This window comes from Bradyrhizobium sp. 14AA, from assembly GCF_054185205.1.
The window spans coordinates 1-115,343 of record NZ_JAVAYM010000027.1 but is presented as its reverse complement, the minus strand read 5'-3'; the positions used below and the strand labels follow the sequence as shown (position 1 = coordinate 115,343).

Annotated in this window: 96 protein-coding genes and 1 pseudogene (1 of these 97 running past the window's edge); 42 read left to right on the top strand and 55 right to left on the bottom strand. The window is 64.9% G+C overall.

What is annotated here, in order from left to right; all coding sequences use genetic code 11:
- From RAD15_RS35960 to RAD15_RS35945, 4 genes are all read right to left on the bottom strand, one after another.
- Window positions 1-323, bottom strand: partial view of an MlaD family protein gene (locus tag RAD15_RS35960; RefSeq protein WP_458183455.1) — the 5' end (the start) only. Its footprint begins 511 nt before the window's first position; 323 of the gene's 834 nt are visible here — the first part of the coding sequence; its start codon is at window positions 321-323; its stop codon lies beyond the left edge, outside the window.
- A gap of 144 nt (window positions 324-467) precedes the next feature.
- Window positions 468-2,687, bottom strand: coding sequence for an acetate--CoA ligase family protein (locus RAD15_RS35955; protein WP_458183454.1), 2,220 nt, complete (start codon window positions 2,685-2,687; stop codon window positions 468-470).
- Between the two features lie 114 nt (window positions 2,688-2,801).
- Window positions 2,802-3,371 (bottom strand): class GN sortase, encoded by a 570-nt coding sequence (locus RAD15_RS35950; protein ID WP_458183453.1) that lies wholly within the window; start codon window positions 3,369-3,371, stop codon window positions 2,802-2,804.
- Window positions 3,372-3,550: 179 nt separating this feature from the next.
- Complete coding sequence (locus tag RAD15_RS35945) at window positions 3,551-5,812, bottom strand: marine proteobacterial sortase target protein (protein ID WP_458183451.1); 2,262 nt, start codon at window positions 5,810-5,812, stop codon at window positions 3,551-3,553.
- A gap of 185 nt (window positions 5,813-5,997) precedes the next feature.
- On the opposite strand from RAD15_RS35945, the gene RAD15_RS35940 reads away from it, so the two are divergent.
- On the top strand, window positions 5,998-6,762 hold the full coding sequence (locus RAD15_RS35940; protein WP_458183450.1) for a helix-turn-helix transcriptional regulator: 765 nt from the start codon (window positions 5,998-6,000) through the stop codon (window positions 6,760-6,762).
- A 76-nt stretch (window positions 6,763-6,838) separates the two neighbouring features.
- On the opposite strand, the gene RAD15_RS35935 is transcribed toward RAD15_RS35940, so the two are convergent.
- Together RAD15_RS35935 and RAD15_RS35930 are read right to left on the bottom strand one after the other, a co-directional pair.
- Window positions 6,839-8,062, bottom strand: coding sequence for an ABC transporter substrate-binding protein (locus RAD15_RS35935; protein WP_458183449.1), 1,224 nt, complete (start codon window positions 8,060-8,062; stop codon window positions 6,839-6,841).
- A 77-nt stretch (window positions 8,063-8,139) separates the two neighbouring features.
- Window positions 8,140-9,690, bottom strand: a complete 1,551-nt coding sequence (locus tag RAD15_RS35930; protein ID WP_458183448.1) for an acyl-CoA synthetase — start codon at window positions 9,688-9,690, stop codon at window positions 8,140-8,142.
- Between the two features lie 265 nt (window positions 9,691-9,955).
- Here RAD15_RS35930 and RAD15_RS35925 point away from each other — a divergent pair, with 265 nt between their 5' ends.
- From RAD15_RS35925 to RAD15_RS35895, 7 genes are all read left to right on the top strand, one after another.
- Window positions 9,956-11,092, top strand: a complete 1,137-nt coding sequence (locus RAD15_RS35925) for an acyl-CoA dehydrogenase family protein (RefSeq protein WP_458183447.1) — start codon at window positions 9,956-9,958, stop codon at window positions 11,090-11,092.
- 132 nt (window positions 11,093-11,224) lie between these two features.
- Window positions 11,225-12,388 carry an acyl-CoA dehydrogenase family protein gene (locus RAD15_RS35920; protein ID WP_458183446.1) on the top strand — a complete coding sequence of 388 codons (1,164 nt, stop codon included), beginning with the start codon at window positions 11,225-11,227 and terminating at the stop codon, window positions 12,386-12,388.
- Window positions 12,388-13,044 (top strand): glutathione S-transferase family protein, encoded by a 657-nt coding sequence (locus tag RAD15_RS35915; RefSeq protein ID WP_458183445.1) that lies wholly within the window; start codon window positions 12,388-12,390, stop codon window positions 13,042-13,044. Before RAD15_RS35920 ends, RAD15_RS35915 begins: the two co-directional genes overlap by 1 nt.
- Window positions 13,045-13,261: 217 nt before the next feature.
- Window positions 13,262-14,062: a helix-turn-helix domain-containing protein gene (locus tag RAD15_RS35910; RefSeq protein WP_458183444.1), complete on the top strand. Its 801-nt coding sequence runs from the start codon at window positions 13,262-13,264 to the stop codon at window positions 14,060-14,062.
- Window positions 14,063-14,263: 201 nt separating this feature from the next.
- Complete coding sequence (locus tag RAD15_RS35905) at window positions 14,264-15,130, top strand: 3-keto-5-aminohexanoate cleavage protein (RefSeq protein ID WP_458183443.1); 867 nt, start codon at window positions 14,264-14,266, stop codon at window positions 15,128-15,130.
- Window positions 15,131-15,243: 113 nt separating this feature from the next.
- Window positions 15,244-16,860, top strand: coding sequence for an acyl-CoA carboxylase subunit beta (locus RAD15_RS35900; RefSeq protein WP_458183442.1), 1,617 nt, complete (start codon window positions 15,244-15,246; stop codon window positions 16,858-16,860).
- On the top strand, window positions 16,857-18,833 hold the full coding sequence (locus tag RAD15_RS35895) for an acetyl/propionyl/methylcrotonyl-CoA carboxylase subunit alpha (RefSeq protein WP_458183441.1): 1,977 nt from the start codon (window positions 16,857-16,859) through the stop codon (window positions 18,831-18,833). The genes RAD15_RS35900 and RAD15_RS35895 overlap by 4 nt, the downstream gene beginning before the upstream one ends.
- A gap of 43 nt (window positions 18,834-18,876) precedes the next feature.
- On the opposite strand, the gene RAD15_RS35890 is transcribed toward RAD15_RS35895, so the two are convergent.
- The 7 genes from RAD15_RS35890 to RAD15_RS35860 form a co-directional block, all read right to left on the bottom strand.
- The gene (locus tag RAD15_RS35890) at window positions 18,877-19,872 is read right to left on the bottom strand and encodes an ABC transporter ATP-binding protein (RefSeq protein ID WP_458183440.1); all 996 of its coding nucleotides are present in this window, start codon (window positions 19,870-19,872) and stop codon (window positions 18,877-18,879) included.
- Complete coding sequence (locus tag RAD15_RS35885) at window positions 19,869-20,876, bottom strand: ABC transporter ATP-binding protein (protein ID WP_458183439.1); 1,008 nt, start codon at window positions 20,874-20,876, stop codon at window positions 19,869-19,871. Before RAD15_RS35885 ends, RAD15_RS35890 begins: the two co-directional genes overlap by 4 nt.
- The gene (locus tag RAD15_RS35880; RefSeq protein WP_458183438.1) at window positions 20,876-21,769 is read right to left on the bottom strand and encodes an ABC transporter permease; all 894 of its coding nucleotides are present in this window, start codon (window positions 21,767-21,769) and stop codon (window positions 20,876-20,878) included. Before RAD15_RS35880 ends, RAD15_RS35885 begins: the two co-directional genes overlap by 1 nt.
- Window positions 21,770-21,778: 9 nt before the next feature.
- Window positions 21,779-22,726 (bottom strand): ABC transporter permease, encoded by a 948-nt coding sequence (locus RAD15_RS35875; RefSeq protein WP_458183437.1) that lies wholly within the window; start codon window positions 22,724-22,726, stop codon window positions 21,779-21,781.
- 38 nt (window positions 22,727-22,764) lie between these two features.
- Entirely contained in the window at window positions 22,765-24,375 is a 1,611-nt protein-coding gene (locus RAD15_RS35870; protein WP_458183436.1) for an ABC transporter substrate-binding protein, read from the bottom strand.
- Between the two features lie 384 nt (window positions 24,376-24,759).
- Window positions 24,760-26,310, bottom strand: coding sequence for an AMP-binding protein (locus RAD15_RS35865; RefSeq protein WP_458183435.1), 1,551 nt, complete (start codon window positions 26,308-26,310; stop codon window positions 24,760-24,762).
- An 18-nt stretch (window positions 26,311-26,328) separates the two neighbouring features.
- On the bottom strand, window positions 26,329-27,483 hold the full coding sequence (locus RAD15_RS35860) for an iron-containing alcohol dehydrogenase (RefSeq protein ID WP_458183434.1): 1,155 nt from the start codon (window positions 27,481-27,483) through the stop codon (window positions 26,329-26,331).
- 363 nt (window positions 27,484-27,846) lie between these two features.
- On the opposite strand from RAD15_RS35860, the gene RAD15_RS35855 reads away from it, so the two are divergent.
- From RAD15_RS35855 to RAD15_RS35845, 3 genes are all read left to right on the top strand, one after another.
- The gene (locus RAD15_RS35855; protein ID WP_458183433.1) at window positions 27,847-29,052 is read left to right on the top strand and encodes an efflux RND transporter periplasmic adaptor subunit; all 1,206 of its coding nucleotides are present in this window, start codon (window positions 27,847-27,849) and stop codon (window positions 29,050-29,052) included.
- Window positions 29,049-32,210, top strand: coding sequence for an efflux RND transporter permease subunit (locus RAD15_RS35850; RefSeq protein ID WP_458183432.1), 3,162 nt, complete (start codon window positions 29,049-29,051; stop codon window positions 32,208-32,210). Before RAD15_RS35855 ends, RAD15_RS35850 begins: the two co-directional genes overlap by 4 nt.
- Before the next feature lie 297 nt (window positions 32,211-32,507).
- On the top strand, window positions 32,508-33,701 hold the full coding sequence (locus tag RAD15_RS35845) for an ABC transporter substrate-binding protein (protein WP_458183431.1): 1,194 nt from the start codon (window positions 32,508-32,510) through the stop codon (window positions 33,699-33,701).
- Between the two features lie 161 nt (window positions 33,702-33,862).
- On the opposite strand, the gene RAD15_RS35840 is transcribed toward RAD15_RS35845, so the two are convergent.
- The 4 genes from RAD15_RS35840 to RAD15_RS35825 are packed head-to-tail and all read right to left on the bottom strand — an operon-like array spanning window position 33,863 to window position 38,461.
- Window positions 33,863-34,249 (bottom strand): MAPEG family protein, encoded by a 387-nt coding sequence (locus RAD15_RS35840; RefSeq protein WP_458183430.1) that lies wholly within the window; start codon window positions 34,247-34,249, stop codon window positions 33,863-33,865.
- A gap of 27 nt (window positions 34,250-34,276) precedes the next feature.
- Window positions 34,277-35,359, bottom strand: coding sequence for a lipocalin-like domain-containing protein (locus RAD15_RS35835; RefSeq protein WP_458183429.1), 1,083 nt, complete (start codon window positions 35,357-35,359; stop codon window positions 34,277-34,279).
- Window positions 35,349-37,811 (bottom strand): FtsX-like permease family protein, encoded by a 2,463-nt coding sequence (locus tag RAD15_RS35830; RefSeq protein ID WP_458183428.1) that lies wholly within the window; start codon window positions 37,809-37,811, stop codon window positions 35,349-35,351. Before RAD15_RS35830 ends, RAD15_RS35835 begins: the two co-directional genes overlap by 11 nt.
- Window positions 37,808-38,461 (bottom strand): ABC transporter ATP-binding protein, encoded by a 654-nt coding sequence (locus RAD15_RS35825; protein ID WP_458183427.1) that lies wholly within the window; start codon window positions 38,459-38,461, stop codon window positions 37,808-37,810. Before RAD15_RS35825 ends, RAD15_RS35830 begins: the two co-directional genes overlap by 4 nt.
- 144 nt (window positions 38,462-38,605) lie before the next feature.
- Between RAD15_RS35825 and RAD15_RS35820 the strand changes: the two genes are divergently transcribed.
- Entirely contained in the window at window positions 38,606-39,940 is a 1,335-nt protein-coding gene (locus RAD15_RS35820) for an MFS transporter (RefSeq protein WP_458183426.1), read from the top strand.
- A 215-nt stretch (window positions 39,941-40,155) separates the two neighbouring features.
- On the opposite strand, the gene RAD15_RS35815 is transcribed toward RAD15_RS35820, so the two are convergent.
- The 5 genes and pseudogenes from RAD15_RS35815 to RAD15_RS35795 all read right to left on the bottom strand — a co-directional run.
- Window positions 40,156-41,874: an N-acyl-D-amino-acid deacylase family protein gene (locus RAD15_RS35815; protein ID WP_458183425.1), complete on the bottom strand. Its 1,719-nt coding sequence runs from the start codon at window positions 41,872-41,874 to the stop codon at window positions 40,156-40,158.
- A 156-nt stretch (window positions 41,875-42,030) separates the two neighbouring features.
- Window positions 42,031-43,239: an MFS transporter gene (locus RAD15_RS35810; RefSeq protein WP_458183424.1), complete on the bottom strand. Its 1,209-nt coding sequence runs from the start codon at window positions 43,237-43,239 to the stop codon at window positions 42,031-42,033.
- 137 nt (window positions 43,240-43,376) lie between these two features.
- Window positions 43,377-43,535: a hypothetical protein gene (locus RAD15_RS35805; protein ID WP_458183423.1), complete on the bottom strand. Its 159-nt coding sequence runs from the start codon at window positions 43,533-43,535 to the stop codon at window positions 43,377-43,379.
- Between the two features lie 87 nt (window positions 43,536-43,622).
- Window positions 43,623-44,660: an MBL fold metallo-hydrolase gene (locus RAD15_RS35800; RefSeq protein WP_458183422.1), complete on the bottom strand. Its 1,038-nt coding sequence runs from the start codon at window positions 44,658-44,660 to the stop codon at window positions 43,623-43,625.
- Between the two features lie 264 nt (window positions 44,661-44,924).
- A pseudogene (locus RAD15_RS35795) lies at window positions 44,925-45,111 on the bottom strand (hypothetical protein); the annotation flags it as partial.
- Between the two features lie 386 nt (window positions 45,112-45,497).
- Here RAD15_RS35795 and RAD15_RS35790 point away from each other — a divergent pair.
- Window positions 45,498-47,747 (top strand): ABC transporter substrate-binding protein, encoded by a 2,250-nt coding sequence (locus RAD15_RS35790; RefSeq protein ID WP_458183421.1) that lies wholly within the window; start codon window positions 45,498-45,500, stop codon window positions 47,745-47,747.
- Window positions 47,748-47,908: 161 nt separating this feature from the next.
- Here RAD15_RS35790 and RAD15_RS35785 read toward each other — a convergent pair whose 3' ends face one another.
- From RAD15_RS35785 to soxX, 7 genes are read right to left on the bottom strand one after another with little or no spacing between them, the layout of a single operon-like run.
- Window positions 47,909-48,367 (bottom strand): DsrE family protein, encoded by a 459-nt coding sequence (locus RAD15_RS35785; RefSeq protein ID WP_458183420.1) that lies wholly within the window; start codon window positions 48,365-48,367, stop codon window positions 47,909-47,911.
- On the bottom strand, window positions 48,364-50,115 hold the full coding sequence (gene soxB / locus RAD15_RS35780; protein ID WP_458183419.1) for a thiosulfohydrolase SoxB: 1,752 nt from the start codon (window positions 50,113-50,115) through the stop codon (window positions 48,364-48,366). The genes RAD15_RS35785 and soxB overlap by 4 nt, the downstream gene beginning before the upstream one ends.
- Window positions 50,116-50,158: 43 nt before the next feature.
- On the bottom strand, window positions 50,159-50,464 hold the full coding sequence (locus RAD15_RS35775; RefSeq protein ID WP_458183418.1) for a hypothetical protein: 306 nt from the start codon (window positions 50,462-50,464) through the stop codon (window positions 50,159-50,161).
- Window positions 50,461-51,324: a sulfur oxidation c-type cytochrome SoxA gene (gene soxA, locus RAD15_RS35770; protein ID WP_458183417.1), complete on the bottom strand. Its 864-nt coding sequence runs from the start codon at window positions 51,322-51,324 to the stop codon at window positions 50,461-50,463. The genes RAD15_RS35775 and soxA overlap by 4 nt, the downstream gene beginning before the upstream one ends.
- Entirely contained in the window at window positions 51,324-51,635 is a 312-nt protein-coding gene (gene soxZ, locus RAD15_RS35765; RefSeq protein WP_458183416.1) for a thiosulfate oxidation carrier complex protein SoxZ, read from the bottom strand. Before soxZ ends, soxA begins: the two co-directional genes overlap by 1 nt.
- Before the next feature lie 17 nt (window positions 51,636-51,652).
- Window positions 51,653-52,144, bottom strand: coding sequence for a thiosulfate oxidation carrier protein SoxY (gene soxY / locus RAD15_RS35760; RefSeq protein ID WP_458183415.1), 492 nt, complete (start codon window positions 52,142-52,144; stop codon window positions 51,653-51,655).
- Between the two features lie 39 nt (window positions 52,145-52,183).
- Entirely contained in the window at window positions 52,184-52,540 is a 357-nt protein-coding gene (soxX, locus tag RAD15_RS35755; protein WP_458183414.1) for a sulfur oxidation c-type cytochrome SoxX, read from the bottom strand.
- Between the two features lie 262 nt (window positions 52,541-52,802).
- Between soxX and RAD15_RS35750 the strand changes: the two genes are divergently transcribed.
- Window positions 52,803-53,474 carry a DUF938 domain-containing protein gene (locus RAD15_RS35750; protein ID WP_458183413.1) on the top strand — a complete coding sequence of 224 codons (672 nt, stop codon included), beginning with the start codon at window positions 52,803-52,805 and terminating at the stop codon, window positions 53,472-53,474.
- 128 nt (window positions 53,475-53,602) lie between these two features.
- Here RAD15_RS35750 and RAD15_RS35745 read toward each other — a convergent pair whose 3' ends face one another.
- On the bottom strand, window positions 53,603-55,669 hold the full coding sequence (locus RAD15_RS35745) for a prolyl oligopeptidase family serine peptidase (protein WP_458183412.1): 2,067 nt from the start codon (window positions 55,667-55,669) through the stop codon (window positions 53,603-53,605).
- Between the two features lie 187 nt (window positions 55,670-55,856).
- On the opposite strand from RAD15_RS35745, the gene RAD15_RS35740 reads away from it, so the two are divergent.
- Both RAD15_RS35740 and RAD15_RS35735 read left to right on the top strand, forming a co-directional pair.
- A complete protein-coding gene (locus tag RAD15_RS35740; protein WP_458183411.1) occupies window positions 55,857-57,104 on the top strand; it encodes an MFS transporter in 1,248 nt (415 codons plus the stop codon).
- Between the two features lie 194 nt (window positions 57,105-57,298).
- On the top strand, window positions 57,299-58,537 hold the full coding sequence (locus tag RAD15_RS35735; RefSeq protein WP_458183409.1) for an MFS transporter: 1,239 nt from the start codon (window positions 57,299-57,301) through the stop codon (window positions 58,535-58,537).
- Window positions 58,538-58,659: 122 nt separating this feature from the next.
- On the opposite strand, the gene RAD15_RS35730 is transcribed toward RAD15_RS35735, so the two are convergent.
- Both RAD15_RS35730 and RAD15_RS35725 read right to left on the bottom strand, forming a co-directional pair.
- Window positions 58,660-59,154 carry a VOC family protein gene (locus tag RAD15_RS35730; protein ID WP_458183408.1) on the bottom strand — a complete coding sequence of 165 codons (495 nt, stop codon included), beginning with the start codon at window positions 59,152-59,154 and terminating at the stop codon, window positions 58,660-58,662.
- Between the two features lie 89 nt (window positions 59,155-59,243).
- Window positions 59,244-59,789, bottom strand: a complete 546-nt coding sequence (locus tag RAD15_RS35725) for a carboxymuconolactone decarboxylase family protein (protein ID WP_458183407.1) — start codon at window positions 59,787-59,789, stop codon at window positions 59,244-59,246.
- Window positions 59,790-59,926: 137 nt separating this feature from the next.
- Here RAD15_RS35725 and RAD15_RS35720 point away from each other — a divergent pair, with 137 nt between their 5' ends.
- Both RAD15_RS35720 and RAD15_RS35715 read left to right on the top strand, forming a co-directional pair.
- Window positions 59,927-61,126: an acyl-CoA dehydrogenase family protein gene (locus RAD15_RS35720; RefSeq protein WP_458183406.1), complete on the top strand. Its 1,200-nt coding sequence runs from the start codon at window positions 59,927-59,929 to the stop codon at window positions 61,124-61,126.
- Window positions 61,127-61,274: 148 nt separating this feature from the next.
- On the top strand, window positions 61,275-62,414 hold the full coding sequence (locus RAD15_RS35715; RefSeq protein WP_458183405.1) for an acyl-CoA dehydrogenase family protein: 1,140 nt from the start codon (window positions 61,275-61,277) through the stop codon (window positions 62,412-62,414).
- A gap of 198 nt (window positions 62,415-62,612) precedes the next feature.
- Here RAD15_RS35715 and RAD15_RS35710 read toward each other — a convergent pair whose 3' ends face one another.
- From RAD15_RS35710 to RAD15_RS35665, 10 genes are all read right to left on the bottom strand, one after another.
- Window positions 62,613-63,650 (bottom strand): amino acid ABC transporter substrate-binding protein, encoded by a 1,038-nt coding sequence (locus RAD15_RS35710; RefSeq protein WP_458183491.1) that lies wholly within the window; start codon window positions 63,648-63,650, stop codon window positions 62,613-62,615.
- 84 nt (window positions 63,651-63,734) lie between these two features.
- A complete protein-coding gene (locus tag RAD15_RS35705) occupies window positions 63,735-64,328 on the bottom strand; it encodes a L,D-transpeptidase (protein WP_011083844.1) in 594 nt (197 codons plus the stop codon).
- 423 nt (window positions 64,329-64,751) lie between these two features.
- Window positions 64,752-65,726, bottom strand: a complete 975-nt coding sequence (locus RAD15_RS35700; RefSeq protein ID WP_458183404.1) for a hypothetical protein — start codon at window positions 65,724-65,726, stop codon at window positions 64,752-64,754.
- Between the two features lie 85 nt (window positions 65,727-65,811).
- On the bottom strand, window positions 65,812-66,375 hold the full coding sequence (locus RAD15_RS35695; protein ID WP_458183403.1) for a redoxin domain-containing protein: 564 nt from the start codon (window positions 66,373-66,375) through the stop codon (window positions 65,812-65,814).
- 31 nt (window positions 66,376-66,406) lie between these two features.
- The gene (locus tag RAD15_RS35690) at window positions 66,407-67,105 is read right to left on the bottom strand and encodes a cytochrome c biogenesis CcdA family protein (RefSeq protein ID WP_458183402.1); all 699 of its coding nucleotides are present in this window, start codon (window positions 67,103-67,105) and stop codon (window positions 66,407-66,409) included.
- 314 nt (window positions 67,106-67,419) lie between these two features.
- The gene (locus RAD15_RS35685) at window positions 67,420-68,031 is read right to left on the bottom strand and encodes a sigma-70 family RNA polymerase sigma factor (protein WP_458183401.1); all 612 of its coding nucleotides are present in this window, start codon (window positions 68,029-68,031) and stop codon (window positions 67,420-67,422) included.
- Window positions 68,032-68,457: 426 nt separating this feature from the next.
- Window positions 68,458-69,195 carry a response regulator gene (locus tag RAD15_RS35680; RefSeq protein ID WP_458183400.1) on the bottom strand — a complete coding sequence of 246 codons (738 nt, stop codon included), beginning with the start codon at window positions 69,193-69,195 and terminating at the stop codon, window positions 68,458-68,460.
- A 24-nt stretch (window positions 69,196-69,219) separates the two neighbouring features.
- Window positions 69,220-70,965, bottom strand: coding sequence for an ATP-binding response regulator (locus RAD15_RS35675; RefSeq protein WP_458183399.1), 1,746 nt, complete (start codon window positions 70,963-70,965; stop codon window positions 69,220-69,222).
- Window positions 70,935-72,965 carry an ATP-binding protein gene (locus RAD15_RS35670; protein ID WP_458183490.1) on the bottom strand — a complete coding sequence of 677 codons (2,031 nt, stop codon included), beginning with the start codon at window positions 72,963-72,965 and terminating at the stop codon, window positions 70,935-70,937. Before RAD15_RS35670 ends, RAD15_RS35675 begins: the two co-directional genes overlap by 31 nt.
- Window positions 72,966-73,019: 54 nt before the next feature.
- Complete coding sequence (locus tag RAD15_RS35665; protein ID WP_458183398.1) at window positions 73,020-74,015, bottom strand: TRAP transporter substrate-binding protein; 996 nt, start codon at window positions 74,013-74,015, stop codon at window positions 73,020-73,022.
- 290 nt (window positions 74,016-74,305) lie between these two features.
- On the opposite strand from RAD15_RS35665, the gene ugpB reads away from it, so the two are divergent.
- From ugpB to RAD15_RS35615, 10 genes are all read left to right on the top strand, one after another.
- The gene (gene ugpB, locus RAD15_RS35660) at window positions 74,306-75,631 is read left to right on the top strand and encodes a sn-glycerol-3-phosphate ABC transporter substrate-binding protein UgpB (protein ID WP_458183397.1); all 1,326 of its coding nucleotides are present in this window, start codon (window positions 74,306-74,308) and stop codon (window positions 75,629-75,631) included.
- A gap of 228 nt (window positions 75,632-75,859) precedes the next feature.
- A complete protein-coding gene (locus RAD15_RS35655) occupies window positions 75,860-76,807 on the top strand; it encodes an aminoglycoside phosphotransferase family protein (RefSeq protein ID WP_458183489.1) in 948 nt (315 codons plus the stop codon).
- A 391-nt stretch (window positions 76,808-77,198) separates the two neighbouring features.
- Complete coding sequence (locus tag RAD15_RS35650) at window positions 77,199-78,821, top strand: ABC transporter substrate-binding protein (RefSeq protein WP_458183396.1); 1,623 nt, start codon at window positions 77,199-77,201, stop codon at window positions 78,819-78,821.
- Between the two features lie 209 nt (window positions 78,822-79,030).
- Window positions 79,031-80,044 (top strand): ABC transporter permease, encoded by a 1,014-nt coding sequence (locus RAD15_RS35645; protein ID WP_458183395.1) that lies wholly within the window; start codon window positions 79,031-79,033, stop codon window positions 80,042-80,044.
- A gap of 3 nt (window positions 80,045-80,047) precedes the next feature.
- Entirely contained in the window at window positions 80,048-80,947 is a 900-nt protein-coding gene (locus RAD15_RS35640; RefSeq protein WP_458183394.1) for an ABC transporter permease, read from the top strand.
- A 91-nt stretch (window positions 80,948-81,038) separates the two neighbouring features.
- A complete protein-coding gene (locus RAD15_RS35635; RefSeq protein WP_458183393.1) occupies window positions 81,039-82,757 on the top strand; it encodes a dipeptide ABC transporter ATP-binding protein in 1,719 nt (572 codons plus the stop codon).
- Window positions 82,758-82,772: 15 nt separating this feature from the next.
- Complete coding sequence (locus RAD15_RS35630; protein WP_128930863.1) at window positions 82,773-82,952, top strand: DUF4089 domain-containing protein; 180 nt, start codon at window positions 82,773-82,775, stop codon at window positions 82,950-82,952.
- 7 nt (window positions 82,953-82,959) lie between these two features.
- On the top strand, window positions 82,960-84,354 hold the full coding sequence (locus tag RAD15_RS35625; RefSeq protein WP_458183392.1) for an AtzE family amidohydrolase: 1,395 nt from the start codon (window positions 82,960-82,962) through the stop codon (window positions 84,352-84,354).
- Window position 84,355: 1 nt separating this feature from the next.
- On the top strand, window positions 84,356-84,748 hold the full coding sequence (gene hpxZ, locus RAD15_RS35620) for an oxalurate catabolism protein HpxZ (protein WP_458183391.1): 393 nt from the start codon (window positions 84,356-84,358) through the stop codon (window positions 84,746-84,748).
- Between the two features lie 4 nt (window positions 84,749-84,752).
- Window positions 84,753-85,475 (top strand): GntR family transcriptional regulator, encoded by a 723-nt coding sequence (locus tag RAD15_RS35615; RefSeq protein WP_458183390.1) that lies wholly within the window; start codon window positions 84,753-84,755, stop codon window positions 85,473-85,475.
- A 137-nt stretch (window positions 85,476-85,612) separates the two neighbouring features.
- Here the strand turns inward: RAD15_RS35615 and atzF are convergent, their stop codons facing one another.
- Together atzF and RAD15_RS35605 are read right to left on the bottom strand one after the other, a co-directional pair.
- Entirely contained in the window at window positions 85,613-87,421 is a 1,809-nt protein-coding gene (gene atzF, locus RAD15_RS35610; protein ID WP_458183389.1) for an allophanate hydrolase, read from the bottom strand.
- A gap of 192 nt (window positions 87,422-87,613) precedes the next feature.
- On the bottom strand, window positions 87,614-88,108 hold the full coding sequence (locus RAD15_RS35605) for a MarR family winged helix-turn-helix transcriptional regulator (RefSeq protein WP_458183388.1): 495 nt from the start codon (window positions 88,106-88,108) through the stop codon (window positions 87,614-87,616).
- 154 nt (window positions 88,109-88,262) lie between these two features.
- On the opposite strand from RAD15_RS35605, the gene RAD15_RS35600 reads away from it, so the two are divergent.
- Window positions 88,263-90,113 carry a feruloyl-CoA synthase gene (locus RAD15_RS35600; protein ID WP_458183387.1) on the top strand — a complete coding sequence of 617 codons (1,851 nt, stop codon included), beginning with the start codon at window positions 88,263-88,265 and terminating at the stop codon, window positions 90,111-90,113.
- A gap of 394 nt (window positions 90,114-90,507) precedes the next feature.
- Here RAD15_RS35600 and RAD15_RS35595 read toward each other — a convergent pair whose 3' ends face one another.
- Entirely contained in the window at window positions 90,508-91,014 is a 507-nt protein-coding gene (locus RAD15_RS35595; RefSeq protein ID WP_458183386.1) for a MarR family winged helix-turn-helix transcriptional regulator, read from the bottom strand.
- An 83-nt stretch (window positions 91,015-91,097) separates the two neighbouring features.
- Between RAD15_RS35595 and RAD15_RS35590 the strand changes: the two genes are divergently transcribed.
- The 3 genes from RAD15_RS35590 (at window position 91,098) to RAD15_RS35580 (ending at window position 93,942) form a co-directional block, all read left to right on the top strand.
- Window positions 91,098-92,318, top strand: coding sequence for a cytochrome P450 (locus RAD15_RS35590; RefSeq protein WP_458183385.1), 1,221 nt, complete (start codon window positions 91,098-91,100; stop codon window positions 92,316-92,318).
- 12 nt (window positions 92,319-92,330) lie between these two features.
- Window positions 92,331-92,654 carry a 2Fe-2S iron-sulfur cluster-binding protein gene (locus RAD15_RS35585; protein ID WP_458183384.1) on the top strand — a complete coding sequence of 108 codons (324 nt, stop codon included), beginning with the start codon at window positions 92,331-92,333 and terminating at the stop codon, window positions 92,652-92,654.
- A gap of 76 nt (window positions 92,655-92,730) precedes the next feature.
- Complete coding sequence (locus tag RAD15_RS35580) at window positions 92,731-93,942, top strand: ABC transporter substrate-binding protein (protein WP_458183383.1); 1,212 nt, start codon at window positions 92,731-92,733, stop codon at window positions 93,940-93,942.
- A 213-nt stretch (window positions 93,943-94,155) separates the two neighbouring features.
- Here RAD15_RS35580 and RAD15_RS35575 read toward each other — a convergent pair whose 3' ends face one another.
- Window positions 94,156-95,418 carry an NAD(P)/FAD-dependent oxidoreductase gene (locus tag RAD15_RS35575; protein WP_458183382.1) on the bottom strand — a complete coding sequence of 421 codons (1,263 nt, stop codon included), beginning with the start codon at window positions 95,416-95,418 and terminating at the stop codon, window positions 94,156-94,158.
- Window positions 95,419-95,743: 325 nt separating this feature from the next.
- Here RAD15_RS35575 and RAD15_RS35570 point away from each other — a divergent pair, with 325 nt between their 5' ends.
- Window positions 95,744-96,916, top strand: coding sequence for an ABC transporter substrate-binding protein (locus RAD15_RS35570; protein ID WP_458183381.1), 1,173 nt, complete (start codon window positions 95,744-95,746; stop codon window positions 96,914-96,916).
- A 181-nt stretch (window positions 96,917-97,097) separates the two neighbouring features.
- On the opposite strand, the gene RAD15_RS35565 is transcribed toward RAD15_RS35570, so the two are convergent.
- From RAD15_RS35565 to RAD15_RS35525, 9 genes are all read right to left on the bottom strand, one after another.
- Complete coding sequence (locus RAD15_RS35565; RefSeq protein ID WP_458183380.1) at window positions 97,098-98,969, bottom strand: bifunctional sugar phosphate isomerase/epimerase/4-hydroxyphenylpyruvate dioxygenase family protein; 1,872 nt, start codon at window positions 98,967-98,969, stop codon at window positions 97,098-97,100.
- Window positions 98,966-99,703: an ABC transporter ATP-binding protein gene (locus tag RAD15_RS35560; protein ID WP_458183379.1), complete on the bottom strand. Its 738-nt coding sequence runs from the start codon at window positions 99,701-99,703 to the stop codon at window positions 98,966-98,968. The genes RAD15_RS35565 and RAD15_RS35560 overlap by 4 nt, the downstream gene beginning before the upstream one ends.
- 10 nt (window positions 99,704-99,713) lie before the next feature.
- Window positions 99,714-100,457, bottom strand: a complete 744-nt coding sequence (locus tag RAD15_RS35555) for an ABC transporter ATP-binding protein (RefSeq protein ID WP_458183378.1) — start codon at window positions 100,455-100,457, stop codon at window positions 99,714-99,716.
- Window positions 100,454-101,452 (bottom strand): branched-chain amino acid ABC transporter permease, encoded by a 999-nt coding sequence (locus tag RAD15_RS35550; RefSeq protein ID WP_458183377.1) that lies wholly within the window; start codon window positions 101,450-101,452, stop codon window positions 100,454-100,456. Before RAD15_RS35550 ends, RAD15_RS35555 begins: the two co-directional genes overlap by 4 nt.
- Window positions 101,449-102,324: a branched-chain amino acid ABC transporter permease gene (locus tag RAD15_RS35545; RefSeq protein WP_458183376.1), complete on the bottom strand. Its 876-nt coding sequence runs from the start codon at window positions 102,322-102,324 to the stop codon at window positions 101,449-101,451. Before RAD15_RS35545 ends, RAD15_RS35550 begins: the two co-directional genes overlap by 4 nt.
- A gap of 183 nt (window positions 102,325-102,507) precedes the next feature.
- Window positions 102,508-103,638: an ABC transporter substrate-binding protein gene (locus tag RAD15_RS35540; protein ID WP_458183375.1), complete on the bottom strand. Its 1,131-nt coding sequence runs from the start codon at window positions 103,636-103,638 to the stop codon at window positions 102,508-102,510.
- Between the two features lie 58 nt (window positions 103,639-103,696).
- Window positions 103,697-104,575: a shikimate dehydrogenase gene (locus tag RAD15_RS35535; protein WP_458183374.1), complete on the bottom strand. Its 879-nt coding sequence runs from the start codon at window positions 104,573-104,575 to the stop codon at window positions 103,697-103,699.
- Window positions 104,576-104,717: 142 nt separating this feature from the next.
- A complete protein-coding gene (locus tag RAD15_RS35530) occupies window positions 104,718-105,656 on the bottom strand; it encodes a LysR family transcriptional regulator (protein WP_458183373.1) in 939 nt (312 codons plus the stop codon).
- Window positions 105,657-106,049: 393 nt separating this feature from the next.
- Window positions 106,050-106,226 carry a hypothetical protein gene (locus RAD15_RS35525; protein WP_458183372.1) on the bottom strand — a complete coding sequence of 59 codons (177 nt, stop codon included), beginning with the start codon at window positions 106,224-106,226 and terminating at the stop codon, window positions 106,050-106,052.
- 166 nt (window positions 106,227-106,392) lie between these two features.
- On the opposite strand from RAD15_RS35525, the gene RAD15_RS35520 reads away from it, so the two are divergent.
- The 9 genes from RAD15_RS35520 (at window position 106,393) to RAD15_RS35480 (ending at window position 115,153) form a co-directional block, all read left to right on the top strand.
- Window positions 106,393-107,121 carry a LuxR family transcriptional regulator gene (locus tag RAD15_RS35520; RefSeq protein ID WP_458183371.1) on the top strand — a complete coding sequence of 243 codons (729 nt, stop codon included), beginning with the start codon at window positions 106,393-106,395 and terminating at the stop codon, window positions 107,119-107,121.
- Window positions 107,122-107,209: 88 nt separating this feature from the next.
- On the top strand, window positions 107,210-107,866 hold the full coding sequence (locus tag RAD15_RS35515; protein WP_458183370.1) for an acyl-homoserine-lactone synthase: 657 nt from the start codon (window positions 107,210-107,212) through the stop codon (window positions 107,864-107,866).
- A gap of 1 nt (window position 107,867) precedes the next feature.
- Window positions 107,868-108,086: a hypothetical protein gene (locus RAD15_RS35510; protein ID WP_458183369.1), complete on the top strand. Its 219-nt coding sequence runs from the start codon at window positions 107,868-107,870 to the stop codon at window positions 108,084-108,086.
- Window positions 108,087-108,397: 311 nt separating this feature from the next.
- Window positions 108,398-109,315: a branched-chain amino acid ABC transporter permease gene (locus tag RAD15_RS35505; RefSeq protein ID WP_247324607.1), complete on the top strand. Its 918-nt coding sequence runs from the start codon at window positions 108,398-108,400 to the stop codon at window positions 109,313-109,315.
- The gene (locus RAD15_RS35500) at window positions 109,312-110,256 is read left to right on the top strand and encodes a branched-chain amino acid ABC transporter permease (protein WP_458183368.1); all 945 of its coding nucleotides are present in this window, start codon (window positions 109,312-109,314) and stop codon (window positions 110,254-110,256) included. Before RAD15_RS35505 ends, RAD15_RS35500 begins: the two co-directional genes overlap by 4 nt.
- Entirely contained in the window at window positions 110,249-111,016 is a 768-nt protein-coding gene (locus RAD15_RS35495; RefSeq protein ID WP_458183367.1) for an ABC transporter ATP-binding protein, read from the top strand. Before RAD15_RS35500 ends, RAD15_RS35495 begins: the two co-directional genes overlap by 8 nt.
- Window positions 111,009-111,722, top strand: coding sequence for an ABC transporter ATP-binding protein (locus tag RAD15_RS35490; protein ID WP_458183366.1), 714 nt, complete (start codon window positions 111,009-111,011; stop codon window positions 111,720-111,722). Before RAD15_RS35495 ends, RAD15_RS35490 begins: the two co-directional genes overlap by 8 nt.
- A 249-nt stretch (window positions 111,723-111,971) precedes the next feature.
- A complete protein-coding gene (locus tag RAD15_RS35485; RefSeq protein WP_458183365.1) occupies window positions 111,972-112,751 on the top strand; it encodes a helix-turn-helix transcriptional regulator in 780 nt (259 codons plus the stop codon).
- A 110-nt stretch (window positions 112,752-112,861) separates the two neighbouring features.
- Window positions 112,862-115,153, top strand: a complete 2,292-nt coding sequence (locus RAD15_RS35480; RefSeq protein ID WP_458183364.1) for a TonB-dependent siderophore receptor — start codon at window positions 112,862-112,864, stop codon at window positions 115,151-115,153.
- Window positions 115,154-115,343 lie beyond the last annotated feature (190 nt).

The window sequence follows — 115,343 nt, the reverse complement described above, 5'->3', positions numbered from 1 at the left end:
GCGGCAACGCCGGTGAGGCCCTGGAACTCGATGCCCGCCACGGTGTCCTTGCGGATCGGCGCGGTGTTGTCGAGCATGACCAGCGCCACGATCCTGCGCGGATTGTCCAGCTTGATCGACAGGATCTGGCCCGCGGGGACACCGTCGAAATTGACCGGCCCACCGCGTCGCAGGCCGCTGGCGGAGCCGCCCTCGAACACCACGCGCAGCTGGCTGCGGCTCTGGATGCTGCGCCATTTCTGCACGCCGAGCACGCCGCCGAACGCCACGGCGATCACCGCCAGCGTTACCGTTCCGATCACAAGATTGCTCGCGCGTGCCATGAGGTGCGATTCTACGGCCAAAGCGGGGAAGTTGGAAGGAGCCCGCGATGGTACGTAGGGCGGGTTAGCGAAGCGTAACCCGCCGTTTTCTATCGCCCGCCGCGCAAAATGGCGGATTACGCTGCGCTAATCCGCCCTACGCTTTCAATGCCCTGCTGCGCGCTTTGCCGCAGCGTTATTCAGCACGATCAGGGCATCGACGGCGACGCCCGTTTTGGCGTTGATCAGGAACGGGTTGATGTCGATCGAGGCGATCCGGTCGCCGGCATCCGCGATCAAATTGGACAGGCCGACCAGCGCTTTCACCGCGGAGGTCTCGTGCAGGGCCGGCCTGCCGCGATAGCCGCGCATCTTGATCCCGGCCTTGGTACGCCCGATCAGGAGCCGCGCTTCGGCCTCGTCCAGCGGCGCGCCGGCGAGCGCGACGTCCTTCATCAGCTCGATGTCGATGCCGCCGGTGCCGAACAGCACGACCGGCCCCATCTCGGCGTCGAGCGAGGCGCCAACCACAAGCTCGAGGTCGGCCTTGACCTGCTGTGCGATCAAAATGCCGTCGAGCTTCGGCTTGCCCTTCAGCTTCGCCACGCGCGCGGTGATGTCGGAGAATGCCTTCTTCACCTCCGCCGCGCCGTTGAGGTTCAGCACCACGCCGCCGATGTCGGACTTGTGCAGGATTTCGGCGCTGACGACCTTGGCCACGACCGGGAAGCCGATCTGCTTGGCGATCTTCGCCGCCTCGGCCGCCGTCCGTGCGATCGCCTCCTTCGAGATCGGGATGCCATAGGCCTTCAAGAGCTTCTTGGAGGCGACCTCGTCGAGCGCGGCACCGCTTGCCGATGTCAACGCCTTCTCCAGTATGGCGCGCGCGGCAGGCTTCGAGCTCGAAACGATGTCAGGCACTTCCTTGCGCAGCCTGGCATAGTCCAGCAGCGACTTGATCGCGGTTACCGCGCGGTCCATGCCCTGCATCACCGCCAGATGCGGCAGCGATTTGCGCAAATCCTTGGTGAACTCGGTGAACCCGATCGACATCGCGCTGATGTAAATCACGGGCTTTGCGGCCTGGCTCGCCATCTCGTTGACGATGCGCAAATTGCGTTCGCGAAGCTCGTGCGGCGCCTTCGGCAGTTCGGCATCGATGATGACGATGTCGATCTCGGGGTCGTCGATCATCAGCTTGATCGATTTCATGTAGACGGACGGATCGACCACCGCGGCAAAGCCGGCGTCGAGCGGATTGCCGACGATCGAGCCCGGTCCGAGCATTTTTGCCAGCTCCGAGCCCACATGCGGGCTCAGCGGCGCAAAATTCAGGCCCTCGGCATAGAAGGCATCGAGCAGCATGCCGCGCTTGCCGCCGGACAGCGTCACCGCGGCGAGCCTGTCGCCTTTGGGCACAGCGGAATGAACGAAGCATTCGGTGGTCTCGATCAGCTCGTCGAGCCCGCCGACCCGGATGACGCCTTCGCGTGTCGCAATGGCGTCGAAGGTTTCGATCGAGCCCGCGAGCGCGCCGGTATGCGCCATCGCCGCGGCACGGCCGCCTTCGGACGAGCCGAGCTTGAGCGCGATCACGGGCTTGCTCGCGGCGCGCGCCGCCTTGCAGGCGTCGCGAAAGGCCTTGGTGTTGCGCACGCCCTCGAGATAGACCACGATCACCTTGATGCTCGGATCCTCGGCGAAATAGCGCATCAGGTCCGGTGTCTCGAGCCCGGTCTCGTTGCCGGTCGTCACCATGTAGCCGACACCGACGCCGCGATCCTCCAGCGCCTGGCGGATCGCCATGACAATGGCGCCGGATTGCCCGGCAATCGCCACTGCGCCCTGTTCCATGGTGACGACACGGTCGTCGATGTTGGTGAAGAGCTTTTCGCCCGCGCTCAAATTGCCGAGACAGTTCGGCCCCGTGACCGCAAGTCCCGTTTCGCGCACGGCTGCCTGCAATTCGGCGGCGAGCTTCTGGCTCTCGTCATCCTGAAGCTCGCTGAAGCCGGAGGTGACGATGGTGGCCGAACGCGCGCCGGCGGCGGCGGCGTCGCGGATCACCTGCACGGCAAAGCGTGCGGGCACCAGCACCAGCACGTGATCGGGCTTTTCCGGGAGGCTCGCAAAGTCCTTATAGCAGGGGACACCCCAGATGGTGTCCCGCTTGGCGTTGACCGGATAGAGCCCGCCCTCGTAGCCGTATTTAACCAGATTGTTCCAGATGCGCTCGGCATAGTTGCCGGGCTTGTCGGTCGCGCCGACCAGCACGATGTTGTGCGGGTGCAGCATGGCGTGGATGCCCTTGACGATATCGGCGGCGTCGGGAGGTGGAGACCATGGGCGCGGAGAGAGGGATGCGGCAGATACGCGAGCTTCCATGGCGTGACCTTACCTGTTGTTCTTCTTGGTGGCGCGTCACACTGTTCTATGGCGAGTTCTCCGCAGTAGCAACCACATGGTATGCCGCGTGATGGAATGAGCGATGCATCGCCGCTATTCATTAGCGCCGATCAGGACGCCATGCAGGACATAACGTTCGGGACCGGACGTAATGGCGTCGAACGGCCAGCAGGTCGCGAGCACGAGCTCGAAATCCTGTGTCGCGGAATCAATGCCCGATGCGTCGAAACGGACGACGGCCGAAGAAACCGCGCGATAGCGGAAATGCCTGCCGTCGCGGCGAGTGATCTCGACGACATCTCCGATGACAACATTCCGCAAGAAGCGGAAATGCGTATCGCGATGGGCGGCATAGACGGCAACGCCGCGTTCGCCGGCATCGACCGTCCGCTCGATATGGCCGGGTCCGAAAGCGAGCGCCTGGCCGCTGGTGCCGTCCAGCACGATCGCGCTGGCGCCGATCCGCTTCACCTCGATCCGTGCGACCGGCCAGGTGTCGGCCCATGACCACGGCTTGACCACCTCTCCCGTCGCGACGCTCCTGTCGAACGCGCGCTCCAGCAGCACCTGCGCGAGCCACGCCTTGGCATGGATGTAGGCGCCGTCGCCGAACAGGATGAGGCCGATCAGGGCCAGGGACAAGGGAGAGATGATGCGAAGCATTGTGGTTCGTCTCCCGTCATTGCGAGCGAAGCGAAGCAATCCAGACTGTCTCAACGGCGGCAGTCTGGATTGCTTCGTCGCTTCGCTCCTCGCAATGACGATCAAAAAAGGCGCGCGCGGCCGTTGGTGTGGGACGGGCAGCCGCGCGCGCTAACAGAGGAGTTCGGGGGGCTCCTCTCTCAAGCGGCGTCAGTGAGCAAGGTCTGACGTCGGTTGAACACGAACAGGATCAGGGCGAGCACGATCAGGACGAGACCTGCGATCATCTTCAGCCCGGCCGAGGTTGCAGTCTTGGGCAGGCGGATCGCATCGGGCGCGGCGGGTGTCGGCCGCCTTGTAGCCGGCTGGTTGCGCGCGTCGGCATGGCGTTCGCGCAGTTTTCCCGGTACCTGCGGCCGTTCGCCGAACACCTTTGCGAAATCCCAGCCAGCCGGCAGGTTGATCGGCAACTCGCTGAGCTTGAGCGGCTCGCCTTCGGGACGGCTCGGGGTCTTGTCGACCGCGACGAGGCTGGTCAGCCGCGTGACGATCTGATGGTCGAGCGCTAGCGCCAGGATCGCCTTGTCGGAGTCTTCGGGCGTCATCTCGCGCATGCTGCGCGCCACTTCGGCATCGCCGATCTTACGCTTGGCCCACAGCTTCGACAGGCCCTTGCCTTCGGCTGCGTTTTGCAGCGGCAGCGTCACCGACCACGGACGGTCGCCGACGCGTCCCTTGATCTCGAGCGAGCCGGCGAGCTTGTCGAGTTTTGCCGCCAGCACCAGCGGCTCGTCGCGATAGACGTCGGGAATGATCGCCGGGGTGACGTCGGCCTTGGCCTCGGAGAATTTCGCGGTGAGGCCGGTCACCGCCGGATTTTCCAGCTTGGCGAACAGGTCGCGCATGCGCTCCTCGACCTGCTCGACGGAGCCGATATGGGTGAAGGCACCGCGGCCGAGTTCGGCGGCGCGCGTCATCAGATAGGTGTTCGGCGCGGAGCCGATGCCGACCATGAAGATGCGCGAGCGGCCGCGCATCGCCGTGATGCTCTCGAACAATTGCTGTTCGTTGCCGATCGCTCCGTCGGTCAGGAACACGACCTGGCGAACAATGTTGCTGTCACTGATCCTGTCGTTCAGCGCCGCGCGCATCGCCGGCACCATCTCGGTGCCGCCGCGCGCCTGGAGGGCACCGACGAAAGAAGTGGCTTCGCCGACATGCGTGGCGTCCGCCGGCACGGAAGCCGGAAACAGCACGTCCATGGTGTCGTCGAAGCGGATCACGTTGAAACGGTCGCTCGGCTGGAGGCGGCCAAGGGCGTAAAGCAGGCTGGCCTTGGCCTGGATGATCGAGGTGCCGCCCATCGAGCCGGAATTGTCGATTACGAACACGACCTCGCGCGGCAAGGGCTTCTGCGTCGCCTGCTCGGCGCTCGGCGGGATGACGAAGGCGAGCAGGTAATCGGCATCGCCGACACGCTCGCGAAACAGGCCGACCGACGGTGCCTTCGCGGCAGCCGGCTTCCAGGTCAGCTCGAAATCGCGGTCGGCAGGCACAGCGCCATCGGCCAGCGTGACGACGCGCGCCGCATTGTCCGGGCTTTCCATCTTGACGTTATGGTGATGGCTCTTGACTTCGCCGAGCGCAAAGCCGGCCTTCAGGCGCACCGTAATGCTGGTCGGATTCACGGGCGCATGCCAGGCGGGATCGAGCACGGGCGGCGAGATGCGGTCGCGGTCCGGCACCGGGTCTGACGTGGTTGCGCCCCAACCCGAGCCGTCGTTGCGGAAGTCGACGCTCTGCACGATCGGGGCCGGATTGTAGCGCGGCCCGACCACCAGCGGCAGGCGCAGCGAATATTCGTTGCCGGATTGATGCACCGGCTCCTGATATTCGATCTGTACCAGCACGGTTTCGCCGGGGCCGATATTGGCGACCGAGTTGGTGAAGATGTTCGGCCGCTCCTGCTCGGTGAGCGCGGCCTTCTGCCCGTCGCGGCGCGCCCGCTCGTAGATCACGCGCGCCTGCTGCCGCTCCTTGATGTCGCCGACGATGACGCGATCGCCGACCACCATCTTCAGCGTATCGACGGCGCCGCCGGTGGGAAGCGGATAGACATAGGTTGCCTCGACCCAGTCCTTGGTCGGGTTACGGAACAGTTGCGTGACACGGGCGCGCAGCGTCGGCCCGGACACCGTGATATCGACGTCGGTGCCGAGGCGGATCGCCTCGGTGGTGGCGCCGTCTTCCTTGAGGAGGAGAGTGCCGGATTTGGCGTCGCCGGGCTGCAGCAGGCTGGCCTGCTCCGTCGTCGCCGACCAGCCCGGCTCAAAGCTCACCAGCAGAGCCACGAAGGCGACCAGCATCACGGCGATGCCCTGCGCCAGAAGGAACACGCCGACCACGATCAGTCTGCCCAGCCAGGGGTGTTCGTTGCGGTCGACCGCGTCGTAATTGTCCATTTGGCCTGCTCCCGAAGGGTGTTTGACGATGGTGAGCATCCGTCGGAATGGCCGGATTCCGCGAGCAGAATGATCGGCAATGTTCCGCCGCGCCTGGCCGGGCGCGCCACCTCCCAGGCGGCCAAGTGCGGTTTTGTGCTGGTTTGTCCGCCCTGCTAGACTGGCGCTTCCAAGGCAGGGTCACGATGCAGACGCAGGATACCGACAAGCAGCTTTCGGACGAACAGAGCCGCGAGATCGCGGAGACCATTCGCGAGGAGCTCGCCCGCCGCCGGATCTCCCGGCAGGCGCTGGCCGAACAGGCCAAGCTCAGCCTGTCGACGCTGGAGAAGGTGCTCGGCGGCCGGCGGCCGTTCACGCTGGCGACGACGGTCCGGCTGGAGCAGGCTCTGGGCGTCTCCTTGCGCAAAAGCGCCGTCGTGATGGCGCCTCCAGCCACAAACGATGTCGCGCCCGACAGCCTCGGCTCCTATGCGCATCGCGCGGTGACCTGGCTCGAGGACGTCTACATCACGCTGCGGCCGTCATTCGGCGACAAGGACGCGATCTTCGCCTACCGCACCGAGATCGCCTGGGAGCCAAAAGTCTCTGCGCTGGTCTTTCGCGAGGGCGACCGGACCGATGCCGCCTATGAGCACACCGGCGAGGTCGCCGTCCCCCACCAGTCCGGCTTCATCTACCTCGTCATCATCAAGCATGGTCAGCACCGCGTGATCACGGTGTCGCGGCCGACGGTTGCCGGCGAGATGTACGGCATCATCTCGACGCTCCGCGCCGGCCCTGGCTCGCAGCTCACGCCGATCGCGGCGCCGATCGCCTATGTGCCGCTCAGAAACGTCCCGAAGCCGTCTTTGGGCCGCGTCGCGCCCGACGACGCCAATCATGCTTTGTATCGAAAGCATCTGCGCCGCACGGTCGAGGAGCCGTTCGCGCTGTTCCTGCCGGGATAGGCTCACCTCGGTGACCCAGATAAAGAGATAGCGGCCTCTCGGCCGCTATCTCCTGGGTAAGGCCGATCGCCCCGAGCTAGCCGCCGGTCTCGGCGCTGATGATATCGCCGAACAGCTCCCACTGACCGGCCTTGAAGCGGATCATCTTGAGCTGCTCGATCGGAGCGAAATCGTTGGCGCCGGTGTTGATCTTGATGCCGGGAATCAGCGTGTCCGGCGCAAAATCCTTCAGGCTCGCGGCCTGCTTCATCACGTTCTCCCGCGTCAGGTCGTCGCCGCACTGCTTCAACGTCTGGACCAGGGTCTGTGCGGCGGCGTAGCCGTAGACGATATTGGTGTCGGAGACATTGGCGCCCGGCATGTACTTGTCGATGAAGGCCAGGAACTTCTTCATGCCGTCGTCGTCCTTCCATTGCGGGTCGGAGGCGTCCTTCAGATAGGTCGCCGACAGCACGCCTTCTGAGGCCTGGAGGCCGGCGGGCTGCATGACCGCGCCGATCGAGATCGACACGTCGGTCATCACATGCATCGGCTTCCATTCGAGTTCGGCGATCTTCTTGATCGCCTGTGCCGCGAATTTCGGCGTCGAGATGTTGACGAAGACGTTGGCGCCGGTGCCCTTCAGCTTGACGATGTGGGAGTCGACCGACGGCTCGGTGGTTTCGTAGCTTTCCTCCGCGACGATCAGCGAGGACGCCTTGTCGCCGAAGATCTCCTTGATGCCGGCGACGTAGTCCTTGCCGAAATCGTCATTGGCATAGAAGATCGCAACCTTGGCATCGGGCTTGGCCTGCAAAATATACTTCGCGAAGATCCGTGCCTCGACCCGGTAGCTCGGCTGAAAGCCCATGGTCCAGGGGAAGCCTTTCGGGTCATTCCACTTGCTGGCGCCGGTGGCGAGGAACAGCTGCGGCACCTTCTTGGAATTGTGATATTTCTGCACGGCGGTCTGGGTCGGCGTGCCCAGCGCGTTGAACACCAGGAACACCTCGTCACTCTCGATCAACTTGCGGACCTGCTCCACGGTCTTGGGCGGCGAATAGCCGTCGTCATAGGAGATCCAGTTGATCTTGCGACCGTTGATGCCGCCCTGATCGTTGATCATCTTGAAATAGGCTTCCTCGATCTTGCCGATGACGCCGTAGGCGGAAGCCGGGCCGGAATAGGCCTCGACATTGCCGATCTTGATCTCGGTGTCGCTGGCGCCGGTGTCGTATTTCTTCTGCGCGTAAGCGCCTTGGACCGAAAGCAATGTCAGGGCCGTTGCTGCGGCGAGCAGGGCGAGTTTCTTGTTCTTCATGGAAATTCCTTTGATGTCTTGTGGGTTGGAGCAGGCACTTCAAAAAGGAAAAAGCGCCCGCGAGAGGGGCGCTTTGATCAGGCGTTGGCGACTTTCATGTCGACCTCGGAGGTGACCGAATATTCCTTGCGCAAGGTCGGCTTGTGGATCTTGCCCGTGGCATTGCGTGGCAGCGCATCGACGAAGCGGATTTGGCGCGGGCATTTGAAGCGCGCCAGATTGGCCGCGCAGTGCGCAAAGACATCGGCTTCCGTCAGCCTTTGTCCCGGCTTGACCGCGACGATGGCAAGGCCGACCTCGCCCCATTGCGGATCGGGCATGCCGATCACGGCGGCTTCCGCGATCGCGGTGAGCTGATGCAGTACGTTCTCGACCTCGGCCGGATAGACGTTCTCCCCGCCCGAGATGTACATGTCCTTCCAGCGGTCGACGATGTAGTAGAAGCCTTCTTCATCGACGCGCGTGGCATCGCCGGTGTGCAGCCAGCCGTCGGTGAAGGAGGCCTTGTTCGCCTCCGGCCTGTTCCAGTAGCCGGGCGTGATGTTCGGCCCCCGAACCCAGAGCTCACCGAGTTCGCCGACATCGGCGTCGCTGCCGTCGGGCCGGACAATGCGCACCTCGGTGTGCAGCACCGGCTTGCCGGCGGAGCCAGCCTTCCGGGCTGCGTCTTCGCGGTCGAGCACCAGCACGGCCGGCGAGGTCTCGGTCATGCCGTAGCCCTGCTGAAGCGCGACGCCGCGCGCCTCCCACACTTTCAGCAGCGGCACCGGCATCGGTGCGCCGCCGACCCCGCCGACGATCAGGCGACCGAGATCGGTCGTCGCGAAAGCAGGGTGCTGCGCCATGAACTGGTAGATCGCGGGCACGCCGAAGAACACGTTGATGCCCTGCGCGGGATCATTGATCAGGCCGAGCGCGGTGCCGGGATCGAAGGCGCGCATGATCATCACGGTGCCGCCGGCATGCAGCACGGGATTGGTGTAGCAATTCAGCCCGCCGGTGTGGAACAGCGGCAGCACGGTGAGCAGCACCGAGGACGGTCCGATGCAGGCGGGGCCGCCGAGATTGACGCAATTCCAGAAGGTCATGCCATGGGTGATGGTCGCGCCCTTCGGATGGCCCGTCGTGCCGGATGTGTACATGATGGTCGAGACGTCATCGAGCGTGACCTCCTCGATTCGCTCGAGCGGCTTTGCAGCGGCGATGCCGGCCTCATAGAACCCGCCGGGGCCGAGCAGCAGGCTGGTCGTGATACCGCAGAGCTTTGCGACGCTCAGAGCCGTCTCGGCGAGCTCGGTGTCGTGGATCATCACTTTCGGCGCGCAATCGGCGGTGATGAACTGGAGCTCGGGAACGGTGAGGCGGGCGTTCAGCGGCACGAAGATCGCACCGAGGCGGCCGCAGGCGAACTGCACCTCCAGCGTATCGGTCGTGTTCAGCGCCAGCACTGCCACGCGGTCGCCGCGTGAGACGTTCAGCGCGTGGCGCAGGAACGAGGCGAGGCGCGAGACGCGGGCGTCCAGCTGCGCATAGGTGAAGCGGCGCTCGCTCGCGAGGTCGATCACCGCGACCTTATCAGGCGTGCGGCGGCCATGATGAACGATCCAGTCGTAATAGCGAACGGCCAAAATTCCTCCCTCGGCGGTCTCGTGCCGCCCGCAATCCTGTTGCCGTGCACCAAGCCCGGCGTGGCCATGGAGGCCAGCCGGAGTTTGTGCATCATGTCTTTTTTTATGCGGAGTTGGCCTGCGAGGAGCGAAAATCGTCTTGCGTTGAGTTGCTAGGTGATCGCCTGCGCCCGAGAGGTTCCGTGGTCAGCCACTCTGCGCAAGTGAGCCGCCGATGTTCCGGCCATGGTGGGCGAGACGAATCCGTCTGTGAGGCGAGCATGCGATGAAGAGCCCGTTCTATACCGCCGAGCATGACGCCTTCCGCGACGTCATGCGCCGCTTCGTCGAGAAGGAGATCGCGCCGTTCGCCCATGAATGGGACGAAGCCGGCGAATTCCCGCGTGCGCTCTATCGCCAGGCGGCCGAGATCGGCCTGTTGGGGCTTGGATTTCCCGAGGAATATGGCGGGATCGCCGCCGACCAGTTCATGAAGATCGTCGCCAGCCAGGAATTGGCGCGGGCAGGGGCCGGCGGCGTCAGCGCGAGCTTGATGAGCCACACCATCGGCTCGCCGCCGATCGCGCGCGCGGCGCGCCCCGAGGTTAGGGCACGCGTGCTGCCGCAAGTGCTCTCGGGCGAAAAGATCTCCGCGCTCGCGATCACCGAGCCGGGCGGCGGCTCCGATGTCGCGGGCCTTCGCACCCGCGCGCGGCGCGACGGCGATCACTACGTCGTGAGCGGCGAGAAGACGTTCATCACCTCGGGCGTGCGCGCCGATTATCTGACCGTTGCCGTGCGTAAAGGCGGCGATGGCGCCGGTGGCGTCAGTCTGCTCCTGATCGAGGGCGAGACGCCCGGCCTGTCGCGAACGAAGCTGAAGAAGATGGGCTGGTGGGCCTCCGACACCGCGACGCTGCATTTCGACGACTGCCGTGTGCCGGCCGAGAACCTGATCGGCGAGGAGGGGCAGGGCTTCAAGATCATCATGCAGAATTTCAACAGCGAGCGCATGGGCATGGCGGCGAGCTGCACCGCCTTCGCCCGCGTCTGCCTCGATGAAGCGATCGCCTATGCCAAGGAGCGCAAGACCTTCGGCAAGCCGCTCGCGCAGCATCAGGTCATCCGCCACAAGATCGTGGACATGGCGCAGAAGGTCGCGGCAAGTCAGGCGATGCTGGAGATGCTGGCCTGGCGGCTCGAGCAGGGCGAGAGCCCGGTCGCCGAGATATGCATGATGAAGAACCAGGCAACGCAGACCATGGCGTTCTGCGCCTCGGAGTCGGTGCAGATCTTCGGCGGCGCCGGCTTCATGCGCGGCATCAAGGCCGAGCGCATCTATCGCGAGGTCAAGGTCAATGCCATCGGCGGCGGCACCGAGGAGATCATGAAGGATCTGGCGTCGAGACAGATGGGGTTGTGAAGGCCTCCGTCGTCATGCCCGGGCTTGTCCCGGGCATCCACGTTCTTGCTGCCGGGAGACGAAGGCGTGGATGGCCCGGACAAGCCCGGCCATGACGAACACATCAGAGATACCGAGAGCTGAGCTGACACAATGCTATTCACCGCCGACCACGACGACATCCGCCGCTCCCTGCAAAAATTCATCGCGAACGAGATCAATCCTCATGTCGATGAATGGGAGAAGGCCGACATCTTCCCGGCGCATGAGCTGTTCAAGAAGATGGGCAGCCTCGGTTTCCTCGGGCTGAACAAGCCGGTCGAGTTCGGCGGCTCCGGCCTCGATTACTCCTACGCGCTGATGATGGCGGAGGAACTCGGCGCCATCACCTGCGGCGGCGTGCCGATGGCGATCGGCGTGCAGACCGACATGGCGACGCCCGCGCTGGCGCGGTTCGGCTCCGACGAGGTGCGGCGCGAATTCCTCAGCCCCTCGATCTCCGGCGACTATGTCGCCTGCATCGGCGTCTCCGAGCCGGGCGCAGGCTCTGACGTCGCATCGATCAAGACCAATGCGCGCTCGGACGGTGACGATTACGTCATCAACGGCGGCAAGATGTGGATCACCAACGGCACCCAGGCCGACTGGATCTGCCTGCTCGCCAACACCGGCGATGGTCCCGTTCACCGCAACAAATCGCTGATCTGCGTGCCCATGAAGAGCAAGGGCGTGACCGTCGCCCGCAAGCTCGACAAGATGGGCATGCGCTCATCGGACACTGCGCAGATTTTCTTCGACAATGTCCGCGTCCCCAAGCGCAACCGGATCGGCGAGGAGGGCAAGGGCTTCACCTACCAGATGATCCAGTTCCAGGAGGAGCGGCTGTGGGGCGCGGCCGCCTGCCTGAAGGCGCACGAATACATCATCAACGAGACCATCGAATACACCCGCAACCGCAAGGCGTTCGGCCAGAGCATCCTCGACAACCAGGTCGTCCACTTCAAGCTCGCGGAGATGCAGACCGAGGTCGAGTTGCTGCGCGCGCTGATCTATCGCGCCGGCGAGCAACTGGTCGCCGGCGAGGATGTGACGAAGCTCGCGACCATGGCCAAGCTGAAGGCCGGCCGGCTCGGCCGCGAACTCACCGACGCCTGCTTGCAATATTGGGGCGGAATGGGCTTTACCAACGAGACGCCGGTCAGCCGCGCCTATCGCGACAGCCGTCTGACCTCGATAGGCGGCGGTGCCGACGAGGTCATGCTGATGGTCCTGTGCAAGATGATGGGTACGCTGCCCGGCAGCAAAGGAAGTTCTTGATGATCACGCTCTACCACTGCGACGCCGCGCGCTCGTTCCGCCCGCTCTGGATGCTGGAGGAGATGGGGCTTCCTTACGAATTGAAGATGCTGCCGTTCCCGCCGCGGGTCTTTGCCAAGGAATACCTCGCGCTCAATCCGCTGGGCACGATTCCCTTCATGGTCGACGGCGAGACCAAGATGACGGAGTCCTCCGGCATCTGCCACTATCTCGGCGTCAAGCACGGCCCGACGCCGCTGATGGTCGGGCCGGAGGATCCCGCCTATGGCGCGTTCCTGAACTGGATGTATTTCAGCGATGCCACGTTAACCTTCCCGCAAACGCTGGTGCTCAGATACACCCAGCTCGAGCCGGAGGAGCGCCGCAATCCGCAGGTCGCGACCGACTACGCCAAATGGTTTCTGGGCCGGCTGCGCGCCGTCGAGGCAGCGACGGCGAATGCCGAAACCTTGTGCGCCGGCCGCTTCACCGCTGCTGACATTGTCATCGGTTACGCTCTCCGCCTCGCCGACAGCATCGGGCTCGCCAAGGACTTTGGGCCAAATGTCGCAGCCTATTGGGCACGCCTGCAACGGCGCGACGGCTTCAAGCGCGCCGTTGCTGCGGAGCAAAAGGCTGGGAAAGAGCAGAATGTAGCGCCCAGGGTGCGGGCGTAGGGAAGTGTGCCGTCATTCCCGGGGCACGCGAAGCGTGAACTCTGGTGCGCAATTGCGCGCCTGAGAATCTCGAGGTTCCGGGTTCGGTCCTTCGGACCTCCCCGGAACGACTGCACGTGTTTTCATGACAGCGCTATCCCGTCGTGACAGCGCCCAAATTTCCGCTAAGGTGACCCCCGTCCGCAGCGGCCAGAGAGCCGCGCGAGGAGGACCGCCAATGGAAGATAAGGGTCGCGAATCCGACCATCTGATGCTGATCACGCCGGAGCGGGTCTTTTACGCCGGCCTGCTCGGCCGCCCCCGCAAGCGGACCCCCGGCTGCTGCCATGTCTATGTCGCGGTGAAGGGTAATTTGCATCTGACCATCGACGACACCCTCGCCACCGGCGAACTGTTCGTCACCCTGCCGAACCAGCGGCACTCCATTGCCAGCGACTACCGCACCGCAATCAGCGTCACGCTTGAGCCCGAGAGCATGCCGGACGGCGTGATCGAAGCCCTGGCGGAGCGGCTCACCGGGCCGGACAGGGCGGTTTACGCCCGCAAGATTCTGGCCGCTTATGCACTGCTGCGGCACCGCCGCTACGGCGACATCACCACCGCCGAATTCGACGAGATGTGTTTTGGCGAGGCACTGCGGCGCCGCGTGCTTGACCCGCGCGTGACCCGCGCGGTCGCCCGCATCGGGCGCTTCTCCGGTGAGCCGGTGACGGCCGATACATGTGCAGCCGAAGCGGGGCTCTCGGCCTCGCGCTTCCTGCACCTGTTCAAGGAGGAGACCGGCATCTCGTTCCGTTCCTTCCGCGCCTGGAAGCGCGCGCGGCATTTGCTGCACTTCGCCAACCAGGACCTCAACCTAGCCCATCTCGCGCAGGACATCGGCTATCCCGACAGCACGCATTTCAGCCACTCGATCCGCCGCTTCTACGGATTGAAGCCGCGCGCGATCTTCGTCGGCTCGCGCGACCTTGCGATCTATCGCAGCACCGAGACGGTGCGGCTCGCGGAGGCGAGTTAGGTTCGTTCTCGTAGGGTGGGCAAAGCGCAAGCGTGCCCACCATCTTTGCCAAATGTCGGAATGATGGTGGGCACGGCGCAAGAGCGCCTTTGCCCACCCTACGAATTCGTCGTTTTTTTCAGCTTCTCCGCGCAAGAAGCCACATGCCGCCCGTCACATGATCGCAAGCGTTGAATTCTCAACGTGCGAGATATCCAAGGCATGAGCGACAAGGCCGTCATTACCTGCGCGCTGAACGGCGTGCTCACCGACCCGAAGCAGCACAACGTGCCGGTTACGCCGGAAGAGATGGCGCGCGAGGCCAAGGCTGCGTTCGATGCCGGCGCGTCCATCATGCACATTCACCTTCGGCAGCAGGCGCCCAACAAGGGACATCTGCCGTCCTGGGAGGTCAGCGTCAGCAAGGAAATCCAGCAGGCGATCCGCGAAGCCTGCCCCGGCGTCATCATCAACCACACCTCGGGCGTATCAGGACCGAACTACAGCGGCGCGCTCGATTGCATCCGCGAGACCAGGCCGGAGATCGCGGCCTGCAACGCCGGTTCGCTGAATTACCTGAAGGTGAAGGCCGACAATACCTGGGCCTGGCCGCCGATGATGTTCGACAACGCGGTCGAGAAGGTGAAGGACTATCTCGACGTCATGAACGCGGTCGGCACCATTCCCGAGTTCGAGTGTTTCGACGTCGGCATCGTCCGCTGCGTCGGTATGTACCGCCAGGTCGGCATGTACAAAGGTCCGCTCGAATATAATTTTGTGATGGGCGTCGCCTCGGGAATGCCCGCGGACCCGGAGCTGCTGCCGATCCTGATCAAGCTGAAGCGGCCCGAAGCGCAGTTTCAGGTCACCGCCATCGGCCGCGAAGAGATCTGGCCGCTGCACCAGCGCTGCGCCGAGCTCGGCGGTCACCTGCGCACCGGTCTCGAGGACGCCTTCTATCTCGCCGACGGCAAGAAGGTGACGTCGAACGGCCAGCTGATCGAGGCCATCGCCGCCTGCGCAAGGCGTGCGGGCCGTGAGATCGCGAGCCCCGCCGAGGCGCGGAAGATCTTTGGGACGAATCGCTGAACGTAGCCTCAGTCGTCATTGCGAGCGCAGCGAAGCAATCCAGAGTGCATCCGCGGAAACAGACTGGATTGCTTCGTCGCTTTGCTCCTCGCAATGACGGGTAGGATAGAGTCATGTCCATTCTCGAAAACACCATCTCCCCCGGCAGCGCCGCCTACCATGCCAACCGCGATGGCATGCTCGCCTTGATCGACCGCATGCGCGCGCTGGAAGAGCGCACGCGCGCTGCGTCGGCGGCTGCGAAGGATCGCTTCCACAAGCGCGGGCAGCTGCTGCCGCGCGAGCGCGTGGCGCTGGTGCTCGATTCCGGTGCGCCCTTCATCGAGCTGTCGACGCTCGCCGGCTACATGTTCGACGTGCCCGATCCGAACAAGAGCGTGCCCGGCGGCGGCGTCATCGCCGGCATCGGTTTTGTGTCCGGCATCCGCTGTATGGTCAGCGCCAGTGATTCCGGCATCGACGCCGGCGCGCTGCAGCCTTACGGCCTCGACAAGACGCTGCGGGTGCAGGAGCTCGCGCTGGAGAACAAGCTGCCCTACGTCCAGCTGGTCGAAAGCGCCGGCGCCAATCTGCTGCGCTACCGCGTCGAGGACTTTGTCCGCGGCGGCAACATCTTCCGCAATCTCGCGCGGCTTTCGGCGGCAGGCCTGCCGGTCGTCACCGTGACGCACGGTTCGTCGACCGCGGGCGGCGCCTACCAGACCGGCTTGTCCGACTACATCGTCATGGTGCGCGGCCGTACCCGCGCCTTCCTCGCTGGGCCGCCGCTGCTGAAGGCCGCGACCGGCGAGATCGCGACCGAGGAAGAGCTCGGCGGTGCCGAGATGCACACGCAAATCTCCGGCCTCGGTGATTACCTCGCCGAGGACGACCGCGATGCCTTGCGCATCGCGCGCGAAATTATGGCCGCGCTGGAATGGGAACGGCCGGGCAGGGCGGCCGCGCCATTCAAGCCGCCGCGCTACGATCAGGACGAGCTGCTCGGCATCATGCCGATGGACCACAAGCGCACCGTGGACATGAAGCAGGTGATAGCCCGCATCGTCGACGATTCCGATTTCACCGAGATGGCGCCGAATTACGGCCCGGCCACCGTCTGCGGCCATGCCCGTATCGAGGGCCAGGCGATCGGCATCATCACCAACAACGGCCCGCTAGATCCCGCCGGCGCCAACAAGGCGACGCATTTCATTCAGGCCTGTTGCCAGACCCGCACGCCGATCCTCTATCTCAACAACACCACCGGCTACATGGTCGGCAAATCTTACGAAGAAGCCGGCATGATCAAGCACGGCTCGAAGATGATCCAGGCGGTGACGTCGGCGACGGTGCCGCAGATCACCATCTATTGCGGCGCCTCGTTCGGCGCCGGCAATTACGGCATGTGCGGCCGCGGCTTCCATCCGCGCTTCTGCTTCTCCTGGCCGAATGCCAAGACCGCGGTGATGGGCGGCGAGCAGGCCGCCGAGACCATGGCGATCGTGACGGAGGCGGCCGCCGCTCGCCGCGGCAAGCCGATCGAGAAGGACAAGCTGGATGCCATGAAGGCGCAGATTGTTGGCGTGTTCGACGGCCAGATGGACGTATTCTCGACCAGCGCGCGCGTGCTCGACGACGGCGTGATCGATCCGCGCGACACCCGCGCGGTGTTGTCCGAAGTGCTCGCGATCTGCCGCGAGGGCGACGCGCGGACTCCCCAGCGCATGCAATTCTCGGTGGCCCGCCCATGAGGAACGGATCAGTGCAGCACCGGCCGTTTTTCAAGGTTCTGGTCGCCAATCGCGGCGAGATCGCGCTGCGCGTGATGCTCAGCGCGCGGCGGCTCGGCCTCGGCGTCGTCGCGGTCTATTCCGATGCGGATCGCGATGCGCTTCATGTCAAGCAGGCCGACCAGGCCGTGCGCATCGGCGAAGCCTTGCCGGCGCAATCCTATCTCAACATCCCCGCGATCATTGCCGCCGCAAAGGCGAGCGGCGCGGACGCTGTGCATCCCGGCTATGGCTTCCTCGCCGAGAACGAGGATTTTGCGAGAGCCTGCAAGGATGCCGGCCTCGTCTTCATCGGCCCGTCGCCGCAGGCGATCGAGGCGATGGGCAACAAGGCCGGCGCCAAGGAGATCATGAAGAAGGCCGGCGTGCCCTGCGTGCCCGGCTATCAGGGCGCCGACCAGGGCGATGAGGTCATGCTCGCAGAAGCCAAAAAGATCGGCTTCCCCGTGATGATCAAGGCGGTCGCCGGCGGCGGCGGCCGCGGCATGCGGCTTGTCACGGACGCTGCTTCGTTCGCGGATGCGCTGCGCAGCGCGCGGTCGGAATCGAAGGCTGCGTTTGGCGATCCCACGGTGATCCTCGAACGCGCGATCCAGAACCCGCGCCATATCGAGATCCAGGTGTTCGGCGACAGCCACGGCAATGCCATCCATCTCGGCGAGCGCGACTGCTCGGTGCAGCGGCGGCATCAGAAGCTGATCGAGGAAGCGCCGTCACCCGCCGTGACGCCGGAGCTGCGCGCAAAAATGGGCGAGGTCGCGGTCGCCGCGGTGAAAGCGCTGCGCTACGAGGGCGCGGGCACGCTGGAGTTCCTGCTCGACGAAAACGGCGAATTCTACTTCATGGAGATGAACACGCGTCTCCAGGTCGAGCATCCCGTGACCGAGGCCATCACCGGGCTCGATCTCGTCGAGTTGCAACTGCGCGTCGCGCGCGGTGAGCCGCTGCCGATAAAGCGGCAGGACATCAAGTTCTCCGGTCACGCCATCGAGGTGCGGCTGTGCTCGGAAGATGCCGCGCAGGATTTCATGCCGCAGTCCGGCCGCATGGCGCGCTGGCAGGTGCCAGACGGCATTCGCGTCGAGCACGCGCTGCAATCGGGCTCGGAGATTCCGCCCTTCTACGATTCCATGATCGCCAAGGTCATCAGCCACGGCGCGAGCCGCGAGGAGGCGAGAGCGCGGCTGATCGTCGGCCTGGAACAGCTCACGGCCTTTGGCGTGACCACCAACCAGGCGTTCCTGATGTCGTGCCTGCGCCACTCCGGCTTCGCCAAGGGTGAGGCGACGACGGCCTTCATCGGCGCGCATCGCGATGAGCTATTGGCGCCGCGTGCGGACGCGGCCTTCGATACGGCTTTGGCGGGGCTGCTGCTCTACGTCACGAACCCGCGCGCGCCGTCTTGGCAGGGCGGGCGCAGTCTCGCCGCCACCTTTCCGCTGCCGGTGAAAATCGAGATCGCAGGCCACGCGCACGAGCTCGACATCACCCGCGAGCGCGATGGCAGCTACACCGTCGCCACCGACGGCCGTCGCGACAGGTTCGAGATCGACCAGCTCGATGCCGACGCGATCCGCTTCCGCCATGACGGCGTCACGGACAGCGCAAAATTCCTGCGCGACGGCGACCGTCTCTACCTCCAGCATCGCGGCATTCTGCTTGCGGTCACCGACCTCACCCTTGCCGCGCCGAAGGCCGCCGCAGCCAATGGCGGCGACGGCAAGGTGCGCGCCGCCATGAACGGCCGCGTCGTCGCCGTCCTCGTCAAACCGGGCGACCGCGTCACTGCCGGCCAGGCGGTGCTGACGCTGGAAGCGATGAAGATGGAGCACGTCCACAAGGCCGGCATCGACGGTGTGGTTGCCGCGATCGACGTCGCGGAAGGTGAGCAGGTGACGACGGGCAGGATCGTCGCGGAAATCGGGGCGGGGTAGCCGCTCCGTCCGTCATTGCGAGCGCGGCGAAGCAATCCAGTCTCTACGAGATCGCGTTGCCCCGCCCCGTCCCGTCGTTGAGCAAGCACGCCACCTGATGGCCATCGCCGGCTTCCACCAGCGCCGGCCGCTCCGCCTTGCATCGATCCATCGCAAACCGGCAGCGCGTGTGAAACGCGCAGCCGGAGGGTGGATTGACCGGGCTCGGCACGTCGCCATCCACCAGCGGCGCGAGCTTCTTCGCGAGCGGATTGGCGATCGGCACGGAGGCGAGCAGCGCCTGTGTGTAGGGGTGGCGCGGGTTGCGGAACAACTCGTCCTTGTCGGCGATCTCGACGATGCGGCCCAGATACATCACGGCGACGCGGTGGCTGATATGCGCGACCACGGCAAGGTCGTGTGCGATGAAGAGATAGGAGAAGCCGTGCTGGCGTTGCAGGTCGATCAGGAGGTTGATCACCTGCGCCTGGATCGAGACGTCGAGCGCGGAGACCGGCTCGTCGCAGACGATCAGGCGCGGCTCGAGCGCGAGCGCCCGCGCGATGCAGATGCGCTGGCGCTGGCCACCGGAGAATTGATGCGGGAAATTGCGCATCTGATCGGGCCGCAGGCCGACCTGTTCAAAGAGCTTTGCGACCCGCGTCTCCAACTCCTTGCCGCTTGCGATCCCGTGCACGGCCAGCGGCTCGCCGACGATGTCGCCCGCGGTCATACGCGGGTTGAGCGAGGCAAACGGATCCTGGAACACGATCTGCATGTCGCGGCGATGCGGTCGCAGCGCCGTCTTGGACAGATGCGTGATGTCCTCGCCATCGAGACGGATTTGTCCCGAGGTCGGCTCGACCAGCCGCAGCACGCTGCGCGCCACCGTCGACTTGCCGCAGCCGGATTCGCCGACAAGGCCCAGCGTCTCGCCGGCGCCGAGCGAGAACGAGACGCCATCCACCGCATGCACGGTGCCGACTTGCCGCCGCAAGACGCCGGCGCGCACCGGGTAGTGCTTCCTGAGGTCGGTGACTTCGAGCAGCGCCTCGGTCATGCCACCTCCGCGACTTCTTCCGCGCGCCAGCAGGCGGCGAGATGGCCGCCGCCCCAATCCGCAAGCGGCGGATATTCCGCCTCACAGCGCTTGATCGCGAGCTTGCAGCGCGGCGCGAAGGCACAGCCCTGCGGCAGCCGCACCAGCGAGGGCACAGTGCCCGGAATTTCGTTCAAGCGCGCCTGTGCCGGCACGCCGGATGCAGGGACGGCCGGGATCGAGGCCATCAGTCCGCGCGTGTAGGGATGTTTCGGTGCGGCGAACAGCGCCTCGACGCTGGCTTCCTCGACCTTTCGGCCCGCATACATCACGATGACGCGCTGCGCGGTCTGTGCGACCACGCCGAGATCGTGCGTGATGAGGACGAGGCCGGTGCCGAGCTCCTTCTGGAGATCGAGGATCAGCGTCAGGATCTGCGCCTGAATGGTGACGTCGAGCGCGGTGGTCGGCTCGTCCGCGATCAACAGCGCCGGCCGGCACGCCAGCGCCATCGCGATCATGGCGCGCTGGCGCATGCCGCCGGAGAGTTGATGCGGATACTCGCGTGCACGCCGCGCCGGCTCGGGGATACGCACCAGCCGCAGCATCTCGACCGCGATGTTCTGCGCTTCCTTCGACGAGATGCTCCGGTGCAGCCGAACGGCCTCGGCGATCTGGTCGCCGATCCGCATCACCGGATTGAGCGAGGTCATCGGCTCCTGGAAGATCATGGAGATGCGATTGCCCCGGATCCTGCGCATCTCTGCTTCATCCAGCGCCAGCAGATCGGTGCCTTCGAGCGAGATCGAACCGCTGACGATGCGGCCGGGCGGATCGGGCGCGAGCCGCATCAGGGACAGTGCGGTGACGCTCTTGCCGCAGCCGGATTCGCCGACGATCGCCAGCGTCTCGCCGCGCTTCACGGTGAAGGAGACGTCGTCGACGGCCTTGAACAGGCCGGAATTGGTGAAGAACACCGTTTTCAGGTTCTTCACTTCGAGCACGAGTTCTGGGCTTTTCGTCATCAGCCGCGCTGCCTGGGATCGAGGATGTCGCGCAGCGCGTCACCGAACAGATTGGCGCCGAACACGGCGAGGCTGATGGCGATGCCCGGGAAGATCACCAGCCACGGTGCGGTGCGGACATATTCGGCGGCGGATTCCGAGAGCATGCGGCCCCATGACGGATAAGGCTCGGGGATGCCGAGGCCGAGGAAGGAGAGGGACGCCTCAGTGAGGATGGTCGAGCCGAGCTGGGCGGTCGCGAGAACGATCAGCGGCGCCAGCGTATTCGGCAGCACGTGGCGCAGCGCGATGCGCACCTCGCTCATGCCGATCGACTTGGCGGCTTCGATAAAAGGCAGCTCGCGCAGCGCCAGCGTGTTGGCGCGGATGACGCGGGCCACCGTCGGGATCAGCGGAATGGCAATGGCGAGGATCACGTTCGGCAGCGACGGTCCAAGCGCGGCGGTCATCACCAGTGCCAGCACCAGCAGCGGCAGCGCCTGGAGCACGTCGGAGACGCGCTGGAACACCAGATCGACCCAGCCGGAGAGATAGCCGGAGGTGAGACCGACGATGACGCCGATGGTGCCGCCGAGCGCGGTCGAGCCGATGCCGACAGCGAGCGAAATTCGCGCGCCGTGGATGATGCGGCTGAACACGTCTCGGCCGAAGGAGTCCGTGCCCATCCAGTGCGCCCAACTCGGACGAGCCAGCGCACGGGCGGCATCGACGGTCAGGGGATCATAGCGCGCAATGAAGTCGGCGAAGATCGCGGTGAGCACGAACACGGTCATGATGATGAGCCCGGCCGCGCCCAGCACGTGCCGCTGGGCCAGGAACAGCACGCGCCGCCAGCCGCCGGTCGCATGCGCCCCGGCGCGTCTCAGTTCAACGTCAAAGTCGATCGCGGCCAAGCGGCTCTCCTAATCCGTGTACCTGATGCGCGGGTCGAACACCGCGTAGAGCATGTCGACGATGAAATTCGCGCTCACCACCACCACCGCGATCAGCATCACGAGGTTCTGCACGATCGGATAATCGCGCCAGCGGATCGCCTCGACCAGGAAGCGGGCAACGCCGGGGATGTTGAACACGGTCTCGGTGACGATCAGGCCGCCGATCAGGAACGCCGCCTCGATACCGATCACGGTGATGACGGGCAGGATCGCGTTCTTCAGCGCGTGGTGATAGTTCACGGCGGCGTCGGAGGCGCCCTTCGCGCGCGCGGTGCGGATATAATCCTGCCGGAGCACTTCCAGCATCGAGGATCGCGTGATGCGCATGGTCAGCGCCGCGCTGCGGAAGCCGACGGCGGCGGCCGGAACGGCATAGGTAGCGAAGGCCTCGAGCCAGGTCTGCGGATTCGGATTGAAGATCGGCATCTGGTTGAACATCGCCACCGACGCGGTGAGAATCAGCAGGCCGAGCCAGAACGAGGGCAGCGACAATCCGCTGAGGCTGACGACGCGCAAGGCGTAATCGAGCTTTGTACCCTGCTTCACCGCGCTGATGACGCCCAGGGGAATGCCGATCGATGCGGAGAACAGCAGCGCCAGGCCGGCGAGCCGCGCGGTGATGGGGATCCGCGGCAGAATCTCCTGCAGCGCCGGCTTCTCGGAGACGTAGGAGTAGCCGAGATCGCCGCGCAGCAAACCGCCGATCCAGTGCAGATATTGCACGATCAGGGGCTGGTCGATGCCGAGTTGTTTCTCGAGATCGACCTTGTCGGCGGGGTCGACGTAGCCGGCGGCGGCGAACAGGATGTCGACGATGTTGCCGGGCACGATACGCAGCAGGAAGAATATGACGATCGAGATCCCGAACAGGGTCACGAGCATCAGGAACAGACGTCGCACCAGATAGGCAAACATCCTTCGCCCTCCGCGAGCCGCTCGTCTTCAGCCTGCCGCTACTTGTCGAGCCACACGTCGTCGTACCTGAAGCCGTTGTAGGAGCTGTTCGACATGATCGTCATTCCCTTGACATAGGGCTGCCAGCAGGTACCGGCCCGCGCATGGAAGATGATGGGGCGGGCGACGTCCTCCTGCAGCTTCTTGTCAATCTCCCAAACCTGCTGCTTGCGTTTTTTGACGTCGGTCTCCTGCGACTGAACATCGAACAGCTTCTCGATCTCCTTGTTGCAGTAATTGGTATAGTTCCGCTCGGAACCGCAGGAATAATTCTCGTAGAAGGACTGGTCGGGATCGTCGACGGAGTTGCCGGTCAGGTTGAGGCCGAGCATATAGTCCTTGCGCGCGACCTTCGGGAACCAGTTCGCGGTTTCCACGACGTCGAGCTCGCCGTCGATAAAGATGCTCTTGAGCTGGTCGATCAGGATCACCGCGGGGTCGCGATATTCAGCGAGATTGCGCGTCGAGACCTTTACCGCGAGATGCTTCTCGGGGCCGTAGCCCGCCTTTTGCATCAGCTTCTTTGCTTCTTCCCGATTCGCGTTTACGTCTCGGCCATAGCCCGGAATGGTTTCCAGCTTGTCCTTGGGCATGCCCCAGATTCCCTGCGGCGGCGGCAGCATGGTGCCGCCGACGTCGGCCTGGCCTTCGAACAGGATGTCGATGAAGGCCTTGCGGTCGAGCGCCATCGCCATCGCGCGCCGAATGTCGATGTTGTCGAACGGGGCGGAGGTCGAATTGACGATGATATTGGTCGAGACGTTCGTCGGCTCGACGACGCAAGTCGCGTTCGGCGCCTGCGATTTGATGTCCTTGAGGAGCGGGATGGTGATGTGCGTCGGGAACGTCATGTCGAACTTGCCGGCGACGAAGGCGAGAATCGCGGTCGAGCGGTTCGTAATGATCGTGTACTCGACGCCGTCGAGATAGGGCCGGCCCTTCCGCCAATAGTCGGGATTGCGGGTCAGCTTGATGGATTCATTGGCCTTGAACTCGACGAATTTGAACGGCCCGGTCCCGATCGGATGGGTTCGCATGTCCGCCGGCGAGACGTGGCAGGGATAGATCGGCGTGTAACCGGAGGCGAGCATCGCCAGCAGCGATGGCTGGGGCCGCTTCAGGTCGAAGGAGATCTCGAAATCGCCGTTGGGCGTGATGTCGTTGACTTCATTGTACCAGGTCTTGCGCGGATTCTGCCGCAGCTTCTGCTGCGATTTGCCCATCAGCAGATCGAAGGTGCATTTGACGTCCGCCGACGTGAACGGCTTGCCGTCATGCCATTTGACGCCCTGGCGAAGTCTGAACGTCAGCTTCTTGTTGTCGCTGCTCCAGGACCAGCTCTCGGCCAGCTCCGGCCTGAGGGTATCGGGGCTGTTCTGCGCGATGTGCTGGTCGTAGATGACGAGATTGTTGAAGACCCCCATGAACGGCACGTTGACCGAATAGGTCGCGCCTTCGAGGATGGACGCATTTGCCGGACTGTCGCGGTGATACATCCGCAGGATACCGCCCTGCTTGGGTTCCTGCTTGGGCTCGCCGGCGAACGTGATGGTCGAAAACGCCAGCAAAGATAGCGCCGCCGTCGCGGCAAGCGCCTGCACGCTCCGCATCCTCGTCCTCCCTGGACATCGGCCATTTGTGGCCTGTTTGTCAGGACGATAGCGAGGCAGGTGGAGCGAGGCAACGGGTAAGGCCGTCTGATCTCTCGACAATTCGGATGACGGAAGGCCGCAGGTTTCGCTCTCTCACTATGTGAGAGTGCAGGTGCGAAGTGAAGTTCCTCTGAGGATGATGTTCGTAGCTCCATCCGCGTCGTCGTCCTGGCGAAAGCCAGGACCCATTACCCCAAGGGGGCGTTTGGCGAAGATTGGTCGCTCGGTACGAATACCGACCGCAATCGATGGATCACGCGGTATGGGTCCTGGCTTTCGCCAGGACGACACCGGAGATGGCGGCGGGCCTTATGCCTCTCGCGCAAAGCCAGCGAACGCCCCTCACACGATCCTTGACGTCTTGTTCCCCCAATACCGGTCCCGCAGCAGCCGCTTGTACAGCTTGCCTGTTGGCAGGCGCGGCAATTCCTTCTCGAAATCGACCGAGCGCGGCGTCTTCTGCCGCGATAACGACTGGCCGCAGAACGCGATCAGCTCCTCGGCGAGCGCTGGCCCCGGCACGATTCCGGGCATCGGCTGCACGACGGCCTTCACCTCTTCGCCGAGATCGGGATTGGGCACGCCGAACACCGCGGCATCCGCGACCTTCGGGTGGGTGATCAGCAGATTTTCGCATTCCTGCGGGTAGATGTTCACGCCACCGGAGATGATCATGAAGGTCGCGCGGTCGGTGAGGTAGAGGAAGCGGTCGGCGTCGACATAGCCGACATCGCCGACCGTGCTCATGCTGCCGTCGGCCGAGCGCGCCTCCTTCGTCTTCTCCGGGTCGTTGAAATATTCGAACGGCGATCCGGTCTTGAACCACACCTGGCCCGGCGTGCCGGTCGGGCACGCCTGCATGTTCTCGTCGAGAATGTGGAGGTCGCCGAGCAGCACCTTGCCGACGGTGCCGCGGTGGCTAAGCCATTCCTCGCTGTTGCAGGCGGTGAAGCCGAGGCCCTCGGTGGCGCCGTAATATTCGTGGATGATCGGCCCCCACCATTTGATGATGTCGTCCTTGACCAGGGCGGGGCAGGGCGCGGCGGCGTGGATCGCGATCTCCAGCGAGGAGAGGTCGTAGCGGCCGCGCACCTCCTCCGGCAGCTTCAGCATCCGCGAAAACATCGTCGGCACCAGCTGGGTGTGGGTGATGCCCCATTGCTCGACGAGCTGGAGATAGCGTTCCGGATCGAAGCTCTCCATGATGATCACGGTGCCGCCCATGCGGATCGTGAGGTTCACGGCCGCTTGCGGTGCGGAGTGATAGAGCGGCGCCGGCGACAGATAGACCATGCCCTCGCGGTAGTGCCAAAGCTTCGTCAGGAACTCGAACAGCGGCAGATTGTGCTTCGGCGGCTCCTCCGGCAATGGCCGCAGAATTCCCTTCGGCCGCCCGGTGGTGCCCGACGAATAGAGCATGGCGGTGCCGAGCCGTTCATCCGCGATCGGCGTCTTCGGCAGATCGGCGGTCACCTCGGCAAGGCCGACGATGCGGTCGCTCTCGCCCGGGCCGTCGGCGACAATGCAAAGCTTGATATCGGGACAGGCCTCGATCGCCTCGCGCGCGATGGCGAGCTTCGCCGTCGAGGTGATCAAAATCTTCGACTGGCTGTTGACGAGGAGATAGGCGAGCTCGCCCGGCGTCAGGAACGAGTTGATGCAGGTGTAGTACAGCCCGGAGCGCTCGCCCGCGCCGCAGGCCTCGAGGTAGCGCGAATTGTTCTCCATGAAGATCGAGTAGTGGTCGAGCCGTTTCAAGCCGTGCTTGCGGAATAGATGCGCGAGGCGATTGCTCCGCGCGTCGAGCTCGCGATAGGTGACGGCTTCGCCGGTCGCCGCCATGATGAAGGCGGGCTGGAGCGGGCGCAGTCGGGCATGGTGACCTGGGAACATCAATCCTCCGGCTGTGAACTAAGCGGCGAGAGACAGGATTTCGCGGATGTCGGCGGGGCCGCCGATCTTGCGCGGGTTGCGCGGGATCCAGTTCGTGCGCATCGCCTGCTCGGCGATTGTCTCGAAATGCTCCGGCGACACGTGCACCTCCGACAGGCTGCGCGGCATGCCGAGCGAGCGGATGAAGGCATCGAGCACGTCGGCGGCGTTGTGACCGGGAAAACCCATGGCGGCCGCCACGATCATCTGCCGCTCGGCATTGTCGCGCGCGTTCCAGCGCATCACCGCCGGCAGCATGACGCAGGAGGTGTAGCCATGCGGCACGTCGAAGGCCCCGCCCAATACGTAACCGATGCCGTGGCTTGCGCCCATGGGAACGCCGGCCGCGAGCGCGCCCATCGACAGCCAGGTGCCGATCTGCGCATCCATCCGCGCATCGAGATCGGAAGGATCGGCCTTCACCCGCGGCAGCGCGTCGGCGAGCATGGCGAGGCCCTTCACCGAATGCGCGTCTGCGTAAGGATGGGTCTCCCGCGAGCAGATCGCCTCGACGCAATGATCGAGGGCGCGGATGCCGGTTGAGAGGAACAGCCATTCCGGCGTGTGCACGGTGATGGCGGGATCGAGGATGGTCGCACGCGGCACCGTGAGCGGATGCCGCAGCATCTGCTTCACATGCGTGCTGCGGTCGGTGACGCCGGCGAACGCGCTGAACTCGCCGCCAGCAATCGTGGTCGGCACGCTCACCTGGCGTACCGTCGGTGCCGTCATTTCGGGCGTGACACCCTTGTGCACGCGGATGCGCTCGATGCCCTCGATATCGTCAACGCCGTTGGCGAGGCAGAGTTGCACCGCCTTGGCCCCGTCCGTGATCGAGCCGCCGCCCACGGTGACGATCAGGTCGGCACCCGCCTCACGCGCCGCAAGGGTGGCCGCGATCACCGCCTCGCGCGGCGTGTGCGCCGGCATAGCGTCGAACAGCCCGGCGCAGCGTGGGCCCAGTGCGTCCCTGATCTTGGTGATCTCGTCGGTCTGGCGGTTCAGCGTGCCCGAGACCATCAGGAAGGCGCGGCGCGTTCCCAGCCGGTCCATCTGCGCGACGATGGCGCCGGCCGCAGGATGGCCGAAAACGACCTCCTCGATCGCGCCGAAAACGACACGTCCCTGGTGCACGCCTGTCCTCCCGGACAATTCTCTTGTTGTTGTGAGGGTAATCTAGCCGAGCGACCGGCCTCCGTCATGTGTGAAGACGCTGGCCCTTTCTTACCCTCCCCCTCCAGGGGAGGGTGGCACAACGCTGGCATCGCGCCCCTCTCATTTATGAACACCGTGAATAAGTCCAATCGCATTCCGCCCGCTAATCATCGCGTGCGAGGCCGGCTAATCCCGCTGTCAACCCGCCATCCGGCCAGGGCCTCCGTGCGGGCATTGCGCGCGCATTGGTCTTGAAGTGTTCATCATTGCCGCCCATCCTGTGGTGCCCGCGTGGAGGCGAATACCCTGCTTTTTCCGCGGCTTTTTGAGCGAGGACCTGGGATGACCGGACCGGACGGAAGCGAACGACTTGTCAAAAAGCACGATCTCGTTCAGCCCGGGCCTTACGCAATTGCGGGTCTTCTCGCCGCGGCATTCGCTCTCGCCGGCTGCGGCCAGCCGACCTCGCAGGGAGCAGCCCCGCCGCCCGCGCCGGTGACCGTCGCCCAGCCGGTCAAGCGCACCGTCACCGATTGGGACGAGTTCACCGGCCGCTTCGAGGCGGTCGAAGAGGTGCAGGTGCGCCCGCGCGTCGGCGGCTTCGTCAACTCGGTCGAGTTCCAGGACGGCGCCATCGTGCATCAGGGCGATCTGCTCTATGTCATCGACCCGCGTCCGTTCGAAGCGGTGGCCGAGCAGGCCGACGGCCAGCTGTCGGATGCGCGCGCCAAGGTGGAGCTTGCCAAGCGTGAGCTCGACCGCGGCCTCAACCTGGTGCAGACCAGCGCCGTCTCCGAGCAGGTCGTCGATCAGCGCCGCCAGGCCTTGCAGGCCGCGCACGCCGCGGTGACGCAGGCCGAGGGCGTGCTGAAGGCTGCGAGGCTCAACATCGAGTTCACGCATGTGACCGCGCCGCTCACCGGCCGCGTCAGCCGCCATCTCGTCAGCCCCGGCAATCTCGTGCAGGGCAGCGACACCGGCACCTCGACGCTGCTCACTTCGATCGTCGCGCTCGACCCGATCTACGTCTATTTCGACATGGATGAGGCAACCTTCATCAAATACAGCAAGCTGTGGTTCGAAGGTAAGCGCCCGAGCTCGCGCGATACGGCGAACCCGGTGCAGGTGACGCTGGCCGGCGAGACCAAGCCGTCGCGTGAAGGCACCATCAACTTCCTCGACAATCGCCTCGACGTCTCCACCGGCACGCTGCGCAGCCGCGCCGTGGTCAAGAACACCGATCTGTCGATCCTTCCCGGCCAGTTCGGCCGCGTCCGTTTGATCGGCAGCGCGCCCTATGAGGCGCTGCTGATTCCCGACGTCGCCGTCGCGACCGACCAGTCCCGCAAGATCGTGTTCGTGGTGAAGCCCGACGACACGGTCGAGGCGCGCCCCGTCGTGCTCGGGCCGCTCGACGAAGGCCTGCGCGTGATCCGCGAAGGGTTAAAGGCGGATGACCGCGTCATCGTGAACGGCATCCAGCGTGCCCGCGTCGGCGCCAAGGTTGCCCCGCAGACCGCACAAGCCCCAGCTGGTGGCAAGCCATGAATCTGGGCCGTCTCTCCATCAACCAGCCCATCCTGGCGATGGTGCTGTCGATCGTGCTGCTGATCGTCGGCGCGCTCGCCTACACCACGCTGCCGGTCTCCGAATATCCGCAAGTGGTGCCCCCCACTGTGGTGGTCACCACGCAATATCCCGGCGCCTCCGCGCAGACCGTGTCCGACACCGTGGCCGCTCCCATCGAGCAGGAGATCAACGGCGTCGAGGACATGCTGTATCTCTACAGCCAGGCGACCTCGAACGGCCAGCTCACCATCACCGTCACCTTCAAGCTCGGCACCGATCTCGACAAGGCCCAGGTGCTGGTGCAGAACCGCGTCGCCATCGCGCAGCCGCGTCTGCCCGAGGAAGTGCAGCGCAACGGCGTCACCACGCGCAAGAACTCGCCCGACATTTTGATGGTCGTGTTCATGCTGTCGCCCGACGACACGTTCGACCAGCTCTACATTTCCAACTACGCGCTGCTCCAGGTCCGCGACCAACTCCTGCGCATCGACGGCGTCGGCGACATCCAGATCTTCGGCGCCCGCGATTACTCGATGCGGCTGTGGCTCGATCCGGACCGCATCGCCAATCTCGGCCTGACCTCGACCGAGGTGCTGGCCGCGATCCGCGCCCAGAACGTGCAGATCGCGGGCGGCCAGATCGCCGAGCCGCCGATTGCCGACCGCGCCTTCCAGCCGAACCTCACCTTTACGGGGCGCCTGAAGGACCAGAAGCAGTTCGAGGACATCCTGATCAAGGCCGGCTCCGACGGCCGCACAGTACGTCTGCGCGACGTCGCCCGCATCGAGCTCGGTGCGCTGGCCTACAGCACCAACAGCTTCCTGCTGCGCAAATCGGCGGTCGCCATGCTGGTGACGCAGCGGCCGGGATCGAACGCGCTCGCGACTGCGAAGAACATCTCCGACACCATGACGAAGCTCAAGGAAACCTTTCCGAAGGGCCTCGACTACAACATCGGCTACAACCCGACCGAGTTCATCGCGCAGTCCGTCCACGAGCTGATCAAGACCATCTACGAAGCCATGCTGCTCGTGGTCATCGTGGTGCTGGTGTTTCTGCAGGGATGGCGCCCCGCGATCATTCCGATCATCGCCATCCCGGTGTCGCTGGTCGGCACCTTCGCGGTGATGGCCGCGCTCGGCTTCTCCATCAACAACCTGACTTTGTTCGGCCTCGTGCTCGCGGTCGGCATCGTCGTCGACGACGCCATCGTGGTGGTCGAGAATGTGGAGCGGCATCTCGAGCATGGCCTGAGCCGGCGCGACGCCGCGCTCAAGACCATGGAGGAGGTTGGCGGCGCGCTGGTCTCGATCGCGCTGGTGCTGTGTGCGGTGTTCGTGCCGACGGCCTTCCTCGGCGGCATCTCCGGGCAGTTCTTCCAGCAATTCGCGGTCACCATTGCGGTCGCGACCGCGATCTCATGTTTCTGCTCGCTGACGCTGTCGCCGGCGCTGGCCTCGCTGATCCTCACGCCGCACGAGGAGAAGCGGCCACCGGCAAGCTGGAATGTCATTGCGCGGGCGTGGGGTGCCTTCACCGGAGCCTTCAACCGCGTATTCGACCGTCTCGCGCATGGCTATGCCGGCCTCGCCAATTTCGTGATCCGGCATGCTGTGTTGATGATCCTGATCTATGTCGTGCTGATCGGCAGCGCCGGCTGGCTGATCGTGACCACGCCGCAGGGCTTCATCCCGGCGCAGGATCGCGGCTACGTCATCATATCCGTGCAATTGCCCGGCGCGGCGTCGCTGGCGCGCACCACCGAGGTCGTGCGCGAGATCGAGCGGATCTCGCTGGATACGCCCGGCATCGTCCGCGTCGCCGCCTTCGCCGGCTTCTCCGGCGCGACCCGCACGCAGGCCGGCAATGCGGCCGCACTGTTTCCGGTATTCGACGAGCCCGAGGCGCGGATGAAGAAGGGATTGTCTGCGAACGCCATCACGGTCGAGCTGCGCAAGCGCCTGTCCGCGATCCAGGGCGCCTTCATCATCGTGATTCCGCCGCCGGCCGTGCCTGGCATCGGCACCGGCGGCGGCTTCACCATCCGCATCCAGGACCGTCAGGGCCGCGGGCCTGAGCTGCTCGCGGCGGCCACCGACGAGCTTGTCGCCGCGGCGCGCAAATCGCCCTTGCTGCTCGGCCCCACGGTATTCTCGCCGTTCTCGGCCAACACGCCGCAGCTCTTCGTCGACATCGACCGCACCAAGGCGCAGAAGCTCGGCGTGCCCATCGCCAACGTCAACGAGACGATCCAGACCTATTTCGGGTCGACCTATGTCAACGACTTCAACCTGTTCGGCCGCACCTACCACGTCACCGCGCAGGCTGATTTCCCGTTCCGCAAGGAGCCCACCGACCTCTCGCGCCTGCGCACGCGCAATGCCAGTGGCGACATGGTGATGCTCGGCAGCGTGGTCGAGTTCAAGGACGTCTCGGGCCCGGACCGCGTCGCGCGCTACAATCTCTATGCGGCCTCCGAGCTGCAGGGCGAGCCGGCGCCGGGCACCAGCTCGACCACTGCGCTCAACACCATCAAGAAGCTCGCCGACGACACCCTGCCGAGCGGCTTCACCTTCGAATGGACGGATCTGTCGTATCAGCAGATCACCGGCGGCAATGCCGGCCTGCTCGTGTTCCCGATCTGCGTACTGTTCGTCTATCTCGTGCTCGCCGCGCAATATGGCAGCTGGACCCTGCCATTCGCGGTGATCCTGATCGTGCCGATGTGCCTGTTAGCTGCCACCATCGGCGTGCGCATCATGGGGCAGGACGTCAACATCCTCACGCAGATCGGCTTTGTCGTGCTGGTGGGGCTGGCGGCGAAGAACGCGATCCTGATCGTCGAATTCGCACGCGACATCGAGAACGAAGGCAAGCCGCGGCTGGAGGCCGTCATCGACGCCTGCCGCCTGCGCCTGCGACCGATCCTGATGACGTCCTTTGCCTTCATCCTCGGCGTGCTGCCGCTGGTGATCTCGTCCGGTTCCGGCTCCGAGATGCGGCAGGCCGTCGGCGTCGCCGTGTTCTTCGGCATGATCGGCGTCACCCTGTTCGGGCTCCTGTTCACGCCGATCTTCTACGTGGTGGTGCGGAACCTGGCGGAGGGGCGGCGGGACAAGGCGGAGGTGGCCTCGTAGGTGTTGGGGATGGCCGCCGGCATATCCTCAGCCACGGTGTCGTCCCGGCGCAGGCCGGGACCCATACCCCCAGGAAGTGGTTGTGGTGCGACTCTGGTAACCGCGAGTCTTCGCCAAACTTAGTTCGGTGGCTATGGGTCCCGGCCCCCGTGCGCAATTGCGCACTAGGCCGGGACGACGGCCTAATTTGCAACGCCCCCTTCATACTAACGACCAACATGCAATGGATGGGCACACGCGGGGTTCTTCACTAGTATCCGCGCGATTTCAAAACAGAAAACTGCTGGGAGCTAACAGATGAAATCAGCACTTTTGGCCGCTGTCGCAACCTCTGCCTTGGTGCTTGCGGCGCCGGCCTCCGCGCAGGGCGTCAAGATCGGCATCCTCAACGACCAGTCCGGCGTCTACGCCGATTACGGCGGCAAATGGTCGGTCGAAGCGGCCAGGATGGCGATCGAGGACTTTGGCGGCGAAGTGCTCGGCCAGAAGATCGAGCTCGTCACCGCCGACCACCAGAACAAGCCTGACCTCGCAAGCTCGATCGCGCGGCGCTGGTACGACGTCGAGAACGTCGACATGATCACGGAGCTGACGACCTCCTCGGTCGCGCTCGCGATCCACGAGCTCTCCAAGGAAAAGAAGAAGATCGACATCGTCGTCGGCGCCGCGACTTCGCGCCTCACCGGCGATGCGTGCCAGCCCTACGGCTTCCACTGGGCCTACGACACCCGCGCGCTCGGCGTCGGCACCGGCGGTGCCCTGACCAAGGCCGGCGGCGATACCTGGTTCTTCCTCACCGCCGACTACGCCTTCGGCTATGCGCTGGAGAAGGACACCAGCGAGATCGTCACCGCCAATGGCGGCAAGGTGGTCGGCTCGGTGCGCGTGCCGCTCAACTCCTCGGACTTCTCCTCCTTCCTGCTCCAGGCGCAGAGCTCGAAGGCGAAGATCGTCGGCCTCGCCAATGCCGGTCTCGATACCACCAACTCGATCAAGCAGGCGTCCGAGTTCGGCATCGTCTCTGGCGGCCAGAAGCTCGCCGGCCTCCTGATGACGCTCGCCGAAGTCAACGGCCTCGGCTTGCAGGCCGCGCAGGGCCTGGTGCTGACCGAGGGCTATTACTGGGACCTCAACGACCGCACGCGCAATCTCGGCGAACGCTTCCTCAAGCGCACCGGCCGGATGCCCAGCATGATCCACGCCGGCACCTACTCGTCGACGCTGAGCTATCTCAAGGCGGTCAAGGCCGCCGGCACCAAGGATCCGGATGCCGTCGCCAAGAAGCTGAAGGAGCTGCCGGTCGACGACGACTTTGCGCAAGGCGGCAAGGTGCTCGAGAACGGCCGCATGGTCCACGACATGTATCTGTTCGAGGTCAAGAAGCCCTCGGAATCGAAGAAGCCCTGGGACTATTACAAGCTGCTCGCCACCGTCCCCGGCGACAAAGCCTTCTTCACCGCCAAGGACAGCGGGTGCCCGTTGACGAAGTGAGGTTCTTGTGTCCCGGACGCGCTGCAGCGTGAAACGCTGCTGCGCAGAGCCGGGACCCATGCCACACCACGGCTCGAGGCCCGACTGGGTCCCGGTTCAGCGGCGCAGCGTTACACGCTGCACCGCGCCCGGGACACGAGCGCGTTTGATGCCGCGCTTCACTACACCAGCCGCAACACCACCGCGCCCAGCGCCCCCGCCCACAGCGCGATCGCGGCGATGCCCTGAATCGCAAAGCCCGGGCCGCGCTTTGCCGCAGCCTTCGAATAGCCGATGAAATAGACGATGCGGCCGACGATCCAGACTGCACCTATCCCCGCCGCGATGGCATCGCTGATATAGATCGCGAACAGCCACAGCGCCGGCAGGACAATCGGCATCCATTCCAGCGTGTTCGCCTGGATGCGGAAGGCGCGTTCGAAATCCGGATGCCCCGATATCGCAGGCACCTTGACGCCGGTCTTGGTGCGTGAGCGCGAGACGTTGATGCAGGTGAAGAAATAAAATGCGATCGCCAGCAGCGTGACGAGGGCGGTGAGGTGATGCATTGCCAGCTCCCTTGAAGAGACCGCGCCTCAATAGCCGGTCAGCTCGAGATAGCCAACGCCGTCATGGGTGCCGGCAAAGCTGATCGGTCCTTCCCAATAGGAAAATCCCGTCCCCATCCAGGCCCTGGGATTGAGCGGCTTGCAGAGTATCGAGAACGACCGCGAGGGGATCGCGATCTGCCATTCCACCGGCAGCTTGCGTCCCGCGACGTCCGCGGTCGCTTTCGGCGTCATCTGGATATCGCCACCCGCAATCATCTGCGTGTCGCCGGCAGCGCTGATCCAGTTGCCGAACGGATAATCCCTGCCGTCCTTCTGCCGCAGCCGGTACAGCATCAGCTTGTCGCCGGACGCGAGATGCAGCGACAGCCAGTCCCAGCCGGTCTGGTCGGCATCGAGCGGCTGGCTGCTCCATTCGCGGTCCATCCAGGCCTGGCCGGAGACGTCGGCCGGCCTGTCGTCGATGGTGAGGGTGCCGCGGGCGCGGTAGAACGGCTGGCTATAATAGTAGGAGGCCTGCCCGCGCTCCGACTTGCGGCTGAAGCCGCGATCGCCCTGCAGCGCCACTGCACGATCGGCCTCCAGCGTCAGCGAATAGCTGAAGTCGGTGCCGGAGGCTTTCAGCGTCAGCGGTGCCAATGTGCGATCGTCGGTGCGATCAGTTCCCTTCATCTCCCAATCGTCGATCCACGCCGCGAACGGCTTTGCCGTGACGCCGGCCTGCCCGACACCGCCGCGTGAAAACGCTTCGCTGAAGCGGTGAGTATCGGCGCGCGTCACCGCGGCATGCGCCATCCAGATCTGTTGATTGGCCCAACCCTCGCCTTGCGGGCCGGGCTTGGCCGCCTGGCGGAACAGTGTCCATTGCAGCCCACAAGCCGCGCCGCTGGCGTCAGTGAGATTCGCGGTCAGATACCACCACTCGATGCGAAATTCCGGATGCGGCCCGTGATCTCCAGGAAAGGCGAATGTCTTCCCCGGCGTCACTTTCGCAAAACCGTCGGCTGTCTCGCCGAGCCCGGCATAGCCTTGCGCGCTGGCACGGTGCGCGAGGGCGAGCGCGGCGATGCCGCCGGCGAAGCTGCGCCGCGAGATCCTGTCAGCGCTCATTGGCAAACACCTTGACGAGGCTCGCTGGCTGCATCCGCGCCAGCCGTATCATCGGCAGCAATGCGGCAAGCAGCGAAGCGAACAGCGCGACCGCGACCAGCTCGACCAGCTGCAGCGGAAACACGTGGAACGGAAGCCGCCAGCCGAACGCCTTCACGTTGACGATCGCAATCAGGCACCACGCCACCAACAGCCCGAGCGGCACGGCGAGCAGCGCGGTGAACAGCGCAACCGACAGCGTCTTGGTCAATTCGATCGCGGCAAGGCGCGGCCGCGTGATGCCGATCGCCCACAGCGGCGCAAGTTGCGGCAGGCGCGAATTCGCCAGCGTCAGCAGGCTGGTCAGCAGTGCGATGCCGGCGACACCGAGCGTGAAGGCGTTGAGGGCCGAGGTCACCGCAAAGGTGCGGTTGAAGATGCGGATCGACTCCGCTTTCACCGTCGCCTGATCCGCAACGCTGCGATCGTCGAGCGCAAACTGCCTCTGCAACGCCGCGATCAGGCCCGGGATCTTGTCATGCGCGACGATCAGCCCGATCCGCGTCTGCGGCGTCGGCGGAAAATGCCGGATCAGCGCCGCGACATTGACGGCGAGCTGTCCCTTGGGGTTGCCGTAGTCCGCATAGATACCGACGATATCGAGCTCCCAGGTGCCATCAGGCGCCGGCACCTCGATGACGTCGCCGACGCGGACGTTCAGGCGGCGGCTCAACTGCTCGCTGATGAACGCGGCATTGCCGGGTACGAGCCGGGTCCAGGCGCGCGGCGCGGCTTCCAGCAGCGGCCAGCGCTCGCGATAGAGCGGGTGATCGGGCAGGCCGAACACTTCCACCGGCTGCCCCTGAACCTGGGTCTCGGCGCGGCCGCCCGACAGGATCGCCTGCACATCGCTGCGCTCCCGCAGCCAATTCCGGATCGCGACGCCTTGCGCATTGTCGGAGGCGCTGATGTAGACGTCGGCGGCAAGCCGTCCGTTGAGCCAGCCGATGAAGGTGCGGCTGAAGGTTTCCACCATGGTGGACACCCCGACATTGACGGCGAGCGCGAGCAGCAGGGCCATCAGCGCGAGCGACAATCCGGAGAGTTGTTGCCGGCTGTCCGCCCAGAACCACAGCGCGAGCGGACCGCGGGCGAGGCGCTGGCCTGCAAGCAGGACGATCTCGAGCAGCGCCGGCAGGATCAATGCCGCACCGAACATCAGCGCCGCCAGCACGCCAAACCCCGCAATCAGCGATTGTCCGTAATGGAGCAGCAGCAGCGCGACCGCGAACACGGCGCAGGCGGCGAGGCTTTGCAGCATCAGCCAGCGGCGCTGCCGCTGCTGCCAGGCGCGCGGCTGCGCCGTCGCCAGCACCGGCATTCTGATCGCCTTGATCAGGCTGGTCGCCGCCGCCACCAGCGCGCCGGCAATGCTGATGCCAATGCCGGCAAGCCACCATTCGGAGCGCAAGCTGAGCTGCCCCGGGATCTGCGCGCCGTAGAGCCCGCGCAACGACGCCGCGACATCGGGCAAGAGCGCTGCCGCGATGAAATAGCCGCAGACCAGCCCGATCAGTCCGGCGACCAGCGCCAGTGCCACGAGCTCCACCACCAGCACCGTATTGACCAGCCGTGCCGAGGCCCCGCAGGCCCGCAGCGTGCGCAGCATCGGCAGCCGCTGCTCGAAAGCGAGGCCGACGGCCGAATTGACGATGAACAGGCCGACGAAGAACGACAACAGGCCGAACGCCGTGAGATTGAGATGAAAGCTGTCGGTAAGACGTTCGAGCTCCGTCTCCGCGGTCGGCTCGATCAGCTGCAGCTGCTCGCCGACGACGCTCGCGAGCGGCGCCGGCTTGCCCTTGGGTTTGCCGATCAGCAGGCGCGAGATTTGATCCGGCTTGTTCAGCAGCCGCTGCGCGACGCCGATATCGACCACCAGCACGTCGGGCACGAGCTGCGGCAGCACGCGCAGCGGCGGGAGCCTTGCGCCGCTGCTGATTGCGGGAGCCGCGCCTTCCGGCTCGTGCAGATCGCTCAGCGTCTCCCGCGCCACCAGCGTCTGGCCCGGCGGCGCGACGAAGCTGCTCAGATCGGAGGCACCAAGGTGCGGCGCGTTGCCGACATCGGCCGGCAGCGTCACCGGCTCGATGCCGAGCAGCCGCATTGGGCGCCCGTTGATCTGGACCCGGCCCTCCAGCATCGGCGAGACCGGCCAGCCGGCGCGGCGGAGCTTGACGAAGAGATCCTGTGAGAAGGTCGCTGCATTGGGTGCGACCAGCATCGCGGTGCGCACGCCGCCGAAGGTCGCCGCCGCGCGGTCATAGGCGTTGCGAGCCTGCTGGTTGATCGCCTGTACGCCGCTCCACAGTGCGGTCGCGGCGATCAGTCCGATCAGAAGCGTCGCGAACTGCATCTTGTGCCGCCGCCAGTGGCTCAGGAGCACGGCGAGGACCCACAGCGCGCGCCTCATGCGATTCGTCCCGCATGCAGGTTGACGTGACGGTCGAGCGTGGCTGCCAGATGCAGGCTGTGCGTCACCATCAGGAAGCCGCAGCCGGTTCGCGTGACGAGGTCGCGCGTCAGCGCCAGCACGTCCTCGGCCGTGGCCTCGTCGAGATTGCCGGTCGGCTCGTCCGCCAGCAGCAGCGACGGTTTTGTCGCCAGCGCCCGGCCGATCGCGACGCGCTGCTGCTGACCGCCCGATAATTGCTCCGGATAACGCCTGAGCAGGGTGTCGAGCCCGAGCCGTTCGACCAGCTCCTTGGTCCAGGCCGCATCATGCCGGCCGGCGATCCGCGCCTGAAACACCAGATTATCCGCAACCGACAGGCTCGGGACCAGGTTGAACTGCTGAAAAACCAGGCCGATGCGGTCGCGCCGCAAGCTGGCGCGCCCCGCGTCCGACAATTCGGTGACCTCGGTGTCCTCCAGCCGGATCGAGCCGGCATCGGCGGCGTCGAGCCCCGCGATCAGGTGCAGCAGCGTGCTCTTGCCGCTGCCGGATTCGCCGGTCAGCGCGACGCGCTCGCCGGCCCGGAGGTCGAGATCGACGCCGCGCAGCACATGGACCGGCTCGCCGGCCGAAGAGAAGGTCTTGGAGAGATCTTTGATGCTCAGCACGATGAATGGCGCCGGACGGAATTAACGGAAATGTTGCGTAGCACACTTGCTGCGGAAATGCCGGGGTTGCGTTGCTCCCGAAGCCGTTGTTAGCTCCCAAGACGGCCAAATCAAAAAAGTGCCAAAAACACAGCGGGGAGAACGATGAGCGCTCAGGGAACGCCCATGGTGGCGGGCAACACGACGACGTCCAGCGAGACGCCCAAGGGCGCCTGGAAGGTCACCTTCCTTCTGTTTCTGTTCATGCTGGTCAACTTCGCCGACAAGATCGTCGTCGGCCTCGCCGGCGTGCCGATCATGGCGGACCTCAAGCTCTCCCCGGAGCAGTTCGGCCTGCTCGGCTCCTCGTTCTTCTTCCTGTTCTCGATCTCGGCCATCGTCGTCGGCTTTATCGTCAACAAGGTGCCGACGCGATGGGTGCTGCTGGCGCTCGCGGTGGTCTGGGCGCTCGCGCAGTTTCCGATGGTCGGCACCGTCTCCTTCACCACGCTCCTGATCTGCCGCATCGTGCTGGGCGCCGGTGAAGGCCCGGCCTTCTCGGTCGCCGCGCATGCGATCTATAAATGGTTCCCCGACGAGAAGCGCACGCTGCCGACCGCGATCCTGTCGCAGGGCTCGGCCTTCGGCGTGATCCTCGCAGTGCCGGCGCTGAACTGGGTCATCGTCAATCATTCCTGGCACTATGCCTTCGGCGCGCTCGGCGTCGTCGGCCTGATCTGGGTCTGTGCCTGGCTCGCGCTCGGCAAGGAAGGCCCGCTGGAGGACACGCAGGCCCTGGCCGCAACCGAGACGAAGATTCCCTACATTCAGCTGCTCACCTCACGCACCTTCCTCGGCTGCGTCGCGGCGACCTTCGGCGCTTACTGGGCGCTGTCGCTCGGACTGACCTGGTTCACGCCGTTCATCATCAAGGGCCTCGGCTTTTCGCAGAGCCAGGCCGGCTGGATTTCGACCCTGCCCTGGGTGTTCGGTGCCACCATCGTGATCCTGACGGGCTGGATCTCGCAGCTGATGATGGCCCGCGGCTCGACCACGCGCGTCGCGCGCGGCGTGCTCGGCTCGGTGCCGCTGGTCATCGGCGGCCTGATCCTGGCGACGATGCCGCATGTCCAGGGCGCAGCGTTTCAGCTCACTCTGCTCGTGGTCGGAACGGGCCTGTGCGGCGCGATCTACGTGGTCTGCCCGCCCATGCTCGGCGAGTTCACGCCGTCGTCGCAGCGCGGCGCGATCCTGGCGATCTACGGCGCGCTCTACACGCTCTCGGGCATCATCGCGCCCGCCGTGATGGGCACCGTGATCCAGCGCGCCGGCAGCATGCTCGACGGCTACATGACCGGCTTCACCATCAACGCCGCGATCATGGTCGGTTCCGGCCTGCTCGGCCTGCTGCTGCTGTGGCCGAACACGGAAAAGGCCAGGCTGACCGGTGGTGCGGCCCCGCAGGCCGCGACGTTGAAGGGTGCGGTGTCGCCGACGTAAGGGGGGCGTTGCTGCTAACCCAACCAAAAGTGTCGTCCCGGCCTAGTGCGCAATTGCGCACGGGGGGCCGGGACCCATACCCCCAGGGAGTGGTTTGGCGAAGACTCGGAGTGGGCGTTGTGCAAGCCAACGCCCATCGTGGTTATGGGTCCCGGCTTTCGCCGGGACGACACTGAATGTGTGAAGGCGACTTCGCGCCTCGTTGGCAATGACGCTTAACTCGCCACCCCCTGCGCACCCCGAATCAGCTTCCCCGGCCGCCGTCCCGTCGCCTCGCCGTGCCGCCGCGTCACGACGCCCGACACGATCGTCGCCTCGTAGCCGTCGACGTCCTGGAGCAGCCGCCGTCCGCCGACCGGCAGATCATAATGCACCTTCGGCGGATGCAGGTGCAGGCGGTCGTAGTCGATCACATTGACGTCGGCCTTGTAGCCGGGCGCGATCAGCCCGCGGTCGGTGAGGCCGACCGAGAGCGCGGTCTTGCGCGACTGCGCCGCGACCACGAACGGGATCGTGAGCTTCTCGCCGCGCGTGCGGTCACGCGTCCAGTGCGTCAGCAGATAGGTCGGGAAGCTCGCATCGCAGATGATGCCGCAATGCGCGCCGCCGTCGGAGAGGCCCGGCACAGATTGCGGATCGATCAGCATCTCGCGCGTCGCATCGAGATTGCCGTCGGCATAGTTGAGGAACGGCACGTAGAGCATGCCGCGGCCCTCGTCCGACAGCATCGCCTCGTAAGCGAGATCTTCCGGCTGCCGGCCCTGCTGGCGCGCCTGCGGGCCCAGCGCGTTCTCCGGCGGCTGCTCGTAATCAGGGGGATCGCCGAGCAAGAACATCTTGTCGTAGTCGGGCCGGAAAAACAGCGGATCGTCGGTCGCGGTTGCCATCTCGCTCAGGATCGCCTTGCGCACATCGCTCTGATGCAGCCGCGCCAGCCTCTCCTCCAGCGGCAGATGCGCGATCGCCTTATAGCTCGGATGGGTCTGGAACGGGTTGCGCGACAGCTCGAGCCCGAGCAGCAGGCCGACCGGGCGCGCGGCGATCTGCGCGGTGATGGAGAGGCCGCGCCGTGCGGCCGCATTGATCTCGTCCAGCGTCTGGCGCCAGCGCTGCGGCGCCTTGTCGTTCTGCGTGATCGAGAACGAGATCGGGCATTTCGTGGCGTCGGCGACCCGCAGCATCATCGGCAGATCTTCGTGGATGGTGGAGAGGTCCAGCACGAATTGCAGCACGCTGCGGCCCTCGGCATGCATCGCGCCTGCGATCGCGGTGAGCTCGTCCTCGCCTGCCTTCAAGGTCGGAGTGAAATCGCCGGTCGAGGTGCGATGGTTGAGCGTGCGCGAGGTCGAGAAGCCGAGCGCGCCGGAGCGCACGGCTTCGCCCGCGAGCCTGGCCATCGCCGCGTTATCCTCCGCGGTCGAGGGATCGCGGCGCGCACCGCGCTCGCCCATGACATAAACCCGCAGCGCCGCGTGCGGCAGCTGCGCGCCGACGTCGATGTCGAAATCGCGCTTCGACAGCCAGTTCATGTAATCGGGAAAGCTCTCCCAGGCCCAGGGAATGCCGGCGCTCAGGACCGGCTCGGGAATGTCCTCCACGCCTTCCATGAGCTGGATAAGGCGGGTGTGATCGGCCGGCTTGCACGGCGCGAAGCCGACGCCGCAATTGCCCATGATCGCGGTGGTGACGCCGTTCTGCGAGGACGGCGTGATGTCCTGGCTCCAGGTGACCTGGCCGTCGTAATGGGTGTGCACGTCGACGAAGCCCGGCGTCACCAGTTTTCCGCGCGCGTCGATCTCTTCGCGGCCTTTGGCCGAGACCTTCCCGACCTCGCTGATCTTGCCGCCGGTGATGGCGACATCAGCCTCGAACAGCGCGCCGCCATTGCCATCCGCGACAGTGCCGCCGCGGATCACGAGATCAGGGGTGTTCATGGTGTTTCTTCCCGTTTGTTGTTGTTTGCTGTCGTCCCGGCGAAGGCCGGGACCCATAACCACGACTTTTGGTTTGACGACGACTGGCAATGACCAGCTCGCGCCACAACCACGTTCGGTGGCTATGGGTCCCGGCCTTCGCCGGGACGACAGTAGCTACGCCTTGGCTTGCGGCTTCCGTTCCGTGAACGGCGACAGCACCACGGTTGCCAGCATGAAAATCACCGAGGCGCCGAACACCCAGTGCGGCGCGCTCTGATCCATGATCCAGCCGAACAGCAGCGGGCTGACGATGCCGCCGAGATTGAAGCCGGTGGAGACGATGCCGAAGGCACGGCCGGCTGCGCCGGGAGGCGCCGCATTGCGCACCAGCATGTCGCGCGAGGGCGCGATCACGCCGGAGAGGAAGCCCGCGGCCATCATCGCGCCGGTCAGCGCCCAGCCCGGCAACGTCACCAGCGCGATCAGCAGCACGATCGCCGCATTGGCGGCAAAGCAGGCCGCGGCCACATAGCCGTGCCGCTCGGTGTGGTCGGCAAGGAAGCCTCCCGCGAGCACGCCGACGGCGCTGGCGCCGAGGAACGCGGTGAGCGCGACGTTGGCGATCGAATAGGACGCGCCGTAGCCGCTCATCAACGCCACCACGCCGAAATTGTTGATGCCGGCGACCGACAGGCTCAGCAGCATGAACAGCGCGGTCAGCGTGATCAGGGCCGGCGTGATCACGGCCTGCTTCGGCGCGTTCTCCGCGCCCGGCTTTGTCTTGTGCGCGCCGGCATCGGGAATGCTCATGACGACCAGCAGCAGCGCCACCGCAATGCCGACCGCGCCCGATGCGATCAGCGCGCCGACGCCGCCGGAGACGGTCATCAGCGCGGCAACGATTGCCGGCGCCACCGCGCCGCCGAAATAGCCGGCAAAGGTGTGGATCGAGAAGGCGCGGCCCATCCGCGCTTCGTCCATATGCTCGGCCAGGATCGCGTAATCGGCGGGATGATAGACGCTGTTGGCGAGCCCGAGCAGCACGGCGCAGGCGATCAGCGAGGCGTAGCTGAGGTGCAGGCCGAGCAGGATCAGGGCAATGCCGCCGAGCGTGAGGCCGCCCAGCAGGATCCTTCGTGCCCCAAAATGATCGACCAGATAGCCGGTCGGCGCCTGCGTCAGCCCCGAGACCACCGCGGAGACGGTCAGCGCGAAGCCGAGCTCCACATAGCCGACGCCGAGCTGACTTTTGAGGAACGGAAACAGCATCGGCAGGACCAGCAGATGGAAATGGCTGACCCAATGCGCGATCGAGATTCCCGTCAGCGTGCGCAGCGCGCTGTCCGCCTTGCCTTGCTGCGGTGCGGCGAGAACGTCGACCATTGCAGTTCCGTTTCACGTCCTTGAGGGACGCGCAAACTATCGGGCAGAGCGGTTATTTGTCCATGAACGCAGGCGCATGGCAGGTAGCGGGGGCGGAGAGTGTTGCGCCACCGCGCACTCAAACCGGCCCCATCCCCTCACAACGGCTCGTCATCCGCGCCGTATCGGTCGCGCTTCGGCGTCGCGATGTCGCCGTCTTCGTAATCGTCGTCGTCGCTATCGCGCGGAGGCGGGGGTTTTTTCGCCTTGTTGTCCGCCGCTTTCGGCGGCGCGCTCGGCTTGGCTGTCTTGGCCATGGCTATTCCGGGATGGTGATGCTGCATCCGTCCTAATCGGAATATATGGGCGCTTCCTGATCTAGCTCAAGCTTGGCAGCGAAGCCGTCAGTGCACCACCGGCCCGCCCGCCTTCTTCCAGGCGTCGATACCGCCGGCAATATGCGCGGTGTTGGTGAGGCCGGCCTCCTTGGCGGCGGCCACCGCCATCGCCGAGCGTTCGCCGAAGGCGCAGAAGAACACCACGCGGCGGCCGGTGGCCGCCGCGACCTCGCGCAGCATGCCGCCGGGCTTGAGGCTCTCCTCGATGGAGGGATAGGGCGTGTGCAGCGCGCCTTCGAGCATGCCGTGCTTGGCGCGTTCGTTGCTCTCGCGCAGGTCGACCAGCAGCATGTCGGGCCGGCCAAGCGAGCGGATCGCCTCGACCGCGCTGAGCGCGCGGCCCTCTTTCTCCAGCTCCTCCTGATGCAGGCCGACATGCATGTTGGCGGGCACCGCCACGTCCATCATCTTCGGATTGGGCAGCTTCAGGTTCGCCATCAGCTCGATATATTCGTCGACCGAGCGCACTTGGAGCCGCGGATTGTAGCGCTTTTCCTCGCCGATGGTGGAGACGGTGTCGCCCTTGTAGTCGTGTGCCGGGAACACCATCGTCTCATCCGGCAGCTTCAGCAGCCGGTTGAAGATCGACTCATACTGCGCGCGCGACGAGCCGTTCTGGAAATCGGTGCGGCCGGTGCCGCGGATCAGCAGCGTGTCGCCGGTGAAGACACGGTCGCCCATCAGATAGGAATAGGAATCGTCGGTGTGGCCGGGCGTGTACATCACGTCGAGCGACAGGCCCTCGATCGTCACCTTGTCGCCGTCGGCGACCCGCATCGCCACCACGTCGGCCTTGGTCTGGTCGCCCATCACGGTCATGCAATGGGTGCGGTCGCGCAACTCGCCGAGCCCGGTGACGTGGTCGGCATGCAGATGGGTGTCCACCGCCTTGACCAGTTTGAGATCGAGCTCGCGCAGCAATTGGCAATAGCGGTCGACCTTCTCCAGCACCGGATCGAGAATCAACGCCTCGCCGCCAGGGCGGCTCGCAAGGACGTAGCTGTAGGTGCCCGAAACGCTGTCGAAGAGCTGGCGAAAGATCATGGCAGGACCCGGCGGCGGATGATTTCCGAGGATTCTACTACGTCGGGAGCTAGAAAGAGAAGTAATTCACTGCCGATACAAGAAGATTTAGAAGATTTTTATTGCGTGATGGGCGCCCATGCCGTCGCCCCACTTACGTTGTCATCGCCCGCGAAGGCGGGCGATCCAGTATTCCAGAGACGGCGAGGGGTGCGGAGAAGTCGCGGCGTACTGGATTCCCCGCCTGCGCAGGGAATGACAACGGAGTATGACGCGGCAAAAGGCTTACGGCCTCACCACCGTGTAGCCATTCTCCGCCAGAAACAGGATCTGCCGGCGCCGACCTGCACCGGTGTCGCCGCCGGGATGAACTCCGGCCGCTTGCCCGTCTCGCGCTCGATCGTATCGACCGTGTTGAGGCAGATGTCGAAGCGCACATCAGGCTCTCGACCTGCTTGCGACGCTTTCGCCCTGCCACACATAGAACGACGGCGGCGCACCCAAACCGGCCGTGCACCGCGGCACCTGGGGCAAGCCGTCCTGGTCATCCGTCATCCCAAATCGGGCCCCCGCCCTCAAGCGCCTCATCGGCTGCGCTCCACGGCGAGAGCGAAAGCCGTTCCGAACCATCCGGCGAATGCGCGCGGTGTCAGGCCGCGTATGTGAATGACCAAGGCCACGGCCGGCAGCTCTGACCTTCGGCACCACGCACTTTCCTTCATCCGCCTTGAGTGGTCTTGATTCTGCCGGTGGCGATGGGGCGGGCTTGAAAAACGCTGTCAGCGGCGGCAATCTCGGCCTGATTGAGGCTTCGATCTGACGAATCTCGGCTTATGCCGACCGATGCGAGGATCGACGATGAAGCAGCGGCCGATAGTGTGGCTTGCCGTTGTTGCGGGCGTGGTCCTGGTGCTTGCTGTCGCCTGGGCCGCCATCCTCTGGACGCGCCCAGAGCCTATTCGCATCGCATTCGCCAATTCGCTCTCTGGCCCGTCCGCCCCGGTCGGGGCGGAAAGCCTGGTCGCGACGCAGCTTGCAATCGACGAGGTGAACGCCAAGGGGGGTGTCAACGGACGGCTGATTGAGCTCGTTCTGTTCGACGACGCAAGCAATCCAGCTGTGGCGCGCGCGAATGCGCAGGCGATTGCCGACAGCCCGTGCGTCGCTGTGCTCGGACATTATCTCAGCTCCGCGTCGCTCGCGGCGGCGCCGATATATAAGGATGCGCGGATACCGGCACTCACGGGAAGCTCGGCGGCCGACGATCTGACTAACAACAGTGAATATTATTTTCGTGCGCTGTCGCTGGTCTCCGTGCAGGCGCGCTCGATCGCGGAACATCTGCGCGCCGTGATGAGGGAGCCAAAAGTCCGTCTCGTTCACACGCGCGATTCCTACGGCAAGAGTTTTGAGCGTGGATTTGCGACGGCCTATCCGGCGGAGCAGTTGCGTGTGTTCGGACTGGACGTCGCAGCCGGTCAGATCGGATCGACGGATGAGGCGCTGGACGCTGCCGCGCAGGAGCCCGGGCCCGGTGTTATTGTCGTCGGCGCGGCAACCGATTTTAGCGCAGACATCGTCAAGGCGCTCCGCCGCCGCGGCATCAAGGGAATAATCATTGCATCCCAAGCCGCGGCCCGCGAAAGCTATTTGCAAAATTTCGCCAATGAGCCCGAGGAAAAAGCGCAGCCGGGTTTCTTCAGCGAGAATCTGTATGCTGCTTCCTCGCTGATGTTCGACAGTGCCGGCGTGGCAGCGCAGGTCTTTGCCGCCGACTACAAAGCGAAAGCGGGAACCTTGCCAAGCTGGGTTGCCGGCGGCTCGTATGACGCTGCGCGCCTGATGATCGATGCTCTAAAACGAGCTGCCGTACATCCCCGGTTTATGGGGCAGGGGATTCAGAAACGATCCGACAGCAAGGTTGCAGATCGCGACCGTGTGCGCGTCGCGCTCGCCGCGATCGGCGATCCGAAATCGGCGGTCGTCGGGCTGACTGGGCGGCTCTATTTCAACGCGAACCGCGACATTCCGCGCCCGATTCGACTGGGTTTCTTCCGTTACGGTTTGTTCGTCACTGCGCCGCTGCAACTCGTGCGCATCGATCAGCCCAAAGGAATCGATCTCGCCGCGGAACGAGAGAAGGGCCATGTCGTCACGTTCGGCGACCGACACTACTGGATACAGCGCGTCGTTTATACCGGCATCGACATCATTCGCGTCAGCCGGATCGACGTGAGACAGAATTCGTTCAACGTCGACTTCTATCTCTGGATGCGGTTCGCCGGCGACGATGAGGCGCAGACGCACGTCGAATTCCCGGCCTTGCTGGATCGCGGGGCGTTCGATCCAGCTCGACCGATTCAGGTTGGACAGGAAGACGGCCTGAACTATCGGCTCTATCGAATCAACGGCGATTTCAAAGCCCGTTTCGATCTTCATGATTATCCGTTCGACACGCAGGAATTGCGCCTACGTTTCCAGAACACGGAGCAGCGGCGGGAGCTCATCACCTATGTCATCGATCGGTTCGGCTTGCGCCTCGCCGACGATGGAAGCTCGCGGGTCGAGGACGGGGCCTATTCCGGACTTCAGCTCTGGCGATTTCTCGGACTGAACTATTTCGTCGAATCTCAGTCCAGCGGATCGACGCTCGGAAAGGCGTCTTTGTTTGGTGCCGAGGCAATGACGGAATTCGCAGGCTTCGATGCGACCATCATGCTGCGCCGCAGCTCCGCCATCTACATGCTGAAGAACCTGCTGCCGCTGTTTCTGCTCGTGCTCGTCGTGTTCGCTACCCTGTTCTTTCCCGAAACCATGTTTCGTGAACGCGTGACGATTCCAGTGACCTCGATCCTGGCGAGCGCGGTGCTGCTCGTGACGGTCGCCAGTCAGGTCGGCGATGTCGGATACACGGTGGTAGTCGAAGAGATGTTCTACATTTTCTTCATACTATGCCTGATGACGATATTGGCGGGTTACAAACATGAAAAACTTCGAGACGCGGGCCGAAAGCGCGCTGCTATTGTTTTGGATCACGCTGCGCGGGTCATTTATGCCGGGACGGTGCTCGCTGTAATCGTCGTGCTCTACCGGCGTTATGTCGTGTGAGCCAAACGTGGATACCTCGCAAAGCATGATCCGGAGAAGTGCGCAGCGGTTTTCCGAAAGATCATGCTCAAACAAGAGCCTAGAGCGCGGTGACGATTCATCCCAATCTCGTCGCGCTTTAGACAGGGACGACAGGGAGTGTTCGGCGGGACAACGCCCCCCTACGGCCTCACCACCGTGTAGCCATTCTCCGCCAGAAACAGGATCTGCCCGACGCCGACCTGCACCGGTGTCGCAGCCGGGATGAACTCCGGCCGCTTGCCCGTCTCCCGCTCGATCGTATCGACCGTGTTGAGGCAGATGTCGAAGCGCACGCCCTGCGCGATCAGGCTCTCGACCTGCTTGCGGCGCTCGCTACCAGCAAGCAGCAAATCGATGCCCGGGCCGAAGGCCACCACCTCGATCGCGACCTTGTCGGGGTCGTAGGCCTTCAACAAATTGTTGGCGACGCTGAGCACCAGCGCCTGCTTCCTCGCATCGCCGTCGGAGAGCTGGAGCACGATCCTGTGTTCGGCGAACGGCTTGTCCTGGAGCGGCACCTGCTGCGCGAAAGCCGGCGGCAGCGCGGCCGAGACGAGCAGCGCCAGCAGCAGCGCGCGACGGATCTGCGACCGCATCATCCCTGTCCCGCGATGCCCGGATTGTCCTCGACGCCCTTCAGCGTCACGCCGGAGCCGAGCCGCTCCTGAAACATCCGGCCAGAGCGCAGATATTTGGCCACCACGTCCCAGACGGGCGCCCCCTGCTGGCCGTTGACCGAGGCCCAGCCCGCCACCTTGTAGCGGTGGCCAGCGCTGATCGCCTTGCCGCCATTGAGCTTCAGCTCGGAGATGCGGCTGCCGATCGCCGCCGTCGGCGTGCAGGTGTAATTGAGCCCGCCGGCGCGCACCATGTCGCCGCCCTGCTGGTAATAGGGGTCGGCGTTGAAGAGGTTGTCGCAGATGTCTTCCAGCACGGCCTTGATCTCTGCGCCGGTCATCTCCTGCACATAGGTCTCGGGATAGGTGATCGCTGTTTCTGCGAGCACGTCCTCCATGGTCAGGGCCTGGCCGGACAGCGTGGTGACGCCCCAGCGGAAGCCCGGCGACAGCGCGATTTCGGCGTCGAGCTCGGTGCGGAGCGAGGCGCAGATCAGCTCGTCCACGGGCCCGGAGAAATTGCCGCGGCGGTAGAGCAGACGGTCCGGCGTTGCGATCTTCTCCGACCAGTCGGTCACATGCGGCGCGCGCAGCCGGCCGATCAGCTCGGCCATGGCAGGCTCAGGCTTCAGCAGCTCCGAATAGACCGGCAGCAGATGGTATTTGACGTCGCTGACCTTGCCCTTGTCGAGCGCGAGGTCGAGCACGCCCAGGAATTTTCCGTTGGAGCCGGCATTGGTGACGAGCGTCGTGCCGCCCGCGTTCTTCACGGCAATCGGCTGCGGCACCGCGTCATGGGTATGGCCGCCGAGGATGACGTCGATGCCACTGACGCGGCTTGCGAGCTTGAGGTCGACGTCCATGCCGTTATGCGACAGCAGGACGACCGCATCGACCTTGTCGGTCCCGCGCAAGGCATCGACATGCTTCTGGAGCTCTTCCTCGCGGATGCCAAAGGTCCAGTCCGGCGTGAACCGCTTGGGATGCGCGATCGGCACGTAGGGAAACGCCTGGCCGACGATCGCGACGCGATGACCGCCGAGCTCCCTGATCATCGACGGCTTGAACACGCGCCCGCTCGCCTTGTCGAAGGCGGCGGCATCGTTGAACGCGGCTTCCTCGGTCAGGAAGACGTTCTGCGCCAGAAACTCACCCTTGAAGCGCTCGAGATTATCGCGGAGCGCCTGCTCGCCATAGGTGAATTCCCAATGCCCGGTCATCGCCTCGATGCCGAGCAGATTGGCAACTTCGACCATGTCGCGGCCCTGCATGGCGTTGGAGAGCCCGGTACCCTGCCAGAGATCGCCGCCGTCGAGCAGCAGCGAACGCGCCTCGCCGACGTCGGCGCGCAAGCGGTCGATCAGCGTTTTCAGATGGGCGAAGCCGCCGAGCTTGCCGAAGCGGCCCGCGGACTTCTCGAACTCGAAGCAGGTGAAAGCATAGGCATCGGCGCTGTCGGGCCGGATGCCGAACCGTTCGAGAAAGGCGCGGCCGACCAGATGCGGCGGCCGTCCCGCCATCTCGCCGATGCCGATATTGACGCTGGGCTCGCGGAAATAGACCGGATTGAGCTGCGCATGCGTGTCGGTGATGTGCAGGATCCGCGCATTGCCGAACCGCTCGAGGTCGTAAATGCTCGCGGTCTCGGTGCCGCGCGCAAGCCGCGGCAGGCCGAGCGATGCGGCGGCAAGGCCGGCAGTCCTGAGGAAATCGCGGCGGCGGATCGCCATCCAGAATTCTCCGCGCCAATCGGCAGTTTGACCGAGGCCTAGTCTAGCGGATTTCCATCGCCTTCCAGGCCTCTTTTTCCGATGTCGCCTGGAAGATCGACGCCTTGGCCAACGCTTCGGCTTCCTTCGACGCGGCAACCGCGCGGTCGAAATCACCGCCATCGGCCGCCTTCCTGGCTGCCGTCAGCGCGGATACGGTCACGGTCCACTGGTTGCGCATGCCGGCTGCCTCCTTGGAGGCGGCTTCGGCGGCGGCATAGGCCGCCTTGTAGTCCGCCTCGTTTGCCGCGCGCGCTGCCGGCGCGAGGCTCAGGCTGAGCAGAATGGCCAAGGTAAATGACCGATTCATGGTCGCGCTCCCGGGCCGGAAATCGGCAGGCCGTTGGCGACGTAGGAGAGGAAATATTCGACGTCGCGATATTCATCCGCCTGCGGCTCCAGCGGAACCGCGCGGGTCTGGCTGTTGCAGGTCACGAAACGGCGGCTGGTCGTGCCCATGCCGCTCCATTCGGAGCGGTAGATCGGCATCGCGTTCAGGATGCCGAGTGCGGGCGCCAGGATTTCGGCGCGGATGCGCTCGCCCGGGCTCTGCACATGACAGCTCGCGCAGGAGAAATTCATCTGGCCGCGGCGCGTGTAGAAATAGCGCTTGCCGTTCTCGAATGCTTCGAGCGCACGGGGATCATCGGGAATCTTGATGTCCATCGGCTTGCCGCGCGATGTGTAGGCCATGTAGGCGGTCAGCGAGGCCATCTCGTCCTTGACGTAGGAGTAGGGCGCTTCGCCATTGGTCTCGCGGCAGCGATTGAGCGCGAGCTCCAGGGTGACGACCTTGCCTTCCTTCGTGTCGAAGTAGGGATAGTTCTGGCGAATGCCGATTCCGCCGTTCGGGAAGCAGTCGGCATAGCTCTTGCCATTCTTGAACGGCGTCGCGAACATCTCCTTGCCGGCATCGAGCGCGAACTCGTAAGGCGGGAATTCTTCCTTCTCCTGCCATTGCCGCTTCATGTCCGCGTTCATCGAATAAGGGCCGTTGACGAAATCCTCGTGCTTCACGTCCGGAAATTTCTGGAAGAAGAAGTTCTGGAACGCTTTCGCATCGGCAACGGGATCGACCTTGTCGGCCGCGATCACGCGCGGAGAGGTGAGGGCGAACGCGACGAGCGCGGCGCTGAGCGAACCAAGCAGGAGGGCGGAGCGGGCCTTCATCACGAAATCTTCGCGGTGGTCGTGTCCGAGCCACCCTTGTTGTCGGTCCAGGAGATCTTGAGGTCGTCGCCTTTCTTGGCGCCCTTGAAGCTGAACTTGACGTAGGGATCCTTGGAGACCGCGGTGCCCCAATTGGCGACGAAGACGTCCTTGCCGTTACATTCGAACTTCAGCTCCTGGATGTAGTGCGCGGCGATCAGCTCGCCCTTGGAATCCTTGACCAGGCCGGTGTCCATGGGGTGCTGGATCAGCGCCTGCACCTCGGTGATGTCGCCGTTGGCGGTGGCGCGTACGCGAATGCTGGATGCCATCTGTCTCTCCCTCGCCCTTAGCCGCCGCAGCCGCCGACAGTGACCTTGACCTCTTTGGTCGCGCTGTAGAGCTTGCCGTCGGCTTCCACGATCGCGACCACGTTGGTGGTCTTTGCCATCTTCAGGCGGTTGGCGATGCCGGGGATTGTGCCGTCGGGAATCTTGTAGCTCGCCGCCAGCGCGTAAGGGTTCTCGGCGACGAAGAACGAGATCGAGGTGACCTTGTCGAGCGTCGTCGTCACCGAGATCGGAACCACGCCGCCGTTCTCGGCGATCTCGGGTGCGTCGAGCTTGACTTTGTCGGATGGCTCGGCGGTCTTGCCGTAGAGCGCCTTGATCGCGTCGGCCTCGTTCTTCTGCTTGAAGGCTTCTTCCGGATATTTGTCGTTGGCCGCCGCGAGCGCGGAAGTGACACCGAACGGCAGATTGCCGAGGCCGAGCAGCGCGACGGAGGCCGTGCCCTGAAGGATCAGGCGCCGTGTCGGACGAGGGCCGGTGGTCGTGGTCATCTCAAGTCTCCTGCACAGTCTCTTGGCGCGTGCCTGAAGTCACAGGGTTTGCAGGAAATCAACGATCGCGCTGATCTCCTGTTCGGTCAAAATCCGGTTCCGGCCGAACGGCGGCATCATGGTCTGCGGATTGCGCTTGGTCTCGTCGAAGATGATCGCGACCAGCTCGTTGCGATCAGGGTATTTTGACTTGAGGTCTTTCAGCTCCGGGCCGATTGTTCCCGGCAGGTCGCCGCCCTTGATGACGTGGCAGGTCAGGCAATTGCCCTTGCCACGGTCGAAGGCGAGCTTTTGGCCTTCGGCCACGGCGGATTGGGCCCGCACCGGGGGCACGGTCGCACCGGCCAGAAGGGCCAGTGCAATGAGCAGGGCGGGCTTGCAAGGAAAGGCGGTCAAGGCGTCGTCCCGAAGCGTTATGTCGATGATCTCGTTCGCGGAATAGAAGCGTTCCAAAGCACAAAGGGCATCGCCTGACAATCAAGACTATGCACGCGGCAAAATGGAGTTAATATCTTCCGCATTGCAACTAAAGAGATTATTTGTTCGGCGGATTCGGGCCCCAAGGGTATGGGCAATGGGCGCGGGCCGGGCTGTTTTCAGGGCGTTTGCGCGCTCATCCTGTTTTCAACGCGTTCTCGTTTTTTCAAGGGGACTTCAATTGGCTGAATATGTCGTCGAATTTGGCAGGGACGGCGGACGGGTCGAGCCTGACGGGCGGCTCGATGCGCCGGCATTCCATCGCAACCACGCGCCGATCTGGGCCGCGCTGGAGGAGCATCTGGCAGGCAGCGCCGGCAATGTGGTCGAGCTCGGCAGCGGAACCGGGCAGCATGTGGTCCATTTCGCCCGCCATACGCCCGACCTGATCTGGTGGCCGAGCGACCTCAACCAGCGCCACCTCAAGAGTATCGAGGCCTGGCGCGTTCACGCGGGCCTGAAGAACATCCGTTCGCCCCTGCGGATCGACCTCACGGATCCCGACTGGTGTCCGGAGATGAAAAGCGGCCAGGCGCCGACGAGCTTTGCCGCCGTGTTCTGCGCCAATGTGATTCACATCGCGCCCTGGAGCGTGGCCGAGGGCCTGTTCGCCGGCGCCGGCCGCTATCTGCGCGCCGACGGCAAGCTGTTCCTCTATGGCCCGTTCAAGCGCGACGGCAAGCACACCGCGCTGAGCAATGCGGTGTTCGACACGTCCTTGCGTGAAGGCAATCCCGATTGGGGCGTCCGTGACATCAGCGACGTCGAGACGCTCGCGAAGGCTGCAGGCCTTCGCCTCGTCGACACCATCGAGATGCCCGCAAACAATCTGATGTTGGTGTTTTTGCGCTAGGAAGCCGTCATGCCCGGGCTTGTCCCGCCTGCGCGGCCGAAGCCGCTTCGGCGAGGCGAAGGCCCGGGCATCCACGTTCTTCGCGCGGCAAGGCGTGGATGGCCGGGTCAAGCCCGGCCATGGGGGGCCTAGCCTTCATCCCTCCACCCGATCTTCTCCTTCAAGAACCGATAGCCCAGCACCTCGAAGCCGGCGCGCTCCTTGTTATCCTTGCCGTAGCCGTGGCCGCCGGCTGCCGGCTCGTAGAACCAGGCCTCGTAGCCCATCGCCTGGAGCTTCGCCGCCATCTTGCGGGCGTGGCCGGGGTGAACGCGATCGTCGCGCCTTGTGGTGGCGATCAGGATCGGCGGATAGGGCTGGCCGTCCCTGACGTTGTGATAGGCGGAGTAGGTCTTCAGCCACTCCCACTCCTCCACCTTGTCGGGGTCGCCATACTCCGCGATCCAGCTCGCGCCCGCGAGCAGCTTGGTGTAGCGGCGCATGTCGATCAGCGGGATGGTGCAGAACAGCGCGCCGAATCGCTCAGGGTATCGCACCAGCATGTTGGTGATGAGGATGCCGCCGTTCGACCCGCCCTGGGCTGCGATGCGCTTTGCGCTCGTCACGCCGCGGCGCACGAGATCGGCGGCGACCGCCGCGAAATCGTCATGCGACAGCTTCTTGCCGGCGAGCCGACCGGTATCGTGCCAGCGCGTGCCGAATTCGCCGCCGCCGCGCAGATTCGCCTGCACCGTGGTGCCGCCGCGCTCCAGCCACAGCTTGCCGAGCGAGGCGTTGTAATACGGCTTCACGGAATGTCCGAAGCCGCCATAGGCGCTCATGTAAACCGGCGCATCGCCGGTCTCGTTCGCTGGACCGGTCTGCACATAGGGAATGCGCTCGCCGTCGATCGAGATGGCCTCGTGCTGCGTCACCACGAGGCCGTCCGCGGTGAACGTCTTCGGCGCCTGCTTCAGCACAATCGGGCTTGCGACGCCGCGCTCCATCAGCAGCAGCGATGGCGGCGTGAGCGGGTCCTGCACATTGGCGAGCAAATCGCCGTTGCTCTCGGACGGATGGCGGTCGAGCGGCCAGATGTCGACGACGCCGATCTCAGGCAGGCCGGGAAGCGTCTCGCGGCTCCAGCCGGCAGCGGAGGGCGTGCAGATCTCGAATTGCGGCTTCAACTCGTCGAGGATCGACAGCACGAGCTTGCCGGCCGCCCAGAACAGACCTTGCAGCGCGCGTCGCGGCTCAGGCTCGAACAGAACCGCGAAATCGCGGCTGCCGGCCAGAAACGCCGAGAGCGACATGCCGAGCACCGTGTCGGTGGCGTAGGTCCGCCCCTGGACCGTCCAGTCCTTGCGCAGTTTCATCGCGAACCAGTCGCCATGCGCCTGCATCCAGATGCCGGTCGGCAGATCGAGCTTCGTCATCGTGCCGGCCGCGTCGCGGAGCCAGATCGCATGATTGAAGAAGTCGATCTGATCGACGATCCAGACCCGAGGCGCCGATCCGGTGTCGTCGGCCATGCCGTAGATCATCATATGATCGGCGGTGGTCTCGATGATCACCTGCGCCTCATTGAAAGGCTGGCCGCGTCGCCACAGGCGAACGGTCCGCGCATATCCGGAGCTCGTTGCCATGTTCTCGCCGAGCGCGCTCGACAGCAGCAGCGTGTCGGCATCGAGCCAGTCGGCGCCGCCCTTGGCTTCCGGCAGCGTAAAGCCGTCCGCCGCAAAACTCTTCGTCGCGAGGTCGAATTCGCGCAACGTGACGGCGTCGCTGCCGCCGCGCGACAGGCTCAGAATGGCGCGCGAGCTTCCGGGCATCGTGACGATCTGGCTCAGCAGCCAGTCCTCGCCTTCGCTTCGCGCCAGCTGGTCGATATCCAGCATGGTCTCCCACGCCGGATTGGCTTTTCGAAATTCCGCGAGCGTCGTCCGCCGCCACAGACCGCGCGGGTTGGTGGCGTCCTTCCAGAGGTTGTGCAGGTCGGTGCCGCGCCGGCTGACATAGGGGATGTTGTCCGGCCGGTCGTAGATCGCGGCGAGCAAGTCGCGGTCGCGCTCATAGGCCGTCCCGCCGAACGCCTGGAGCGTCAGGCTGTTCTGCCGCTCGACGAAATCGAGCGCCTGCTTGCCTTCGATCTCCTCCAGCCAGAGCCAGGGATCGTCGTCGGGAGCGCTGAGCGTGGGCCTGTCGTCGAGCGTCATGAAGGAGACTCCGAAAAATCGCGGCGGATAGGATTTGATCGAGCGCAAGCCGTCAAGGCCGCCGTCCGCTATCATCGCACCGATTGCGTCAGAGGCATGGCCTGCGCCCGTTTGCGCCGGTTGCCCGCCCTCCCGCGCCCCTCCATAGTGCCGGGAATCAACAGAGCCCGTTCGGGCGGAAATGCCGATGCTTGATGTGACTGCCGCCAATGAGATCGTCGATGACGCTCGCGTGCGCGCCAATGTGGTGCGCCTTGCGGCCGCGCAGGCGCTGACCGGCGCCAATTCGGCGGTGATCTTCGCCACCGGCGCGATCGTCGGCGCCACGCTCGCGCCGGACATGTCGTTCGCGACCGTGCCGATCTCGATGTATGTGGTCGGGCTTGCCGCCGGCACGCTGCCGACCGGCGCGATCTCGCGCCGCTTCGGCCGCCGCATGGCCTTCGTCATCGGCACCGGTTTGGGCACGCTCACCGGTCTGCTCGGCTCGTTCGCGATCCTGCACGCTTCCTTCGCGCTGTTCTGTGTCGCGACCTTCCTCGGCGGTCTCTACGGCTCTGTGGCGCAATCCTATCGCTTCGCGGCGGCCGACGGTGCCAGCGCCGCCTATCGGCCGAAAGCGGTGTCCTGGGTGATGGCCGGCGGCGTGTTCGCCGGCGTGCTCGGTCCGCAGCTCGTGCAATGGACCATGGACGTCTGGCAGCCCTATCTGTTCGCCTTCAGCTTCCTGGTGCAGGCCGCCGTCGCGCTGGTGGCGATGGGCATCGTCGCCGGCGTCGACATGCCGAAGCCGGCGCCGGCCGATCTGCACGGCGGGCGGCCGCTGCTCACGATCGTGACCCAGCCGCGCTTCGTCGCGGCGGCGCTGTGCGGCGTGATCTCCTATCCCATGATGAACCTGGTGATGACCTCGGCGCCGCTCGCCATGAAGATGTGCGGCCTGTCCGTGTCCGATTCCAATTTCGGCATTCAGTGGCACATCGTCGCCATGTACGGGCCGAGCTTCTTCACGGGTGCGCTGATCGCCCGATTCGGCGCCCCGAAGATCGTCGCCGCCGGTCTGCTGCTGGAAGCGGGCGCCGCTACCGTCGGCCTTTCCGGCCTCACCGCGATGCATTTCTGGGCGACGCTGATCGTGCTCGGAGTGGGCTGGAACTTCTCCTTCATCGGCGCCTCCGCGCTGGTGCTGGAGACGCATCGCCCGCAGGAGCGCAACAAGGTGCAGGCCTTCAACGATTTCCTCGTGTTTGGCATGATGGCAATCGGCTCGTTCTCCTCCGGCCAGCTGCTCGCCAATTACGGCTGGTCCGCGGTGAACATGGTGGTGTTCCCGCCGGTGGTGCTCGGCCTCGTCGTGCTCTCGCTTGTCTCCTGGGCCCGGCGCCGCAAGGCGCGGCTGGAAGCCGCCCTGGGCGAGTTCCCGGACGGGATTTAAAGCATGATCCGGAGAAGTGCGCAGCGGTTCTCCGAAAAGATCATGCTCAAACAAGGTGGCAGGAGGCTGTCAGCAGCGTCGACACTTCGATCCATGTCGAAGTGATTTTCGGAAGCCGCGTTGTTACATGATGCTCGTCATGGACAGACGAGCGTGAAGCCTGGCGCTCGCGGGGGATCGAAGGAGAAGCGCGAATGCTCGATAGCCCCCGCCATACGGTTCCCCTCGACGAATCCTCGTTCCGCTACGAAGGCTGGCGCATCGTCGCGGTCTGCTTCCTGCTTGCGACCTTCGGCTGGGGCCTCGGTTTCTACGGCCAGAGTGTCTATGTCGCCGAGCTCCAGCGCGCGCGGGGCTGGCCAGCCTCGCTGATCTCCTCGGGCACCACGTTCTTCTATCTGTTCGGCGCGCTGCTGGTCGTCTTCGTCGGCGAGGCCGTGAGAAAATATGGCCCACGGCTTTGTCTCATCGCGGGCACGCTGGCGATGGCGGCCGCTGCGGTCGCGATCGGCGCGGTGCGCGAGCCCTGGCAGCTCTATCTCGCCAACGCCGTGCTCGCCTTCGGCTGGGCCGGCACCAGTCTTGCCATGATCACCAACACGATCAGCCTGTGGTTCGACCAGAAGCGCGGCATGGCGATCAGCCTCGCGCTCAACGGCGCCAGTTTTGGCGGCGTCGTCGGCGTGCCGTTGCTGGTGACCCTGATCGGTCATGTCGGCTTCGCGGGCGCGATGTACGCCGCCGCAGGCGCCATGCTGGTGCTGCTCGTGCCGGTGATCCTCTTCGTCGTCGGCCGCCCGCCCGAGCATCACGGTTGGCATGCGGCGGCGAAGGCAAAGCCGCAATCGTCGACAGAGGTCCGCGCATGGGCGCTGCGCGACGTTGGCTTCCTCACAGTGACCATTGCATTCGCCTTGGTGCTGTTCGCCCAGGTCGGCTTCATCGTGCACCTGATCTCGTTCCTCGATCCCGTGATCGGGCGCGAGCGCGCCGCCTTTGCTGTTGCGGTGCTGACCGCGATGGCAGTGGTAGGCCGCGTGCTGTTCTCTCTGGTGATCGACCGCCTCAACCAGAGGCTCGCCTCGGCACTGTCGTTCCTGAGCCAGGCGATAGCGCTGTGCGTCGTGATCAATCTGCACAATGATTTCGTGCTGATCGCGGCCTGCGCGGTGTTCGGCTTCTCGGTCGGCAACCTCATCACGCTGCCATCACTGATCGTGCAGCAGGAATTCGATTCCGCCTCGTTCGGCGTGCTGATCAGCCTCAACACCGCGATCAACCAGGTGACCTACGCATTCGGCCCCGGAATCGTCGGCTTCCTGCGCGATTTCTCCGGCGGCTACGCGCTGCCGTTCTATCTCTGCATCGCGCTGGAGGTGGCGGCGGCCGCGCTGATCATGGTGCGCGGGAAGCCCAAAGCAAAGCTCTCGTAGGGTGGGCAAAGGCGCGAAGCGCCGTGCCACCATCCATCCACGCCGTTCGCAGGAATCGGTGGGCACGCTACGCTTTGCCCGCCCTACGGCATCTTGCGATGACGAAGGGGAGCGAGCGGAGCTTACCCCTCCCGGTCCTTCAGCAGTGCCTCCAGATCCAGCCGCTTCGTCACCATTGCAAGCTTGCCGTCCGGCCCGAACGGCCATTGCTCCCTAGGCCTGTCCCGATAGAGCTCGACGCCGTTCTGGTCGGGATCGCGCAAGTAAAGCGCTTCGCTGACGCCATGGTCGCTGGCGCCGTCGAGCGCGATGCCGGCCGAGAGCACGCGGTGCAGCGCATCCGCCAGCGCGGGACGCGTCGGATAGAGGATCGCGGTGTGGTAGAGCCCGGTCGTGCCCGGCGGCGGCGGTGAACCGCCTTTGCTTTCCCAGGTGTTGAGGCCGATGTGGTGATGATAGCCGCCGGCCGAGATGAAGGCCGCGCCCGAGCCCATGCGCTGCATCAGCTCGAACCCGAGCACGCCGCAATAGAAGCCGAGCGCGCGATCGAGATCGGCGACCTTGAGGTGAACGTGGCCGATCCGGGTGCCGGCATCGACGGCTGGGCTTTGCGACATTGGAATGCTCCGTTGAAGACGTGCACATAAGGCGGGCATCAGCACAGCGCTACCGCCCATCCTGAAACCCATCGTTTCCCAATAGGAAACTACGCCAGTTCCGACACCTCGCCCTCCGGCAGCCCGAAGTCGAACGTGTTCAGCGTCATCGACACCATCGTGTAATAGCCGCACAGGCCAATGACTTCGACCACGCCGCGCTCGCCGAGCACCTTCACCGCCTCGTCATAAAGTCCCTTCTCGACGCCGTGGCCCTCATGCAGCGACTTCGCGACGTCGTAGATCATCTTGCCCTTGGGATCGTCGAAGTCGGGCGTGCGGCGATCGCGGATCGCGTCGACAATCTCGGGCTTCATGCCGCCCGCCAGTGCCAGCCGCTTATGCGCGTACCATTCGTAATGCGCGGTCCAGTGCCGCGCCGTCACCAGGATCGCGATCTCCGAGAGCTTTGCGGGGAAGATCGTGTCGAAGCGCAGCACCTCGCCGAGCCGCGTGGCGTGACGGGCCATCTCGGGGCTGCTCAGCCAGGCCATCATCGGCGCCGGCGGCTTGCCGCGCTTGCCGGCGATCGACTCGTCATAGGTCTGCCGCTGGCTCTCGCTCATTTCGCCAGGCGAAAGAAGTTTCAGGCGCATTGTCGTTTCCTCTTTGTTTTCAAGCACCGTCGTCGCCGCGACTATAGCCGAATGCGGCCCGCGGAAGTGGTTGAATTCCACGGGGCGATGGCCCAGAGTCGCCGCCAACAAGTCGATTTTGATTGATGGAAACGACCATGAGCGAATCTGAGAACGCCGAACTCGAACAATTCCGCACCGAGACGCGCGCCTGGCTGGAAGCCAACTGTCCGCCGGAGATGCGCAAGCCCGCGACGTCGGACACCGACGTGTTCTGGGGCGGGCGCAACGCCAAATTCTCCTCCGAGCCGCAGCGCATCTGGTTCGAACGCATGCGCGACAAGGGCTGGACCGTGCCGGACTGGCCTAGGGAATATGGCGGCGGGGGCCTCAGCGCTGCCGAGCACAAGGTGCTGCGCGCCGAGATGGCAAAAATGGGCGCGCGTCCGCCGCTGTCGAGCTTCGGCATCTGGATGCTCGGACCGGCGCTGCTCAAATACGGCAACGAGGCGCAGAAGCAGGAGCATCTGCCGAAGATTGCAGCCGGCCTGATCCGCTGGTGCCAGGGCTATTCCGAGCCCAACGCCGGCTCCGATCTCGCCTCGCTCCAGACCCGTGCCGAAAGCGACGGTGATGATTTTCTCATCACGGGTTCGAAGATCTGGACCTCCTACGCCAATTACGCCGACTGGATCTTCTGCCTGGTGCGTACTGACGCGAGCGCGAAGAAGCATGACGGCATCAGCTTCATCCTGTTCGACATGGCCTCGAAGGGCGTGACCACCAAGCCGATTCTGCTGATCTCGGGCTATTCGCCATTCTGCGAAACCTTCTTCGACGGCGTCCGCGTGCCGAAATCGCATGTCGTCGGCACAATCAATCGCGGCTGGGATGTCGCAAAATATCTGCTCCAGCACGAGCGCGCGATGATCTCGGGCATGGGCGAGCGCGGCGTCGGCCGGCCGCTCGGCCAGATCGCGGCTGATTCCGTCGGCACGGACGCGGAAGGCAAGCTCGATGATTCCATGCTGCGTGCCGAGATCGCGTCGTTCGACGTCGACGAAGCCGCACTTGCGGCCTGCGCCGAGCGTGCGGTCGATCTCGCCAAGGCGGGCCAGGCGCATCCGGCGTTCTCCTCGGCGATGAAATATTACGGCACCGAGCTGAACAAGCGCCGCTACGAGATCCTGATGTCGGCCGGCGGTGTCGACGCGCTGGAATGGGAGAGCGAGCGCTCGAAGCAGGGCGCGCGCCCACGCGCCTGGCTGCGTACCAAGGCCAACTCGATCGAAGGCGGCACGACGGAAGTGATGCTCGGAATCGTCGCCAAGCGCATCCTGGATCTGCCGGGGGCATAACTCCGTCGTCGTTCCGGGGGCGCGCGAAGCGCGAACCCGGAACCTCGAGATTCTCAGGTGCGCAATTGCGCACCGTAGTTCGCGTCTTCGACGCGCCCCGGAATGACAGCAACAACACACATTTCGTCAGCCGTTAGAGATTGATCACATGGCCCTCGTCCTCACCGAAGAACAATCGATGCTCCGCGACAGCGCGCGCGGGCTGATCAGCGACAAGGCGCCGGTGTCGCATCTGCGGCACTTGCGCGACAGCAAGGATCCCACCGGCTTCTCCAAGGAGTTCTGGCATTCCTTTGCCGAGATGGGTTTTGCCGGCCTCCTGGTGCCGGAAGAGTTTGGCGGCAGCGGTCTCGGCCATGTCGAGGCCGGTGTCCTCATGGAGGAGATCGGCCGCACCTTGATGCCGTCGCCCTTCCTCGCCACCTCGGTGGTTGCGGCCTCGGCGCTGAACCGCGGCGGCAATGCTGCGCAGAAAGCGGAGTACCTGCCAAAAATCTCCAACGGCTCGCTGCTTGCGACGCTCGCGATCGACGAAGGCGCAAAGCATCGCCCGCTCCAGACGAATCTGCAGGCGGTGCGCTCCGGTAACGGTTTCAAGCTCTCCGGCGCCAAGGCGCTGGTCGTTGACGGCCACGTCGCCGATCTTCTCATCGTTGCTGCCCGGACCGCGGGCTCCGCCGGCGAGCGCGAGGGACTGACGCTGTTCCTCGTGAACCCTGCGACCAAGGGCGTTGCAGTCGAGCGCACCATCATGGTCGACGCGCATAATGCGGCGCGGATCGAATTCGCCAATGTCGAGGTCACCGCCGACAGCGTGCTCGGCGAGGTCGATCAGGGTGCCGCTCTGCTCGACGGCGTGCTCGACATCGGCCGCGGCGCGGTGGCCGCCGAAATGGTCGGCCTCAGCGACGAGGTGTTTGGCCGCACCGTCGAGTATCTCAAGAGCAGAAAGCAGTTCGGCAAGCTGATCGGCGAATTCCAGGCGCTTCAGCACCGCGCCGCCGAGCTCTATGTCGACATCGAGATCACCCGCGCCGCCACGATGAAGGCGCTCCAGGCGCTGGATGCCGACGTCGCCAAGGCCGCGTCCGCCGTCGCAGTGGCAAAGGCCCGCGCCGGCACCACCGCCACGCGCGCGGTGCAGGAAGGCGTGCAGATGCACGGCGGCATGGGCATGACCGACCAGTTCGACATCGGCTTCTTCATGAAGCGCGCGCGGGTCTGCGAGGAATTGTTCGGCGACGCCAACTACCACACCGAGCAGCTCGCGCGGGCGCGGGGGTATTGAGGCGGGGCGCAAGAGGCACAGTGGCGCCTCAATACGGGTGTCGTCCCGGCCTAGCCGCGCAATTGCGCGCGGGGGGCCGGGACCGGTAACCCCAGGGAGTAGTTTGGCGAAGACTCGGAGTTGCTAGCTTGCGCTACAACTCCTCTCGGTGGTTATGGGTCCCGGCTTTCGCCGGGACGACACCAGAGAGAGACCGCCTTACCGCATCGGCGGTGCGTACTGCACGCCGCCCGCGTTCCACAGCTGGTTCATGCCGCGCGGGATCTTCAGCTTCGACTTCTCGCCGATGTTGCGCTCGTACATCTCGCCGTAATTGCCGACGGTGCGGATGATGCGGACGACCCAGTCCTTGGTGAGGCCGAGCTGCTCGCCGTAATTGCCCTCGGTGCCGACCAGGCGCATCACTTCCGGCTTCTTCGATTTCAGGGCCTCGTCGATGTTCTCCGAGGAGACGCCGAGCTCCTCCGCGTTGATCATCGCATAGAGCGTCCACTTCACGATCATCATCCAGTCGTCGTCGCGCTGGCGCACGACGGGGGCGAGCGGCTCCTTGGAGATCATGTCCGGCAGGATCATGTGGTCGCCGGGCTTGCCGAGGTTCAGCCTGAGCGCATAGAGCTGGGAGACGTCGGCGGAGAGTGTATCGCACTTGCCGGTGTCGTAGGCTTTCACGACGTCGTCCAGCTTGTCGAACTTCACCTCTTCATACTTCATGTTGTTGGCACGGAAGTAATCGGCGACGTTGAGCGCAGTCGTGGTCCCGGTTTGCACGCAGACCTTGCTGCCGGTCAGGTCCAGCGAGGTCTCCTTGTTGCGCGCGCGCGGCAGCATGAAGCCTGCGCCGTCGTAATAGGCGACCGCCGGGAAATAGAGGTCGTAGTCGAGCTCGCGTGCCATGCTCCAGGTCGAGTTGCGCGAGAGGATGTCGACCTTGCGGCTCTGCAGCTCCTTGAAGCGCTCGCTGGCGTCGAGCGCGACGAACTTCGCCTTGCTCGGGTCGTTGAAGATCGCAGCCGCCACCGCGCGGCAGAAATCGACGTCGAAGCCGGTCCAGTTGCCCTTGTCGTCGGGAATCGAGAAGCCCGGCAGGCCCTTGTTGACGCCGCACAGCACCTCGCCGCGGCGCACAGTGCGCTTCAGGGTGCGGGTGTCGTAGAATTCATAGATGACGGCGAGGACGCCGACCAGCACGGCAACTGCGAGCCCGATCAGCAGGCCGCCTCGAAAAGTGCGCATCATGTTGCTCTCTCGAAAAATCGGGAAAAGGAATTTGGACGGAGGCGGGGGAGCATGATCAGTGCGACCATGCTCGAATAGGCCTTAGAGCTCGGGCTTCTGCCGGATGACCACCTTGGTGCCAACAGGGACGCGATCGTAGAGATCGGCGACGTCATTGTTGACGAGACGGAAGCAGCCCGAGGACACCTTGGTGCCAATCGTGTCAGGGCGGTTGGTGCCGTGGATGCGGTAGACGGTGGTGCCGAGATACATGGCGCGGGCGCCGAGCGGGTTGCCGGGGCCGCCGGCCATGAAGCGCGGCAGATAGGGCTGGCGCTGGATCATCTCCGGCGGCGGCGTCCAGTCCGGCCACTCCTTCTTGTTGGTGATGTTCACCAGGCCCTGCCACTGGAAACCGTCGCGGCCGACGCCGATGCCGTAGCGGATCGCGCGCCCGCCCGGCTGCACCAGATAGAGGTGGCGCTCTGCGGTCGAGATGATGATGGTGCCCGGCGTCTCGGTGGTGCGGAAGTAGACCACCTGCTTCTGCCATTCCGGCTCGAGCTGGTAGGCGTCGTCGGCGACCAGACCCGGCTCGTCGCCGCGGTCAGGCTGCTGCGCGATGGCCTGCGGTGCGGACAGGATCAGGCCGATCGTGGCCACAAACATCCCGGTCAGGCGACGAAAATCCGTCATTTCAAGCTCTCCCCACTGCCACTGCGCAAATCATTCAACCGCCATCAAATCTCAGGGGCAAGTTCATGGCAAGTTGATGGCGCGCCCGGCTGATATGTCACGAGAATGCTTTGGTTTTTTGACGAGGCCGGGCAATGCCACAAACAGGGGATGGCGCGAAAAGCCTAGATCGTCGCCAAGGCGGTACTGCGCTCCCTCTGACGGACTTCCCTGGTGGCGGCCTGAGCGCGCGCCTCGTCCTTCGAGACGACCGCTTCCAGCGGTCTCAGGATGAGGCTAAGACGCACGGTGCCCGCTGAAAGTGCCGCCACGCCACCATCCTCATCCTGAGGGCCCGCCGCAGGCGGGTGTCTCGAAGGATGGCTGCAGACGACTTGTCAGCTTCTCTTCAAATGCGGCCGCGCCGTCGCAAGCGGCGGAGAGCTAGATCTTGTTGCTCTCCGCCCCGATTCCGAGCCGCCGCACGATTTCGGCCCCCACGGCCCGGGCCTCGGGCCGCGAGCCGATGCGGGGGCTGCGAAACCGTCGCCCCGAGCGCAATCGGATCGTGACGATGCAGTGCTCGTCCTCGGACCGGCCGCGGCGCTCGACGGTGATCGTCTTCACGTCGTGCCCCTCGATATGGTCGGCGCGCGGGCTACCGTCGCCCCACAGGCGTTCGACGCGGATGTCGCCCTCGCCGATCACCCAGAAGGCGCCGGTCACGAGGTTGGCGTATCGGTGCACGGCGAACGCGGCGAGCGCGCCAACCGGCAGCAGCAGGATGTCGACATGGCTCGGCGACAGGCCGCGCCAGAGCTTGTATGCGTAGGGAACGGCGCACAGCGCGACCGCGATCAGCGACACGATCCGGATGTCTCTTGTCGAAAACGCCTCGAGCGGCTCGCCGAGATGCATCTCGGGATTGCTGGCATCGAGCGGATTGACGGGATCCTCGACATTGGGGACGTCGAACTGCGCCGCGATCCGGGCCACGGTGTCGCGAACATGGGTGACGTCGGAGATCGGCGGGGACGTCAGGCGCTCCCCCGAGGCCAGCGTGAAGACGAGCTGAAAGCGGGCCTTCACCCGCTTGCTGCCGGGAACCTGTAATCCGCTGATGTCGTCCTTCGCGATGACCCGCGTGCGAAGCTTTCCGAACGGGCTTTGTTGCCCGATCAAGATCTCGTTCGCCGTGATGATCCACACCACCGCCGGTGCCAGCATGATGCCGGCGACGAACCCCGCGCCCACCAGCAGCGCGACCACCGATATGATCACTTCCAGGGTGTCGTGCGTGAACAGGCCGGGCGTGAAGCAAAGCGCGACGGCCGCCGCAAAGCCGGACATGACCAGCCGCTGCGCGATCGAGGCGCCTTCGCGAAGGCGAATGTCGTTATTGGTGGTTGCGTCGTCCATTGCGGGCGGCTGAATTTCGTCGGCGCGAACCTCCACGGACGGGTCCGTGGAGTCAAGCAACAACGAAGGCCGCGGCCATCCGGCATCAGCTGTTGGCGTTCAGCAGCTTGGCCACCGTGCGGTCGATCTCGTCGTAGCGGCCTTCGCCGGCGTGCTGGAACACGATTCTGCCGGTCTGGTCGATGATGTATTGCGCCGGCCAATACTGGTTGCGGTAGGCCTTCCAGGTCTTGGAATCATTGTCCTGCGCCACCGGATAGGTGATGCCGTGGCGCTTCAGCGCGGCCTGGACGTTGGCGGCCGAGCGCTCGAACGGGAATTCCGGCGTGTGCACGCCGACCACGACGAGGCCCTTGTCCTTGTACTTGGCGTAGAGGTCGGTCACGTGCGGCAGCGTGTTGACGCAGTTGACGCAGCCATAGGTCCAGAAATCGACCAGCACGACCTTGCCGCGGAGGTCGGCGATATTGAGCGGTTTCGAGTTGAACCAATTGTTGATGCCGGTGAAGTCTGGTGCGGTGTCCTGGCTTGCGGCGGCGGTGACGATAGGCGCGGCGCGGACGGCCTCGTCGCAGATGCCGGGGATGACGGCGCCGGTGACGGTGAAGCCGATCAATGCGGCGGCCACAGCGAGCAGTTTGAAAGTCATGGAATCGTCCTCCGGGTGAAATGCGCGATGATCACAGGCCGATCTGGCCGGTGGGGTAGAAGCCGGTGAGCCACGCCACGATCAGCGTGTCGTATTGGAAATAGGCGGCGACCGCGAAGCCGATCACGACGACACCAAAGCCCTGCTGCAGCCGCGGCGAGATCCGCGCGAGGCTGCGCACGCGCGTGGTTGCCGCCTGTCCGCCATAGGCGATCGCCAGCATCGGAATCGCCGCGCCGATCGCGTAGGCGATCAGCAGCGTGCCGGCCCAGCTGGCGTTGTTCGATGTCGCGACCAGCGTCAGGATCGAGCCGAGCACGGGCCCCGCACAGGGTGTCCAGACCAGGCCGAGCGTGGTGCCGAGTAAGAGGCCGCCGAGCGCGCCCTCGCGCTGCGTGGCGCTGGAATTGCCGAGATCGAGCCAGCCATTGAGCCGGATCGACAGCCATTCGAACGGCGCCGGCCACAGCATCAACAGGCCGAAGCCGAGCAGCAGGATCGAGGCGGCCTCGCGCAGCACGTTCGGATCGAAGTCGAACAGCCGTGTGATCGCGCCCAGCAGCAGCGCGGTCGCCGAGAACGAGACGACGAAGCCGAGCGCGATCATCGCAGGCCGCAGATGTCCCGCGCGCCCGATCGAGGCGCCGAGCAGGATCGGCAGCATCGGCAACGTGCAGGGCGCGGCGATGGTGAGGACACCGGCAAGGACGGCGAAGAGAAGTTCGAGCATCGGGCCACTCGTGATGGGGGTCACGAGGGCAGTTCGCGCGGGATGCGCCGGACGTTACGCGGTGTCACGCCTTCGTGACGGGGCGAAATTTGCAGTGGTCGTCATGCCCCCAAATACAAAACGACCCGGAGGGGGGCATCCCGTCCGGGTCGTTGGAGGTCTTGGGAGGTTTAACGAAACCGTATCTGAGCTTTATAGGGGGGAAGTTTTTCCGCCTGATGTTGTGCTTTGTTTCAATTGTTTCGTCGGCGGTAACACTTCCGTGTCCGGGATGGGGCCAAGGCGCAGTCCTATCCAATTGAAATCCTTAGCTTTCAGGCGGCGAAGCGATCGACGCCGCAGCCCTTAAGCAATTCGGCCAATTGCTTGCGGGCGTAGAACATCCGGGTCTTCACCGTGCTCTGGGGGATGCCGATGATCCGACCGACCTCCTCCACCGACTTCTCGTGGTAGTAGACGAGGGTGATGATCTCGCGATGCGCGGGCGACAGCTTCTGCACGCAGGCACGCAGGATCGCGCTGGTGTCGCTGCGGTCGAGCGAAGCCTCGGGCGTATCGGAACCATCCGGAATCTCGCGCACGTCTTCCTGGTCGATATCCTCGAAGCGCCGCTGGCGCATCGCGGTCAGCGCCTTGAAACGAGCGATCGAGAGCAGCCAGGTCGAAACCTGCGAACGGCCCTGGAACTGGCCGGCGGTGCGCCACACGTCGAGGAACACCTGGCTGACCAGGTCTTCCGCCGTGGTGGCGTCGCGCACGATGCGCAGGATGAAGCGGTACACCCGCACATTGTGCCGGCAATAGAGGATGTGCATCGACGTCCGGTTGCCGTCGGCAATGCTTTCGAGAAGCATGTCGTCCGAGGTCGCCTGAGCGGCAACGATGCTCTGGCTGGCTTGGGCGTTGATGGCGATGACGTTCGGCATTGACCTGGCTCCCCGTAGCGCCGCAACCGAGCGGCGTTTCCTTGGACCAAAGTGTTAATCAGCCAACGTTTCGGGACGTCTGCACCAAAAGCGGAAAATGGTTTCGTGCGCCGCCAAATTGTTTCGTCCGAAGGGGGGCGACGAAACAGTCGGGGTAAAAAAGCGTGGAATTTCAATATACGGAAAATACGGGGGTGGGGATTTGGCGGGGCAGGAACGAATTTCCGGGCCTTGCGTTCGGTCGCGCCACGCCCATCGCCGTCGTCCCGGATCGATGCCCCGGGGGGACAGTCGTAGGGTGGGCAAAGGCGCGAAGCGCCGTGCCCACGATCTTCCGCAAGTGTGGAGAGAACGGTGGGCACGCTGCGCTTTGCCCACCCTACGGCACTGCGCCGGGACGACAGCTGTATTTGCCGCGCGCGCGGCTTACGCCTTCTCGCCCGACGGCGAGAACAGATAGCCGCCGCCGCGGATGGTGCGGATCACGGCGGGCTTGGCGGGATCGGGCTCGATCTTGCGGCGGATGCGCATGATGCGCAAATCCACCGCGCGGTCGAAGGCTTCGGCGTCGCGCGCATTGGCGAGTTCGAGCAGCCGCTCGCGCGACAGCACGCGCTTCGGATTGGCCGCGAACACCTTGAGCAGCCCGAATTCGGATGCGGTCAGCGGATGCTCGTTACCTTCATCGTCGCGCAAGGCCTGGGCTTCGAGGTCGAGCCATTTGGTGCCGAAGCGCACCAGCTGCTCCTTGTCCGATTTCGCCGACGCCCCGTCCGCCGCCACCGCCTTCACCGGCGTGCTCCGCCGCAGCACCGAGCGGATGCGCGCCATCAATTCGCGCAGCTCGCACGGCTTGGCCACGTAATCGTCGGCGCCGAGCTCTAACCCCACGACGCGGTCGATCGGGCTGGCCGTCGCCGTGAGCATGATCACCGGCACGTTGATGCGGCTCTTGAGGTCGCGGATGATCGAGAGGCCGTCTTCCTCGGGCATGTTGAGGTCGAGCACGACGAGATCGGGCATGCCGCCCTGGATCGCGGTGCGCAAGCTCTTGCCGCCGTCGCACAGCGTCACTGTGAAGCCGTGCATCTTGAGGTAATCGCCGACCATCTCCCGGGCCGGGGCCTCGTCGTCGACGATCATGATGTGCTGGCTTTGGGTCATATCACTCAGATCTCGGTACTCGAATCACGGCATCTCTGTCGCGGGCAGGGTGATGGTGAAGGTCGAGCCCTTGCCGGGGCCGTCGCTGTCGGCGGTCACCTCGCCGCCGTGCATGTCGATAATACGCTTGACGATGGAAAGCCCAAGCCCCGTCGAGCTCTCGCCCGCGGTCGGTTTGGCCGACAGCCGCTGAAACCGGCCGAACAGGCGGCCGAGGTCCTCCGGCGATAGGCCGGCGCCCTCGTCGCTGACGCGGACGATGGTGTCGCCGCTCTCGTGGCTGACGGCCACGTCGATCCTGCCGCCGATCGGCGAGTATTTGATGGCGTTGCTGATCAAATTGTCGATCGCTTCGCGGATGCGGTCGGTGTCGCACATGGTGACGATGTTGGGCGGCGCGGCGACGCTGATCGCCTGCTGCTTGTTGACCGCGAGCGGCTGGTTGGCCTCGGTGACCTCTTTCACCAGGGCGGCGACGTCGACCGGCTCGCGGCGGATGGTGATGTCGAAGGCATCGGCCATCGCGTCCGAGATCAAATGGTCGACCATCGTGGTCAGGCGCTTGGTGGCGTCGCGGATGTGATCGACCTGGGCGACCACGCCGCTTTCCGATGCGCCGGTCGAGATCAGCTCCTTCAGCATCTCGGTGCGGCCGAGGATGACGCCGAGCGGGTTCTTCAGATCGTGCGCGACGGTGCCCAGGATCTCGTTCTTGAAGCCGTTGGCGCGCTGCAGCCGCAGCCATTGCGCCGACAGGCGGCGGTTGGCCTGCATCAGGGCGCGGGTGCGCTGGGCGACGCGGTCTTCCAGCTGGGTGTTGGCGGCCTGTAGCTGCTGATAGAGGATGACGTTGTCGAACGCGATCGAGAGCCGGCTGGAGAAGATCTCGACCAGTGAGCGGTCGGTCTCCGACAGGTCGCGCTCGGCCTGGAGCAGCACCACGACCTCGCGGCCGCTTCCGGTGCGCAAGTAAATCACGCTGCGGTGGTCGGCGAATTCGTTCTTGCGGCGCTGGAACGCGGCCTCCACAAGCGCGCGCAGATCGGGGTCGAGCGCGCGCGAGGAGGTCGTGCCGATGAAGCGGCTGTAGCAGCCGCTGCCGGCGAGCACGGAGAGTTCGGGGTCGATGCCGCCATTGTCGCGCAGGACCAGTATACCGGCGCAATCGACGTTGAGCAGCGAGGCAAGCTGGGTCAGCACGCCCTCGGCGAGCCGCTGCATCGACTTGAAGTCGTACAGCGTCGACGCCGCATCGATGATGATCTCGAGCCCGCGCCGCGTCTGCACCATGCGCTCGAGTTGCTGATAGGAGCGCAGCGCCGCGGTCAGCGAGGTGAACAGCTTGTCGGCGGTGAGCTCAGTCTTGGCCTTGTAGTCGTTGATGTCGTACTGCACGATCACGCGCCGCTCGGGCGCCTGGCCGGGCTGGCCGGTGCGCAGGATGATGCGCACGGTCTCGTTCTTGATCTCGTTGCGGATGAACTCGACCAGCTCGAGGCCGGCGACGTCGGTCTCCATGATGACGTCGAGCAGCACGGCGGCGATGTCGCCGTGCTCGGCCATCAGCTTGCGGCCTTCCGCCGCCGAATAGGCCGAGAGGATCTCCAGGCCCTGGCCGTTCAGGCTGTAGTCGGACAGCGCGAAGCGCGTGCCGTCATGCACGGCCGGATCGTCGTCGATGACGGCGATTTTCCATTTCCGGGCGTCCGTATCCTCCGACGCGGTACCGGTGTCGTCGATCAGGTGGAGGACATCGTCCTGTTCGGCCATTGAGAAGTCCCGTCAGTCTCTGTGCTTTGCGCGCCGCCCTTGGCGACCCGGGGCATGATAATGCGAAAAGTAGTGCCTTGTCCCAGCTTGGATTCCAGCATCATGCGACCGCCGAGCTGCTGGGTGACGAGGTTATAGACGATATGCAGCCCGAGTCCCGTACCACCTTCATTGCGCCGGGTGGTAAAGAATGGGTCAAAGGCCTGGCGCTGCACGTCCGGGGTCATGCCGGCCCCGTCATCGGTGAAGATGATCTCGATGTCCTCGGTCCCGCGCGGCCGCGCCGAGATGGTGATGGTGCCGGCACGCCCGTCGGCGAAGGCGTGGTTGGCGGCGTTGAGGAAGAGGTTGGTCAGGATCTGGCCATAGGAGCCGGGATAGCCGTCGAGCAGCAGCCCCTCGGGCACGTCGACCTGGAGCGTGATCGGCGAGCGCTTCAGCACCGGGCGCAGGCTGGCGATGATCTGGTCGGTGGCTTCGCTCAGTGAGAACTGCCGCCGCTCGGCATGGGAGCGGTCGACGGCGACCTGCTTGAACGACTGGATCAGCTCGCCGGCGCGCTGGAGGTTGGCGACCAGCTGCTGCGAGGCATCGCGCGAGGACTGCACGAACTCTTCCAGCTGCGAGCGGCGCAGGCCGCCCTCGCCCTTGAGCTGGGCCTCGAAGATCTCGCTGCGCCGGGCAAAACTCGAAGCAACGGTGAGACTGATGCCGATCGGGTTGTTGACTTCGTGCGCGACGCCGGCGACGAGACCGCCGAGCGCTGCCAGCCGTTCGGCGTCGATCAGGTTCTGCTGCGCGGTGTTGAGCTCGAGCAGCGCGCTCTCGGCCTTCTCCTTGGAGGCGCGCAGCTCGTCCTCGGTCTCACGCTTGGCGATCGCGTTCTCGCGGAACACTTCCACCGCGCGTGCCATGGCGCCGACCTCGTCGCGTGCCTTGGTGCCCTGCACCTCGCGGTCGAGGTCGCCGAGGGTGATCGCGCGCATCGCCGCCATGATCTGCTGCAGCGGCAGCCGGATCGACAGCGCGATCATCACGCCGGCGGTGAGGATGATGCCGAGGAAGATCACCGCGATGGAGAGCACACGGCGGGAAATATCCGCCAGCGTGCGGTCGAAGGTCTCCTGCGCCTTCTGCTCGCGCCGGCGCATCTTGGTGGAGAGGTCGTCGATGGCGCCGATCGCCTCGGCCTGGCTGGCGTCGATGGTATTGCGCAGGAGCTCGGTGCGGCTCGTCAGCTGCTCGGAGAGCTTTGCAAAACCCTCGCGCAGCGCGGCGGTGCGGGCCCCGAGCCGCTGCAGCGCCATGCGCTGGAGGTCGTTGTCGGCGAGGTCGATCATCACGGGGATGGTCTTCTCGATCGTCTCGGTGTGGCGGCGCGCGTCGTCGGCCGCACCCGGCGACAGCGACAGATAGTAGGAATTTGCCGCGACCAGCATCGCGGTGAACGCCTCGCGGGATTTGCCGAGCGAAGGCCAGATCAGCGCGTCGCGGTGGCCGGTGGCGCCCTCGATGATGGAGTAGAGGCCGGCCATGTCCCTGGCCGGTCCCTGCACCTGGTCCTCGTAGGTCTTTGCGATGGTGGCCTGCACGCTGCGCAGCTCGCCGAACCCGTTGAGGAAGCGGTCGGTGGTGCGCTCCAGCTCCTCGACCGAACCCGACAGCATGGGGTCCTTGGCGGCGCGGTTGGTCAGCGTGCCCAGCACCGCCTCGCGCAGCAGCAGGATCTCGGCGAACAGGTCCGGGCTCGGCTGGTTGATGTAGCGGTGGATGAGATTATGCAGCCGCCCGGTCTCGCTCTCGAGCAGCGCCAGGATGCGGTCGGATTCGCGCACCTGGCGCACGTCGTCCCAGGCCGAGCCCAGCACCTGCGAGCCGTTCCAGATCAGCGCCACCAGCACCACCACGACGGCGGAGTTCAGCGCCGCGATCGACAGGATGCGCCAGCGGATCGGCACGGCCCGGAGCACGCCGACGAGCCGGGCGCGCAGCCGCCCGATCGGGCCGGGCGTCCGGTCTGCGTGCTCGCTATGTCCAGACGCGGGCAACGAGGCTCACTCCACCTTGCGAATGCGTTCGATCAGGGCGGCCGCGGCGGGGTCCTGGCCGGCCTTGGCGTAGATCGCGGCCATGGCGTCCTCGAACGGCTTGCGGTCGATGTCCCTGACGATGGTGACGCCCGCCGCCCGCGCTTTAAGCTGCGACTGCTCCTCGAGGTCGCGCCACTTCTCGCGCATGAACCGGCTGGAGCGCTGCGCGGCCTCCTTGAAGATCGTCTGATCGTCCGCCGAGAGGCTCCGCCAGGCCTTCAGCGAGATCACCAGCACCTCGGGGCTCATGGTATGCTCGGTGAGTGTGTAGTGGCCGGCATGCTTGTAATGGTCCGTCGTCACGAAAGACGGCCAGTTGTTCTCGGCGCCGTCGATCAGGTGGTTGGCAAGCCCGGTGAGCACCTGCCCATAGGGCAGCTCGACCGGTTCGGCACCGAGCGAGCGGATCATCTGGCTCATCAACTCCGACTGCTGCACCCGGATCCGCATTCCCCTGAGATCCGCGATACTCTTCACGGGCCGGACGCCGTTGTAGATCGACCGCGCCCCGGAATCGTAGAAGGCGAGTCCGACGAAGCCGTAGGGCTCGAAGCTGCCGAGGATCTCGCTGCCGATCGGCCCGTCCAGCACCTTCTGCATGTGCTCGATGGACCGGAACAGGAACGGCATGGCGAGCACGTTCATCGCCGGAACGAAGTTGCCGATCAGGGCGACATTGGTCCGGTTGAGGTCGATCGCGCCGGCCCGGGTCTGTTCGATGGTCTCCTTCTCCTCGCCGAGCTGGCGGGAGTGGAATACCTTGACCTCGTGCCGGCCACCGGTGCGTTCGGCGATCAGGGCGCCCATGTAGCGCAGCGCCTGCACGGTTGGGTAATCCTCGGTCTGGGTGTCGGCGGCGCGGAATTCGCGCGCAACGGCGCCCGTCGCGCAGAGCGCGAGCAAAAGCGCGACGAAAACCACCCCGGTCCGCGAGAGTTCGGCACGGCTCAACACTGGCACACTCAACCCCTCAGTGGTGGAGTCTATGGCGGGAGCAAAAGGTTCAACGCAATCTAAAGCGTTTTCAAGCGAAGTGGATACCGGCTCGCGTAAAGAAACGCGTCAAATTAAGAATCTGGCGCCCCGTTCCGATCGGAACGGGGCTCGAGCAGATTAAGGGAAGGCCATCCCGCCCGGCGCGGTGGCGTGATTGTGCGGCGCGGCCGGCGCTCATTCCCGGTTGAAACCGCAAATGCCGCGCCTTAAGCAGGGGCAGCCGTCTTTGGTCGTGCGACACGGGAAGAGCCATCGTGAGATCAGCATTGCGCCTTTTGCAGCTCGCCGCCGCTCTCGCGGCTCTCGCATCGGCGGCGCCGGTGCGGGCCGCCACCGACATCGCATGGTGGCACGCCATGTCGGGCGAGCTTGGCCGGCAATTGGAAAAGCTCGCCGCCGACTTCAACGCCTCGCAGTCCGATTACCGCATCGTGCCTGCTTACAAGGGCAACTACACCGAGACCGTGACGGCGGCGATCTTCGCCTTCCGCTCGCGCAGCCAGCCCGCGATCGTCCAGGTCAACGAGGTCGCCACCGCCACCATGACCGCGGCCAAGGGCGCGATCTATCCGGTGTTCAGTCTGATGCGGGACCAAGGCGAGCCGTTCTCGCTCAACGATTACCTGCCCGCGGTCTCCGGCTATTACACCGACGCAGCCGGCAATCTCTTGTCGTTCCCGTTCAATTCGTCGACGCCGATCCTCTATTACAACAAGACCATGTTCCGCGATGCCGGCCTCGATCCGGAGACGCCGCCGAAGACCTGGCCCGAGCTTGGCGCCGCGGCAAAGCGTCTGCGCGACCGCGGTGCGGCTTGCGGCTTCACCACGTCCTGGCCGTCCTGGATTCATGTCGAGAATTTCTCCGCCTTTCACAATCTGCCGCTCGCGACGCGGACCAACGGCTTTGCGGGTCTCGATTCCGAGCTGACCATCAACAATCCCGTCGTCGTCAAGCACATCGCCCAGCTCAGCGAGTGGCGAAAGACAAAGCTGTTCGACTATGGCGGCCGCGGGCAATCGGCCGAGCCGCGCTTCCAGAACGGCGAATGCGGCATCTTCATCGGCTCCTCGGCGACGCGGGCCGATATCAGGGCGAATTCGAAATTCGAGATCGGCTACGGCATGATGCCGTATTGGCCCGACGTGAAGGATGCCCCGCAGAACTCGATCATCGGCGGCGCCACGCTCTGGGTGCTGCGCGACCGCCCGCGCGAGGAATACAAGGGCGTCGCCCGCTTCTTCGCCTATCTGTCGCAGCCGGGCGTGCAGGCCGCCTGGCACCAGAACACCGGCTATTTGCCTGTGACCCGCGCCGCCTTCGAGCTGACGCGCGCGCAAGGCTTCTACGAGCGCAATCCGGGCTCGGCGATCTCGTTCGAGGAGATCACGCTGCATCCGCCGACGGAGAATTCGAAGGGCGTCCGGCTCGGCTCCTTCGTGCTGATCCGCGGCGCGATCGAGGACGAGCTGGAGCAGGCCTTTAACGGCCAGAAGAGCGCGCAAGCCGCACTCGATTCCGCGGTCGAGCGCGGCAACAAGCTGCTGCGCCAGTTCGAGCGCGCAAGTCCGGAGCGGTAGTGCGGATGGAAGTTTGGCGATGGTTGGAGCGCGAGACCTTTCCACATCGTCATGGCCGGGCAAAGCCGTCCGAAGGACGGCGTCGCTTCGCTCGCCTATGTCCCGGCCATCCATGCCTTGCTGCGCCCGAAGAACGTGGATGTCCGGGCCTTCGCCTCGCCGAAGCGGCTTCGGCCGCGCAGGCGGGACAAGCCCGGGCATGACGAGCTCAGGCGCATCAGGTTTGCGATGTCGATGAAGCTGCCTCTTTTCACCGACGCAGAGACCTTCCGCGCCTTTCGCTCCGCTTCCCCAGGATGGCTGCCGATCGCACTCGACATCGCGCGCAGCCACGGTCTCGATACCGGCGCGCCGCATGTGTTTGCCGCCGGCACCAATCTCGTGCTCGGCCTCGGCGAGACGCTGATCCTGAAAATCTTCCCGCCGCTCTTGCGCGCGCAATTCGTCTCCGAGCGCGGGTCGCTGACACAGCTCAAAGGCCACCTTCATTTGCCGATCCCCGAGATCGTCGCGGAAGGGACGCGCGATGGCTGGCCCTATCTCGTCATCACCCGCCTTGCCGGCACGCTGGGCTCGGAGGTCTGGCCGTCATTGCCGGAAGACCAGAAGGAGCGCGTGCTGCGCCAGATCGGCGAGACCATCGCGTCCGTGCAGCGTGCCCCGCTCGGTCCGCTCGCGCAGATCGAGCCGCGCTGGGACGATTTCATGCGTGCCCAGATGCAGGCGTGCCGCGCACGGCACACGCGTCTCGGCCTTGCGCCGAAATTCCTCGCAGGCCTTCACGATCTGCTGCGCGACGCAGCCGAACTCATCCCGATGGATGCACCGCCGGTGATCCTGATCGGCGAATACATTCCGGAGAACTTTTTGCTCGCGTGCCACGACGGCGACTGGTCACTCGCCGGCCTGTTCGACTTCGGCGACGTCCGGGCGGGGTGGCGCGATTACGATCTGCTCGGCCCGAGCGCCTTCATGTCGGCCGGCCGGCCCGGCCGGGTGCGCAGCCTGCTCGGAGGTTTTGGCTATGCGAAGCCGGACTATGCACTCAAGCGCCGCCTGATGGCGCTGATGCTGCTGCACCAGGCCAGCGACCTCAACAGCCACATCTGCATCGAGGGCTGGCAGGAGAAGGCGGACGATCTGGTCGAGCTGCAGGAGCTGATCTGGGCGGAGTGAGCGCGCTCGCGCGTCTACCTCCGCCGTCGTCCTGGACAAGCGAAGCGCCGATCCAGGACCCATTACCCCAGGGAGAAGTCGGCGTGCGAGGTCGCAACCACGAGCCTTCGCAAAACCCCTCCCTGGGGTAATGGGTCCTGGCTTTCGCCAGGACGACGGCGGAGATTGAGTAGCCCACGAAATGAGCCGGCTCTCTCACAAGTCTATTTTATGTGCAAATGCGTAGCTTTGTATGCAATTCAGCAGGTCTAGGCGGGAAAGCCATTTGCCGCCGAGGCTCATATTCATCAAGTTATTTCAGTTGCTTAACGACGTCGTAACCGCCCGTTAAGCCTTGGCACGAACCTTGCGAATCCAGTTCCAACCAAAAACTTTGTGTTGGAGCGATTTCATGAAGCGCCGCGATTTCCTCAAGTCCGTTTCCGGATTGGCCGCAGGCGCGGCGCTTCCGGCCATGCCGTCCGTGATCTCCTCCGCCTATGCCGATGCGCGCTCGGAGACGCTGCTGATCGTCTCCGAAGGCGGCCCCAACAATCTCGACATCCACGGCGTCGGCACCAACGTGCCCGGCTATGAGGTGTCCTGGAATTGCTATGACCGCCTGCTCAGTCACGAGATGAAGGTCGGCCCCGGCGGCGTGCCCTATTACGACCGCGACAAGTTCAAGGGCGAGCTCGCCGAAGACTTCAAGATCGACGACATGTCGGTCACCTTCAAGCTGAAGAAGAACGCCAAATTTCACGACGGCACGCCGGTGACCGCCAAGGACGTGAAGTGGTCACTCGACCGCGCCGTCAGCGTCGGCGGCTTCCCGACCTTCCAGATGAGCGCGGGCTCTCTCACAAAACCCGAGCAGTTCGTCGTGATCGACGATTACACCGTGCGCGTCGACTTCCTGAAGAAGGACAGGCTGACGATTCCCGATCTCGCGGTGATCGTGCCCTGCATCGTCAACTCCGAACTCGTGAAGAAGAACGCCAGCGAGAAGGACCCCTGGGGTCTCGAATTCACCAAGCAGCAGACCGCGGGCTCCGGCGCCTACAAGGTGACGAAGTGGACTGCCGGCACCGAAGTCATCATGGAGCGCAACGAGGATTGGGTCGGCGGTCCCCTGCCGAAGATCAAGCGCGTGATCTGGCGCATGGTGCCGCAGGCCGGCAACCGTCGCGCGCTGCTGGAGCGCGGCGACGCCGACATCTCCTACGAGCTGCCGTTCAAGGATTTCCAGGAGATGAAGGCGAGCGGCAAGCTCAACGTGGTGTCGCTGCCGTTCTCCAACGGCATCCAGTATATCGGCATGAACGTGACCAAGCCGCCGTTCGACAATCCGAAGGTGCGGCAGGCCATCGCCTATGCGCTGCCGTATCAGAAGATCATGGACGCCGTGCTGTTCGGTCTCGGCAATCCCATGTTCGGCGCACCTGCGGACAAGCCGACCGAAGTCGCCTGGCCGCAGCAGCACAAATACAACACCGACATGGAGAAGGCGAAGGCGCTGCTGGCTGAGGCCGGCTACGCCAACGGCTTCGAGACCACGATCTCGTTCGACCTGAATTTTGCCGGCGTCAACGAGCCGCTCTGCGTGCTGGTGCAGGAATCACTTGCGCAGATCGGCATCAAGACCACCATCAACAAGGTGCCCGGCGCCAACTGGCGCACCGAATTGAACAAGAAGGAGATGCCGCTCTTCACCAACGTGTTCTCGGGCTGGCTCGATTACCCCGAATACTTCTTCTACTGGTGCTATCACGGCAACAATTCCGTCTTCAACACCATGAGCTACAAGTCGGCGGAGATGGACAGACTGATCGACGGCGCGCGCACCGCCGCCGCGACCGGCGATACCGCGACCTACGACAAGGATGTGAAGGGCTTCGTCGATCTCGCCTACGCCGACGTTCCGCGCATCCCGCTGTACCAGCCCTTCGTCAACGTCGCGATGCAGAAGAACATCTCTGGCTATCAATACTGGTTCCACCGCCGCCTCGATTATCGCGCGATGGCGAAGGGGTGAGGCGTCATGAGTGAGGTGAGCACGCTCTTCAGGCTCCCTCCCCCCTTGTGGGGGAGGGTTGGGGAGAGGGGTAGCCACGAACTCAAACCTCTCCCGGAGCCACCCCCCTCCCTAGCCCTCCCCCACAAGGGGGGAGGGAACACAGCGGAGTGCGTGGCGATCTTCTCGCGAAGCAGCACAAGCGATCCTTCATCAAGGAGTGCCGCCCCATGCTGACCATGATCGGCAAGCGCCTGATGTTCGCGATTCCCTCGCTGATCGGGGTCGTCATCGTCACCTTCCTGCTGACGCGCGCGCTGCCCGGTGATCCCGCCGCCTACTTCGCCGGTCCCGCCGCAACCAAGGAAGCCGTCGAGCAGATCCGCAAGAAGCTCGGCCTCGACCGGCCGCTGATCGAGCAGTTCTTCCGCTACACCAACGATCTCGCCCATGGCGATTTCGGCAACTCGCTCACGACGGGCCAGCCGGTCGCGGCCGAGATCCGCAATCGCCTGCCTGCCTCCGCCGAATTGACGCTGCTTGGCCTCATCGTCTCCATCGTCATCGCCATTCCGCTCGGCGTTCTCGCGGCGACGCGACCGGGGTCATGGGTCGATCACTTATGTCGCGTGACGACGACAGCCGGCGTTTCGCTGCCGGTGTTCTTCACCGGCCTCGTGCTGGTCTATGTCTTCTATTTCCGGCTCGGCTGGTCGCCGGCGCCGCTCGGCCGTCTCGACGTGTTCTACAGTGCGCCGCCGACGGTGACCGGGTTCTATCTGATCGACACGCTGATCGCGCGTGACCTCGAGGCGTTCCGCTCGGCGCTGAGCCAGCTGATATTGCCGGCGACGACGCTCGCGATCTTCTCGCTGGCCCCGATCGCGCGCATGACCCGCGCCTCCATGCTCGCGGTGCTCGCGTCCGAATTCGTCCGCACTGCGCGCGCCAGCGGCCTGTCGCCGGCGACCGTCATCGTCACCTACGCCTTCCGCAACGCGATGCTGCCTGTCATCACCACGCTCAGCATGGTGTTCTCGTTCCTGCTCGGGGCCAACGTGCTTGTCGAAAAAGTGTTCGCCTGGCCCGGCATCGGCTCCTACGCGGTGGAAGCGCTGATCTCGTCGGACTTCGCGCCGGTGCAAGGCTTCGTGCTGACCATGGCGGTCATGTACGTGCTGCTCAATCTGATCATCGACATTCTCTATGGCGTGATCGATCCGCGCGTCAGGTTGGAGGGCTAATCCATGAGCTCCGTTGCGCCTGCTGTTGAACCCGTCGGGCCCGCCCGCACCTCGGGTCTCGTCGCGATCCTCGAACAGACCCGTTACGTTCTCGGCGAGAACAAGGTCACGGGCTTCGCCTTCGCGCTGCTGATCGTGATCCTCCTTGCCGCGATCTTCGGTCCCTATGTGGTGCCGTATGACCCGCTGGCGTCCGACACCGCGGCGTCGCTTAAGCCGCCGTCGGCCGCACACTGGTTCGGCACCGACCAGTTGGGGCGCGACATCTTCAGCCGCGTCGTCGTGGCAACGCGGCTCGATACGTTCATCGCGGTCGCCTCCGTCGTGCTGGTGTTTCTGATGGGCGGGCTTGCCGGCATCGCGGCGGGCTATTTCGGCGGCTGGACCGATCGCATCGTCGGCCGCATCGCCGACACCATCATGGCCTTCCCGCTGTTCGTGCTGGCGATGGGCATCGTCGCAGCCCTCGGCAACACGGTGCAGAACATCATCCTGGCCACGGCAATCGTGAACTTCCCGCTCTATGCCCGCGTCGCGCGCGCTGAAGCCAACGTCCGCCGCAACGCCGGCTTCGTGCAGGCCGCGCGTCTCTCCGGCAACGGCGAATTCCGCATTCTGCTGTTGCACATCCTGCCCAACATCATGCCGATCATGATCGTGCAGATGTCGCTGACCATGGGCTACGCCATCCTCAACGCCGCGGGCCTCTCCTTCATCGGCCTCGGCGTCCGCCCGCCGACCGCCGAATGGGGCATCATGGTCGCGGAGGGCGCGGGCTTCATGGTGTCGGGCGAGTGGTGGATCGCGCTCTTCCCCGGCCTTGCCCTGATGATCGCCGTGTTCTGCTTCAACCTCCTCGGCGACGGCCTCCGCGACATCGTCGACCCCCAGCGGAGGACGTGATGGCAAATTTACGGTCAAAATTCTTCAATGATTCCAATGGCATTCTACTGTGCATGGGGTTGTTTTCGCGCCTTTTGATCGGGAGGCCCTCATGACCGCCCAGCCCCTGCTCGACGTCCAGGACCTCACGGTCGAGTTCTCCACCCGCCGCGGCATCGTCAAAGCCGTGCAGCACGTCAACATCTCCGTCGCCAAGGGCGAGACGCTCGCCATCGTCGGCGAGTCCGGCTCCGGCAAGTCGGTGACGTCCTACGCGGTGATGCGCATCCTCGACCGCGCCGGCAAAATCGCCGAGGGCTCGGTGATGTTCTCCGGCATCGACGTGAAGGCCGCGAGCGAAGACCAGATGCGCGACCTGCGCGGCCGCGAAGTCTCGATGATCTTTCAGAACCCGCGCGCGGCGCTCAATCCGATCAGGAAGGTGGGGGATCAGATCGAGGACGTGCTGCGCACCCATGTGCAGCAGGCGATGGTTTCGGATCACGGAGAAAAGGCGATCGAGGCGCTGGAGCAGGTCAAGATCGCCCGCCCGCGCGAGCGCTACCACGCCTATCCGTTCGAACTGTCAGGCGGCATGTGCCAGCGCGTCGTCATCGCGCTCGCCCTTGCCTGCAATCCGCAGCTCCTGATCGCGGACGAGCCGACCACCGGCCTCGACGTCACCACGCAGAAGGCGGTGATGGACCTGATCGTAGAGCTGACCAAGCGCCGCGCGATGTCGACGATCCTGATCACGCACGACCTCGGCTTGGCGGCCGCCTATTGCGACCGCGTCGTGGTGATGGAGAAGGGCCGCGTGGTCGAGACCGCCAAGGCCGCCGACATCTTCGCCAATCCGCAGCATCCCTATACGAAGAAGCTGATGCGCGCGACGCCGCGGCTCGGTGTGAGCTTGCGAGATCTGTTGCCGGAAGAGGAGGGCGCTGTGCCTGCCGCACCCGCGGAATCCGCACCGGCGGCAGCTGAGAGTCAGAAGCCTCTCCTCCTCATCGAAAAGCTCGTCAAGGAATACCCCCGCCAAGGCGCCACCGCCACGCTCGGAAAACTGTTCGGCCGCAAGCCACCCGTGGAGCCGGATGTGTTCCGCGCCGTCGACGGCATCAGCTTTTCGATCGGCCACGGCGAGAGCGTCGGCCTCGTTGGCGAATCCGGTTGCGGCAAGTCGACTACATCGATGATGGTGATGCGCCTGCTCGACCAGACCTCCGGCCTGATCCAGTTCGACGGCGAGGACATCGGCGGCATCGCGCCCGCCGGCTTCGCCCGGCTGCCGCAGCGCAGCCGCATCCAGATGGTGTTCCAGGACCCGACTGACAGCCTCAACCCGCGCTTCACCGCCGCGCGCGCCATCGCCGATCCGATCATGCAGCTCGGCGACATCAGGGGGCGCGATGCGTTGCGCGCCCGCTGCGAGGAACTGGCAACCATGGTCGGCCTGCCGCACAATCTGCTCGATCGCTTCCCGCACCAGCTCTCCGGCGGCCAGAAGGCCCGCGTCGGCATCGCCCGCGCCATCGCCCTGCATCCCAAGCTCGTGATCCTGGACGAGCCGACCGCGGCGCTGGACGTCTCGGTGCAGGCCGTGGTGCTGAACCTGCTCCAGGACCTCAAGGCGCGGCTAGGTATGAGCTATCTGTTCGTCTCGCATGATTTGAACGTAGTGCGCTTGTTGTGCGATCGTGTCATTGTGATGCGGACGGGTCGAATCGTCGAGGAAGGCTCATCCGAGAGGGTCCTCAGCGATCCGCAGGACGACTACACCAAGGAGCTGTTGACGGCGATCCCGCATCCGCCGTTGCCGGTGCACTGATTGTTTGGGAGCGTGATGGCCGAGCCGCTGGACGATTATATCGACGCCGTATCGAAAGCACTCGCGCTGCCGGTCGAGGAGGCATGGAGGCCCGCGGTGCGCGCCAATCTCGAGGTCTCGCTGCGGCTTGGCCGCCTCGTCGACGAATTCGCGCTGCCGGACGAGACCGAGCCGGCGCCGATCTTCACGGCTTGATGTTGCCATGACCACCAAGCCAGAGATGAGCGCTGCCGAGATCGCGAGCGCGGTTGCGGCCGGCAAGATGTCCGCGCTCGCAGCCACTGAAGCAGCGCTGGCGCGCATCAAGCAGCACGACACCGTTCTCAATGCCTTCACCGACGTCACCGCCGGTCGCGCCCGCGCGAAAGCGCGCGCGATCGATGCCGACATCGCGGCCGGCAAGACCGTCGGCCCGCTCGCCGGCGTGCCCTTCGCGGTGAAGAACCTGTTCGACGTAGCCGACCTTGCCACCCGCGCGGGCTCGAAGATCAACCGCGACCTCGCGCCCGCAAAGCGCGACGCGACCTTGATCGAGCGGATGGAAGCCGCCGGCGCCGTGCTGGTCGGCGCGCTCAACATGGGCGAATACGCCTACGACTTCACCGGCGAGAACGTCCATGACGGCCCCTCGCGTAATCCGCATGACACCACGCGGATGAGCGGCGGTTCTTCTGGTGGTTCGGGCAGCGCCGTCGGCGGCGCGCTGGTGCCGATCTCGCTGGGCTCGGACACCAACGGCTCGATCCGCGTCCCGTCCTCGTTCTGCGGCATCTTTGGCCTGAAGCCGACCTGTGGCCGGCTGTCGCGCGCGCGCTCGTTTCCGTTCGTGGCGAGCCTCGATCATCTCGGGCCATTCGCGCGCTCCGTCACCGATCTCGCGCTCGCCTATGACGCGATGCAGGGGCCTGACGCCGACGACGGCGCCTGCGCGGCGCGTGGGCTGGAGCCGACGCTGCCGCTGCTCGGCAATCCGGTTTCGGACCTGCGCATCGCGATCGCCGGCGGGTACTTTCAGAAGAACGTGTTTCCGGAAGCCGTCGAAGCCGTCAGCCGTGTCGCCAAGGCGCTGGGCGTAACACAAGTGGTCGATGTTCCCGAAGCCGCGCGCGCCCGCGCCGCGGCTTACGTCATCACCACCACCGAAGGCGCTTCGCTGCATCTCGATCGCCTGCGCAAGCGCCCGAATGACTTCGATCCCGCCGTGCGCGATCGGCTGATCGCGGGCGCCATGGTGCCGGCGCCGCTGGTCGACCGCGCGCAGAAATTCCGCCGCTGGTATCGCGCGCAGCTCGCCGAGATCTTCAGGTCGGTCGATGTGCTGATCGCGCCGGCAACGCCGTGCACCGCGCCGAAGCTCGGTCAGGTGAATTTCAATCTCGACGGCGTCGAATTGCCGGTGCGCGCCAATATCGGCATCCACACCCAGCCGATCTCCTTCATCGGCCTGCCGGTGGTTGCCGTGCCGGTGCCGCTCGAGCCGCTGCCGATCGGCGTGCAGATCATTTGTGCGCCGTGGCGCGAGGACATCGCGCTGCGCGTCGCGTACGCGTTGGAGAAAATGGGCGTTGTCGCCGCGCCCAGCCCAAAAGGAATTTGAGATGGAGATCGATCTCCCCGACGTGATCGCGGAAGTCAAAGCCGCGTTCGAGCGCTATGAGCAGGCCCTCGTCAGCAACGACGTCGCCGTGCTCGGCGAGCTCTTCCGCAACGACCCGCGCACGCTGCGCTATGGCATCGGCGAGAACCTCTATGGCTACGAGGCGATTTCCGGGTTCCGCGCCGGCCGCTCGCCGGTCGGCCTCAACCGCCGCACCGCGAAGACGGTGATCTCGAGCTATGGCCACGACACGGCCGTGGCCTCCACCTTGTTCTATCGCGACACGGCTCCCGGCAAGGTCGGCCGGCAGATGCAGACCTGGATTCGCTTCCCGGAGGGCTGGCGCGTCGTCGCCGCCCATGTCAGCATCATCGACGAGTCGAAAGAGACCTGACCGTATGACGCTTGACGATTTTCCGCCCGGGACATTGCCGGCCGAGCCGGTGGTGCCGCGCGTCGATCGGGCACAGCCCAGCGTGCACAAGGTTACGCGCGCCGAGGAGTTGCGCTTGCAGCTCGCCGACGAGATTGTGCGCGGAACCCTGGCGCCCGGCTCGCCCTTGGACGAGACCGACATCGCGCGGCGCTTCAACGTTTCCCGCACGCCGGTCCGCGAGGCGCTGCGCCAGCTGGTGGCGAGCGGTCTCGTCGAGGCCCGCGCCCATCGCGGCGCGGTGGTAGCGCAGCCGTCGATCGAGCGGCTGAAGAGCATGTTCGAGGCGATGGCGGAACTCGAGGCGCTGTGTGCCGGTCTTGCTGCCGAGCGTATGTCCGCCGCCGAGCGCCATGGTCTGGAAGCCATCCACGAAGAGCTGCGAGTGTTGAGCTACGCCGGCAATCCCGATCGCTTCCACGAGGTCAACGAGCGCTTCCACAACGCGATCTATGCGGGATCGCAGAACGGCTACATCGCCGAAATCACGCTCGCCACCCGCGTCCGCGTGCAGCCGTTCCGCCGCGCCCAGTTCCGCAATCTCGGTCGGTTGGCAAAGTCGCAAGCCGAACACGACCGCGTCGTCGTTGCCATCATGCGCGGCGACAAGCAAGGCGCCGCCGCCGCGATGCGCGCGCATATCGAGCTGGTGCGCGGGGAGTATGAGATCTACGCGGTGTCGGTGTAGGGCCGCACACGCGGTGCCGTAGGGCGGGTTAGCCGAAGGCGTAACCCACCGCAGTCTGTATCCGCAGAAGGAGAAGAGGTTGGTTAGCCCTGCGATTGCGCTTTGCGCAATCGCAGGGCTAACCAACCCTACGAGACCTACGTTTTCGCACCTTCCGCCATAAACTTCCGCCAGCCGCCGTACGCCGTGATATCGCGCGCCTCGCCCAGCACCTCCGGCTCGACGAGAAAGCCCTTCACGCTGCGGCCGTCTGCAAGCCGTACCGTGCCGATCGCCATCGGCGCGGGAATCGCGTTGACGAACTTGCCGAAGGCGGCTGACGAGAGCGACCAGATCTCCAGCTCGATCGACGCACCGTTGCCTGCTGCGACACGCAACATGCCGGGCTTCGGCGGCATGGTCTTCAGCGCATAGAGCTTGTAGTCCGGCGCCGTCCTCGTCGCTTCGATCAGCTTCGCGTTCAGGGCTTTCAACTCGCCGTTCAACGCCATGCCGGACAGATGCGCGCCAACCACCGCGATCGGAATCTCGTCGATGCCGCTTGCGGCAAGCGGCGCGAGCGCGGGCTGCGCTCCGCCCTTTGCCCCGACGCTCAGCTTCGTATCCGCATGGAAGACGCGGCCGATGCTCGCGAGCAGTGCATCGCGCCCCGCTGGCGCGAGCAGCGTGATGCCGAACGGGATGCCGTCGCCGCGCATCGACGCCGGCACCGCGAGGCCGCAGAGGTCGAGCAGGTTCACAAAGTTGGTGTAGGTGCCGAGCCGGCTGTTGAGCTCGATCGGATTGGCGAGCACCTGCGCGATCGTATAGGTCGTCGGCGCCGTCGGCAGCACCAGCGCGTCGATATTCGCAAAAGTCCGCTCGGCAATCTTGCGCAGGCCCTGCAAGCGGTAGAGGGCGGAGAAAGTCTCTGCCGCTGTCAACCGCGCTCCCACCGCGGTGATCTCGCGCGTGACCGGATGAATCGAATCGGGCGCGGAGGCGAGCAGATCCTTGATCACGAGATAACGTTCGGCGACCCAGGGCCCCTCATAGAGCAGCCGCGCCGTCTCGTAGAACGGTTCGAGGTCGAACTCGACCAGATCAGCGCCAAGCGCGGCCCAGCGCGTCAGCGCATCGGCATAGGCGGCTTCCGATTTTTTGTCGCCGAAGAAGATCAGTTGTCCGTTGCGCGGCACGCCGAGGCGCAGGTTCGCCGGGAAGGGCGTGACCGGGCCGAGCGGCCGATCGCGCGAGAACGGATCGGCCTGGTCGGGCCCGGTCATCACCGAGAGCGCAAGCGCGGCGTCGTCCACCGTCAAGGCGAAGACCGAGATGCAGTCGAGCGTGCGGCAGGCCGGAACCAGCCCCGCGGTCGAGATCATGCCGAGGCTCGGCTTCAGCCCGACGATGTTGTTGAGCATCGCCGGGACGCGCCCGCTGCCGGCGGTGTCGGTCCCCAGTGACAGCGGTACGAGGCCAGCACCCACGGCGACTGCCGATCCCGAACTCGATCCCCCCGGAATCAGATCGTCGTGGATCGAATTCCTGGGAATGCCGTAGGGCGAGCGCACGCCGACGAGGCCGGTCGCGAACTGGTCGAGATTGGTCTTGCCGATGATGATGGCGCCGGCGGCGCGCAAACGCTCGACCGCGGTCGAGTCATGCGCCGGGGTGTAGGAGAAGGCGGGGCAGGCCGCGGTGGTCGGAAAGCCCAGCGCGTCGATGTTGTCCTTCACGGCGACGGGGATGCCGTAGAGCGGCAAGCCGGCGGCATCCTTTCGCGCCGCGAGCTTCTCAGCCTCGGCGATCGCGTCTTTCTCGTCGCGCAGGCTGATGAACACGGCGGGATCGTTGTGGTCGCGGATGCGCTGATAGGTCCGCGCGACCGTCTGCCCCGGCGTCATCGTGCCCGCGCGATGCGCGGCCACGATCGCGGCGATCGTTTCAGGCTGCTCAGCCCCCATGGTGACAAAACTCCGGCAACTGTTTCACCCGGATTGAAGCAAGCGATGTGCCATTGTGTACAGAATCCGGGCAGGCGCGATGCCTCGGATATTATCGTGGGATCAGTGGCTTGGGAGAAATTTCGAGGGACGGGCGGGTTGCCGCGGCAGCGCCCTGTTCCGGGCATTTGCCCAATTCATGTGCAGTCGGGATCAGGTGAAGTCAGCGAGGATCCGGAGCAGCTGCTCCCGGTTCTCCTTGCCGATCCTGTCCTCGACATTCCGCTCGTGCGCGGCGGCGAGGCGCTTGAATTTGGCCAGCGCCGTCTCGCCCTGCGTCGTGAGGTGCAGCGCGTGGGAGCGCCGGTCCGCCTTCGACTTGACCCGCTTCACCAGCTTGCGCGCCTCGAGGCTGTCGAGCAGATGCACCAGCCGGGCGCGCTCGATGCCGAGGCGTTTTGCCACCGCCATCTGCGACAGGCCCGGATTGGCGCCGATCACCGTCAGCACCGAATATTGCGTCGGCCGGATATCGACGTCGCCGAGCGTCTTGATGAAGTCCTGGAAAATCCAGATCTGGAAGCGCCGCACCGCATAGCCGGCGTGGCCGACCAGCGCATCGAGGCCGATCTCGTCGGCGTCGTTCCGCCGCGCCGCACCGTTGCCGGATCGCTTACGCACGGAGGTCTGGGCTGCGTTGGCTGTCACGTTGCGTCTCCTGCCGGAGCGTTCTTGTAGCGTCTTCGCCGCACGAGCGAAAGATTGTTGTTGACGACAACAATTGCCATGACCAACATTATGGCCAACGCAGCCCGGAACGAGGCTGCGGCCGATCCGGTCGTCCGGGCGGAGGAGGAAGCCCATGACAACCGCCCTACGCGGTGATGCCGCAAGCCTGTTTGCAACACCCAGGACCGTCGCCGAGCACCGCGCCGACGGCAGCATCGTGCTGCGCTCGCCGGAGCCCTTGCGCGAGAGCGCCCGCTGCATCGGCGATTGGCTGGAGCAGTGGGCGAGGCAGACGCCCGACAAGATATTCCTCGCCGAGCGCGGCAATGTCGAAGCGCCCTGGACCACCGTCACCTATGCGCAGGCGCTGCGACAGGTGCGCGCGACGGCGTCCTGGATCCTGGCACAGGGTCTCAGCGCAGAGCGTCCGCTCGCGATCCTCTCCGATAACAGTATCGATCATGCGCTGCTCGCGCTCGCCGCCCAGCATGTCGGCGTGCCCTCGGCGGCGATCTCGCCGGCCTATTCGCTGATGTCGAAGGATTTCGACAAGCTCAAGAGCATGATCGCACTGCTCGAGCCCGGCGCGATCTATGTCTCCGCCACAAAACCATTTGCGGCGGCGCTGGCGGCGATCAAGCCGCTTCACACGGCGCAGATCATCAGCGGCATCGACGGCGATGCCGATGCGTTGCCCTTCAGCAGCATCGCGACAACGGCTGAGACGCCCGACGTCGCAAAAGCCTTTGCCGCGGTGACGCCGGACACGATCGCGAAATTCCTGTTCACTTCGGGCTCGACCGGCGCGCCCAAGGCGGTCATCAACACCCAGCGCATGTTGACCACGAGCCAGCAGGCCAAGGCGCAGACCTGGACCTTCATCGCGCCGGGGCGCGGTGATCTCGTCATTCTCGACTGGCTGCCCTGGAGCCACACGTTCGGCGCCAACCACAATTTCAACCTCGTGCTGCGCAACGGCGGCTCGCTCTATATCGACGGCGGCAAGCCCGCGCCCGGTCTGTTCGCGACGTCGCTCGCCAATCTGAAAAGCGTGATGCCGACGGTCTATTTCAACGTGCCGCGCGGCTTCGACATGCTGATCGCGGCGCTGCGCGGCGACGAGGAACTCCGTCGGCGTTTCTTCAGCGAGGTGAAGTTCGCCTTCTATGCCGGCGCGGCGCTGCCGCAGAACCTCTGGGATGCGCTCGAAGAGCTCTCGATCAAGACCGTCGGCCGCGCGATGCCGATGGTTTCGGCCTGGGGCTCGACCGAGACCTCGCCGCTGGCGGCCGACTGCCATTTCCTCGCCGAACGCTCCGGCAATATCGGCGTGCCCATTCCCGGCACCGAATTGAAGCTCGTCGCCTCCGGCGACAAGCTGGAGGTGCGTGTGCGCGGTCCCAACGTCACGCCGGGCTATTGGAAGGCGCCGGACTTGACCAGGCAGGCTTTCGACGACGAGGGTTTTTATCTCATCGGCGATGCGGTGAAGCTTGCCGACCCGGAGCGGCCGGAGCGCGGGCTGTTCTTCGACGGCCGCGTTGCGGAAGACTTCAAGCTCAATTCCGGCACCTGGGTCAGCGTCGGCACATTGCGCGTCGCCGGCATCGCCGCGCTGGCGCCGCTCGCGCAGGACATCGTGGTCGCGGGCCATGGTGGTGACGAGGTGCGCTTCCTGGTGTTCCCGAATATCGCGGCTTGCCGCGTCCATGCCGGCCTGGGCGAGACGGCTGATGTGAATGAGGTGCTCGTGCATGACAAGGTCAGGACAGCGATCGCGCAAGGCTTGGCGAGGCTGAAGCAGGAGGGGTCCAACTCCTCTGGCCATGCCACGCGTGCGCTGCTGCTGGTCGAGCCGCCGTCGGTCGATGGCGGCGAGATCACCGACAAGGGCTACATCAACCAGCGTGCGGTGCTGACGCGGCGTGCCGATTTCGTGGCGCGACTGAACGACGATGCGTCGGACGCGTGGATCGGGCTGTAACTGGCCGTGGTCTTCCCCTCTCCCCTTGTGGGAGAGGGTGGCTCGCCGCGAAGCGGCGAGACGGGTGAGGGGTTGTCTCCGCGTGTGAATCCCTCTCAGTGAAGCTCGCGGATAGAGACCCCTCATCCGGCGCTTCGCGCCACCTTCTCCCACAAGGGGAGAAGGGAAGAGGGGGAAGCATGCGCAACCAGGCCAGCCAACCTGCCGTAATATCTTGCATGATTCTTTTGTTGCCTAAGCAACTAATTTGTGCGAACCGTTCCAAAGAGGATGACGGCGGGAGGAACCGCCGCGTTCGGTTTCGGAGGAAGCAATGCGCGGCAGCAAGGGTGCCGTCGGCAAAGGCCGGCTTGTGCCTGGGAATGACAGCGGACCGCGCCTGGCGCGAGGCCCGTCAGGTGTCCGCGCTGCCGGTGACCGCGCCGAGATTTTCGTGCAGCCGGCGGAGCAGGCCAATCAGCACCTCACGCTCACCCTTGTCGAGGCACGACAACAGCCGCCGCTCGCGCTCGAGCGCCGCAACGATCACCTTGTCATGGGTGGCGCGGCCCTTCGCGGTCAGCGAAATCGAATGGGTGCGGCCGTCGTTCGGGTCGGTGCGGATCGAGACCAGCCCGCGCTTCTCGAGGCCGGCCAGCGTCCGGCTCACAGGCCCCTTGTCGAAGCCGATGACGTGGCAGATGCGCGAGGCCGGAATGCCGGGCTCGATCGCCAGCAGCGACATGACCCGCCATTCCGTGACGTTGACGCCGAATTGCTTCTGATAGAACGCGGTTGCGCTGTTCGAGAGCTTGTTGGCGATGAAGGTGACGAACGCCGGGACGTAACGGTCGAGATCGAGTGTCGGTCCCGCCTCCGTGGGCGCAGGCTTCTGGCGGGATCTGGTCGAAGGCGCAGGCATATCGGGGTTCTGACTCGCGGCGGGTTCGCTGACCTAAGGGCATGCGCCGCTCTTTCACAAGGTCAAAATGAGGGAGATCTCCCATGACCGCATCCGGCTCCCCTGGTTCGACGAGCTCCGCTTCCGTCCCACATCTCGACGTCGATCCTTTCGCCATGAACTTTTTTGCCGACCCGTATCCCACGCACGAAGTGCTGCGCGAAGCTGGGCCGGTGGTCTATCTCGACAAGTGGAACGTCTACGGCGTGGCGCGCTATGCCGAGGTCCATGCCGTGCTGAACGATCCCGCCACCTTCTGCTCCAGCCGCGGTGTCGGCCTCTCCGACTTCAAGAAGGAGACGCCGTGGCGGCCGCCGAGCCTGATCCTGGAGGCCGATCCGCCCGCGCACACTCGCACCCGCGCCGTGCTGTCAAAGGTGCTGTCGCCGACCGCGATGAAGCAGGTGCGCGACCGTTTTGCGGCGGCGGCAGAGGAGCGGGTGGATGCGCTGATCGAACGACGCAGCTTCGATGCGATCGCCGATCTCGCCGAGGCGTACCCGCTCTCGATCTTCCCCGATGCGCTCGGGCTGAAGGCCGAAGGCCGCGAGCATCTGATTCCCTATGCGAGCGTCGTGTTCAACGCGTTCGGCCCGCCCAACCAGCTCCGCCAGGAGGCGATCGAACGTTCGATGCCGCACCAGGCCTATGTTGCCGAGCAGTGCCAGCGCGAGAACCTCGCGCCCGGTGGCTTTGGCGCCTGCATTCATGCGCAGGTCGACGATGGCGCCATCACGGCCACCGAGGCACCGCTATTGGTCCGCTCGCTGCTGTCGGCGGGCCTTGATACCACCGTCAACGGCATCGGTGCGGCCGTGTACTGCCTCGCGCGCTTCTCCGATCAGTGGCAGCGGCTGCGCAATGACCTCTCGTTGGCGCGCGGTGCCTTCGAGGAGGCCGTGCGATTCGAGAGTCCGGTCCAGACCTTCTTCCGTACCACCACGCGCGAGGTCGATCTCGCGGGTACGACGATCGGCGAGGGCGAAAAAGTGCTGATGTTCCTCGCCGCCGCCAATCGTGACCCGCGACGCTGGGACAGCCCGGATAGCTACGACATCACCCGTCGTACCTCCGGCCATGTCGGCTTTGGCTCGGGCATCCACATGTGCGTCGGCCAGCTGGTCGCCCGCCTCGAAGGTGAGGTGATGCTGACAGCGCTGGCGCGGCGGATCGCGAAGATCGAGATCACGGGCGAGCCGAAACGGCGCTTCAACAACACGCTGCGCGGGCTCGACAGCCTGCCGGTCACCATTACCCCGGCCTGACGAGGAGCCTTGATGCCTGCCATCACGTTCATTCATTCCGACGGCAAGTCCGACCGCGTCGAGACCAGCGAAGGCGAAAGCGCCATGCAGGCTGCGACCCGTCACGGCCTCGACGGCATTCTGGCCGAATGCGGCGGCAACGCGATGTGTGCGACCTGCCATGTCTATGTCGACGACGCCTGGCTCGCGCGCCTGCCTGCCATGGCCGGCGACGAAGACGCCCTGCTCGACGGCACCGCCGCCGAGCGACTGCCGGCGAGCCGGCTGTCCTGCCAGATCAAGGTCACGCCCGATCTCGACGGGCTCGTGGTGAAGCTGCCGGCGCGGCAGGTCTGAATTTCCAGGAGAGCCTGACTTTTCAAATGCGCCGGCAACGACCGGCGCGGCAATGGATCAAAAGGGGAGGGAAACGATGAAACACCTGAAATGGACGCTCGCGCTGGCCGCGAGCCTGGTGACCGGCGCGGCGAGCGCCGAGATCTCCGACAATGTCGTGCGCGTCGGCGTGCTCAACGACATCTCCGGCATCTTCCAGGACACCAACGGCATGGGCTCGGTCGAAGCCGCGCGCATGGCGGCAGAGGATTTCAACGGCGGCGGCAAGGGCATCAAGGTCGAGATCGTCTATGCCGATCACCAGAACAAGGCCGATGTCGGCAACGCCATTGCGCGCAAATGGCTCGACGTCGAGGGCGTCGATGCGATCGTCGACGTGCCGAACTCGGCGGTCGGCCTCTCCATCAACACGCTGCTGCGCGACAGCCGCATGACGTTTCTGGCCTCCTCGACCGCAAGCTCGGACCTCACCGGCAAGGCCTGCTCGCCCAACACCATCCAATGGGTCAACGACACCTGGGCGACCGGCAACACCACGGCGGCGGCAATGGTCTCGCGCGGCGGCAAGGACTGGTACTTCCTCACGGTCGACTTTGCGCTCGGCAAGGGTATCGAATCGGAAGCGCAGAAATACATCGAGGCGCATGGCGGCAAGGTGATCGGCTCCTCCAAGCACCCGCTCGGCACCTCCGATTTCGCGTCCTTCCTGCTGCAGGCCCAAAGCTCGAAGGCCCAGGTGATCGGCCTTGCCAATGCCGGCGGCGATACCATCAACGCGGTGAAGCAGGCGGCCGAGTTCGGCATCCAGCAGGGCGGGCAGAAGCTCGTCGCCTTCCTGCTCTTCATCAATGACGTCCACGGTATGGGCATCAAGGTCGCCCAGGGCCTCCAGCTCATGGAAGCCTTCTACTGGGACATGAACGACGACACCCGCGCCTTCGCAAAACGCTTCGCCGCGCGGCCCGGCATGAACGGCAAGATGCCGAGCGGCAACCAGGCCGGCGTCTATGCCTCGACGCTCGCTTACCTCAACGCGGTCGCGGCGACCGGCAGCGACAATGCCAAGGACGCCGTCCCCGAGATGAAGAAGTTCAAAGGCAAGGACAAACTGTTCGGCGACACCACGATCCGCCAGGACGGCCGCGTCGTGCATCCGATGTACCTGTTCGAGGTGAAGAAGCCGGAGGAGTCGAAATATCCCTACGACTATTACAAGCTGGTCTCGACGATTCCGGCAGACCAGGCGTTCCGCCCGCTGGCGGAAGGCGGGTGCGAGTTGGTGAAGTAACAGCCGCGAGCGCGCTGCACCCTCTCCCCTTGTGGGAGAGGGTGGCTTCGCAAAGCGAAGCCGGGTGAGAGGTTCTCTCCTCACGGACACTCTGGCGAGTCGAGAGAACCCCTCATCCGGCGCCATAGCCGATGCAAAGCATCGGCGTTCTCAAGAACGGCGGCCGTAGGCCGCCTACGCCACCTTCTCCCACAAGGGGAGAAGGAAGAGAGCCTACACCACCTTGCTGCTTCCCTGCGTGATCAGCCTCGCTGCGCGCTGGTCGCGCGCGTAGATCCAGAGCCAGCTGAGCGCGACGCTGAGGCGGTGGCGCAGGCCGATCAGGAAGTAGATGTGGGCGATGCCCCAGATCCACCATGCGATGGTGCCGCGCAGTTTGAACTTGCCGAAATCGATCACTGCGAGGCGCTTGCCGATCTGCGCGAGGCTGCCGGCGTGCTTGTAGCGGAAGGCGCCCTTGTTCTCGCCGCGCAGGCGGGCCTTGATGGTCTCGGCGACATGCCGGCCCTGCTGCTTCGCCGCTGGCGCGATGCCCGGCACCGGCTTGCCCTCCCAGGCGTTGATGCTGATGGTGTCGCCGATCGCAAAGATCTCGGGATGGCCGGGGATGGTCAGATCGGCCTCGACCTGCGCGCGCCCGGCGCGATCGCTGGGTGCGCCCAGCCATTCGGCGGCGGGCGAGGCGCGCACGCCGGCGGCCCAGATTCGCGTCTTTGCCTCGAGCAGCTTGCCGCCGAACACCACGCCCTCACGATTGATCTCGGTGACGGCCTGCCCGAGCACGACCTCGACGCCGATCTTCTCCAGCGAGGCCTGCGCGTAAGCCGAGAGGTCGTCGGCGAAGCCCGCGAGCACGCGCGGCCCGGCCTCGACCAGCACCACGCGTGCCTTGGTCGTGTCGATGTTGCGGAAGTCCCCGGGCAAGGTGTGATGCGCCATCTCGGCGATGGTGCCGGCGAGCTCGACGCCGGTGGGACCGGCGCCGACGATGACGAAGGTCAGCCGCGCCGCGCGCTTGACCGGATCGGTCTCGCGCTCGGCGCGCTCGAACGCCACCAGGATGTGGCGGCGCAGCGTGGTGCCGTCCTCCAGCGTCTTCAGACCCGGCGCCCATGCCTCCCATTCATCGTGGCCGAAATAGGCGTGCCGCGCGCCGGTGGCGAGCACCAGCGTGTCGTAAGGCACCTCGCTGCCGTCGTCGATCAGCACGCAGCGCCTGTCGGCATCGACGCCGCTCACCGTCGCAAACAGCGTTGTCACTTCTGGCCGGTCGCGCATCAGGTGCCGGATCGGCCAGGCGATCTCGCTGGTGGCGAGCGAGGCGGTCGCGACCTGGTAGAGCAGTGGCTGGAACAGATGATGATTGCGGCGGTCGATCAGCGTGATGGCAACCGGGCTGCCGGCGAGCCGGTAGGTTGCCTCCAGCCCGCCGAAGCCGGCCCCGACGATGACGACGCGATGCGGTGTGGTGGTCATGATGATCGCCCTCGAATCTCGCTGCTCTACCTGTTCATTTAAGTGCGGATCGGGCCTCGCGGTCCAATAGCCGTCATCAATCGCCGGATAGGCTGGATGTATCGATCTGCGGCGAGAAAGCGCCGCACCATCCGGACCGGCCTTGGGCCGGCCTCGGCCGAAGTGAGTAGAATTATATTTCTTGCCATCGCCGATTGGTGCGAAATATGGTGCAGGGGCGGGCGCTGAGCCATTGGCGGCTCGACAGATTTTGCGTTCAATAGAGACAGACCCGGGGCGGCGATCACCTCGTTTCCGGGATCGATAATAAAGGAGGGGAGTGGTTATGAGGACGGCATTCTGGCTGGCGGGCGCAGCGGCGCTGGTGCTGGCGAGCCCGGCATTCGCCGGCGACACCATCAAGATCGGTTTCGTTTCGACCTTCAGCGGCCCGACCGCCGTGATCGGCAACGACATGCGCAACTCCTTCGAGCTGGCGCTGGATCACATCGGCCGCAAGATGGACGGCAAGCCGGTCGAGGTGATCTACGAGGACGACGGCCAGAAGCCCGACGTCGGCAAGCAGAAGACCGAGAAGCTGGTGCAGTCCGACAAGGTCGATTTCATCGTCGGCTACATCTGGTCGAACGTGCTGCTCGCCTCGCTCAAGACCGCGGTGGATTCGCAGACCTTCCTGATCTCGGCCAATGCCGGCCCGTCGCAGCTCGCGGGCGAACTCTGCTCGCCTTACGTGTTCTCGACCTCCTGGCAGAACGACCAGACGCCCGCCGCCATGGGCCTCTACATGAACCAGAAGGGCGTCAAGAGCGTGTTCCTGATCGGCCCGAACTACGCGGCGGGCAAGGACATGCTCGCGGGCGTGAAGAGCACCTTCAAGGGCGAGGTCAAGGGCGAGGAATACACGGTCTGGCCGAGCCAGCTCGACTTCTCCGCCGAGCTCTCCAAGGCGCGTGCCTCGGGCGCGGAATCGATCTTCGTGTTCTATCCGGGTGCTGCCGGCGTGCAGTTCCTCAACCAATATGCGCAGGCCGGCCTGAAGAGCACGATGCCGCTCTACACCGCCTTCACGGTCGACGAGCTCTCGCTGCCGCTGCAGAAGGAAAACGCGCTTGGCGTTCCCGGGGCGCAGGAATGGGTCAACGACCTCCCCAACGAGCAGAACAAGCGCTTCGTTGCCGACTACCGCAAGAAGTATCCCGGCCTGCGTCCGACCTATTATGGCGCGCAAACCTATGACGCGGCCCAGCTCATCAACAGCGCGGTGGTCGCCGTGAAGGGCGACACCAGCAAGAAGGCCGAGATGAAGGCCGAGATGGAGAAGGCCAACTTCAAGTCGCTGCGCGGCGCGTTCAAATACGGCAAGAATCACATCCCGGTGCAGAGCTTCTATCTCCAGGACGTGGTCAAGGACGGCGAAGGCCAGCTCTCGCTGAAGACGGTCGCGACAATCGTGGAGAACGACCAGGATCGCTTCCACGACAAGTGCGCGATGAAGTGAGCTGAACGCCACGAGCGGGATCCGCCTTCTCCCCTTGTGGGAGAAGGTGGCGCGAAGCGCCGGATGAGGGGTTGTTTCCGCAGAACAACTTCTATCGAGGGCGTGGAGAGAGACCCCTCACCCGTCTCGCCGCTACGCGGCGAGCCACCCTCTCCCACAAGGGGAGAGGGTCAGAGGCGACCTACACCCGCGGCATGCTCGCGGGGCGCACTTCGCGGGCTTGTGCTGCCAGCCTGATGCCGGCATTGGCTGCGCCAAATCCCTGATAGTCCCGCCGCTCCACGATCTCGAAGAAGAAGCGCTCGTCGAAAATGTGGGTGTAGACCTGGAAGAACTCGCCGTCGCCCTCGCGGTCGTAGAGGATGTGGTTGGCGCGCAGTTGCGCCATCAGGTCGGGCGCGAGGTCGTATTTGGCTTCGATGTCGTCGTAGTAATTGGCGGGGATGTCCAGGAAATCCGCGCCGCGCTTGCGCATCTCTGCGACCGTCGCGAAGATATTCTTGCACGAGAACGCGACGTGCTGCACGCCCGAGCCGAAGAACTCCGAGATGAAGCGTGCCGGCAGGGTACGGTTGGCGGAGGAGCCGTTGAGCACGAAGCGCAGGCTCTGGTCGGCGTTGATGATGGCCTGGCTCTGCACGAGGCCGCGGGGGTCGGCGATCTCCATCTGGGGCAGGCGCTTGAGGTCGAGGATGCCGGTGTAGAACAACAGCCAGGACAGCATCTCGTCATAGGGCATCGACTGCGCGATGTGGTCGACGGCGAGCAGCGCGTCCGCGCTCGCATCGCTCGCAACCGGCTCGAAGTCGGTGTCCCAGTTCTTGCCGGCCTGGTCGAGGAAATAAAGCAGGCTGCCGCCGACGCCGTGAATCGCGGGAATCTCCAGCTCGCCCGGCCCGACCGGCTGGTAGAAGGTGCGCGCCTTCAATGTCTCGGCGCGCTGCATGGCAAGGCCGGCATTGTCGACGTCAAGCGCGATCGCGCAGACGCCGGGGCCATGGGTGACGTAGTGCGAATGCGCAAAGCCATCGGTCTCGCAATTGATGACGAGCTCGACCTTGCCCTGCGACCAGCGCTCCACCGCCTTGCTGCGATGCTTGCCGGTCTTGCGGAAACCGAGCTGCGCGAGCAGGCGCGCCAGCTCGCCCGCCTTGGTTTCGTTGACGGCGAACTCGATGAATCCCGTGCCGCGGCTTTTGGCCTTCGGCGCCAGCGGCTCGCTGACGAGCTTCGGCCAATCCGGCGCGAGCTGGTCCTCCAGCAGGATCAGCGAACGCAGGCCGTCGACCGCGGTCTGCGCGGCCGAGCCGGCGCGGAACTGGTCGTTGAAGATTTCCAGTGACAGCGGCCCGGCATAGCCGGTCGCCGCGATTGCCGTCATGAACTCGCCGACCGGCAGGTCGCCCTGGCCGGGGAAGGAGCGGAAGTGCCGGCTCCACGAGAGGATGTCGAGCTCGAGCTTCGGTGCATCCGCAAGCTGGACCAGGAAGATCTTGTCGCCGGGAATCGAGGCCATCGCGCGGACCGGGAAGCCGGGTGCCAACGCGTGAAAACTGTCGAGGATGACGCCGATCGCGGGGTGATCGGCGCGGCGCACGATCTCCCAGGCGTCGCGGTAGTCGTTGACGTGGCGGCCCCAGGCCAGCGCCTCGTAGCCGACGCGCAAGGAGCGTTTGGCCGCGCGCTCGCCGAGCTCGCGAAAATCGTCCGCGGCGCGGTCGATGCCGCCAAGCGAGCTTGGCGAGACGTTGGAGCAGATCAGCAGCAGGTCGGTGCCGAGCTCCTGCATCAGGTCGAACTTGCGTTCCGCGCGGGCAAAGTTGCGCGCACGCTGCGGCTCCGGCATGCCCTCGAAATCGCGGAACGGCTGGAACGCACAGATCTCGAGATTGAGGTCCTTGCAGAACTTTGCGATGTCGCGCGGGCCTGCGCCGAACGACAGCAAATCGTTCTCGAAGATCTCGACCGCGTCGAACCCGGCCGATGCGATGGCGCGAAGCTTCTCGTCCAGTGCGCCTGAGAGGGAAACGGTGGCGATTGAGCGCTTGTTCATGCTGCGTTGTCCTCCATGGCACCGCCGAGGAAGAGCTGGCCGATGCGTGGATCGTTGAGGATGCGCTCCGCCTTGTCGACCATCCGGGTCTGGCCGAGCTCGAGCACGATGCCGATGTCCGAGATTTCCAGCGCCGAGCGCGCGTTTTGCTCGATCATCAGGATGGTGACGCCGCGGTCGCGCAGGCTTTTGAGGATGTCGAAGGTCTGCTGCACCATCAGCGGTGACAGGCCGATCGAAGGTTCGTCGACCAGTACCAGCTTCGGCTCGAGCAGCAGCGAGCGGGCGATCTCCAACTGCTTCTGCTCGCCGCCGGAGAGCGTGGACGCCTGCTGGGTCGATTTGCGGCGCAGCGCCGGGAACAGATCGAGGGCCGCTTCGATCCGCTCGGGCAGGTCGAGGCCCTTGCCGGCGGCGACGCCGCCGAGCTCGATATTGTGGCGCACCGACAGCTCGGGAAAGATGTTGCGGCCCTGCGGCACGTAGCAGATGCCGGCATTGAGCAGGGCGCGCTGGCTTAAGTTCGTGACGTCGCGGCCGGCAAAGCTGATCTTGCCCTCGCGCAGCTTCAACAGGCCGAAGATCGCCTTGAACACAGTGGACTTGCCGGCGCCGTTCGGGCCGATGATGGTGGTGATGGTCGCCTGCGGTACGGCGAAGGTCGTGCCGTTCAAAATCGTCATCTTGCCGTAGCCGCCGACGAGATTGTGAACCGAGAGAATTGGCTCGCTCATGATGGGCTCCTCAATGTCCCAGATAGGCTTCGATGACGGCGGGGTTCTTGCGGACCTCGTCGGGCCGCCCCATCGCCAGCACCTTGCCTTCCGCCATCACCATCACGCGCGAGCACAGCGACATCACGAACTCCATGTTGTGCTCGATCACGACGAAGGTGGCGTTCTTCTCGCGGTTGATCGCGACCAGGCGATCCTTCAGGTCCGCCAGCATCGACGGGTTGACGCCGCCGGCGGGCTCGTCGAGCAGAACGAGGCGCGGGCCGCCCATGAAGGCCATGGCGGCGTCGAGCAGCTTCTGCTGGCCGTAGGAGAGGCCGCCGGCCGGCTCGTCAGCGAGATGGTCGAGCTTGAAGAAGCCGATCATCTGGTTGGCGACGTCGGTCAGTCCGGCATCGGAGCGGCCGACGAGGCGCGCAGCCATGCTGCCCTGGTGCTCCTGTCCCGCAAGGATCAGGTTCTCGCGCACCGAGAGCTTTGGAAACACCTGCAGCAGCTGGAAGGTGCGGCTGACCCCGAGCTTGTTGAGCTCGGAGGGGCGCAGGCCCGTGACCACCTTGCCGTCGAGCTTCACCTCGCCGCCTGATGGCGTGAGCTGGCCGAGGATGCAGTTGAACAGGGTCGACTTGCCGCAGCCGTTCGGGCCGATCAGGCCGAGGATCTCGCCCTCGCGGACGTCGAAGGACACGCCGTCGACGGCGCTGATACCGCCGAAGTTCTTCTTGATCTCGGTGACTTCCAGCACTGCGCTCATTGCACCGTCTCCAGGCGCGACTTCGCGACGGCGCGCAGCGCGGAGGCCGCCTTGGTGCGTCGCGCAGCCATGTAGCGATCGAGGATTCCAAGGATGCCGGTGGGCGACCAGATCAGCAGCAGCATCACCGCAATCGCGTAGAGCATCAGATAATAGCCTTCGGTGAAGCGCAGCCATTCCGGCAGCAGCACCGCGATCATCGAGCCCAGGAACGGGCCGAAATAGAACCCGGCGCCGCCGACGATCACCATCATCAAGAGATCGAGCGAGAGCGACAGGTTGAAGGGGACAGGGTCGATATACTGCGTCAGCGGCGCGTAGAGCGCACCGGCGACGCCGCCAAGCGCCGAGCCGATCGCGAACGCCATCAGCGTGTAGCGCCGCGTGTCGATGCCGAGCGATTGCGCGCGCAGCGGGTTTTCGCGCAGCGCCATGAAGGCGCGGCCCCAGGGCGAGCGGATCAGCCACCACACCGCCAGCGACACGATCGCGAGCGAGCCGAGGCAGACATAGTAGAACGGCAGCGGCTTGTTGGTCGCGAACCCGAAGATATGCGGGCGCGGGATGTTGGAGATGCCGTAGATGCCGCCGGTGAGCCAGCTCTCGTTGCGGAACACCAGGAAGGCGAGTGTCGAGAAGGCTAGCGTGACGAAGGCGAGATAGTGGTGCTGCACGCGCAGCGCAGGATAGCCGAGCACCCAGCCGACTGCGAAGCTGAGCGCGATCGCAACCAGGATCGCCGCCGGCAGCGGCCAGCCATGGGTCGTCATGATCGCGGCGGCATAGGCGCCGATGCCGACGAAGGCGCCCTGCGCCAGCGACACCTGGCCGGCATAGCCGAGCGTGAGGTTGAGGCCCATCGCGGCGATGGTCATCACCGCCCATTGACTCAGGATGAACAGGCCGTAGCGGTTGAAGTTCATGGGAACGATGATCAGGCCGGCGATGACGATGAGGCCGAGCGCGATCTTCAGGGGTTTGCCGAAGCGGCTCATACCGTGCGCTCCTCGGCGCGGCCGAGCAGTCCTTGCGGCCGGAACAGGATGACGACGATCAGGAAGATCAAGGGCACCGCCGCGCGGTATTGCGTCGAGACGTAGCTCGCGGCGAGATTGTCGAGCACGCCGATCAGGAGGCCGCCGGCGATCGCACCGCGCACCTGGTTGAAGCCGCCGACGATCGCGGCAATGAACGCCGCCTGGCCCAGCACTTCGCCGGAGGAGAACTTTGCCAGATAGATCGGCGTGATCAGCAGCGAAGCCAGCGCGACCAGGAAGGCGTTGATCAGGAAGGTCAGGAGGATCATCCGCTCGACCGGTACGCCGATGATGCGCGCCACCGTCGGGTTCTGCGCCGCCGCCTGCATCTGGTGGCCGAGCGAGGTGCGGTTGAGCAGCGTGGTCAAGCCGAGGACGGCAAGAATGGCGACGACGAGAACGCCGATGCTTTGCAGCGAGACGGAATGGCCGAGGATGGAGATGTCGCCAGTCGGCACGACCGACGGGAACGGCGAGGCTTCCGCGCTGAAAAACTGCTTCACGGCCTCCTTGAGGCCAATCGCGAGCGCCATGGTGGCGATGGCGAGCGGCAGCACGCCATGGCGCATCATCGGATCGACCAGCAGCATCTTGAAGGCGAGGCCGAGCAGGATCATCGACAGCAGGATGCCGAGGATGATCGCGAGCCAGAACGGCGCGCCGGCATGCATCGTCGCTAGCATCAGGAACGCCGGCAGCATCACGAACTCGCCTTGCGCGAAATTGATGGTCTGCGAGGTCTGCCACAGCAGCGTGAAGCCGACCGCGACCAGCGCATAGATCGCGCCGGTGGCAAGTCCCGCGACCAGAAGATCGAACAGGTTGGACATTTTCCCCTCTCTCCTCCCCCTCTCCCCTCTCTCCTCCCCCTCTCCCCGCTTGCGGGGAGAGGGTTGGGGTGAGGGGGAGTCTCCGCGAATTCGGTGACAGTTGGACTCGCGGAAGCTCCCTCTCACCCGGAATTTGCTGCGCAAATCCCGGCCTCTGCCCGCAAGCGGGGAGAGGCGAAGACCTCACTTCACCTTCGGCAGCACCTGCTTCACGACCTGCTTGCCTTCGACCACCTCGACCAGAAAGCTCTGGCGGTCGATGTCGCCGGTCTCGCTGAACGTGACGTCCATCAGGATACCCGGCTCCTCAGTGGCCTTGATGGTGAGGCCATGCAGCGTGTCGGCGAAGGCCTTGGAATCGACCTTGCCCATCTTCTCGGTGGTGGCTTTCACCATATAGACCGCGAGATAGCCCTTCAGGCCGTTGTGATCAGGGACGTAATTGTACTTCTTCGAGAACTTGTCGCGGAACGCCTTGATCAGGTCGACTGGCGCGTCCGTGGTGAGGCCGACATGGCCGCGCGCGCCGTTGGCGGCCTCGCCCGCGAGCTCGATCACCTTCTGGCCGATCAGCGTGGTCTCGCCCATCAGCGGCGCGGTGACGCCCTGGCGCTTCAGCTCTTTCAGGATGCGCGCGCTCTCTTCCTCGTTCAGGTAGACGAACACGGCATCGGGATTGGCAGCCTTGATCTTGCCGACGTCGGCGGCGAAATCGGCTTGGCCCGCTTCGGTCGAGAGGTCGGCAACCACCTTGGAGCCGAGCCGGTCGAGTTCCTTGACCACGACGTCGCGGCCGCCGCGGCCGAAGTCGTTGTTGACCCAGACCACCGCGACGGTCTTCGCCTTCATGTCGTCGTGAATGTACTTTGCGACCTTCGGCATCGAGGACTGCTGGCCGAACGAGGTGCGGAACAGGAGCTTGTTGCCGGCTTGTGTCAGCTCGGCGGCTTCGCCGCCCATGATCTGCGCGATGCCGGCTTCGGCCGCGAGCGGCGCCGTCACCTTCACAGAGCCGGAATAGCCGGGTCCGAGCAGCACGTAGGGCTCGGCGTCGAGCGCCTTCTGCACCTGGGCGCGGGCGACGCCGGGGTTGGACTGCGAGTCGGCGTGGGTGACCTCGAGCTTGCGGCCGAGCACGCCGCCCTTGGCGTTGATCTCCTCGATCGCGAGGTCGATGCCGTTCTTCCAGTTGGCGCCGACGGTGGCGCCGCCGCCTGAGAGCTCGGCGACGTCGGCGAGCTTGATCGCCTGGGCGTGGACGCTGGTTGCAGTCGCGAAGGCAAGCAGGGCGCCTGCCAGCAGAGTCGATTTCATGGTCTCTCCTCCCGGTTTTCGTTGATGTTGTCCGCGGCCTTGTGTCCGGCCGCTTCGGTTACGCTGCGTGATAGGTCGAACTTCGTGCCGCCATCACCTCGTCGAATGCCTCTCCCATGACCTCGGTCGATGGGGCAAGGCCCGTGAACAGTTCGAACGCGTCGGCGGCCTGATAGATCGCGAGCTCCCGCCCGGTCATGATCTTCGCGCCCTTGGCTTTGGCCGCCGCCAGCAGCGGCGTGATCAGCGGCGAATAGACGGCGTCGGCGACCCACAGGCTTTCGCGCAGCAGCGAGGCGGGGACCGGGGTGTCCCGGTTCGGCAGCATGCCGACCGGCGTGCCGTTGACGAGGCCGGTTGCACCCTCGAGCGCGTCCTTGACACTCGTGGCGACCCGGGCGCCACCGTGCCTGGCCAGCAGCGCGGCGAGTTTTTCGGCGCGTGCCGGCTCGCTGTCGAAGATTCGGAGGTCCGTCACCTCAAGGCTCGCCAGCGCAAAGGCGATCGCCTTGCCGACGCCGCCGGTGCCGATCACGGCCACTGCATTTCCGGAGGGCGCCAGCAGCGGCGCGACGGCGCGTGCAAAGCCCGTCGTGTCGGTGTTGTGGCCGATCAGGCGGCCGTCCTTGACGACGACGGTATTGACCGCCGCCATGGTCGCCGCCGCAGGTGCCAGCTCGTCGAGCAGCGGGACCACCGCCTCCTTGTAGGGAAAGGTCACATTGACGCCGGCAAAGCCGAGCCGCCGCACGCCTTCGAGCATCATGCTGAGCCCGGTCGCATCGGCGCCGGCGACCTCGATGAGCTGGTAGTGGCCGCGCAGGCCGAGCGCCTCGGCGGCGCGCTCGTGCATGGCGGGGGAGGCGGAATGCGCAATCGGCGCACCGATCAGGCCGGTGAGGAGCTTCTTGCTGGCGGCGTATCCGCGCTTGGACATGTTGCTATCGTCTCGTTCGGGAGCGTTCGGTTCCGGCCATTAGCCGGCAAATCCGCGCAATTCCAAGGGGGGTCGGGGTGCGACGATAGTCTTTCCCTTGCCTAACACAATTACCCTTTTGTCCTGCAAACCTAACATAATGTTATTTCTTCCGCCCGCGCGCCTGCGCAGGCTTGCCGTTGCCGCGAGACGGCTCGATGGCGCGCATCTCGGCGCGCAGGGACTCGATGAAATACTCGGCATGGAGCGACAGCGGCGTGCCGCGCTTGACTGCGATATAGGTGTCGAACTTCGTCGGCTCGGTGATCTTCACCAGCTCGATCCCGGGATAGCCGCCATGGGCCACCGTGAACTGGTCGATGATGGCGATGCCGAGGCCCGCCTTTACCAGCGCGCAGACCGTGGTGCCGAAGCGCGCGCGGATGGTGATGTTGTAGTCGAGGCGGTTGCGCGCGAAGATCCCGGCCATGATCCGGCCGTAGGGATCGTTCGGATCGATGCCGATCAGCGGATAGCGGGTGATCTCCTCGGCGGAGACCTGCTTGCGGCCTGCGAGTTCGTGACCGGGCGGCACGATGCAATAGAGCTCGCCCGAGGCGAGCGGAATGAAGTCGAGCCCGGAATGCTCCAGCCGGTAGCTCATCGCCACGCACTCGCCGCGGCCGAGCATGAGATAGTCGATGGCTTCCTCGAGCTTGAGAACGTTGATGTCGATGCCGAGATCGGGATAGCGGCGGCGGACGCGCTCGATCGCGCGCGGTACCATCACCTGCGAGATGCTCGGCACCGAGCCGATGCGCAGTTCCGACAACCCGCCCCGGCCGATCTTGGAGATGATCTCGGAGAGGTCGTCGACCTTCTTGTAGACGCCGTTGATCTGCTCGAAGATGTTCTCGGCTTCCGGCGTCGGGAAATAGCGCCCGTTCTGGCGCTGGAAGAAACGGATGCCGAGCGAGCGCTCGGTGTATTTGACGAGGCGGCTGATGCCGGGTGCCGAGACGTTGAGCAGCTTCGCCGCGCCGCCGATGGTCCCCGTCACCATCACGGCACGGATCACTTCAACCTGGCGCAGCGTCATCATATCCTGGGCACCCGAAAGACAATCATGGCGGCGATCATCTCACGAGAGCCGTGATGTCATCCAGCGGCAAGTGTGTGCGTCAGTGCGGAGGGCGCGGTAGTCGTTCTCGTGTCCCGGAAGCGCTGCAACGCCTTTAGCGTTGCGGCGCAGAGCCGGGACCCAGAAAGCCGGTGAGGAAGTCGCGGATGGATGGGCCCCGGCTCTGCAGCGCATCGTCGAGGCGACGCTGCGCTGCGTCCGGGGCACGAGCGCGACTGGGTTCGTCAGCGTTCTGCATAAAGGAGATGGAAGGGCGACTTCGCGGTCAGATTGTTTCGACTAAAATCAGCGCGTTCAAATGGAAGGGCGGCGTCGCGCGACCAGTTCGTCGGCGTCGTTTGCTGCAGCTGCGTTCTAGCTTGCCGGGCCCTCGGGCGAAGCGCTGTCAGTCAGCTCCGTGCGCTCGCTTTGCAGCACCTCGCGTGCGAACTCGATGATCTTCTGCTTGTTTGCCGTCTCGCGGACGGCGAAAAACACGCGGTTCAATTCCAGGCCGAGCACGCTGTTGAGGGCGATGTCCTCGTCTTCCATCGTGGTTTTCCCGCTTCAGACGCCTTCAGGTGTATCTTGAGGTCATTTCTTCCACAAGTAGATTAAATCTTCGGAGCCGATGAGGCCGGTAAACTACGGGAGGAGCGAATTGAGGCGGCCCCCAAATACGTGCTATACGGGACGGTGTGGGCCAGGAAACGCACCGATGTCCGCCGTAGATTATGGCCGGGAAGCGCTCGACTTCATCGAGGGGCTGGGAGCCTATACCAAGGTTCCGGACGCTATGGACGCGCTCGCCACCGCGTTCAGCCGCTACGGATTCGAGCACATCATCGTGACGGGTTTGCCCAATCCCGATCAGCGTTTCGCGCAGATGGTGCTTGCCAAGCGCTGGCCGGCAGAGTGGTTCAGCCTCTACACCGAAAAAAGCTACGACCGCGTCGATCCCGTGATCCGCAAGTGCCGGCAGACGGTGAATCCCTTCGAATGGTCGGAAGCTCCCTATGATGCGGAGTTCGAACCGGGCGCCGCCGAAGTGATGCGGCGTGCCGCCGATTTCCGCATGTCGCGCGGTTTCGTCGTGCCGATCCACGGCTTGACCGGTTATGAAGCCGGCGTCTCGCTTGGCGGCGTTCATCTCGATCTCAATGCCCGCAGCAAACCGGCGCTGCACCTGATCGCGATGTACGGCTTCGATCACATTCGCCGTCTGCTCGCTCCGGCGCCGCATGCCTTGGCGCGTTTGACCCCGCGCGAGCGCGAGGTGCTCGCCTGGGCCTCGCAGGGCAAGTCGGCCTGGGAAATCGGCGAGATCCTGCACATCACGCAGCGCACGGCCGAAGAACATCTCGCAACCGCTGCGCGCAAGCTCGGCGCCGTCAACCGGACGCATGCGGTTGCGATCGCAATCCGCCAGAGAATCATCACTCCCTGAAACCCGCGCCTACTGGGAAATTTCCCAATAGTCGGTTTGGCGGTTTTCCATGAGGATTCCCCCGTTATTTCAAGCAATGGGGGAATATATGATTCATGTGATTTCTGCCGCGAACCGGCACCTCTACGAGGACGTCCTCGAGCAGCATTTCAGGTTGCGTCACGAGATTTTTGTCGAGGAGCGGAAGTGGGAGGCGCTGCGCAAGCCCGACGGCCGCGAGATCGACGCCTATGACAATGACGATGCGATCTATCTGCTGTCGCTTGAAAACCGGCGTGTGCTCGGCGGCTCCCGCCTGTATCCGACCACCAAGCCGACCATGATGAGCGAGGTCTTCCCGCATCTGGCGGCGGTACGGGGCTGCCCTGCGAATCCGCTGGTCTGGGAGTGGTCGCGCTTCTTCGTGTCGCGCGAACGCCGCGACGGCGCGCTGAACCTGCAACTGATGGCGGCGGCGCAGGAGTTCTGTCTCGATCAGGGCATCGAGCGTCTCTGCCTCGTCATGGAGACGTGGTGGCTGCCGCGCTTCCACGACATCGGTTTCGTCGTCACGCCGCTGGGATTGCCGGCGCTGATTGAGGATTCCTGGACCATGGCCGCAACGATCGAGGTCCGCCAGGAGTCGCTCGATGTGGTGCGCCACCGTATCGGGATGAAGAATGTCGTGCGCCAGGACGGCCCGCGTCTTGACGCTGTCGCCCGTGCCAACCTCTGCGGCCTCGCCGCACAACGAAAGAGCGCCTGAGATGTCGAACATGATGCGGGACAGCCAGATCATGGCGCAGACCAAGGACGAGAACCTCGGCTACATGTCCGACATGGCGCTCGAATTGGCGCAGATGGCGGAGGATACCGGATTGGCGACGCTCGCCTATCTGTTCCGGATGGCGGCGCTGGAAGCGTCGACGGCCAACACCGTGCTCGCCGACCCGGATGACCTTCCCCGGCAGATGACGTCGCACTAGACGCATCCTCCTTAACCTTCCGATGAAATGCCCACCCTCTTCCCGGCAACGGGGGAGGGTGATCGTTTGGGTGCGGCAGGTTGCCCCATCCCGTGCGGCAGCCTTCTTGCAAGGATGCGTTTTGCAAGGATGCGTTCGATCGCATGCACCGGCATGCAACAAAGTGCATGTTTGGGGTCGAATCGCTCTTGCCTCGGAACGATACTGCCATTACCCATTTTTCCGCCTTGAAGAGGCAGGGGGAGCTCTTTCACTGATGGCGACTGTGTTCGAACATCGGCGCGCGTCCGGATGCGCCTGAAAGAGTCTTGATGCTGCTCGTCGTCGAACAGTTCTTGAACGGATTGCAGTTCGGCCTGCTGCTGTTCCTGCTCGCCGCCGGCCTGACGCTGGTGTTCGGGATCATGGATCTCGTCAACCTCGCGCACGGCTCGCTCTATATGATGGGCGCCTATTTCGCCGCGACCTTCGCCGCCTGGACCGGCAGCTTCCTGCTCGGCGCGCTGCTGGCGCTTGGCGCGACGCTGGTGCTCGGCATCGTGCTCGAGATGAGCGCGCTGCGGCATCTCTACGGGCGCGACCATCTCGACCACGTGCTCGCGACCTTCGGCCTGATCCTGTTCTTCAATGAAGCCGTGCGGCTGATCTGGGGCCCGGCGGGTCTCGCGCTGCCGCTGCCGGCCTGGCTCACCGTGCCGGTGCCGATCCTGCCCGGCATCCACTATCCCGCCTATCGCCTCGCCATCATCGCGGTGGCGCTGCTCGTTGCGCTGCTGCTCTATCTCGGCGTGATGCGTACCCGCATCGGCATGCTGATCCGCGCCGGCGCCTCCAACCGCGAGATGATCGGCGCGCTCGGCATCAACATCAAGCTGCTCTACACGCTGGTGTTCGGTCTCGGTGCCGCGCTCGCCGGCCTTGCCGGCCTGATGCAGGCGCCGATCCTCACCGTGCAGATCGGCATGGGCGAGAACATCCTGATCCTCGCCTTCGTCATCATCGTGATCGGCGGCATCGGCTCGATCCGCGGCGCATTCCTGGCCGCGATCTTCGTCGGCATGATCGACACGCTCGGCCGCGCCTTCTTGCCGAACCTGTTGCGGCAGGTGCTGAGCGGCGCCGCTGCCTCCACCGCCGCGCCCGCGCTGTCGTCCATGCTGATCTACCTGCTGATGGCGATCGTGCTGGTGGTGCGGCCGGAGGGGCTGTTTCCGGCCAACCGTCGATGAAGAGTTTCACTGTGAGCAAGGCCGTCACGGCCCTGATGCTGGCGGGCCTCGTGCTGCTGCCGCTCTATTCGCATCTCTCCGGCAACATCTTCATCCTGACGCTGTTCACCCGCATCGTCATCCTGGCGCTGGCGGCCGCGAGCCTCAACCTCATCATGGGCTTTGGCGGTATGATGAGCTTTGGCCACGCCGCCTATCTCGGCATCGGCGGCTACGCCGTCGGCATGCTCGCGCAAGAGGGCGTAGGTTCCGGCTTCATCCAGTTTCCGGTCGCGCTCGCGGCCTCCGCGATCTATGCGCTGGTGATTGGCGCGCTTTCACTTCGCACCCGCGGCGTCTATTTCATCATGATCACGCTCGCCTTCGCGCAGATGGCCTATTACGTCGCCTCGGGGCTGGCGCGCTATGGCGGCGACGACGGCCTCACCGTCTACAAACGCAGCGACTTTTCCGGGCTGATCAATCTGTCGAACCGCACGCAGTTCTATTATCTCTGCCTCGCTTGTCTGTTCGGTGTCATCTTCCTGATCTGGCGCATCGTCAATTCGCGCTTCGGCCTCGTCCTGCAGGGCCTGCGCTCCAACGAGCAGCGCATGCAGGCGATCGGCTTCCCCGCAAAACGCTACCAACTGGTCTGCTTCGTCATCTCGGGCACGATGTGCGGCCTTGCCGGCGCGCTGCTCGCCAACAACACCGATTTCGTCAGCCCGGCGGTGATGTACTGGACGCGCTCCGGCGACCTCATGGTGATGGTGATTCTCGGCGGCATGGGCACGCTGTTCGGCCCTGTCATGGGCGCGGTGGTGTTTTTGCTGCTGGAAGAGTTTCTGTCGCAGATTACCGAATATTGGGCGCTCATCATGGGCCCGCTGCTGCTGCTGATCGTGCTGTTCGGGCGCGGCGGCATCATGGGCATGCTGGGGAGGGCTGGCCGTGGCTGAACCCCTGCTCCGCGTCGAAAAGCTGGTGCGTCGCTTCGGCGGCATCATCGCGACGGACAATGTCTCGCTCGACGTCGCGGCCGGTGAGCTGCACGCCATCATCGGCCCGAACGGCGCCGGCAAGACCACGCTGATCAGCCAGCTCACCGGGCATCTGGCGCCGCATTCCGGCAGCGTCTCGCTGGCGGGGCGCGACATCACCTATCTGCCGGCCTATCGCCGCTGCGCGCTGGGCCTCGCGCGTTCGTTCCAGATCACCTCGCTGCTGCTCGACTTCACCGCCGCCGACAATGTCGCGCTGGCGGCGCAGGCGCATGCCGGCACCTCGTTCCGCTTCTTCGCCAACGCGCGCAAGGAGAAGGGGCTGCGCGATGCCGCGCATGCCGCGCTCGATCGCGTCGGTCTGGCTCATCGCGCCGATGTGCTGGTGTCGAAGCTGAGCCATGGTGAGCGGCGCCAGATCGAGCTTGCTGTTGCGCTCGCCAGCAAGCCGAAATTGCTGCTGCTCGACGAGCCGATGGCCGGTCTCGGCGTCACCGAATCCCAAGGCATGGTGAAGCTGCTTCAGGAGCTGCGGAAAGAAGTTTCGATCGTGCTGGTCGAGCACGACATGCCGGCGGTGTTCGCACTCGCCGACCGCATCTCGGTGCTGGTCTATGGCCGCGTCATCGCCTCGGGCGATCCGGCCGCGATCCGCCGGAACGAGGACGTCAAGCGCGCCTATCTCGGCGATCAGCATGTGGTGACGCATCATGGCTGACGCGCTGCTCGACGTCGACGGCATCGAGACCTGCTACGGCCTCAGCCAAGTGCTGTTCGGCCTGTCGCTGTCGATCAAGCCCGGCGAGATGGTCTCGCTGATGGGCCGCAACGGCATGGGCAAGACCACGACGATCCGCTCGATCATGGGCCTGACGCCGGCCCGCGCGGGCACGATCCGTTTCGCAGGGACTGAAGTCAGGCAGCTGCCGTCGTACAGAATTGCAAAACTCGGCGTTGGCCTGGTTCCCGAGGGACGCCAGATCTTCCCGAACCTCACCGTGCGCGAGAATCTCGTTGCGGCCGCCGCCGATCGCTTCGGCAGCAGCAATCCCTGGACGCTGGCTGCGATCTACGTGCTGTTCCCGCGCCTTGCCGAACGCGCGTCCAACATGGGCAACCAGCTCTCCGGCGGCGAGCAGCAGATGCTCGCCATCGGCCGCGCGCTGATGACCAACCCGAAACTCCTGATTCTCGATGAGGCGACCGAAGGCCTCGCGCCGCTGATCCGCGAAGAGATCTGGAACTGCCTGTCGCTGCTCAAGAGCCGTGGACAGTCGATCCTCGTCGTCGACAAGAACGTCGATCACCTCGCCCGCATCTGCGACCGCCATTACATCATCGAGCGCGGCAAGACGGTGTGGAGCGGAACGTCCGGCGAGCTGATGGCCGAGCCGGATCTCCAGCATAAATATCTGGGAATCTGACGCGCTCATTGTGCGGGCTGCGGCGGATCGTCCCACGCGCAAACCCTGCTTCGAGCAAATCCAGTTTCGAACCCCTCCAAACTGCGCGCGGAGGTCTTGAGCGCTCCGCCGCCAGCGGCCAAGGTCGCGGCGTAAGCGGATGCGATGCGGGACTTTTACGATCAAATTGTCGGACGGCCTCAAGACGACATCGGTTCCGCACAGCCCGGCGCTTCAACAGCAGCCCAATGGCTGGATTTTCCGGGCTGCGTGTTCGTCAGAGGTGAGTTTCGAGCCGACGTCGATGGGCCCGCGATCGTTTCGCCCGGCTTGTTCATCACGGTGGCGTTCGACGACGGCACGGGTCGCGGCAGTCTGACGCGCGCAACCGGCGGTGAAAGGCAGATGACGGCAATTGCCGTGCGTGAAGCCCTCACCATGGACGGCCCGCTTCGATGTGGCGAGCGTCCCGCGATAGGCCTGGCGCTTCCCCAAACCTCCATCGATGGGCTCGGACTCGGCGATGCGTTTCGGGCGCTGTTCAAGGACGACGGGGCGGGCGCGGCCACCGTCTCGCTGAAGGCGTCCGCGCGCATACAGGCCGTCGCGGCAGAAATGTTCTCGCCGCCGGTCGCCGGCAACGCGGCGCAATTGTTGCTGTCGGCGCATGCCGCCGAGATCGTCGTCCACGCCTTGTTCAGCGAGCGTGGCCGGATCGCGGTCGATCCGGCGGCCGACCTCCAGCGCATGCGGTTGCAATCGGTCAAGGAGCAGATGGACGCCGATCTCGCCTATCCCTGGAGCATCGACGAGCTGGCGCGGAACGCAGGGCTGAGCCGCCGGTCCTTCAACCAGAAATTCCGGATGGCGTATGGAGAGAGCGCGATCGATTATCTGAGAGCCATGCGGCTCGATGCCGCACGTGCGCTGCTGATTCATCAGCGCTTGTCTGTCACCGAGGCGGCCTATCGAGTCGGCTATGCCCATCCGGCCAATTTCGCGACGGCCTTCCGCAGACGTTTCGGCCATTCGCCGAGTCGCTATCAGTAAACTTGAAAGCCTCCACGTCCGATCAAAGGTGATTTGCGCGCGCGCAAAGGCGGCGGTCGCCTCGATCTGGTTACTCCCCGGTTATTCGAACACGGAACTCGGGGAAGACGATGAGGCGCGACGACGGGCAGACGCTCGGCTGGGAACGGATGATGAGGGCCGGCTTTGGAATAGCTGGCTTGGGAGTGGTGCTGCACGCGGCGCCTTCGGCCGCACAGGTCTCCGGGACCAATTCGGGATCGACGGCAGGGACGTTGCCGCCCGTCACGGTGGAAGCACCGAACCAGACGCGTCCGCGTGCGCAGTCTTCCCAGCGCGCCTCACAACCGTCGCGCGGCCGCGTCGCGACGCAGCGCAATGCCGGGGCCGCGCAAGGCCGGAATTCGGGCGCGAGCGAGCCAGACGCTGGCCGCGCCAGGGGCTCCAGCGAGAACAGTTATGTCGCAAGCGGCAGCTCGGCCGGTACGAAGACGAACACACCATTGCTTGAGACGCCGCAGTCGATCTCGGTCGTGACCCGCAAGGAGCTCAACGATCGCGCGGTGCAGACGCTGACGGAGGCCGTGGGCTATCAACCGGGCGTGCGCATCGACGCGTCAGGCTATGATCCGCGCTTCGACGCCATCTCGATCCGTGGCTTCGATATCACCTACAACGGCGTCTATCTCGATGGGCTGCGCCTCGTCGGCGCCGGTCTCGGCGTGTTCAAGACGGAGCCTTATGGCGCCGACAACATCACCGTGGTCCGCGGGCCGAGCTCGGCACTGTATGGCCTCGGTTCGCCCGGCGGATTGATCGACCTGCAGAGCAAGCTGCCGACCAGCCAGCCGTTTCACGAGGTGCAGACGCAGTTCGGCGACCGCGATCGCATTCAGGGCAATTTCGATTTCTCGGGTCCGGTCGATGCCAACGGCCAGTTTTCCTATCGGCTGACCGGCCTGGTGCGTGACGCCGACGTGTTCGTGCCCGGCGGCAAGGATAACAGGACCTACATCGCGCCTGCCGTCACCTGGAAGCCGGATCAATCGACGACCCTGACGATTCTCGGGTCCTATCAGAAATCGAAGACGCCCGGATCCATGTTCACCTATTCCACGGGCACCGGCACCGCCACGGACGTTTTCACCGGCAGCCCGTCCTATAATTCGCTCGACCAGGAACAGGGACGCGTCGGCTATTTGTTCGAGCACGCGTTCAACAACGACATCACTGTCCGCCAGAAATTCCGCTATGTCGATGTCGATGCGGTCACCCGCTATGTCGGCTTTCTCGGCGTTCCCGTGGGCAATGTGGTCTCGCGCTATACCGGCTTGGTTCACGATACGCTGCAATCGGCCATCATGGATAACCAGGTCGAGGCCAAGCTTTCGACCGGGCCGGTGCAGCACACGCTGCTGGTCGGCACCGACTACACCGCGTCGAAGTTCAACGACAGGCAGGGTTTTGGCTTCGGTGTCTCCGATCTCAATGTGGCCTCGCCGGTCTACGCGCCGGAAGCCATTCCCGATCCCGCGATCTCGTCCTCGACGCAGCAGCGACAGACCCAGTCCGGTGTGTATATCCAGGACCAGGCCAGGCTCGATCGCTGGATCCTGACATTGAGCGGCCGCAGCGACTGGGTCCGCACCACGGGCGAGGACCTGTTCGCGCTGACCCGGCAGCAGCAGTCCGATCAGGCCTATAGCGGGCGCGCCGGGCTGACCTATGTGTTCGATTCCGGCGTCGCGCCCTACGTCGCCTATTCGACGTCGTTCTTTCCCAACCTCGGCGTCGATCCCACAGGCGCCTTCTTCAAGCCGACCACCGGCGAGCAGACTGAAGTCGGCATCAAGTATCAGCCGCAGGGGACGAGGAGCTTCATCACGGCCGCGGTGTTCGACCTGACCCAGAGCGGCGGCCTGGTCACGACCGGGACGGGCGTGACGGTCCAGCGCGGCGAGATTCAAAGCCGCGGCTTCGAGTTGCAGGGACTTGCGAGCCTCGGCGGTGGTTTCGACATCACCTCGTCGTACACTTATCTCGACATGGTGACCAAGCAGGCCGCGGACAGCACGACGATCGGCAAGTTTCCGTCCGGCAATCCGCCGCACACGGCGACGCTGTGGGGCAATTACGCCCTGCCGCTGGCCGGGCCGTTCGCGGGACTCAGCATCGGCACCGGCGTGCGCTACATGTCCTGGAGCTATGGCGACGACGCCAACACGTTCAAGAACAGCTCGGTGACGCTGGTCGACGCGGCGTTGAAATACGATTTCGGCCAGGCGGCGAGGGACCTGAAGGGCCTCACGTTCCAGGTCAATGCCAAGAACCTGTTCAATCTGCACTATACCACGTGTCAGGTCGGCTACTGCTACCGCGGTGCGCCGCTGACCGTCATCGCGACGCTCGGCTATCGCTGGTGAACTCTGGGAAGTGGCGTCCTGCCAAGCATTCAGTGTCGCCCAGGCCTTGTGCGCAATTGCGCGCTAGGGCCGATCGACATTCAGGATTCCCAAGTGGTTTGATCGCTGATTCATAGAGTTCCGTGATTCGACACGGAGCAGATGATGGCGGCGAAGCGATATGAGCTGACCGAGGCGCAATGGGCGAGGA

What these genes read in the sequence shown, in the direction of transcription:
- RAD15_RS35955 (WP_458183454.1), bottom strand. Translation starts at nt 2,687, where the DNA reads ATGGAAGCTCGCGTATCTGCCGCATCCCTCTCTCCGCGCCCATGGTCT.
- RAD15_RS35950 (WP_458183453.1), bottom strand. Translation starts at nt 3,371, where the DNA reads ATGCTTCGCATCATCTCTCCCTTGTCCCTGGCCCTGATCGGCCTCATC.
- RAD15_RS35945 (WP_458183451.1), bottom strand. Translation starts at nt 5,812, where the DNA reads ATGGACAATTACGACGCGGTCGACCGCAACGAACACCCCTGGCTGGGC.
- RAD15_RS35940 (WP_458183450.1), top strand. Translation starts at nt 5,998, where the DNA reads ATGCAGACGCAGGATACCGACAAGCAGCTTTCGGACGAACAGAGCCGC.
- RAD15_RS35935 (WP_458183449.1), bottom strand. Translation starts at nt 8,062, where the DNA reads ATGAAGAACAAGAAACTCGCCCTGCTCGCCGCAGCAACGGCCCTGACA.
- RAD15_RS35925 (WP_458183447.1), top strand. Translation starts at nt 9,956, where the DNA reads ATGAAGAGCCCGTTCTATACCGCCGAGCATGACGCCTTCCGCGACGTC.
- RAD15_RS35920 (WP_458183446.1), top strand. Translation starts at nt 11,225, where the DNA reads ATGCTATTCACCGCCGACCACGACGACATCCGCCGCTCCCTGCAAAAA.
- RAD15_RS35915 (WP_458183445.1), top strand. Translation starts at nt 12,388, where the DNA reads ATGATCACGCTCTACCACTGCGACGCCGCGCGCTCGTTCCGCCCGCTC.
- RAD15_RS35910 (WP_458183444.1), top strand. Translation starts at nt 13,262, where the DNA reads ATGGAAGATAAGGGTCGCGAATCCGACCATCTGATGCTGATCACGCCG.
- RAD15_RS35905 (WP_458183443.1), top strand. Translation starts at nt 14,264, where the DNA reads ATGAGCGACAAGGCCGTCATTACCTGCGCGCTGAACGGCGTGCTCACC.
- RAD15_RS35900 (WP_458183442.1), top strand. Translation starts at nt 15,244, where the DNA reads ATGTCCATTCTCGAAAACACCATCTCCCCCGGCAGCGCCGCCTACCAT.
- RAD15_RS35895 (WP_458183441.1), top strand. Translation starts at nt 16,857, where the DNA reads ATGAGGAACGGATCAGTGCAGCACCGGCCGTTTTTCAAGGTTCTGGTC.
- RAD15_RS35890 (WP_458183440.1), bottom strand. Translation starts at nt 19,872, where the DNA reads ATGACCGAGGCGCTGCTCGAAGTCACCGACCTCAGGAAGCACTACCCG.
- RAD15_RS35885 (WP_458183439.1), bottom strand. Translation starts at nt 20,876, where the DNA reads ATGACGAAAAGCCCAGAACTCGTGCTCGAAGTGAAGAACCTGAAAACG.
- RAD15_RS35875 (WP_458183437.1), bottom strand. Translation starts at nt 22,726, where the DNA reads ATGTTTGCCTATCTGGTGCGACGTCTGTTCCTGATGCTCGTGACCCTG.
- RAD15_RS35870 (WP_458183436.1), bottom strand. Translation starts at nt 24,375, where the DNA reads ATGCGGAGCGTGCAGGCGCTTGCCGCGACGGCGGCGCTATCTTTGCTG.
- RAD15_RS35865 (WP_458183435.1), bottom strand. Translation starts at nt 26,310, where the DNA reads ATGTTCCCAGGTCACCATGCCCGACTGCGCCCGCTCCAGCCCGCCTTC.
- RAD15_RS35855 (WP_458183433.1), top strand. Translation starts at nt 27,847, where the DNA reads ATGACCGGACCGGACGGAAGCGAACGACTTGTCAAAAAGCACGATCTC.
- RAD15_RS35850 (WP_458183432.1), top strand. Translation starts at nt 29,049, where the DNA reads ATGAATCTGGGCCGTCTCTCCATCAACCAGCCCATCCTGGCGATGGTG.
- RAD15_RS35845 (WP_458183431.1), top strand. Translation starts at nt 32,508, where the DNA reads ATGAAATCAGCACTTTTGGCCGCTGTCGCAACCTCTGCCTTGGTGCTT.
- RAD15_RS35840 (WP_458183430.1), bottom strand. Translation starts at nt 34,249, where the DNA reads ATGCATCACCTCACCGCCCTCGTCACGCTGCTGGCGATCGCATTTTAT.
- RAD15_RS35835 (WP_458183429.1), bottom strand. Translation starts at nt 35,359, where the DNA reads ATGAGCGCTGACAGGATCTCGCGGCGCAGCTTCGCCGGCGGCATCGCC.
- RAD15_RS35830 (WP_458183428.1), bottom strand. Translation starts at nt 37,811, where the DNA reads ATGAGGCGCGCGCTGTGGGTCCTCGCCGTGCTCCTGAGCCACTGGCGG.
- RAD15_RS35820 (WP_458183426.1), top strand. Translation starts at nt 38,606, where the DNA reads ATGAGCGCTCAGGGAACGCCCATGGTGGCGGGCAACACGACGACGTCC.
- RAD15_RS35815 (WP_458183425.1), bottom strand. Translation starts at nt 41,874, where the DNA reads ATGAACACCCCTGATCTCGTGATCCGCGGCGGCACTGTCGCGGATGGC.
- RAD15_RS35810 (WP_458183424.1), bottom strand. Translation starts at nt 43,239, where the DNA reads ATGGTCGACGTTCTCGCCGCACCGCAGCAAGGCAAGGCGGACAGCGCG.
- RAD15_RS35805 (WP_458183423.1), bottom strand. Translation starts at nt 43,535, where the DNA reads ATGGCCAAGACAGCCAAGCCGAGCGCGCCGCCGAAAGCGGCGGACAAC.
- RAD15_RS35800 (WP_458183422.1), bottom strand. Translation starts at nt 44,660, where the DNA reads ATGATCTTTCGCCAGCTCTTCGACAGCGTTTCGGGCACCTACAGCTAC.
- RAD15_RS35790 (WP_458183421.1), top strand. Translation starts at nt 45,498, where the DNA reads ATGAAGCAGCGGCCGATAGTGTGGCTTGCCGTTGTTGCGGGCGTGGTC.
- RAD15_RS35785 (WP_458183420.1), bottom strand. Translation starts at nt 48,367, where the DNA reads ATGATGCGGTCGCAGATCCGTCGCGCGCTGCTGCTGGCGCTGCTCGTC.
- soxB (WP_458183419.1), bottom strand. Translation starts at nt 50,115, where the DNA reads ATGGCGATCCGCCGCCGCGATTTCCTCAGGACTGCCGGCCTTGCCGCC.
- RAD15_RS35775 (WP_458183418.1), bottom strand. Translation starts at nt 50,464, where the DNA reads ATGAATCGGTCATTTACCTTGGCCATTCTGCTCAGCCTGAGCCTCGCG.
- soxA (WP_458183417.1), bottom strand. Translation starts at nt 51,324, where the DNA reads ATGAAGGCCCGCTCCGCCCTCCTGCTTGGTTCGCTCAGCGCCGCGCTC.
- soxZ (WP_458183416.1), bottom strand. Translation starts at nt 51,635, where the DNA reads ATGGCATCCAGCATTCGCGTACGCGCCACCGCCAACGGCGACATCACC.
- soxY (WP_458183415.1), bottom strand. Translation starts at nt 52,144, where the DNA reads ATGACCACGACCACCGGCCCTCGTCCGACACGGCGCCTGATCCTTCAG.
- RAD15_RS35745 (WP_458183412.1), bottom strand. Translation starts at nt 55,669, where the DNA reads ATGACGCTCGACGACAGGCCCACGCTCAGCGCTCCCGACGACGATCCC.
- RAD15_RS35740 (WP_458183411.1), top strand. Translation starts at nt 55,857, where the DNA reads ATGCTTGATGTGACTGCCGCCAATGAGATCGTCGATGACGCTCGCGTG.
- RAD15_RS35735 (WP_458183409.1), top strand. Translation starts at nt 57,299, where the DNA reads ATGCTCGATAGCCCCCGCCATACGGTTCCCCTCGACGAATCCTCGTTC.
- RAD15_RS35730 (WP_458183408.1), bottom strand. Translation starts at nt 59,154, where the DNA reads ATGTCGCAAAGCCCAGCCGTCGATGCCGGCACCCGGATCGGCCACGTT.
- RAD15_RS35725 (WP_458183407.1), bottom strand. Translation starts at nt 59,789, where the DNA reads ATGCGCCTGAAACTTCTTTCGCCTGGCGAAATGAGCGAGAGCCAGCGG.
- RAD15_RS35720 (WP_458183406.1), top strand. Translation starts at nt 59,927, where the DNA reads ATGAGCGAATCTGAGAACGCCGAACTCGAACAATTCCGCACCGAGACG.
- RAD15_RS35715 (WP_458183405.1), top strand. Translation starts at nt 61,275, where the DNA reads ATGGCCCTCGTCCTCACCGAAGAACAATCGATGCTCCGCGACAGCGCG.
- RAD15_RS35710 (WP_458183491.1), bottom strand. Translation starts at nt 63,650, where the DNA reads ATGCGCACTTTTCGAGGCGGCCTGCTGATCGGGCTCGCAGTTGCCGTG.
- RAD15_RS35705 (WP_011083844.1), bottom strand. Translation starts at nt 64,328, where the DNA reads ATGACGGATTTTCGTCGCCTGACCGGGATGTTTGTGGCCACGATCGGC.
- RAD15_RS35700 (WP_458183404.1), bottom strand. Translation starts at nt 65,726, where the DNA reads ATGGACGACGCAACCACCAATAACGACATTCGCCTTCGCGAAGGCGCC.
- RAD15_RS35695 (WP_458183403.1), bottom strand. Translation starts at nt 66,375, where the DNA reads ATGACTTTCAAACTGCTCGCTGTGGCCGCCGCATTGATCGGCTTCACC.
- RAD15_RS35690 (WP_458183402.1), bottom strand. Translation starts at nt 67,105, where the DNA reads ATGCTCGAACTTCTCTTCGCCGTCCTTGCCGGTGTCCTCACCATCGCC.
- RAD15_RS35685 (WP_458183401.1), bottom strand. Translation starts at nt 68,031, where the DNA reads ATGCCGAACGTCATCGCCATCAACGCCCAAGCCAGCCAGAGCATCGTT.
- RAD15_RS35680 (WP_458183400.1), bottom strand. Translation starts at nt 69,195, where the DNA reads ATGACCCAAAGCCAGCACATCATGATCGTCGACGACGAGGCCCCGGCC.
- RAD15_RS35675 (WP_458183399.1), bottom strand. Translation starts at nt 70,965, where the DNA reads ATGGCCGAACAGGACGATGTCCTCCACCTGATCGACGACACCGGTACC.
- RAD15_RS35655 (WP_458183489.1), top strand. Translation starts at nt 75,860, where the DNA reads ATGTCGATGAAGCTGCCTCTTTTCACCGACGCAGAGACCTTCCGCGCC.
- RAD15_RS35650 (WP_458183396.1), top strand. Translation starts at nt 77,199, where the DNA reads ATGAAGCGCCGCGATTTCCTCAAGTCCGTTTCCGGATTGGCCGCAGGC.
- RAD15_RS35645 (WP_458183395.1), top strand. Translation starts at nt 79,031, where the DNA reads ATGCTGACCATGATCGGCAAGCGCCTGATGTTCGCGATTCCCTCGCTG.
- RAD15_RS35640 (WP_458183394.1), top strand. Translation starts at nt 80,048, where the DNA reads ATGAGCTCCGTTGCGCCTGCTGTTGAACCCGTCGGGCCCGCCCGCACC.
- RAD15_RS35635 (WP_458183393.1), top strand. Translation starts at nt 81,039, where the DNA reads ATGACCGCCCAGCCCCTGCTCGACGTCCAGGACCTCACGGTCGAGTTC.
- RAD15_RS35630 (WP_128930863.1), top strand. Translation starts at nt 82,773, where the DNA reads ATGGCCGAGCCGCTGGACGATTATATCGACGCCGTATCGAAAGCACTC.
- RAD15_RS35625 (WP_458183392.1), top strand. Translation starts at nt 82,960, where the DNA reads ATGACCACCAAGCCAGAGATGAGCGCTGCCGAGATCGCGAGCGCGGTT.
- hpxZ (WP_458183391.1), top strand. Translation starts at nt 84,356, where the DNA reads ATGGAGATCGATCTCCCCGACGTGATCGCGGAAGTCAAAGCCGCGTTC.
- RAD15_RS35615 (WP_458183390.1), top strand. Translation starts at nt 84,753, where the DNA reads ATGACGCTTGACGATTTTCCGCCCGGGACATTGCCGGCCGAGCCGGTG.
- atzF (WP_458183389.1), bottom strand. Translation starts at nt 87,421, where the DNA reads ATGGGGGCTGAGCAGCCTGAAACGATCGCCGCGATCGTGGCCGCGCAT.
- RAD15_RS35600 (WP_458183387.1), top strand. Translation starts at nt 88,263, where the DNA reads ATGACAACCGCCCTACGCGGTGATGCCGCAAGCCTGTTTGCAACACCC.
- RAD15_RS35595 (WP_458183386.1), bottom strand. Translation starts at nt 91,014, where the DNA reads ATGCCTGCGCCTTCGACCAGATCCCGCCAGAAGCCTGCGCCCACGGAG.
- RAD15_RS35590 (WP_458183385.1), top strand. Translation starts at nt 91,098, where the DNA reads ATGACCGCATCCGGCTCCCCTGGTTCGACGAGCTCCGCTTCCGTCCCA.
- RAD15_RS35585 (WP_458183384.1), top strand. Translation starts at nt 92,331, where the DNA reads ATGCCTGCCATCACGTTCATTCATTCCGACGGCAAGTCCGACCGCGTC.
- RAD15_RS35580 (WP_458183383.1), top strand. Translation starts at nt 92,731, where the DNA reads ATGAAACACCTGAAATGGACGCTCGCGCTGGCCGCGAGCCTGGTGACC.
- RAD15_RS35575 (WP_458183382.1), bottom strand. Translation starts at nt 95,418, where the DNA reads ATGACCACCACACCGCATCGCGTCGTCATCGTCGGGGCCGGCTTCGGC.
- RAD15_RS35570 (WP_458183381.1), top strand. Translation starts at nt 95,744, where the DNA reads ATGAGGACGGCATTCTGGCTGGCGGGCGCAGCGGCGCTGGTGCTGGCG.
- RAD15_RS35565 (WP_458183380.1), bottom strand. Translation starts at nt 98,969, where the DNA reads ATGAACAAGCGCTCAATCGCCACCGTTTCCCTCTCAGGCGCACTGGAC.
- RAD15_RS35560 (WP_458183379.1), bottom strand. Translation starts at nt 99,703, where the DNA reads ATGAGCGAGCCAATTCTCTCGGTTCACAATCTCGTCGGCGGCTACGGC.
- RAD15_RS35555 (WP_458183378.1), bottom strand. Translation starts at nt 100,457, where the DNA reads ATGAGCGCAGTGCTGGAAGTCACCGAGATCAAGAAGAACTTCGGCGGT.
- RAD15_RS35550 (WP_458183377.1), bottom strand. Translation starts at nt 101,452, where the DNA reads ATGAGCCGCTTCGGCAAACCCCTGAAGATCGCGCTCGGCCTCATCGTC.
- RAD15_RS35545 (WP_458183376.1), bottom strand. Translation starts at nt 102,324, where the DNA reads ATGTCCAACCTGTTCGATCTTCTGGTCGCGGGACTTGCCACCGGCGCG.
- RAD15_RS35540 (WP_458183375.1), bottom strand. Translation starts at nt 103,638, where the DNA reads ATGAAATCGACTCTGCTGGCAGGCGCCCTGCTTGCCTTCGCGACTGCA.
- RAD15_RS35535 (WP_458183374.1), bottom strand. Translation starts at nt 104,575, where the DNA reads ATGTCCAAGCGCGGATACGCCGCCAGCAAGAAGCTCCTCACCGGCCTG.
- RAD15_RS35530 (WP_458183373.1), bottom strand. Translation starts at nt 105,656, where the DNA reads ATGATGACGCTGCGCCAGGTTGAAGTGATCCGTGCCGTGATGGTGACG.
- RAD15_RS35525 (WP_458183372.1), bottom strand. Translation starts at nt 106,226, where the DNA reads ATGGAAGACGAGGACATCGCCCTCAACAGCGTGCTCGGCCTGGAATTG.
- RAD15_RS35520 (WP_458183371.1), top strand. Translation starts at nt 106,393, where the DNA reads ATGTCCGCCGTAGATTATGGCCGGGAAGCGCTCGACTTCATCGAGGGG.
- RAD15_RS35515 (WP_458183370.1), top strand. Translation starts at nt 107,210, where the DNA reads ATGATTCATGTGATTTCTGCCGCGAACCGGCACCTCTACGAGGACGTC.
- RAD15_RS35510 (WP_458183369.1), top strand. Translation starts at nt 107,868, where the DNA reads ATGTCGAACATGATGCGGGACAGCCAGATCATGGCGCAGACCAAGGAC.
- RAD15_RS35505 (WP_247324607.1), top strand. Translation starts at nt 108,398, where the DNA reads ATGCTGCTCGTCGTCGAACAGTTCTTGAACGGATTGCAGTTCGGCCTG.
- RAD15_RS35500 (WP_458183368.1), top strand. Translation starts at nt 109,312, where the DNA reads ATGAAGAGTTTCACTGTGAGCAAGGCCGTCACGGCCCTGATGCTGGCG.
- RAD15_RS35490 (WP_458183366.1), top strand. Translation starts at nt 111,009, where the DNA reads ATGGCTGACGCGCTGCTCGACGTCGACGGCATCGAGACCTGCTACGGC.
- RAD15_RS35480 (WP_458183364.1), top strand. Translation starts at nt 112,862, where the DNA reads ATGAGGCGCGACGACGGGCAGACGCTCGGCTGGGAACGGATGATGAGG.